Origin of the sequence: Pseudomonas sp. HD6515, from assembly GCF_024971855.1 — a bacterium.
In the GTDB taxonomy this organism is placed as follows: Bacteria; Pseudomonadota; Gammaproteobacteria; order Pseudomonadales; family Pseudomonadaceae; genus Aquipseudomonas; species Aquipseudomonas alloputida.
In genome coordinates, this window is sequence record NZ_CP079827.1 from 1,400,328 (window position 1) to 1,512,982 (window position 112,655).

General features: G+C 58.3%; 108 protein-coding genes, 4 tRNA genes and 9 pseudogenes (1 of these 121 only partly in view). 72 read left to right on the forward strand and 49 right to left on the reverse strand.

Annotation, left to right across the window (positions count from 1 at the left end):
• The first annotated feature begins 494 nt into the window (after positions 1-494).
• The gene (locus KW568_RS06430) at positions 495-1,760 is read left to right on the forward strand and encodes an OprD family porin (protein WP_064614984.1); all 1,266 of its coding nucleotides are present in this window, start codon (positions 495-497) and stop codon (positions 1,758-1,760) included.
• A gap of 289 nt (positions 1,761-2,049) precedes the next feature.
• On the opposite strand, the pseudogene KW568_RS31050 reads toward KW568_RS06430, so the two are convergent.
• The 3 pseudogenes from KW568_RS31050 to istA form a co-directional block, all read right to left on the reverse strand.
• Positions 2,050-2,178 (reverse strand): annotated as a pseudogene (locus KW568_RS31050) (hypothetical protein); the annotation flags it as partial.
• 215 nt (positions 2,179-2,393) lie between these two features.
• Positions 2,394-3,184: pseudogene (gene istB / locus KW568_RS06435) on the reverse strand (IS21-like element helper ATPase IstB).
• Between the two features lie 3 nt (positions 3,185-3,187).
• Positions 3,188-4,624 (reverse strand): annotated as a pseudogene (gene istA, locus KW568_RS06440) (IS21 family transposase).
• Between the two features lie 106 nt (positions 4,625-4,730).
• Between istA and KW568_RS06445 the strand changes: the two are divergent.
• Positions 4,731-4,949: a hypothetical protein gene (locus KW568_RS06445; protein ID WP_052760631.1), complete on the forward strand. Its 219-nt coding sequence runs from the start codon at positions 4,731-4,733 to the stop codon at positions 4,947-4,949.
• 312 nt (positions 4,950-5,261) lie between these two features.
• Here the strand turns inward: KW568_RS06445 and KW568_RS06450 are convergent, their stop codons facing one another.
• Entirely contained in the window at positions 5,262-5,555 is a 294-nt protein-coding gene (locus KW568_RS06450) for a hypothetical protein (protein WP_135846678.1), read from the reverse strand.
• Here KW568_RS06450 and KW568_RS31055 point away from each other — a divergent pair.
• From KW568_RS31055 to KW568_RS06465, 4 genes are all read left to right on the forward strand, one after another.
• Complete coding sequence (locus tag KW568_RS31055) at positions 5,436-5,903, forward strand: FAD-dependent oxidoreductase (protein WP_327127016.1); 468 nt, start codon at positions 5,436-5,438, stop codon at positions 5,901-5,903. The two genes, KW568_RS06450 and KW568_RS31055, sit on opposite strands and share 120 nt — an antisense overlap.
• A 967-nt stretch (positions 5,904-6,870) precedes the next feature.
• A complete protein-coding gene (locus tag KW568_RS06455) occupies positions 6,871-7,851 on the forward strand; it encodes an XdhC family protein (protein WP_046816056.1) in 981 nt (326 codons plus the stop codon).
• A gap of 79 nt (positions 7,852-7,930) precedes the next feature.
• Positions 7,931-8,797, forward strand: coding sequence for a radical SAM protein (locus KW568_RS06460; protein WP_256544961.1), 867 nt, complete (start codon positions 7,931-7,933; stop codon positions 8,795-8,797).
• A 584-nt stretch (positions 8,798-9,381) separates the two neighbouring features.
• The gene (locus KW568_RS06465; protein ID WP_135846676.1) at positions 9,382-11,472 is read left to right on the forward strand and encodes a methyl-accepting chemotaxis protein; all 2,091 of its coding nucleotides are present in this window, start codon (positions 9,382-9,384) and stop codon (positions 11,470-11,472) included.
• A 296-nt stretch (positions 11,473-11,768) separates the two neighbouring features.
• On the opposite strand, the gene KW568_RS06470 is transcribed toward KW568_RS06465, so the two are convergent.
• Positions 11,769-12,749, reverse strand: coding sequence for an IS5-like element ISPa41 family transposase (locus KW568_RS06470; protein ID WP_003117291.1), 981 nt, complete (start codon positions 12,747-12,749; stop codon positions 11,769-11,771).
• Between the two features lie 441 nt (positions 12,750-13,190).
• Here KW568_RS06470 and hspB point away from each other — a divergent pair, with 441 nt between their 5' ends.
• The 13 genes from hspB (at position 13,191) to ccmI (ending at position 25,038) form a co-directional block, all read left to right on the forward strand.
• Entirely contained in the window at positions 13,191-14,372 is a 1,182-nt protein-coding gene (gene hspB, locus KW568_RS06475) for a 6-hydroxy-3-succinoylpyridine 3-monooxygenase HspB (RefSeq protein WP_013973865.1), read from the forward strand.
• A 219-nt stretch (positions 14,373-14,591) separates the two neighbouring features.
• Positions 14,592-15,509: an alpha/beta hydrolase gene (locus KW568_RS06480; RefSeq protein ID WP_046816067.1), complete on the forward strand. Its 918-nt coding sequence runs from the start codon at positions 14,592-14,594 to the stop codon at positions 15,507-15,509.
• Between the two features lie 267 nt (positions 15,510-15,776).
• Complete coding sequence (locus KW568_RS06485; RefSeq protein ID WP_135848050.1) at positions 15,777-16,478, forward strand: Asp/Glu racemase; 702 nt, start codon at positions 15,777-15,779, stop codon at positions 16,476-16,478.
• On the forward strand, positions 16,478-17,245 hold the full coding sequence (locus tag KW568_RS06490; RefSeq protein ID WP_013973863.1) for an alpha/beta fold hydrolase: 768 nt from the start codon (positions 16,478-16,480) through the stop codon (positions 17,243-17,245). Before KW568_RS06485 ends, KW568_RS06490 begins: the two co-directional genes overlap by 1 nt.
• An 11-nt stretch (positions 17,246-17,256) precedes the next feature.
• A complete protein-coding gene (locus KW568_RS06495; RefSeq protein ID WP_046816058.1) occupies positions 17,257-18,288 on the forward strand; it encodes a leucyl aminopeptidase in 1,032 nt (343 codons plus the stop codon).
• A gap of 37 nt (positions 18,289-18,325) precedes the next feature.
• Positions 18,326-18,952, forward strand: a complete 627-nt coding sequence (locus KW568_RS06500; RefSeq protein ID WP_013973861.1) for an isochorismatase family protein — start codon at positions 18,326-18,328, stop codon at positions 18,950-18,952.
• Between the two features lie 497 nt (positions 18,953-19,449).
• Positions 19,450-20,205, forward strand: coding sequence for a heme ABC transporter permease (locus KW568_RS06505; protein WP_046816059.1), 756 nt, complete (start codon positions 19,450-19,452; stop codon positions 20,203-20,205).
• Positions 20,202-20,378 (forward strand): heme exporter protein CcmD, encoded by a 177-nt coding sequence (ccmD, locus tag KW568_RS06510; protein ID WP_007939192.1) that lies wholly within the window; start codon positions 20,202-20,204, stop codon positions 20,376-20,378. Before KW568_RS06505 ends, ccmD begins: the two co-directional genes overlap by 4 nt.
• A complete protein-coding gene (ccmE, locus tag KW568_RS06515; protein ID WP_064614980.1) occupies positions 20,375-20,836 on the forward strand; it encodes a cytochrome c maturation protein CcmE in 462 nt (153 codons plus the stop codon). Before ccmD ends, ccmE begins: the two co-directional genes overlap by 4 nt.
• A gap of 3 nt (positions 20,837-20,839) precedes the next feature.
• Positions 20,840-22,828 carry a heme lyase CcmF/NrfE family subunit gene (locus KW568_RS06520; RefSeq protein WP_046816060.1) on the forward strand — a complete coding sequence of 663 codons (1,989 nt, stop codon included), beginning with the start codon at positions 20,840-20,842 and terminating at the stop codon, positions 22,826-22,828.
• Positions 22,825-23,361 carry a DsbE family thiol:disulfide interchange protein gene (locus tag KW568_RS06525; RefSeq protein ID WP_046816061.1) on the forward strand — a complete coding sequence of 179 codons (537 nt, stop codon included), beginning with the start codon at positions 22,825-22,827 and terminating at the stop codon, positions 23,359-23,361. The genes KW568_RS06520 and KW568_RS06525 overlap by 4 nt, the downstream gene beginning before the upstream one ends.
• The gene (locus tag KW568_RS06530; RefSeq protein ID WP_013973856.1) at positions 23,358-23,831 is read left to right on the forward strand and encodes a cytochrome c-type biogenesis protein; all 474 of its coding nucleotides are present in this window, start codon (positions 23,358-23,360) and stop codon (positions 23,829-23,831) included. The genes KW568_RS06525 and KW568_RS06530 overlap by 4 nt, the downstream gene beginning before the upstream one ends.
• Complete coding sequence (ccmI, locus tag KW568_RS06535; RefSeq protein ID WP_064614979.1) at positions 23,824-25,038, forward strand: c-type cytochrome biogenesis protein CcmI; 1,215 nt, start codon at positions 23,824-23,826, stop codon at positions 25,036-25,038. The genes KW568_RS06530 and ccmI overlap by 8 nt, the downstream gene beginning before the upstream one ends.
• A 174-nt stretch (positions 25,039-25,212) precedes the next feature.
• Here ccmI and tatC read toward each other — a convergent pair whose 3' ends face one another.
• The 7 genes and pseudogenes from tatC to KW568_RS06570 form a co-directional block, all read right to left on the reverse strand.
• A complete protein-coding gene (tatC, locus tag KW568_RS06540) occupies positions 25,213-26,007 on the reverse strand; it encodes a twin-arginine translocase subunit TatC (protein ID WP_064614978.1) in 795 nt (264 codons plus the stop codon).
• Positions 26,008-26,323: 316 nt separating this feature from the next.
• Complete coding sequence (locus KW568_RS06545) at positions 26,324-27,304, reverse strand: IS5-like element ISPa41 family transposase (protein ID WP_014003920.1); 981 nt, start codon at positions 27,302-27,304, stop codon at positions 26,324-26,326.
• 63 nt (positions 27,305-27,367) lie between these two features.
• Positions 27,368-27,580 (reverse strand): annotated as a pseudogene (tatB, locus tag KW568_RS06550) (Sec-independent protein translocase protein TatB); the annotation flags it as partial.
• A gap of 10 nt (positions 27,581-27,590) precedes the next feature.
• Positions 27,591-27,869, reverse strand: coding sequence for a twin-arginine translocase TatA/TatE family subunit (locus KW568_RS06555; protein ID WP_024087607.1), 279 nt, complete (start codon positions 27,867-27,869; stop codon positions 27,591-27,593).
• Between the two features lie 250 nt (positions 27,870-28,119).
• Positions 28,120-29,445, reverse strand: a pseudogene (locus KW568_RS06560) (OprD family outer membrane porin).
• A gap of 333 nt (positions 29,446-29,778) precedes the next feature.
• Entirely contained in the window at positions 29,779-30,288 is a 510-nt protein-coding gene (locus KW568_RS06565; protein ID WP_052760636.1) for a RidA family protein, read from the reverse strand.
• Between the two features lie 264 nt (positions 30,289-30,552).
• A pseudogene (locus tag KW568_RS06570) lies at positions 30,553-31,200 on the reverse strand (IS630 family transposase); the annotation flags it as partial.
• Between the two features lie 197 nt (positions 31,201-31,397).
• Here KW568_RS06570 and KW568_RS06575 point away from each other — a divergent pair.
• The gene (locus KW568_RS06575) at positions 31,398-31,601 is read left to right on the forward strand and encodes an AbrB/MazE/SpoVT family DNA-binding domain-containing protein (protein ID WP_024087605.1); all 204 of its coding nucleotides are present in this window, start codon (positions 31,398-31,400) and stop codon (positions 31,599-31,601) included.
• Positions 31,602-31,693: 92 nt separating this feature from the next.
• Positions 31,694-32,245, forward strand: coding sequence for a 3'-5' exonuclease (locus tag KW568_RS06580; RefSeq protein ID WP_024087604.1), 552 nt, complete (start codon positions 31,694-31,696; stop codon positions 32,243-32,245).
• Here KW568_RS06580 and KW568_RS06585 read toward each other — a convergent pair whose 3' ends face one another.
• The 3 genes from KW568_RS06585 to KW568_RS06595 are packed head-to-tail and all read right to left on the reverse strand — an operon-like array spanning position 32,246 to position 35,755.
• Positions 32,246-32,728, reverse strand: coding sequence for a Mov34/MPN/PAD-1 family protein (locus tag KW568_RS06585; protein ID WP_024087603.1), 483 nt, complete (start codon positions 32,726-32,728; stop codon positions 32,246-32,248).
• Positions 32,725-34,512 carry a ThiF family adenylyltransferase gene (locus KW568_RS06590; RefSeq protein ID WP_063427465.1) on the reverse strand — a complete coding sequence of 596 codons (1,788 nt, stop codon included), beginning with the start codon at positions 34,510-34,512 and terminating at the stop codon, positions 32,725-32,727. Before KW568_RS06590 ends, KW568_RS06585 begins: the two co-directional genes overlap by 4 nt.
• On the reverse strand, positions 34,496-35,755 hold the full coding sequence (locus KW568_RS06595) for a nucleotidyltransferase (protein ID WP_024087601.1): 1,260 nt from the start codon (positions 35,753-35,755) through the stop codon (positions 34,496-34,498). Before KW568_RS06595 ends, KW568_RS06590 begins: the two co-directional genes overlap by 17 nt.
• 1,317 nt (positions 35,756-37,072) lie before the next feature.
• On the opposite strand from KW568_RS06595, the gene KW568_RS06600 reads away from it, so the two are divergent.
• Positions 37,073-37,351, forward strand: a complete 279-nt coding sequence (locus KW568_RS06600; protein WP_024087599.1) for a helix-turn-helix domain-containing protein — start codon at positions 37,073-37,075, stop codon at positions 37,349-37,351.
• 173 nt (positions 37,352-37,524) lie between these two features.
• Here KW568_RS06600 and KW568_RS06605 read toward each other — a convergent pair whose 3' ends face one another.
• From KW568_RS06605 to KW568_RS06615, 3 genes are all read right to left on the reverse strand, one after another.
• Complete coding sequence (locus KW568_RS06605) at positions 37,525-38,775, reverse strand: ribonucleotide-diphosphate reductase subunit beta (protein WP_003254823.1); 1,251 nt, start codon at positions 38,773-38,775, stop codon at positions 37,525-37,527.
• Between the two features lie 440 nt (positions 38,776-39,215).
• Positions 39,216-39,347 (reverse strand): hypothetical protein, encoded by a 132-nt coding sequence (locus KW568_RS06610; protein WP_003254821.1) that lies wholly within the window; start codon positions 39,345-39,347, stop codon positions 39,216-39,218.
• A 139-nt stretch (positions 39,348-39,486) separates the two neighbouring features.
• Complete coding sequence (locus KW568_RS06615; protein WP_003254820.1) at positions 39,487-42,366, reverse strand: ribonucleoside-diphosphate reductase subunit alpha; 2,880 nt, start codon at positions 42,364-42,366, stop codon at positions 39,487-39,489.
• A 748-nt stretch (positions 42,367-43,114) separates the two neighbouring features.
• Here KW568_RS06615 and KW568_RS06620 point away from each other — a divergent pair.
• Together KW568_RS06620 and KW568_RS06625 are read left to right on the forward strand one after the other, a co-directional pair.
• Positions 43,115-43,813, forward strand: a complete 699-nt coding sequence (locus KW568_RS06620; protein WP_004576832.1) for a response regulator transcription factor — start codon at positions 43,115-43,117, stop codon at positions 43,811-43,813.
• Entirely contained in the window at positions 43,810-45,417 is a 1,608-nt protein-coding gene (locus tag KW568_RS06625; protein WP_004576833.1) for an ATP-binding protein, read from the forward strand. Before KW568_RS06620 ends, KW568_RS06625 begins: the two co-directional genes overlap by 4 nt.
• Before the next feature lie 3 nt (positions 45,418-45,420).
• On the opposite strand, the gene KW568_RS06630 is transcribed toward KW568_RS06625, so the two are convergent.
• Positions 45,421-46,122, reverse strand: coding sequence for a 4'-phosphopantetheinyl transferase (locus tag KW568_RS06630; RefSeq protein WP_003254817.1), 702 nt, complete (start codon positions 46,120-46,122; stop codon positions 45,421-45,423).
• Between the two features lie 81 nt (positions 46,123-46,203).
• On the reverse strand, positions 46,204-46,995 hold the full coding sequence (locus KW568_RS06635; RefSeq protein ID WP_004576834.1) for a dienelactone hydrolase family protein: 792 nt from the start codon (positions 46,993-46,995) through the stop codon (positions 46,204-46,206).
• 129 nt (positions 46,996-47,124) lie between these two features.
• Here KW568_RS06635 and KW568_RS06640 point away from each other — a divergent pair, with 129 nt between their 5' ends.
• The 4 genes from KW568_RS06640 (at position 47,125) to KW568_RS06655 (ending at position 51,617) form a co-directional block, all read left to right on the forward strand.
• Complete coding sequence (locus KW568_RS06640; RefSeq protein WP_003254814.1) at positions 47,125-47,730, forward strand: outer membrane beta-barrel protein; 606 nt, start codon at positions 47,125-47,127, stop codon at positions 47,728-47,730.
• A gap of 194 nt (positions 47,731-47,924) precedes the next feature.
• Complete coding sequence (locus tag KW568_RS06645; RefSeq protein WP_004576835.1) at positions 47,925-48,602, forward strand: response regulator; 678 nt, start codon at positions 47,925-47,927, stop codon at positions 48,600-48,602.
• Entirely contained in the window at positions 48,599-49,945 is a 1,347-nt protein-coding gene (locus KW568_RS06650; protein WP_004576836.1) for an ATP-binding protein, read from the forward strand. The genes KW568_RS06645 and KW568_RS06650 overlap by 4 nt, the downstream gene beginning before the upstream one ends.
• Positions 49,946-50,294: 349 nt before the next feature.
• Positions 50,295-51,617 carry a dicarboxylate/amino acid:cation symporter gene (locus KW568_RS06655; protein ID WP_003254811.1) on the forward strand — a complete coding sequence of 441 codons (1,323 nt, stop codon included), beginning with the start codon at positions 50,295-50,297 and terminating at the stop codon, positions 51,615-51,617.
• A gap of 195 nt (positions 51,618-51,812) precedes the next feature.
• Here KW568_RS06655 and tsaA read toward each other — a convergent pair whose 3' ends face one another.
• From tsaA to KW568_RS06675, 4 genes are all read right to left on the reverse strand, one after another.
• A complete protein-coding gene (gene tsaA, locus KW568_RS06660; RefSeq protein WP_004576837.1) occupies positions 51,813-52,505 on the reverse strand; it encodes a tRNA (N6-threonylcarbamoyladenosine(37)-N6)-methyltransferase TrmO in 693 nt (230 codons plus the stop codon).
• A 6-nt stretch (positions 52,506-52,511) separates the two neighbouring features.
• Positions 52,512-52,973, reverse strand: coding sequence for a DUF1456 family protein (locus KW568_RS06665; protein WP_003254807.1), 462 nt, complete (start codon positions 52,971-52,973; stop codon positions 52,512-52,514).
• Between the two features lie 49 nt (positions 52,974-53,022).
• On the reverse strand, positions 53,023-53,733 hold the full coding sequence (locus tag KW568_RS06670) for an rRNA pseudouridine synthase (protein ID WP_010952344.1): 711 nt from the start codon (positions 53,731-53,733) through the stop codon (positions 53,023-53,025).
• A gap of 119 nt (positions 53,734-53,852) precedes the next feature.
• Positions 53,853-54,308 (reverse strand): GNAT family N-acetyltransferase, encoded by a 456-nt coding sequence (locus tag KW568_RS06675; RefSeq protein ID WP_003254803.1) that lies wholly within the window; start codon positions 54,306-54,308, stop codon positions 53,853-53,855.
• Positions 54,309-54,602: 294 nt separating this feature from the next.
• Between KW568_RS06675 and KW568_RS30935 the strand changes: the two genes are divergently transcribed.
• The 4 genes from KW568_RS30935 to KW568_RS06700 all read left to right on the forward strand — a co-directional run bounded on the left by KW568_RS30935 (position 54,603) and on the right by KW568_RS06700 (position 58,740).
• The gene (locus KW568_RS30935) at positions 54,603-55,184 is read left to right on the forward strand and encodes a hypothetical protein (RefSeq protein ID WP_085983012.1); all 582 of its coding nucleotides are present in this window, start codon (positions 54,603-54,605) and stop codon (positions 55,182-55,184) included.
• Between the two features lie 191 nt (positions 55,185-55,375).
• Positions 55,376-56,221 carry a DUF6502 family protein gene (locus tag KW568_RS06690; protein WP_003254799.1) on the forward strand — a complete coding sequence of 282 codons (846 nt, stop codon included), beginning with the start codon at positions 55,376-55,378 and terminating at the stop codon, positions 56,219-56,221.
• A complete protein-coding gene (locus KW568_RS06695) occupies positions 56,218-57,936 on the forward strand; it encodes a DUF5666 domain-containing protein (protein WP_259537927.1) in 1,719 nt (572 codons plus the stop codon). The genes KW568_RS06690 and KW568_RS06695 overlap by 4 nt, the downstream gene beginning before the upstream one ends.
• A 54-nt stretch (positions 57,937-57,990) precedes the next feature.
• The gene (locus KW568_RS06700) at positions 57,991-58,740 is read left to right on the forward strand and encodes a hypothetical protein (RefSeq protein ID WP_103518157.1); all 750 of its coding nucleotides are present in this window, start codon (positions 57,991-57,993) and stop codon (positions 58,738-58,740) included.
• A gap of 71 nt (positions 58,741-58,811) precedes the next feature.
• Here the strand turns inward: KW568_RS06700 and rimO are convergent, their stop codons facing one another.
• Positions 58,812-60,143, reverse strand: a complete 1,332-nt coding sequence (gene rimO, locus KW568_RS06705; protein ID WP_004576169.1) for a 30S ribosomal protein S12 methylthiotransferase RimO — start codon at positions 60,141-60,143, stop codon at positions 58,812-58,814.
• Between the two features lie 235 nt (positions 60,144-60,378).
• On the opposite strand from rimO, the gene KW568_RS06710 reads away from it, so the two are divergent.
• The gene (locus KW568_RS06710) at positions 60,379-62,289 is read left to right on the forward strand and encodes a potassium transporter Kup (RefSeq protein ID WP_004576168.1); all 1,911 of its coding nucleotides are present in this window, start codon (positions 60,379-60,381) and stop codon (positions 62,287-62,289) included.
• Between the two features lie 49 nt (positions 62,290-62,338).
• Here KW568_RS06710 and KW568_RS06715 read toward each other — a convergent pair whose 3' ends face one another.
• From KW568_RS06715 to KW568_RS06730, 4 genes are all read right to left on the reverse strand, one after another.
• Positions 62,339-63,631, reverse strand: coding sequence for a virulence factor family protein (locus tag KW568_RS06715; RefSeq protein ID WP_004576167.1), 1,293 nt, complete (start codon positions 63,629-63,631; stop codon positions 62,339-62,341).
• Complete coding sequence (gene mprF, locus KW568_RS06720) at positions 63,631-66,273, reverse strand: bifunctional lysylphosphatidylglycerol flippase/synthetase MprF (RefSeq protein WP_003254792.1); 2,643 nt, start codon at positions 66,271-66,273, stop codon at positions 63,631-63,633. Before mprF ends, KW568_RS06715 begins: the two co-directional genes overlap by 1 nt.
• A 260-nt stretch (positions 66,274-66,533) precedes the next feature.
• Positions 66,534-66,610: transfer RNA gene (locus tag KW568_RS06725), tRNA-Met, on the reverse strand.
• A gap of 134 nt (positions 66,611-66,744) precedes the next feature.
• A tRNA-Met gene (locus tag KW568_RS06730) sits at positions 66,745-66,821 on the reverse strand.
• 221 nt (positions 66,822-67,042) lie between these two features.
• Here KW568_RS06730 and dinB point away from each other — a divergent pair.
• Positions 67,043-68,101, forward strand: a complete 1,059-nt coding sequence (dinB, locus tag KW568_RS06735; RefSeq protein WP_167398639.1) for a DNA polymerase IV — start codon at positions 67,043-67,045, stop codon at positions 68,099-68,101.
• Positions 68,102-68,127: 26 nt separating this feature from the next.
• On the opposite strand, the gene KW568_RS06740 is transcribed toward dinB, so the two are convergent.
• From KW568_RS06740 to KW568_RS06750, 3 genes are all read right to left on the reverse strand, one after another.
• Complete coding sequence (locus KW568_RS06740; protein WP_003254789.1) at positions 68,128-69,081, reverse strand: hypothetical protein; 954 nt, start codon at positions 69,079-69,081, stop codon at positions 68,128-68,130.
• 20 nt (positions 69,082-69,101) lie between these two features.
• Complete coding sequence (locus KW568_RS06745) at positions 69,102-70,817, reverse strand: proline--tRNA ligase (protein WP_004575745.1); 1,716 nt, start codon at positions 70,815-70,817, stop codon at positions 69,102-69,104.
• A gap of 160 nt (positions 70,818-70,977) precedes the next feature.
• Entirely contained in the window at positions 70,978-72,246 is a 1,269-nt protein-coding gene (locus tag KW568_RS06750) for an OprD family porin (protein WP_004575744.1), read from the reverse strand.
• A gap of 691 nt (positions 72,247-72,937) precedes the next feature.
• Here KW568_RS06750 and KW568_RS06755 point away from each other — a divergent pair.
• Both KW568_RS06755 and KW568_RS06760 read left to right on the forward strand, forming a co-directional pair.
• On the forward strand, positions 72,938-73,357 hold the full coding sequence (locus KW568_RS06755; RefSeq protein ID WP_003254786.1) for an HIT domain-containing protein: 420 nt from the start codon (positions 72,938-72,940) through the stop codon (positions 73,355-73,357).
• Position 73,358: 1 nt separating this feature from the next.
• Complete coding sequence (locus tag KW568_RS06760) at positions 73,359-73,565, forward strand: SlyX family protein (RefSeq protein ID WP_003254785.1); 207 nt, start codon at positions 73,359-73,361, stop codon at positions 73,563-73,565.
• A 121-nt stretch (positions 73,566-73,686) separates the two neighbouring features.
• On the opposite strand, the gene KW568_RS30940 is transcribed toward KW568_RS06760, so the two are convergent.
• Positions 73,687-74,280, reverse strand: coding sequence for a cold-shock protein (locus KW568_RS30940; RefSeq protein ID WP_003254784.1), 594 nt, complete (start codon positions 74,278-74,280; stop codon positions 73,687-73,689).
• Positions 74,281-74,560: 280 nt separating this feature from the next.
• Here KW568_RS30940 and KW568_RS06770 point away from each other — a divergent pair, with 280 nt between their 5' ends.
• The 19 genes and pseudogenes from KW568_RS06770 to KW568_RS06855 all read left to right on the forward strand — a co-directional run bounded on the left by KW568_RS06770 (position 74,561) and on the right by KW568_RS06855 (position 88,436).
• Positions 74,561-75,034: a Dps family protein gene (locus tag KW568_RS06770; protein WP_003254783.1), complete on the forward strand. Its 474-nt coding sequence runs from the start codon at positions 74,561-74,563 to the stop codon at positions 75,032-75,034.
• Between the two features lie 78 nt (positions 75,035-75,112).
• Positions 75,113-75,187: pseudogene (locus KW568_RS31060) on the forward strand (dihydroorotase); the annotation flags it as partial.
• A 234-nt stretch (positions 75,188-75,421) separates the two neighbouring features.
• Positions 75,422-75,751 (forward strand): ribbon-helix-helix domain-containing protein, encoded by a 330-nt coding sequence (locus tag KW568_RS06775; protein WP_004575742.1) that lies wholly within the window; start codon positions 75,422-75,424, stop codon positions 75,749-75,751.
• Positions 75,752-75,845: 94 nt separating this feature from the next.
• Positions 75,846-76,067, forward strand: a complete 222-nt coding sequence (locus tag KW568_RS06780; RefSeq protein ID WP_003254776.1) for an FmdB family zinc ribbon protein — start codon at positions 75,846-75,848, stop codon at positions 76,065-76,067.
• Between the two features lie 93 nt (positions 76,068-76,160).
• A complete protein-coding gene (gene aspS, locus KW568_RS06785) occupies positions 76,161-77,936 on the forward strand; it encodes an aspartate--tRNA ligase (RefSeq protein ID WP_004575741.1) in 1,776 nt (591 codons plus the stop codon).
• A 114-nt stretch (positions 77,937-78,050) separates the two neighbouring features.
• A complete protein-coding gene (locus KW568_RS06790) occupies positions 78,051-78,797 on the forward strand; it encodes a YebC/PmpR family DNA-binding transcriptional regulator (RefSeq protein WP_003254770.1) in 747 nt (248 codons plus the stop codon).
• Between the two features lie 185 nt (positions 78,798-78,982).
• Positions 78,983-79,507 carry a crossover junction endodeoxyribonuclease RuvC gene (gene ruvC, locus KW568_RS06795; protein ID WP_003254769.1) on the forward strand — a complete coding sequence of 175 codons (525 nt, stop codon included), beginning with the start codon at positions 78,983-78,985 and terminating at the stop codon, positions 79,505-79,507.
• Between the two features lie 109 nt (positions 79,508-79,616).
• Positions 79,617-80,234, forward strand: a complete 618-nt coding sequence (gene ruvA / locus KW568_RS06800) for a Holliday junction branch migration protein RuvA (protein ID WP_003254768.1) — start codon at positions 79,617-79,619, stop codon at positions 80,232-80,234.
• The gene (gene ruvB, locus KW568_RS06805; RefSeq protein ID WP_003254766.1) at positions 80,231-81,277 is read left to right on the forward strand and encodes a Holliday junction branch migration DNA helicase RuvB; all 1,047 of its coding nucleotides are present in this window, start codon (positions 80,231-80,233) and stop codon (positions 81,275-81,277) included. The genes ruvA and ruvB overlap by 4 nt, the downstream gene beginning before the upstream one ends.
• 125 nt (positions 81,278-81,402) lie before the next feature.
• Positions 81,403-81,855 (forward strand): tol-pal system-associated acyl-CoA thioesterase, encoded by a 453-nt coding sequence (gene ybgC, locus KW568_RS06810; protein ID WP_003254764.1) that lies wholly within the window; start codon positions 81,403-81,405, stop codon positions 81,853-81,855.
• A 2-nt stretch (positions 81,856-81,857) separates the two neighbouring features.
• Positions 81,858-82,553: a protein TolQ gene (tolQ, locus tag KW568_RS06815; RefSeq protein WP_003254762.1), complete on the forward strand. Its 696-nt coding sequence runs from the start codon at positions 81,858-81,860 to the stop codon at positions 82,551-82,553.
• Positions 82,554-82,567: 14 nt separating this feature from the next.
• The gene (tolR, locus tag KW568_RS06820) at positions 82,568-83,020 is read left to right on the forward strand and encodes a protein TolR (protein ID WP_003254760.1); all 453 of its coding nucleotides are present in this window, start codon (positions 82,568-82,570) and stop codon (positions 83,018-83,020) included.
• Positions 83,020-84,126 carry a cell envelope integrity protein TolA gene (tolA, locus tag KW568_RS06825; protein ID WP_004575740.1) on the forward strand — a complete coding sequence of 369 codons (1,107 nt, stop codon included), beginning with the start codon at positions 83,020-83,022 and terminating at the stop codon, positions 84,124-84,126. Before tolR ends, tolA begins: the two co-directional genes overlap by 1 nt.
• Before the next feature lie 26 nt (positions 84,127-84,152).
• Positions 84,153-85,424 (forward strand): Tol-Pal system beta propeller repeat protein TolB, encoded by a 1,272-nt coding sequence (gene tolB / locus KW568_RS06830; protein ID WP_012051477.1) that lies wholly within the window; start codon positions 84,153-84,155, stop codon positions 85,422-85,424.
• Between the two features lie 54 nt (positions 85,425-85,478).
• Positions 85,479-85,979, forward strand: a complete 501-nt coding sequence (gene pal, locus KW568_RS06835; protein ID WP_003254755.1) for a peptidoglycan-associated lipoprotein Pal — start codon at positions 85,479-85,481, stop codon at positions 85,977-85,979.
• A gap of 6 nt (positions 85,980-85,985) precedes the next feature.
• Positions 85,986-86,792 (forward strand): tol-pal system protein YbgF, encoded by an 807-nt coding sequence (gene ybgF / locus KW568_RS06840; protein WP_003254754.1) that lies wholly within the window; start codon positions 85,986-85,988, stop codon positions 86,790-86,792.
• A 168-nt stretch (positions 86,793-86,960) separates the two neighbouring features.
• The gene (gene queE, locus KW568_RS06845; RefSeq protein ID WP_004575739.1) at positions 86,961-87,608 is read left to right on the forward strand and encodes a 7-carboxy-7-deazaguanine synthase QueE; all 648 of its coding nucleotides are present in this window, start codon (positions 86,961-86,963) and stop codon (positions 87,606-87,608) included.
• Positions 87,608-88,300: a 7-cyano-7-deazaguanine synthase QueC gene (gene queC / locus KW568_RS06850; RefSeq protein ID WP_080634937.1), complete on the forward strand. Its 693-nt coding sequence runs from the start codon at positions 87,608-87,610 to the stop codon at positions 88,298-88,300. The genes queE and queC overlap by 1 nt, the downstream gene beginning before the upstream one ends.
• A gap of 60 nt (positions 88,301-88,360) precedes the next feature.
• A tRNA-Lys gene (locus KW568_RS06855) sits at positions 88,361-88,436 on the forward strand.
• Between the two features lie 93 nt (positions 88,437-88,529).
• On the opposite strand, the gene KW568_RS06860 is transcribed toward KW568_RS06855, so the two are convergent.
• The 4 genes and pseudogenes from KW568_RS06860 to KW568_RS06870 all read right to left on the reverse strand — a co-directional run bounded on the left by KW568_RS06860 (position 88,530) and on the right by KW568_RS06870 (position 93,123).
• On the reverse strand, positions 88,530-89,489 hold the full coding sequence (locus KW568_RS06860; RefSeq protein WP_003254751.1) for a cation diffusion facilitator family transporter: 960 nt from the start codon (positions 89,487-89,489) through the stop codon (positions 88,530-88,532).
• 148 nt (positions 89,490-89,637) lie between these two features.
• The gene (locus KW568_RS31065; RefSeq protein WP_370688784.1) at positions 89,638-90,393 is read right to left on the reverse strand and encodes a methyl-accepting chemotaxis protein; all 756 of its coding nucleotides are present in this window, start codon (positions 90,391-90,393) and stop codon (positions 89,638-89,640) included.
• Between the two features lie 102 nt (positions 90,394-90,495).
• Positions 90,496-91,704 (reverse strand): annotated as a pseudogene (gene mcpU / locus KW568_RS31070) (methyl-accepting chemotaxis protein McpU); the annotation flags it as partial.
• A gap of 66 nt (positions 91,705-91,770) precedes the next feature.
• A complete protein-coding gene (locus tag KW568_RS06870) occupies positions 91,771-93,123 on the reverse strand; it encodes an APC family permease (protein ID WP_003254749.1) in 1,353 nt (450 codons plus the stop codon).
• Between the two features lie 446 nt (positions 93,124-93,569).
• Between KW568_RS06870 and KW568_RS06875 the strand changes: the two genes are divergently transcribed.
• Together KW568_RS06875 and nadA are read left to right on the forward strand one after the other, a co-directional pair.
• Positions 93,570-95,078 (forward strand): YdgA family protein, encoded by a 1,509-nt coding sequence (locus KW568_RS06875; RefSeq protein ID WP_004575737.1) that lies wholly within the window; start codon positions 93,570-93,572, stop codon positions 95,076-95,078.
• Positions 95,079-95,352: 274 nt separating this feature from the next.
• A complete protein-coding gene (gene nadA / locus KW568_RS06880) occupies positions 95,353-96,411 on the forward strand; it encodes a quinolinate synthase NadA (protein ID WP_003254747.1) in 1,059 nt (352 codons plus the stop codon).
• Positions 96,412-96,576: 165 nt separating this feature from the next.
• Here nadA and KW568_RS06885 read toward each other — a convergent pair whose 3' ends face one another.
• Complete coding sequence (locus KW568_RS06885) at positions 96,577-98,013, reverse strand: M48 family metalloprotease (protein WP_003254746.1); 1,437 nt, start codon at positions 98,011-98,013, stop codon at positions 96,577-96,579.
• A 122-nt stretch (positions 98,014-98,135) separates the two neighbouring features.
• Between KW568_RS06885 and KW568_RS06890 the strand changes: the two genes are divergently transcribed.
• Together KW568_RS06890 and KW568_RS06895 are read left to right on the forward strand one after the other, a co-directional pair.
• Complete coding sequence (locus KW568_RS06890; RefSeq protein ID WP_003254745.1) at positions 98,136-98,375, forward strand: sulfurtransferase TusA family protein; 240 nt, start codon at positions 98,136-98,138, stop codon at positions 98,373-98,375.
• Between the two features lie 20 nt (positions 98,376-98,395).
• Positions 98,396-99,466, forward strand: a complete 1,071-nt coding sequence (locus tag KW568_RS06895; RefSeq protein ID WP_003254744.1) for an AI-2E family transporter — start codon at positions 98,396-98,398, stop codon at positions 99,464-99,466.
• Between the two features lie 35 nt (positions 99,467-99,501).
• Here the strand turns inward: KW568_RS06895 and KW568_RS06900 are convergent, their stop codons facing one another.
• Both KW568_RS06900 and KW568_RS06905 read right to left on the reverse strand, forming a co-directional pair.
• Complete coding sequence (locus KW568_RS06900; RefSeq protein WP_004575736.1) at positions 99,502-99,975, reverse strand: peroxiredoxin; 474 nt, start codon at positions 99,973-99,975, stop codon at positions 99,502-99,504.
• An 11-nt stretch (positions 99,976-99,986) separates the two neighbouring features.
• A complete protein-coding gene (locus tag KW568_RS06905; protein ID WP_003254741.1) occupies positions 99,987-100,547 on the reverse strand; it encodes a glycine cleavage system protein R in 561 nt (186 codons plus the stop codon).
• Between the two features lie 259 nt (positions 100,548-100,806).
• On the opposite strand from KW568_RS06905, the gene dapA reads away from it, so the two are divergent.
• From dapA to KW568_RS06950, 9 genes are all read left to right on the forward strand, one after another.
• Positions 100,807-101,694 carry a 4-hydroxy-tetrahydrodipicolinate synthase gene (gene dapA / locus KW568_RS06910; RefSeq protein WP_003254739.1) on the forward strand — a complete coding sequence of 296 codons (888 nt, stop codon included), beginning with the start codon at positions 100,807-100,809 and terminating at the stop codon, positions 101,692-101,694.
• 15 nt (positions 101,695-101,709) lie between these two features.
• Positions 101,710-102,831: an outer membrane protein assembly factor BamC gene (gene bamC / locus KW568_RS06915; RefSeq protein WP_003254738.1), complete on the forward strand. Its 1,122-nt coding sequence runs from the start codon at positions 101,710-101,712 to the stop codon at positions 102,829-102,831.
• Complete coding sequence (locus tag KW568_RS06920; protein ID WP_003254735.1) at positions 102,832-103,590, forward strand: MBL fold metallo-hydrolase; 759 nt, start codon at positions 102,832-102,834, stop codon at positions 103,588-103,590.
• Positions 103,591-103,620: 30 nt separating this feature from the next.
• Positions 103,621-104,331, forward strand: a complete 711-nt coding sequence (gene purC / locus KW568_RS06925; RefSeq protein WP_004575735.1) for a phosphoribosylaminoimidazolesuccinocarboxamide synthase — start codon at positions 103,621-103,623, stop codon at positions 104,329-104,331.
• Positions 104,332-104,422: 91 nt separating this feature from the next.
• Positions 104,423-104,512: transfer RNA gene (locus KW568_RS06930), tRNA-Ser, on the forward strand.
• Positions 104,513-104,621: 109 nt separating this feature from the next.
• Positions 104,622-105,599, forward strand: a complete 978-nt coding sequence (locus KW568_RS06935) for a site-specific integrase (RefSeq protein WP_259537940.1) — start codon at positions 104,622-104,624, stop codon at positions 105,597-105,599.
• Positions 105,600-105,631: 32 nt separating this feature from the next.
• A complete protein-coding gene (locus tag KW568_RS06940) occupies positions 105,632-106,369 on the forward strand; it encodes a hypothetical protein (RefSeq protein WP_259537942.1) in 738 nt (245 codons plus the stop codon).
• Entirely contained in the window at positions 106,362-106,985 is a 624-nt protein-coding gene (locus KW568_RS06945) for a hypothetical protein (RefSeq protein WP_259537945.1), read from the forward strand. The genes KW568_RS06940 and KW568_RS06945 overlap by 8 nt, the downstream gene beginning before the upstream one ends.
• A gap of 14 nt (positions 106,986-106,999) precedes the next feature.
• On the forward strand, positions 107,000-107,518 hold the full coding sequence (locus tag KW568_RS06950) for a hypothetical protein (RefSeq protein ID WP_259537947.1): 519 nt from the start codon (positions 107,000-107,002) through the stop codon (positions 107,516-107,518).
• Positions 107,519-107,538: 20 nt separating this feature from the next.
• On the opposite strand, the gene KW568_RS06955 is transcribed toward KW568_RS06950, so the two are convergent.
• The 8 genes and pseudogenes from KW568_RS06955 to KW568_RS06990 form a co-directional block, all read right to left on the reverse strand.
• Entirely contained in the window at positions 107,539-107,787 is a 249-nt protein-coding gene (locus KW568_RS06955; protein WP_259537948.1) for an AlpA family transcriptional regulator, read from the reverse strand.
• Positions 107,784-108,191: a hypothetical protein gene (locus KW568_RS06960; RefSeq protein WP_259537950.1), complete on the reverse strand. Its 408-nt coding sequence runs from the start codon at positions 108,189-108,191 to the stop codon at positions 107,784-107,786. The genes KW568_RS06955 and KW568_RS06960 overlap by 4 nt, the downstream gene beginning before the upstream one ends.
• The gene (locus tag KW568_RS06965; RefSeq protein ID WP_173585837.1) at positions 108,188-108,331 is read right to left on the reverse strand and encodes a hypothetical protein; all 144 of its coding nucleotides are present in this window, start codon (positions 108,329-108,331) and stop codon (positions 108,188-108,190) included. The genes KW568_RS06960 and KW568_RS06965 overlap by 4 nt, the downstream gene beginning before the upstream one ends.
• The gene (locus KW568_RS06970; RefSeq protein WP_019438266.1) at positions 108,328-108,663 is read right to left on the reverse strand and encodes a hypothetical protein; all 336 of its coding nucleotides are present in this window, start codon (positions 108,661-108,663) and stop codon (positions 108,328-108,330) included. Before KW568_RS06970 ends, KW568_RS06965 begins: the two co-directional genes overlap by 4 nt.
• A 127-nt stretch (positions 108,664-108,790) precedes the next feature.
• Positions 108,791-108,967, reverse strand: a pseudogene (gene csrA / locus KW568_RS06975) (carbon storage regulator CsrA); the annotation flags it as partial.
• A 48-nt stretch (positions 108,968-109,015) separates the two neighbouring features.
• A complete protein-coding gene (locus tag KW568_RS06980; protein ID WP_009681855.1) occupies positions 109,016-109,219 on the reverse strand; it encodes a hypothetical protein in 204 nt (67 codons plus the stop codon).
• The gene (locus KW568_RS06985) at positions 109,216-109,653 is read right to left on the reverse strand and encodes a tellurite resistance TerB family protein (protein ID WP_019438269.1); all 438 of its coding nucleotides are present in this window, start codon (positions 109,651-109,653) and stop codon (positions 109,216-109,218) included. The genes KW568_RS06980 and KW568_RS06985 overlap by 4 nt, the downstream gene beginning before the upstream one ends.
• A 107-nt stretch (positions 109,654-109,760) precedes the next feature.
• Complete coding sequence (locus KW568_RS06990) at positions 109,761-110,141, reverse strand: LuxR C-terminal-related transcriptional regulator (protein ID WP_019438270.1); 381 nt, start codon at positions 110,139-110,141, stop codon at positions 109,761-109,763.
• A 158-nt stretch (positions 110,142-110,299) separates the two neighbouring features.
• Here KW568_RS06990 and KW568_RS06995 point away from each other — a divergent pair, with 158 nt between their 5' ends.
• Entirely contained in the window at positions 110,300-110,617 is a 318-nt protein-coding gene (locus KW568_RS06995) for a DUF1654 domain-containing protein (protein ID WP_019438271.1), read from the forward strand.
• A 36-nt stretch (positions 110,618-110,653) separates the two neighbouring features.
• Here the strand turns inward: KW568_RS06995 and KW568_RS07000 are convergent, their stop codons facing one another.
• Positions 110,654-111,484: an XRE family transcriptional regulator gene (locus KW568_RS07000; RefSeq protein ID WP_019438272.1), complete on the reverse strand. Its 831-nt coding sequence runs from the start codon at positions 111,482-111,484 to the stop codon at positions 110,654-110,656.
• Between the two features lie 91 nt (positions 111,485-111,575).
• Here KW568_RS07000 and KW568_RS07005 point away from each other — a divergent pair, with 91 nt between their 5' ends.
• From KW568_RS07005 to KW568_RS07015, 3 genes are all read left to right on the forward strand, one after another.
• Positions 111,576-111,875: a Cro/CI family transcriptional regulator gene (locus KW568_RS07005; protein ID WP_019438273.1), complete on the forward strand. Its 300-nt coding sequence runs from the start codon at positions 111,576-111,578 to the stop codon at positions 111,873-111,875.
• 318 nt (positions 111,876-112,193) lie between these two features.
• Positions 112,194-112,541: a hypothetical protein gene (locus tag KW568_RS07010; protein ID WP_019438274.1), complete on the forward strand. Its 348-nt coding sequence runs from the start codon at positions 112,194-112,196 to the stop codon at positions 112,539-112,541.
• An 8-nt stretch (positions 112,542-112,549) separates the two neighbouring features.
• A protein-coding gene (locus KW568_RS07015) for a hypothetical protein (RefSeq protein WP_019438275.1) crosses the window boundary here: on the forward strand, positions 112,550-112,655 show its 5' end (the start). The gene runs 128 nt beyond the window's last position; 106 of the gene's 234 nt are visible here — the first part of the coding sequence; it begins with the start codon at positions 112,550-112,552; the stop codon falls past the right edge of the window.

Consider the following 112,655-nt stretch of genomic DNA (forward strand, 5'->3'; position numbering starts at 1 on the left):
TAGTGACTTGTGCTGAAATGACTTAAGTTGCTGTCCCGTACGAAATGGTGATGAGTCAGGATGGGGCGGTGCACTCGGTCCTATCTTGCACTTATTTAAATATAAACAAGTTGCCTGGCAGTTTCTTTGACTAAGCTCTTTGTGTCGATTAATGATGGAGTCCAGTTTGCATAAGGGTTTCGCTATTCTCTATGAGGAAAGGGTGTGGTGCTTGGTGGCGTGTCTTGTTCTCTATTTCGGTTGTTAATAATTTAATGCTCTGAAATATTGAAGTTGTAGAGAAGTATCATGCGGTGTTTCGTGCTTTTTATATGAATAAGCGTCTCCCACGCCAATTCACCTCAGCTCTCCTCAATTCGTTTGATATGGTCTTCGGGTGCGGTCGTAGCGGAGGCGTTGTTGAGTGAATGGAAGTGATTCGATGCTTGCATGATAATTAGCTGTTTAAACTTCTTTGCTCTGATTTACTGCTGATAATTCTGGAGAAAACAATAATGAAAACTTACTCTATGGCACTCGTAACATCTATCTGTACTCCGGGTTTGATTACAAGTCAGATTGCCAGCGCTGAACTAATAAAAGATAGCAAAGCTAGTGTCGAAGCGCGCAACTTTTACTTTAATCGTGATCTGCATGATACTATGGATGCACAGCAATCAAAACGCGAAGAATGGGCGCAGGGATTTATCCTCAAGGCGGAATCCGGATATACCTCTGGAGCCGTCGGCTTCGGTTTGGATGCTTATGCTGGTCTCGGTTTAAAACTTGACTCTTCAGACGAGCGGGCCGGCACTAACTTGCTGCCCAGTAAATTCGGAGACGATGGTCCTGGTGGATATTCAGAGACAACCGTCACGTTGAAAGCGAAAATTTCCAAAACAGCGGTCAAACTCGGCGGCTTGATGCCTCGGCTGCCGACCGTAACTGCAAATGACTCCCGCCTTTTACCTCAGAATTTCCTTGGGGGGCACGTTAACTCCCAGGAAATAGCGGGGCTAAATTTCGATGTGGGTCAAATTAGAAAGGTCAATCAACAGGACTCTAGCGACTTCCAGGACTTGAGTCTAAATTCTGTTGGGGGTAGGCGTAACTTCAAATTTGGTAGTAACGGCAATCAGGGGGAAGACTTCAGTTTTGGTGGTGTGTCTTACAAATGGCATAGTGGTCTCACAACTGCATACAACTATGGAGAGCTAGAAAAACTTTATAAACAGCATATTATCAACATGACCTACGTACTTCCTATTGCCTCCAATCAGTCACTGAAGTCCGATCTTCGTTATGCATATTCGACTGATGACGGCGGGAGCAATGTTGATAATAGGGCTTTCGGTGCAATGCTTTCCTACTCGCTGAGCGGTCACATTCTTGGTTTGGGTTATCAAAGGATGAGTGGGGACACTGGCTACGCCTATCTCAATGGTGCAGGTGCTTTTTTGGTGAACTACGTTCAGATAGGTGACTTTGCAAGTAAAGATGAGTTTTCTTGGCAAGCGCGCTACGATTTCGATTTTGCTTCCGTTGGAGTACCGGGCCTGACATTTATGACTCGGTATATCAGAGGTACTAACATCGACCAAGGCACAGGGCTTGCTGAGGGGAAGGAGTGGGAACGGAATATGGATATAGTTTATGTTGTCCAGCAAGGGCCTTTGAAGAACCTCATGTTGAAATGGCGCAACGCTACAGTACGTAACAACTTCGCAAATGACTTTGACGAAAATCGTTTGATTCTAAGTTACACTGTGTCTCTTTACTGATGATCTGACATATGGAGCAATCGGAGTTACAATGCGGGCAGTAAGATTGAAGCGTTAATGAATGTGGCCGCCATGTCAATAAGTCCGCAGGTGGTATGACCGGAGGAGTGAGCGCGTCGTATGAAGGATCACGCGACGCAGTCGCTTATCGATCAAATCCGGACGGGTGTACGGGTACTACCCGATTTGTTCTGTGGGCTTAAACTGCATATGCACGTGTCTTACGTCAGTATAGGGATGAATACCGTCCTGACCTAATTCACACCCCAACCCGGATATTTTTCTACCCCTAAATGGAGCTGCGACATTGTCTTTGATCGGGTCGTATGATCCATACATGGCCCCTGTCGATCTCAGTGGCCGCACGCGTGGCCGATTCGAGGCTCGAGGTAAAGATCGTCGCATCCAGACCAAAATCGGCATCATTGGCCTATAGGCAATAGCCTCCTCTAGGGAGCATACACTGTAGGCGGTGATTGAAAGCTGACCCACACTGCCGATTGAAAAATGACCCGGGGCGGATTGCTGATTTTTGCCCCAACAATTGTGGATAAGCTTAGCAGTCGTGTTCCGCTTGAAGGCTGATCAAGCCCGACCGCATGTAGGCATGCAGCAGGGTATTTATGGTGCCGGTCAGAACGGTGCGTCGTCCTCGATATCCTCTGCATTCTTGCGCTTTCGTTCACGCGATTTGAACTTTGTCTGGTCTGCCAAGGTGCTGTGTTGTAGGCGGTAGGGCTCGTTGCGCGTTTGGACGATGTAGCAGTGGTGTGTAAGCTGGTCCAGTAACGCTGTGGTCATCTTGGCGTCAGCCAACACACTCGACCATTCCGAGAAATTGAGTTGGTGGTGATGACCACGCTGGTGTGTTCGTACAGCTTGGAAAGCAGGTGAAATAACAATGCGCCACCATTTTGGCTGAAGGCAAGTACCCAAGCTCATCGAGTATCATCAGGTTTGTGCGAAGTAGCTTCTGGGCGATTCGGCCTGCCTTACCATCTTACTTTTGACGCTCCAGCAGATTGACCAGAACCACCGTGGAGAAGAACCCTACTCGTTCTTATGCGTCGTTTTTCCTGACACAACCAAGGCACTGGTCAGGTGTCTTTTCCTTGTTCAAGGCCGGCCGATGAAGACCACATTTTTACGCTGGCTCCCTAACCTTCTGGTAGGATAACTCCTTGACCAGAAAGACAATCATCCCTAGAAACGCTGAAGTCAAAGTTAGCTAAATCAAGGTACATGGGAAGCTTTGGCACGTTCATCTGATGATTCACAGAGCGCACGGCGCGATCTGCCTGCTCCTGTTGGAGTAGATGCTCAAGCAGCCATTTCGAGGATGCCGTCGAAGCTTCTCCCTTCGCCGCCAACTCTTCCCAAGCTTGAGCTATGCCACGTAGACGCAGTTCTTTAAGTTCTGCCATCAATCACGCATTGCGGCTCTCCTCATCTGTTGTACGGAATTGGTCAGATCGGGCCGTGTTGGCAACGGGACCCACCCTGAGTTGCAGGCTGGTTTCTACGGAAGGCGGCTGTGCAGTAGCGGTGAGCCGGACGAGAACATTTAAGATGTGATCGGCGCTCAGACTTCCCGAGTCAAGCACCAGTTCTACGCTACTAGCACCGGATCAAGACCGGCGATGGGCGCGGCAGTGTGCACCTGCGTCATGATTCGTTCACCGTTGCTATGAAGTCTCAGGTCCCGTTTTAAAAGCCGCAACGGCTGGGGCAGATAGGTAAACGGTGCGCCATTGCGCAGTGCACCCGGCTGCGCTCGATGAGTGGGATGTAATGCTGCCAGTCAAAACTGACCTGATCTCGATCAAAGAGACGCTCGTGGCTGGCGATCATCATGTCATCGGCGATGACCACGATCCGGGATGTGTAAAGACGGCTGCTCACTCACTGGCCGACTTGCTCACAAGACACCGAGTGGCGATTTCGTGCGACACTGATGAGGCAGGTGCTGGAGACCCTCACGGTGCGCTCTACGAAGCCATCAAAGGCGGTCGGCATCGGCATCATTTCGACGCGCTCCAGCTCCAAAACTTCCGCCACCGTCAGCCCGTTGTAATGCGGATGCAGCAGCTCTTTCTAGGGCGCACGACAGCGTGGGCCGAGCCAGGCACTCAGTTCCTCAAAGGTGTGGAGCATGCAGTTTTGAGTGTCAAGCCAAATGCGCCGGCGACCGTCTTAAACGTTATTTTCGACAATGCCCTTTTCCCATCCAGAGACTACGTTGCAGAAATCCGGATCGAACAGGTAGTGCGCGGGTATCCCGGAAAACCGAGCATTGACTATGCGGCCCTTGCCTTTATAGACGTCATCGTCAACCGTTTTCAGGTTGTCGTAGATGCCGCGACGCGGCACGCCACCTAACGCTCCGAACGAGCGTATATGGGCATCGACCAGCATCTCGTGACCTTGGCGGGTACGCAACCAACCGGAATGCGCGATTGGCGCACAGCTTCATGTGGGAGACCTGGTTTCTTTGAAACAGACCACCGATCAGCAGCCCTTCTTCGCTCCAGTCAAATTGAAAGGCTTCACCGAGCGCAAACGTCAGCGGTGCTAATAGCTCGTAAAGACTTGCCTTGCTCACCTCGCCAAGAGCTTACAAACTCCGTGAGCTGCCTATAGCAGCCTTCATAACCCTCGGTGTTGACCTGCTCAAAAAGTGCTTTCGCACTTCTGCGATTGTGCTTTGCTCCGAACGAATCGACTGTCAGCATCTGTTCCAACGTGTCGTGGAAAGGGCTGAGGTTGTTGAAGGTCGAGCACCGCTGGTACGCTGGCCGAGTAGCTTCGGGCGCTTTGATCCATTTTCGGATAGTGTTTCTCGACAACCCGGTACGCTTGGCTATCTAGTGCAGCGAGAGCCCGCCGCGGAAGTACATCCGCCGGGTTTTTTCCAACATTTCCCATGCTGATCACCCCGTATTCTCATACACGGAAAGTGAGCAGGAGCAGTTGAACACCTGGGTCAGTTTTCAGTCGGCAGAAAAGCCTTTACTGGGTCAGTTCTCGCTCAGCGGCAACAGCGAAGGCGAAGCGGTGCGCCTGGCACGCGGCTCGGCTGCGGCCATTGGTGAAATCGAGGAGTTCTGCGAGGCCCATGGGATATACGCTCACTTCCGACGGGCTGGCTGGTCGTCAACGGCTACCAGCGATGCCCTGCGGGGTGCATGAAGGACGTTTTGCAGACCTGCCAGCGACTCGGCGAAGCCCTGTCCATGCCCTTGTCCAACCGCGAAATCGCCCGTCGCACTCGCCAATGCATCTGGAAGGCGTGTTGGAAATCAGTAATGCCACCGCGCGCCCGGCGCGGTTGGTACGCGGGCTACGCCGTGTGGCGCTGGAGCATGGTGCAAAGATTTCGCGAACACGCCTTAATTGGTCTGGAGCGTGGCGAGCCTGCCGTGCTGCAGGTAACAAGAGGACAGCTCACAACTTAGAACGTCGTGCTGGAGAACAACGTGTTGGCGGCGGCGATCCCCTGCGCTACGCCGCACCGTCTTGCCAGTAACTGGAACGATAATCGATATCGCGCCTATTCCCGAAAGTTTGGAAGCGATTGGCTGGATAGGCGAGGAGGCCATTACCGATTCGCAACTGATGGTCGATTACTACCGCACCACCCAGGACGGGTGAATTGCGTTCGGTAAAGGCACCCGGATGATCGGCTACGGCAGCCGGATATATGCTAGCTACGACGATAATATTCAACTCAGCCAAGACATCAAACAGGATTTTCGACGTCCTTATACGCATCTCAGTAACGTGACGATCACTCATTCGTGGTGCGGTCCCGTCGATCGAACGTTCGATAGCCTTCCGGTGGTTGGTCACCTGAAGGGAGCGACGAACATAGAGTACGGCATTGGTTGGAGCGGCAATGGCGTGGGGCCGAGCCGTCTGGGCGGACGCATTCTCGCCAGCCTGGCGCTAGGGCTGGAGGTGAGTGAGGCCACTGCGGATTGGTCGGTCGTAAACCGAAACTGTTTCCACCCTGCCGGCGGATTGATGGTGCGCAATGCAGCGCAAGGAGGCGGCAGAAGCGGACAGTCGCAGCCTCGTTCGACTGGACCCTGCGGTCGCTGGCCTGGAGTCGGCGGGGCTGGAAGACAAGAATCGTTAGAATAAAGAAAGGGTCATGCTGCAACCGATTGTATTAGCGAGTACCGCCGATTTGGTCCTTCCTGTCGCTGGCCCGGTAAGTGACCATCGACAAACCTGTGATGAGCACCGACACCCATGCTGGAGAGGGGCCAGTCGGCCTGCAGGCCGGTATCTGGGAGTGATCGCCTAAGCGCTGGCTTTGCAAGGTGCTGGCGCGTGAGTTTAGTCATTTTATTGCCAGTCATTGCATTTTCATCCGGGCGGAGGCCAGCCATTGAACGTCACGTGGGTGACGCATTGTTGTTTCCTGTGAACTGTCACGGCGTCTGGGATATCCGCGAAACCGTGCGCAAGAGTTTCGTGATCATGCCCTAAATCTGGTGACTGCCGTTGCGAGTAGAGTTTGAGGAGTGACGATCTCCCCGGGGGGGATCCAGTGCAGCGCCCGTTATGGTTCCTGTAATTTAGCAGAATCGGTGTACCGGTGATGCCGATATCATCTAGCTTGAGTGTTTAAGATGAGTGCGTCTGTGCATAAAAGGATAAGTAGCAGTTAATTGGCGCGTAGAGTCAATGTAAATGACATCTATTGTCAATTCGAGATTCTCATGGTCTGTCATAGTGGTTATCAGATACCAATAGTTATTAATATCGATTCTTTCCAGTTAATGAGAGATTTTATAGGAAATGGTATATTAAGGTTTTGGTAAGATTTATCTAGAGGATAAAACATAAACATTAAAAGATGCATTGATTGCGCTATCTAACAACATTGCTGATACCGTCAGGCGTAGGTGCAGTAAGTTATTGGCGCATATTTATCATCCTATTGCGTGCGTTATCTGGTCGAGGTGGTGGCAGCTGTGTTGCCGCGTTGCGAGCGTCGTTGCCATTTCATGTTGCTTAAATATTTGATTGTTAGCACATGTCTTCCCGCGGAGAGGTAGGGTGAGTATCGAACTGGTAATTTAGTAAGATGGGGCGCAGAGCTATGCAGCATATTGATCTACAGGTTATTGAGCATGCGTTAGCTTGGTCTCTTGCGGGGGAGGTTGTGTGGCTGTGCACTGTCTTGGGTACTTTTGGCTCGTCACCGCGCGAACCCGGATCGATGTTAGTCGCGCGGCGAGATGGCGGGCATATTGGTTCCTTGTCGGGTGGTTGTGTCGAAGAAGATTTTATCGAGCGACTTCAAGCTGGTGAGTTTAATCATCCAACAACTATTCTGCGCTATGGTGACTCTTCAGGACCACAAGGTCCACGGATATCACTGCCATGTGGCGGCATCCTCAAAGTTTTGGTGGAGCGTTTTTCGGCTGTCCCTGAAAGTTGGTCTCAAATGGAGTGTTTACTTGCAACTTTGCGAGGGCAGCTCCGCGTGACTCGCCACGTTGATTTGCGCGACGGTAAAGTACACTTGAGTGAGGATGTTGGTTTGGGTCCTCGCGTGATTGAGGGGCCGGATGGTATGTCTCTGCAGATCCGATTCGGTCCATCTATTCGTCTTATAATTGCCGGTATCTCGCCTGTTTCTGTGGTCTGCGCAGACTTTGCGCGTACTCTAGGTTTTGAGGTTATAGTCTGTGATCCGCGAGAGGAGGCTCACATAGGTTTCAACGTGTCTGGCATTGAGGTTCGCAAACAACTGCCCTCACAATTCATTGCTGCCAACGGTTGTCATCAAGCCACAGCCGTCGTGGCATTAACCCACGACCCCCGTATTGACGACCTTGCCATTATCGAAGCGGTACGTACGCCAGCATTTTATATCGGTGTTATGGGATCTGTACGCACTTCAGCAGTCCGAGCTCAGCGACTGCGACGCTCTGGGGGGTTGAGTGAGGCGGATATCGCCCGCTTGCATATGCCTGTTGGTTTGGCGCTGGGTAGCAAGACCCCTGCTGAAATTGCGTTGGCTGCGATGGCCGATATTATTCGCGTATACCGGGCACGGCCGCGCGATGAGCTCTGAGGCTTCCTATCGGATTGTAGATATACGAGGCAGGCGATTTCGCAGCCTCCAGCTAAGTTCGATCAGTGCCTGCAATTGCGTGCGCTTGCGTTCTGAAAACGGTGCTCTGCCGCTTGAAAAATTTTTGACAGCAGTGGAGTACCTTAAGCAGGTTCATGACCTACGTACCTTGCGTCTCGCTGGGGGTAAGCCTTCGATCAGTCCGCTGTTTGATCGCTTGGAAGTGGCACTCGGGTCTCTTGACTTTGAGGGCGTGTCACTGACCAATAATGATCAATTACTGTCTCGTAAGGTTGGCATGTTGCGCGACGCCGCAATTAAGCGCATCAACGTCTCGCTGGAGACCCTCAATCCACGAGACTTTCGTCGTATCGCCCGTGGAGGGGATTTGAGTGAGGTGCTCAGTGGCATCGAAAAGGCACTCGGCGCTGGACTGCAGTTAAAGATTAACATTGTCCCTATGCGTGGACATAACTACGAGCAAATTCTGCTTGACTTCTGCCTCGCCCTGGGAGCTGGGCTACGTTTTATCGAGCTAATACGGATGGGGCATCTAGCGAGCGATTGCGAGTCCTTTTCGCAGCAATTCATTGGTATGCAAAAGATCCTTGCTCTTGTATCGCAGAGGCATTTCTTCGCACCATTAGCAGGTACGACGGTTGCCACTACGCAGCGTTCCGAGATCCCTGGTCGAGGTTGCTTTGGCATAATCGCAAATGAGAGCGCTCCGTTCTGCGTCAGTTGCACTTGCCTACGACTTACCTCAACAGGCTGGCTTTATAGATGCCTTTCGTTTAGTCGCAGCCGTTATTTTTGCAGCCTACTGGATCTACCCAAGAATGAGGCGTTGACGGCGATTAGAGAGTCATCTAAACGTGCCTTGGCGGATAAGCAGAGGCAGGAGCTTACTGGCGATATTCTGTTGATGAAATTAATCGGTGGTTGATCGACATAGCGACAGAAGGAATCTTGCGGGACCGGTTTGTGGTGTAACTTACTCTAGTTTAAGTCTTTTCAACCGCTCGCGACAACACGCGCACTGCAAACGAGCGAAAGTTATAATGTGCATTGTTTCTATCAACGGCAACGTATTCAATACAGCAGGCCCCGTCAGTTCTTAGCGATTAAAACGTATCTGAATCACAATGATTTGAATGACCAATTTTTACAGGCGTTTGCTATAGATAAACAGTTGATGGCGTCGGAACTTCTCGCTTCTGGTCTCCTTCACAAGTGGTTATTTCAAAGCTTTAGACTTGGATGGTTGGTGCTTCGATTGCGGTTCTATTGCTCTGTAGAGTCTATCGTAAGAATGGATTGCCTATTTATTTTAATGGGTTCATCTACATTGCTATAGAGGTTACTCCTTGTTCTTCGGTGTCGACAAAAAAATTCCGTATCCGATAGATAATGATTTGTAGAAGAAGTGATCAGCTAACATAAGCGATGGCTACCATAAAGGTGCGGGGGTGAAGGGTGATAAAGTTTAGATCAGTTCAGACTTTTTTTGTCGCTCAGTCGGGAGTGGCAATGGTGTTAATTATAGCAACGTTGTTAGGCTTAAGTTTTTTGTTTGGCAAAACCAATACCGAGGAGATTAAAAAGGCTACAAACATTTTGGCTGCGGACAAGGCTCAGGCGGAACTCACCAATCTTGCAAAATCCAAAGCGACCGAAATAAGCGCCAAACTTAAATCATCACTACAAGTGGCAAAAGATCTCGCCGTAACTAACTCTTTGCTAGGAAAGAAAAATCCCTCAGGTGATCCTCTTGCAACCTTATCTAGGGAGCATCTTTCCAACTTGATTAAAGAGATGCTGATTGCGAACTCGGACCTGTCAAGTGTCTACCTTGCTTGGGAACCTGGAGCATTTGACAATGAAGATGCGCTTTATTCAGGCGAAGTATCAAATGGTTACGATGGCTCAGGTAGATTTCTAACCACTTGGTACCGTGACGCCAAACAACAGGTGAAAATTATGGCCGCCCCCTCTGTTGATAGTCGCACCAAGACGGGGACTGGGGATCGGGAAGGTGAATATTATCTTTGCGCTAAAGAAAGAAAGTTGCCATGTGTTACTGATCCAGCTGTATATGACATGGGGTCAGGTAAAAAAGAATTACTTTCCTCTTTTACGGTTCCGATTATCATAGATAATGCTTTCTTTGGTGTGGCGGGAGTCGACGTACCGTTATCGTTTATTCAGCGTCTGTTGGTTGAAAGCAATAGTGCTCTTTATAAGGGCGTAGGAACCATGACCTTGCTGTCAGCAAACAATCGTATTGTGGCAAGCACAGCTAATGAGGAAGAAATGGGGAAGCTCGCCTCTAATATTCTTTCTCCAGATGATATCTCTTTATTACAAACTGCTAAAAACCACTTTGTACGTTACGAGGTTGATGAAAAAGCTGGGGTTGTCAAGTTGTCTATGCCCTTAGAGGTCACTGATTCGGGATTATCTTGGACGTTATTTGTGAAAATTCCGCTTGAAGTTGTCATGAAGCAGGCGTGGGATTTGCAGCAGGAACTGGTGAGTAATAGCGTGCGGGATCTTCGAGCAATGGCGTTGATTAGTACATTTGTCGCAGTGGTAGGCGTTTGCCTGTTGTGGTTCATCAGCTTAGGAGTTGGGCGCCCGCTTAAGCAAGCAGCAAATCGACTTTCAGATATCGCTGATGGTGAGGGGGACCTGACACGCTCTCTGAACATTGATCGTCGTGATGAACTAGGTGCAATCGGTGCTGGATTCAATAATTTCTTAGTCAAGCTTAGGCTTTTGATAGGTCAAGTTGCTTCGCTTACTGCGGATATCGCTGATACTGCGAACACTATGCGCGCAAACTCTGACGTAACTGTGACCAAAGTAGAAAAGCAACTGGAAGCAGTCGAGCTTATCGCGGCGGCGGCCCAGGAAATGGCTGCTACTGCTCACGAAGTATCTCAAAGTGCAGGTAGGGCGGCCGATGCAGCAAACAATGCTGACCAATCTGTAAGGTCAGGTCAGGCTGTTGTGTTAGCAAGCGCTCTAGCTACGCAAAAGCTTCAAGAGGATCTGGTTCATGCTTCTGACATGGTCCAAGCACTGGCTGCGGGAAGTTCTGAGATCAACAAAATACTCCACAGTATTCAGACTATAGCAGGGCAAACAAACTTGTTGGCGTTAAATGCTGCAATCGAAGCAGCTCGGGCCGGAGAGCAAGGTCGGGGTTTTGCTGTCGTTGCGGACGAAGTTAGAAGTCTTGCAATGAAGACTCAAAGTTCTACGTTGGAAATCAACGCTATGGTTGAGAAGCTGAATATAGGTATTCGAGAGGTTGTAGTGGCTATGGAGCATAGCGGTAGTCGAATGAATGAGAGCATTCGCCACTCCGACGATACGACTACGGCGTTAAGTAGTATAGCGGTTGCTGTATCGCTTATTAATGATATGAATTTACAAATCGCTAGTGCGGCTGAAGAACAAAGTATGGTCGCTGAAGATATTAGCAGGAACATTGAGAGTATTAATAGTGCTGCTGCAGAGGTGGCGCGAGAGGCGCAGAACAGTGCCTCTGTGAGTGCGGGGCTTACTAAGCTGAGTACTCAGCAAAGGCTATTAATAAAGCAGTTTAAATATTAAGTGGCGTTGGGCAGTAACGATGGTGGTGTGTTGCCGATTTATCTATTCGATACGAGATCGAAGCCCTAAGGGCGTGCGAACGAAACCGCCAGTCGAAACTGGGAGGGTGATAGGTGCATTAGACGTTCTTCAAAATCTTGCAGGTATAAGTGGGTGGCCAGCACCCCCTAGGGATGCTCCGATCAACTTGTCGTGCAGCCGCGGCAAGTTGCAATTTTCCAGGCACCTACAGCGTCATTGGACGAAAAGTGACCGAAAAATCATGTACGGAGAGCTTTTTCGACCGGTTCTCCGTGTTAAACGCGAACCTCACCCATACCCATGAGCTGTTTTCGAACCCTCCACAGGTTTGCCAGGGCGAACAGCGTGGTCAACTGAGCCGTGTTTTTCATCAGCCCACGAAAACGTATTTTCACGTAACCAAACTGCCGCTTGATCACGCGAAACGGATGCTCGACCTTGGCCCGTGTCTGAGCCTTGCAGAACTCGATCTTGCGCTTGGCTTTGTACAGTACGCTGCGCTGGTTCAGCTTGGAATAGGTGCTGCGACGCGCTGCAATCTGCCAGATCACCCCCCGATTTTCATGCTCTTCGCGCCTTTCGACACCGGTGTAACCGGCATCTGCATACACGGCGTTTTCTTCGCCATGCAGCAGTTCAGCCACCTGCGTGACATCGGCCACATTGGCAGCGGTGCCATGGACGTGATGCACCAGGCCGGACTCGACATCGGCACCGATGTGCGCCTTCATCCCGAAGAAATACTGACCGCCTTTCTTGGTCTGGTGCATCTCGGGATCACGCTTGCCTTCTTTATTTTTGGTCGAGCTGGGGGCATGAATAATGGTGGCATCGACGATGGTGCCTTGGCGCAGCGACAGGCCTTTTTCCTGCAGATAACCATTGATGACCGCAAGGATTGCCGGTGCGAGCTGATGCTTCTCCAGCAAGTGCCGGAAGTTCATGATCGTGGTGTCTTCGGGGATTGGCGCGCTCAGCGTCAGGCGTGCGAACTGGCGCATGGGCGTGATTTCGTAGAGCGCTTCCTCCATGGCCGGGTCGCTCAGGGAGAACCAGTTCTGCAACAGATGGATGCGCAGCATGGTTTCCAGAGGATAGGGTTTTCTACCGCCGCCGGCCTTGGGGTAGAACGGTTCGATCAGCTCCAGCAGGCCTGCCCAGGGCACCACCTGATCCATTTCGGCGAGGAAGCGCTCTCGGCGGGTTTGCTTGCGCTTGCCGGCGTACTCAAAGTCGGAAAAGCTCATCTGGCTCATGGGCGGCTCGGATCAGGTGTTGCGGGGATTCTCGCATAACTGAAGGCTTGTTCGGAGATTCCCTAGGTGATTATTTGCTACATCCGGGACCGTCGTGTGACCGGCGTCACTGCGATTACTCTTCTTGTCGCTGATCAAGAGCGTGTCACGTCGGTTGCCTTCATAGCTTCGCCAGAGGCGCTCGACGCGAGGCCTAGCAAGGTGGGTTTGAAGTCGCACTACCGCTCCATCTTTCGGTCAAGGCTGCGCCCGGATCGGCGCGCTGGTCATGCCGTGAGGTAAGGCGGTGAGCGCACCGATGACTACATCAGTTTTGAGTTGACAACTATATGTACAGCCATATAATTATTCTGTATCGTCTGGAGCCCAAGGTGTCGGCGCCCTTAAGTGCCCACGCCTAAGCGCATAACAAGGCATTCGCCCAAAAAATGAGGAAGCACAATGAGCATGAAACAGCGCGTAATTATCGTAGGAGGGGGGCCGGTAGGGCTGCTGACTGCCTTGGGCCTAGCAAAGGCGGGGACAAATGTGGTGGTGCTGGAAGCTGAGAGCCAACCCAGCGATAGTCCGCGCGCGCTCGTTTATCATTTTCCGGTACTGCCACACCTGAAGCGGTTGGGCGTGCTTGATGACTGCGTCGCGGCTGGTTTAATGAGGCAGAATTTTGCATGGCGCGTTCACTCTACCAGTGAAATGATCTTCTGGGACCTCAGTTGTCTTGAGGGCGATGTTGAATTGCCTTACGCGCTGCATTTGGGTCAGGACAAGCTTTCCAGGATACTAATCGAGCATCTCAAAGCCTTGCCGAATGTTGAAGTGCGATACTCATCGCCAGTCGTTGATTGCGAAGTGGGCCCGCGGTCTGTTCGGGTAGTTCTTGGGGGCGAGTCGCCGGGCGTGATTGTCGAAGGGGATTGGTTAATCGGAGCTGATGGCGCTAATAGCTTCGTGCGTCGAGAGGTTTTGAATCAAAATTTCTTTGGCATAACTTGGCCGCAACGATATGTAGCTACAAATACCAGGTTCGACTTTGACAAGCTTGGTTTTGGAAAAACTACTATGCAAGTGGACGACGTGTATGGATCTGTAATATGCAATATCGATGCTGATTCTCTATGGCGGGTCACTTTCATGGAAGATCCGAACTTGCCTATGGAAGGCATTCGTGGGCGCATCGATCAAGTGTTTAAAGAGTTGTTGCCGACGAACGATCCATACGAAGTAGTCGCCTTCTCACCATATAGAATGCACCAGCGCGTTACGGATAGAATGCGCAATGGTCGTGTGATCCTTATAGGTGATGCTGCACACGTAACCAACCCAACTGGAGGGCTTGGTTTGACGGGGGGCATGTTCGACGCCTTTGCACTAACATCGGTGTTGAATCAGGTCATACACGACGGTCGTAGTGAAGACATTCTCGACGTGTTCGAAGCCGACCGCCGACGGAAATTTATTGAACTGGTATCACCTAGAGCAAGCGACAATTTGCGTAATTTATATCATCAGAAGCCTGGTGAAGGAAAAAATGACTGGGTAAACAACACTAGAAGCATTTCAAAGGATATAGATAGGATGCGCGATGCTTTGCGTTTTCCAGAGACTATGGAAACCTTTCTGTAGACGGCTGATTAGTTGGTGGGATTCTGATTGCTATAGTTCAATAATAAAATTTTGCGAGCCTGTCATCTGTTGATGAAGCAAGGTTTCAATGGTTGTTTAGTGGTCTGTTTTATTAATTGTTCTATACGTTATTGGGTCCCGCCCAACAGGCGTGAATAAGTGTCACTCTGGTATCCGGTCGGCACGGACAACGTCTTCTTGCTCAGTGGTGGTGGCAATATGTACTACAAACTTACCGATTTTGGCGGAAAGTTTCTGACTAGTCCTCCGCACTTTAGTGCGGGTAAAAGCTATCCAGGTGTAAGCGCCTATGTTCAATGGTTTATGCCTGCTAATCCCCTGCCAGTATCGGTGACATTTATACATGGTGGTGGAGGGCAGGGTTCAGAGTTTTTAACTACTCCAGATGGGCGTCCAGGATGGGTTCATAATTTCCTGCAAGCAGGTTTTCCAGTATTTATATTAGATAGGCCTGGTCATGGACGAAATAGTTGGAACAGTGAGATTTTAGGGGCTCACGTACCGCATCCAGACTATGAAACGCTTTATCCAAGGTTCGTAGAGCCCAAAATCAAGAATCTCTGGCCGGAGTCGAGGCATCATGATCAGTGGCCGGATCATGAGCCAATCGCTGGAGACAGATTCATGGCAAGCCAAGGAGTAATGGCAACAACGCTGGCCGCAGCTCAAAAGCATGTAGAAGCGATTGCACCTCAGTTGTTTGAAGTAACTGGAGACACGATTTTAGTCTCGCACTCGGCAGGTGGGCCATGTGGCTGGGCATTGGCAGCAATAGGGGGGGCGAGGGTAAAAGCTGTAGTCGCGGTCGAGCCGTTAGGCTATCCGGGCCTTCAACACTCACTAGGAGATTTTGAAAATGGTTTATGTGCAGTTGAATTCTCTGGCTCGCATGATCCTTATGAGCGTCCAGTCGCATTGGTGACCGGGCATGCTAGTTGGATGCGAGAAGCAAATTTGAAAGCCGCAAAGTATTTACAAGACCAAAATTACGACGTCACTCATTTTCTCCTTGAGGATTACGGGGTTTTAGGTAATGGGCATATGATGATGTCTGAGAAAAATAGTAGCGATATCGCAGCAATTATAATTGATTGGGTCAATGAGTCGGTTTTTTGAGTTATATAACTCCGTGGTATATGTGAGTGCTGGTAGGGCCACACTCATAAGACCCTTATGTTCGTGGTCAAGGTGATTCTATCCATGCATAGGATGGATTATCTAGGAGGGCTGCGGCGGGTGGTAGTCTGGTACAAATGGCTTTGGAAGGTAAATAAATAATTCAAATCTTGGTTTATGCGCGGTACTGAATATTAACTTCGTCTAAAGGTGGAAGCTATGAAGGTTGTACGCGTTGGTCAAATTGTCCCAAGCTCTAATATCACTATGGAAACGGAGATCCCGGCGCTGCTTAAGGCGCGGGAGCTGGTAGCTCCTGAGCGATTCACTTTCCATTCATCTCGTATGCGTATGAAACATGTAACGAAGGAGGAACTAGCTCGAATGGATGGCGACAGTGATCGTTGTGCACTCGAACTATCAGACGCTCGCGTCGACGTGATGGGATACGCTTGCCTGGTCGCGATTATGTCCATGGGGCATGGTTATCACCGAGTATCGGCGGAGCGCTTACGAAATGTGACCGAGAATAATGATGCAGCAACACCAATTATTACCTCGGCGGGGGCGCTTATAGATGGCATCCGTGCTCTTGGTGCGAAGCGCGTGGCTGTGGTTACTCCTTACATGAAACCGTTAACAGAATTGGTAGTTGATTACATTCGACATGAAGGTATCGAAGTAGGTGACTATCGAGCACTAGAAATCTCGGATAATCTGGCGGTTGCGGCCCATGATCCAATGAATTTGCCTGGAATAATTGCGAGCATGCGCACGGACGACGTTGATGCAATTGTTATTTCTGCATGTGTCCAGATGCCATCATTAAATGCCATCACAATGGTTGAGGCGCAAACCAGAAAGCCAGTTATTTCAGCCGCAGTTGCTACTACTTGGGCGATGTTAACTGCATTAGATCTCCCTACACGAGTTCCTGGTGGTGGAACTCTTCTTTCAGGTGCCTACTAATGAAAGGGTACAACGTTTATGCAAATGGCATTCGTCAGCACATCATTCATTTTCCGGGAACGGGTTCACCGCTGCTGTTAATCCCAGGTATCACCTCTCCTGCAGTAACATGGGGGTTTGTGGCCGAGCGTCTTGCCAAATATTTTGATGTCCACGTGGTAGATGTTCGAGGCAGAGGTTTGAGTGAATCGGGTGATTTAGATTACTCATTGGACGCAATGGCTGATGATTTAGTTGCGTTAGCCCAGCGGATGGAAGGAGTGGTAGTTTTAGGACATTCAATGGGTGCGCGAATTGCCATTCGAGCAGCTAGGAAAGATTCTCAGGTGTTTTCTCGATTGATCTTAGTTGATCCACCTGTTTCTGGCCCAGGTAGACGTCCGTATCCTGCAAAGTGGTCATGGTATGCGGAGTCCATTCGTTTAGCACAAAGAGGCTGTACGGCGATGGAAATGCGGTCTTACTGCCCGACTTGGACGGACGAACAGATCGAGCTCCGGGCTGAGTGGCTACATACCTGCCAGTACACAGCGGTCAAAACCGCATTCGATGGCTTCCACACAGATGATATTCATACCGACTTGGCGCAATTGACGCTTCCTATTCAACTCGTTGTAGCTGGTGGAGCAGAAGTTATTCAGCCTGATGATATCGCGGAGATTATTAGTTTAGCTCCTCAAACTACGACGTATGTTGTTGAAGAAGCTGGGCACATGATTCCGTGGGATAATTTAGAAGGCTTCATAACTGCAGTCAGCAATCGATAGAGAGGCGCGATATGGACCATGTGAGTTTTACCGAGATATGCCTACATCAGTTGAAAATGTCAGGTGTACATGAAGGGGAGCGACTGATCGTTCTAACCCAGGGGCATGAACGTCTAGCGTACGCCGACGCATTTATGGCCGCAGGCCAGCGACTTGGAGCCGAGATGTATCATATGAGGCTACCTTCGCCATTGCCTTCTAATGGCTGGGCTGTCGGGGTTACGGGACTTGCCGATTTACCCGGTGCTGTGGAGGCGCTTAAGAACTGCGACATGTTGATTGACTGCGTATTCCTTTTGTTTTCTGCTGAACAGTTTGAAATCCAAGCGGCAGGTACGCGTATTTTAACTGCGGTGGAACCTCCTGAGCTTCTGGCCCGTATGCTGCCATTTCCAGAGCTGCGAGAGAAAGTTTCTATTGCAGCGGAGTTAGTTGAAAACGCTAAGGATATGCGGATCACATCCCCGCATGGGACAGATATTACATACAAGCTGAATACCTATCCTACTATAGCAGAGTACGCTTGTACAGATACACCAGGTCGTTGGGATCATTGGCCTTCGGGGTTTGTATTCACTGGCGGTGACGATGACGGTGTGGATGGAACCATAGTTGTCGCCCCAGGTGATGTTCTTTTACCGCAAAATCTCATGGTTAGGGAGCCAATAACTTACACTATAGAAAAAGGTTGGATAGTCGATATTCGCGGCGGTCTTGAAGCTCAGATCGTTAATTCCTATATGGACTCATTTAATGATCCCCGTGGTAAAGGAATGAGTCATGTAGGCTGGGGAATGAATCCACATGCTAAATGGCACAGCTTTGTTCCGGGGCAATTTACAGGTGGAATGGGAATGGAGCTCAGAAGTTTTTACGGCAATGTAATGTTTTCAACCGGTCCAAACAATGAGCTTGGCGGATCGAATGATACCGCCTGTCATCTTGATATTCCAATGCGTAACTGTTCATTGTTCCTTGATGATACGCCAGTGGTCATTGATGGCGACATTGTTGTTAAAGAAATTCAGCTAGTGCAAAGGTAGACGTGCTGCTAAATTGTGCGGACGCAAGGAGTATTATATGTCACAAAAAGAAGTATATGACGCTGCAGGTTTCGGTAATCCGGTGTCTAGAGGCGTGCACCCAGCTATCATTGTTGTTGATTTTTCGTATGGATTTACTGATCTTCAATATCCAACTGCCTCTGATGCCTCACTCCAGATGTCCCGCACAAAAGAAATTTGTGACTTGGCAAGGGCATTAGAATTTCCGGTGATATTTACCACAATCGCATATCATCCAGGGGAGATACCGATGCTTCCGTGGTTGGAGAAATCTTCTGGTATGGCTGCATTGCTCTATGGGTCCCGATTAGTTGAAATAGATATGGCAACAGGTATTCAGCCAAACGATGTAGTTGTTGTAAAAAAAGGAGCTTCGTCTTTTTTTGGGTCGACGTTATCCAGCCTGCTGGCAGGGACAAATACTGATACAGTTGTGGTGACAGGTGCAACGACCTCGGGGTGCGTCCGCGCTACTGTTGTAGACGCTGTACAATCCGGGTTCAAAGTGCTTGTGCCAGCGGACTGCTGTGCGGATCGTGCGAAAGGGCCACATGAAGCGAGTCTGTACGACATACAGCAAAAGTATGGTGATGTAACCGATTCCGACGACATTTTAAAATGGCTGCGATCGGTTGCGGGCTAGTCGATTTATTAATTGTAGTCCTTAATTTGGTGCGTCTCGGCACATATAATGGGCGCCGAACGCACATTTCTACTTTTTAAGTACGCATGTAATTTCAGATGCTTCGCTGAGTCAATTATTTAAGTCATAGTGTTATCGCGATTTCTGTTTTATTTGTCTCGATGACGCAGTTTTTGATTCTGTATTCGGTTGAGAATTTTGGTGATCTGTCCGTGAGTTAATTGAATTTTAGGTTTGGTGTGTGATGGATAGAGTACTTTGCAAATAAGTGTGGCAAGTAAGGCTTATATGCTTGTTCGGGGGGGGTATTTAATCTCATCGCTTTCAGGGCTGATCCATAATTAGACGATCCTAATTTCTTGTCGCGGGTTCATTGAGCAGCCGACTCCCTAGTCTTCTATATCGTTGGAAGCTAACACATTGAAGAGCTTCCATTTCTTCTGTAATGCCGTTCTGGTGGCAAGTTTGGGCGAGCCGCAACTGTGATGGAAATAGCAATGAACTGGACCTGGTTTCATAAGCTCGGCTCACCCAAGTGGTTCTACGGCATCAGCGGCAGACTGTTGCCCTGGCTGAGCGTCGCGGCCCTGTTGCTGATCGGCATCGGCCTGGTCTGGGGCCTGGCTTTCGCGCCGCCGGACTATCAGCAGGGCAACAGCTTTCGCATCATCTATATCCATGTCCCCGCGGCGATGCTGGCCCAGTCGGTCTACGTGATGCTGGCGATCTGCGGTGTGGTCGGCCTGGTGTGGAAGATGAAACTGGCCGATATCGCCCTGCAATGCGCAGCGCCCATCGGTGCCTGGATGACCGCCGTGGCGCTGGTCACCGGGGCGATTTGGGGCAAGCCGACCTGGGGTTCGTGGTGGGTCTGGGACGCACGACTGACGTCGATGCTGATCCTGCTGTTCCTGTACTTCGGTCTTATTGCGTTGGGCAACGCCATCAGCAATCGTGACAGCGCCGCCAAGGCCTGCGCGGTATTGGCGATTGTCGGCGTGATCAACATCCCGATCATCAAGTATTCGGTGCAATGGTGGAACACCCTGCACCAGGGCGCGACCTTCACCCTCACCGAAAAACCGGCGATGCCGGTCGAGATGTGGTTGCCGCTGCTACTGACCGTGTTGGGTTTCTACTGCTTCTTCGGCGCAGTGCTGCTGCTGCGCATGCGCCTCGAAGTGCTCAAGCGCGAAGCCCGGGCCAGCTGGGTGAAAGCCGAAGTACAGAACAGCCTGGAGGCCGCTCGATGAGTTTCGCGTCATTCGGCGACTTCCTCGCCATGGGCCATCACGGCCTGTATGTCTGGTCAGCCTATGGCATCTGCCTGGCGGTGCTGGCCCTCAACGTGGCGGCGCCGATCCTGGCTCGCAAGCGGTATCTGCAACAAGAGGCGCGTCGTCTGCGCCGGGAGAACGGTCAGTGAATCCGCTGCGCAAAAAACGTCTTGTCATCATCCTGGCGATCCTGGTCGGCGTCGGCGCGGCGGTCGGCCTCGCCCTCAGCGCCTTGCAACAGAACATCAACCTGTTCTACACCCCGACCCAGATCGCCAATGGCGAAGCACCCATGGACACGCGCATCCGTGCCGGCGGCATGGTGGAGCAGGGTTCGCTGGTGCATTCCGGCGATTCGCTGGATGTGAAGTTCAACGTCACCGACTTCAACAAGACCGTGACCATCACCTATCGCGGCATCCTCCCCGACCTGTTCCGCGAAGGGCAGGGCATTGTCGCCCTGGGCAAGCTCAACGCCGATGGCGTGGTGGTGGCCGACGAGGTGCTGGCCAAGCACGATGAGAAATACATGCCGCCGGAAGTGACCAAGGCCCTGAAAGACAGCGGCCAGTCGGCGCCCGCTCCCGCTCCCGTGAAGGAGGGTTGATCGATGAATGCCGGTCTGTTTATTCCTGAGCTGGGCCATCTGGCGATGATCCTGGCGCTGTGTTTTTCCCTGGTCCAGGCCGTTGTGCCGTTGCTCGGTGCCTGGCGTGGCGACCGCTTGTGGATGAGCCTCGCCCAGCCTGCGGCATGGGGGCAGTTTGCATTCATGCTGTTCGCGTTCGGTTGCCTGACCTATGCGTTCATGGCCGACGACTTTTCCGTGGCCTATGTTGCCAGCAACTCCAACAGCGCCTTGCCCTGGTACTACAAGTTCAGCGCGGTGTGGGGCGCGCACGAAGGTTCGTTGCTGCTCTGGGCGTTGATTCTTGCCGGCTGGACCTTCGCGGTATCGGTGTTCTCCCGACAGTTGCCGCAAGTGATGCTGGCCCGGGTGCTGGCGGTGATGGGCATGATCAGCATCGGTTTCCTGCTGTTCCTGATCCTCACGTCAAACCCGTTCGAGCGCATCCTGCCGCAAGTGCCGATGGACGGCCGCGACCTCAACCCGCTGCTCCAGGACATCGGCCTGGTCGTCCATCCGCCGATGCTCTACATGGGCTACGTCGGCTTTTCCGTGGCCTTCGCGTTCGCCATCGCCGCGTTGCTCGGTGGTCGCCTCGACGCCGCGTGGGCGCGCTGGTCGCGGCCATGGACCATTGTCGCCTGGGCCTTCCTCGGCATCGGCATCACCCTCGGGTCGTGGTGGGCCTATTACGAACTCGGCTGGGGTGGCTGGTGGTTCTGGGACCCGGTGGAGAACGCCTCCTTCATGCCATGGCTGGTCGGCACCGCGTTGATCCACTCCCTGGCCGTCACCGAAAAACGTGGGGTGTTCAAGAGCTGGACTGTGCTGCTGGCGATCGCGGCGTTCTCGCTGAGCCTGCTCGGGACCTTCCTGGTGCGCTCCGGCGTGCTCACCTCGGTGCATGCCTTCGCCTCGGATCCCGAGCGTGGCGTGTTCATCCTGATATTCCTGCTGTTCGTGGTCGGCGGCTCGCTGACGCTGTTCGCCCTGCGTGCACCCGTGGTGAAAAGTCAGGTCGGCTTCAACCTCCGGTCCCGGGAAACCCTTCTGCTGGGCAATAACCTGGTGTTGGTGGTGGCGGCGTCGATGATTCTCCTCGGGACGCTGTATCCACTGGTGCTTGATGCGTTGTCCGGCGCCAAGCTGTCGGTCGGCCCGCCATATTTCAACGCACTGTTCATTCCGCTGATGGCGATTCTGATGGTGGTGATGGCGATCGGTGTGCTGGTGCGCTGGAATGACACGCCGGTCAAATGGCTGCTGGGCATGCTCACGCCGGTGCTGCTTGGCACCGCCGCCCTGGCCGTGGTGGCGGGCATCGCTTATGGCGATTTCAATTGGGCGGTGCTGGCAACGTTCGTGCTGGCGGCGTGGGTGTTGCTGGCGGGCGTGCGGGACATCTTCGACAAGACTCGCCATAAAGGTCTGGTCAAAGGCCTGCCGACCCTGACCCGCAGTTACTGGGGCATGCAGCTCGCCCACCTGGGGATCGCCGTCTGCGCCCTCGGTGTGGTGCTGTCCAGCCAGAACAGCGCCGAGCGCGACCTGCGCCTGGCGCCCGGCGAGTCTATGGACCTGGGCGGCTACCAATTCTTTTTCGAGGGCGCTAGGCATTTCGAAGGTCCGAACTTCACGTCCGACAAAGGCACCGTGCGGGTCATTCGCGACGGCCGGGAGATCACCGTGCTGCACCCGGAAAAACGCCTCTACACCGTACAGAACTCGGTGATGACCGAACCCGGGATCGACGCCGGTTTCACCCGCGACCTCTACGTGGCGCTGGGCGAACCCCTCGGTGATGGCGCCTGGGCGGTACGCGTCCACGTCAAGCCGTTCGTACGCTGGATCTGGTTCGGTGGCTTGCTCACCGGCCTGGGCGGCGTCCTCGCGGCGCTGGATCGGCGTTATCGGGTCAAAGTGAAAACCCGGGTGCGCGAAGCCCTGGGCGTGACGGGAGCCACTGCATGAAACGTTGGTTGATGGTGTTACCGCTGGCGCTGTTTTTGGTGATGGCAGTGTTCTTGTACCGCGGGCTTTACCTGAACCCGTCCGAATTGCCCTCGGCGATGATCGGCAAACCGTTCCCGGAATTCTCCCTGCCCTCGGTGCAAGGTGACAAGACCCTGACCCGCGCCAACCTGCTGGGCAAGCCGGCGCTGGTCAATGTGTGGGGCACCTGGTGCATCTCTTGCCGGGTCGAGCACCCGGTGCTGAACAAGCTGGCGCAGAACGGCGTGGTGATCTACGGCGTCAATTACAAGGACGTCAACGCCGACGCGCTGAAATGGCTCGCCGAGTTCCATAACCCTTACCAGTTGGATATTCGCGACGAGGAGGGCTCCCTGGGCCTGAACCTGGGGGTCTATGGGGCGCCGGAAACCTTCTTCATCGATGCCAAGGGCATCATCCGCGACAAGTTTGTCGGGGTGATCGACGAACAGGTCTGGCGCGAGAAGCTGGCCGCCAAATACCAGGCACTGGTTGACGAGGCCAAGCCATGAGGCGCTGGCTGGCAGCCGCCATGCTCGGATTGAGCCTGGTGGGAGTGGCCCATGCCGCCATCGACACGTACGAATTCGCCAACGAGGGCGAGCGCGAGCGGTTTCGCGAGCTGACCAAGGAACTGCGCTGCCCCAAGTGCCAGAACCAGGACATCGCCGACTCCAACGCACCGATTGCCGCTGACCTGCGCAAGGAAATCTTCCGCATGCTCGGCGAGGGCAAGGACAACCAGCAGATCATCGACTTCATGGTGGACCGCTACGGTGAGTTCGTGCGCTACAACCCCGCCTTGTCCTCCAAGACCGCGCTGCTCTGGTTCGGCCCCGCCGGGCTGTTGCTCGGTGGCTTCGTGGTCATCGCCGTGATCGTGCGTCGTCGTCGGGTGCAACGTACGGCTGCTCCGGACACGCTTTCCGTCGAAGAGCGCCAGCGCCTCGACCAACTGTTGGATACAACCAAGCATGATTGATTTCTGGCTCGCCGCAGGTCTGCTGCTCCTGATTGCCCTGAGTTTTCTGTTGATTCCTGTGTTGCGTGGTCGCCGTGCCCAGCGCGAAGAGGACCGTACCGCGCTCAACGTGGCGCTGTACCAGGAGCGCGTCGCTCAACTGCAGGCCGAGCGGGAGGAGGGCGTGCTCAACGCCGCGCAGTTGGACACCGGCCGCGCCGAAGCCGCCCGTGAGCTGCTGGCCGACACCGAGGGCGCCGAGGCGCCGCGCGAGTCGCGCCTGGGCAAGCCCTTGCCGTTGCTCGCCGCCGTGCTGGTGCCGTTGCTGGGCTTGGGGCTGTACCTGCATTTCGGTGCCAGCGACAAGGTCGAACTGACCCGTGAGTTCGCCCAGGCGCCGCAGTCGATGGAAGAAATGACCCAACGCCTGGAGCGGGCGGTGGCGGCGCAACCGGACAACGCCGAGGGCCTGTATTTCCTTGGCCGTACGTACATGGCCCAGGACCGGCCCGCGGATGCAGCGAAGATCTTCCAGCGCACCGTGGCGGTGGCGGGCCGCCAACCCGAACTGCTGGGCCAGTGGGCCCAGGCGCAGTACTTCGCCGATGGCAAGAAATGGTCGGACCAGGTCCAGGCCCTGACCGACGAAGCGCTGAAGCTCGATCCCAAGGAGGTCACCAGCCTCGGCCTGCTGGGCATCGCCGCGTTCGAAGGCGAACGCTACCAGGACGCGATTGATTACTGGAGCCGCCTGTTGGTGGAGCTGCCGGAGGGTGACAAGTCCCGCGAGGCGTTGCAGGGCGGTATCGCCCGCGCCACCGAGAAGCTCCAGGCTGCTGGCGGCCAGGTTGCGCCGGCGCAGGCCCAGGCACCCGCCGCCAAGACGGCCGCCGTGCTCAAGGTGCGTGTCGAGCTGGCGCCGGCGCTCAAGGCCAAGGTGCAGCCAGGCGACAGCGTGTTCATTTTCGCCCGCGCCGCGTCCGGCCCGCCGGCCCCGCTGGCGGCCAAGCGCCTGACCGTCGCCGACCTGCCGGTGACCGTAGAGCTGGGGGATGCGGACGCGATGATGCCGCAACTGAAACTGTCGAACTTCCCTGAAGTCCAACTGGTGGCGCGGATCTCCCGTGCCGGTCAACCCACCGCCGGTGAATGGATCGGCCGCAGCCAACCCCTGGCGAGCAGCACCACCGCGCCGCAGCACCTGACCATCGACAGCCCGGACCAATAACAGGAATTCGCACAATGACCGCCATCGCTCGTATCACTTTGCTCACGCTCGTCCTGGGCCTGAGCGTTTATGCGGTCCAGCGCTACCCTCGCCGTCATTCTTTCAACTTATGGTCGTCAGGGGGAGCGCCAATCATAGCCGGTTAGTCTCGATACATAGCACGTTCGTCGGGATTCACGCTTGGGTGGCTGGAGGTTGAGCATCTTGGTCGCATATGGGCTCGTCGTCCAGATTGTTATTTCGACTGCGCACTAAGCCTCCAAAGAGGAGACCTATCTCGAACAGGAGCCACATCGGTACCGCCAGCAGGGTCTGGGAGAAAATGTCCGGCGGAGTCAGGATCATGCCGACCACGAAGCAACCGATGATCACGTAGGGGCGGATCCTCTTCAGGTAGGCCACGTCGACCACGCCGATCCACACCAGCAACACCACGGCCACGGGGATTTCGAACGCCACGCCGAAGGCGAAGAACAGCGTCATGACGAAATCCAGGTAGCTGTTGATGTCGGTCATCATCTCCACGCCCGCCGGGGTGGCGGCGGCGAAGAACTTGAAGATCAGCGGGAACACCAGGTAATAGGCGAAGGCCATGCCGGTGTAGAACAGCAGGATGCTGGACACCAACAGCGGCACGGCGATGCGCTTTTCATGCTTGTACAGGCCCGGTGCGATGAAGCCCCAGATCTGGTGCAGGATCACCGGGATCGCCAGGAACAGCGAGACCGTCATCGTCAGCTTCAATGGTGTCAGGAACGGCGACGACACGTCGGTGGCGATCATTGTCGCGCCTACCGGCAGGTACTGGCGCAGTGGTGTGGAGACGAATGTGTAGATCTGCTGGGTGAAGGAAAACAACCCGGCGAAAATGGTGAAGACCGCTGCCACGCAGACCAGCAGTCGTGAGCGCAGCTCGGTGAGGTGCGATACCAGCGGCATTGGTTGGTCGTTCTCTGGGGTTTCGCTCATGAGGCTCGCGGTAGCAAATTAGGGAGATTTGAATTGTTAGGCGCTGGAGTCGCTGGAGGCGGCGTATCGACCGCAGATGCAGATTCATCCACCGCAGGCGTCTGAGGCACGATCTTTTGATCGGTAACGTGCGCCACCAAGGTCAGTTCCTGGTTGGTTGGTGCGAAGATTTTTCGCGCCTCATCCTCTAGGGATGCTCCGATCAACTTGTCGTGCAGCCGCGGCAAGTTGCAATTTTCCAGGCACCTACAGCGTCATTGGACGAAAAGTGACCGAAAAATCATGTACGGAGAGCTTTTTCGACCGGTTCTCCGTGTTAAACGCGAACCTCACCCATACCCATGAGCTGTTTTCGAACCCTCCACAGGTTTGCCAGGGCGAACAGCGTGGTCAACTGAGCCGTGTTTTTCATCAGCCCACGAAAACGTACTTTCACGTAACCAAACTGCCGCTTGATCACGCGAAACGGATGCTCGACCTTGGCCCGTGTCTGAGCCTTGCAGAACTCGATCTTGCGCTTGGCTTTGTACAGTACGCTGCGCTGGTTCAGCTTGGAATAGGTGCTGCGACGCGCTGCAATCTGCCAGATCACCCCCCGATTTTCATGCTCTTCGCGCCTTTCGACACCGGTGTAACCGGCATCTGCATACACGGCGTTTTCTTCGCCATGCAGCAGTTCAGCCACCTGCGTGACATCGGCCACATTGGCAGCGGTGCCATGGACGTGATGCACCAGGCCGGACTCGACATCGGCACCGATGTGCGCCTTCATCCCGAAGAAATACTGACCGCCTTTCTTGGTCTGGTGCATCTCGGGATCACGCTTGCCTTCTTTATTTTTGGTCGAGCTGGGGGCATGAATAATGGTGGCATCGACGATGGTGCCTTGGCGCAGCGACAGGCCTTTTTCCTGCAGATAACCATTGATGACCGCAAGGATTGCCGGTGCGAGCTGATGCTTCTCCAGCAAGTGCCGGAAGTTCATGATCGTGGTGTCTTCGGGGATTGGCGCGCTCAGCGTCAGGCGTGCGAACTGGCGCATGGGCGTGATTTCGTAGAGCGCTTCCTCCATGGCCGGGTCGCTCAGGGAGAACCAGTTCTGCAACAGATGGATGCGCAGCATGGTTTCCAGAGGATAGGGTTTTCTACCGCCGCCGGCCTTGGGGTAGAACGGTTCGATCAGCTCCAGCAGGCCTGCCCAGGGCACCACCTGATCCATTTCGGCGAGGAAGCGCTCTCGGCGGGTTTGCTTGCGCTTGCCGGCGTACTCAAAGTCGGAAAAGCTCATCTGGCTCATGGGCGGCTCGGATCAGGTGTTGCGGGGATTCTCGCATAACTGAAGGCTTGTTCGGAGATTCCCTAGGGAAATAATGCGTCCGCTGTGTAGCCGCCGACGAATTTCGTCAGCGCCGATTTCACGTGCAAGTTCCTCTTTGATGGCATTAAAGCTGCGTTTGAGGCGGCCTACCCACATACCGGCCGCACGTGCAGCACCTGGCAAGCGCTCGGGGCCCAGCACTAACAGGGAGACTAGGGCAACGAGCAACAATTCAGTGAAGCTGATCCCAAACATTAGTCAGTGCTCACGCGTTGTTACGAGTTGGCTCTTCAACTCTTTGCGCCTGCACGTCTAAGGTGCTTGGCCCATTCACAGGCTGGGTGGTCTTCGGTGATATCGATTCGGTCGGTTGCTCCGCAGACATGTTGGGGGCGGATGGTGGTTCATCATCGTTCATGGCTTTGCGAAAGCCTTTAATCGATTCGCCGACATCGGTGCCGAGGTTTTTCAATTTCTTGGTGCCAAACACCAGCACCACAACGACTAATATAACAATCCAATGTTTCCAGTCAAAAATACCCATATGCCTGTTCTCTTTAAGTTGAATTAGCTAAATTTTTAATTGTATTAAAACAGATCCAATAGTTCTGCGATCGGCTATCTGAGCTATTACATCGTCATCACTATGACTTGGCCTTTCAAACTCCAATTATTTCTGAGTATTCTCCCCGTAAGCTGACGGCTCGAGGCGAACCGCCATTCCTTACGAACTGCCAGTGTCTCATTTTTGATACCATATAAACTATAAGGCTCTACCTTGAGATACTTTAAATTCAAAAAAATTCAAATGGGTAGGAGATAATCAGTCGAGTTCGAATGATCCTACCGCCTGTACTGATGTCGCCTGAGTGCCAAGATTGTATTAATTTAGTCGTCAATGCCTTAGCCGGACCGCTCGGGATGATATACTGAGCAATCAAATCGGTCTCCCGCTCTTCTTCAGACTTCCCATAAAGTCCAAAATAAGCTGAGTCTGCGTTAACTTTACTGCCGTCGATGTCCGTCCCACGAATATGCTTGGCTGTCAAAGTCAAACCCGGTACTCCAAACGATTGCATGTCCAGCTCATAGCGAAGCTGAACTGACTGCTCATTTGGTGCATTAAAGTCTGATAATTCAGCGGCGTTTGCTAGGTATAGACCGTCGCTAAAAACACCTGCTGCCACTCCGGGACTGACGCTTCCTATCGCTGCGTAATCGTGGGGCTGGTCACCATCATTGCGCTGAAACGCCAGTGCGAATGTGTGAGGACCCGTTGCAAGTGCTGCTGAAATTGACGCTGCTGTGACATTAATATCACCTGCCTTTGCTTCTCCCGAGTTGAGGCTGCGGTATAAGTTAAAGTCAAGCGTTAATGATTGTGATTCGGATAATGCGATAGCTTGGTTGATATTGGTATAATACTGATCCATGAGGTTCTCCTACCGAGAGCCATAAAACGATATAGATGTCTGATCACTGAGCGCGTACGTACCACCAATATATCCCACCTGTGGGGTGCTGACCCTTGCGAAAGCCAGTCCGAGATCGCCGCTTCGATTGGTAGAAAGGTAACTTGTACCTGAGGTGAAAAGTCCAGCGGATAGGACGATATCCTTTAGCTCTCCGCTATCGAGCATCCAGCCAGTTGCGGTCTGGTTCAGTAACTTAGAGCTGCCGGTAGCGAACACAGGAACTTTTGGTTGTAAGTCACCGTATCTTAGTGTGGTATTGGACAGTTGAACCTTGATGCTGCCCCCCGCTTTACTATAGCTATCCGCCGGCTGACCGTTGTCGCGAACAGGGAGCGTCACAGAGCCTGTCCGTTTGCCGCTTCCGTCGAGCTTTATGGCTCCATAGGCGAAAGCATCGATGCCGAAGCCCACCACACCCTGGGTAAATCCAGAGTTGAAATCAAGCATTTCACCCTGTGTCCAATCACGCTGTGTACCCAAATCGCCAGTCTGATGCCAATAGTGATTGCGGGAAAGGAGGTTGAGATGACTGTCTTCTAAAAATCCAGCAGACTCCGATTGGGAGTTTGCATAACAAATGCCTGTAGGCATTAGTACTAGTACGGCCCCTGCAGCTAAACCTTTATGGTAGATTTTGTTATTCATTAGCTGATCTCGAGAGGAGAGTTTAGTTGGGTGTAGCGTAAAATTCGCTTGCTGGTTATATTTATTTAAATAAAGAGTTGGTTGTTATTCTGGTTGGATAATTTGCATGGTGCAGCCAGCATGATCGGATTTCATAGCATGTTAGCTTCCAGTTGGGTATAAAATCATTATACTTTTGGAGCTGTTATCCTATCTTAATTTTTTTGGCTTGTTTTACTTGCTAGGCGATATTGCGCTGGCGACTATTGCTGGATTTAGTCGCGTCCTTATGTATTATTTTTTGATGAGGATAATGAGTGTTCCTGGTTATTAGTGTCAGGCCGAATTAAGCGGTCACTTCCCCAGGTACGCCACTGCCGTTATTTCAATGAGCGCACTATCGCTGGCAAAGTCAACTACTCTCACGCCGGACGCACTTGGCGCTACCAATCCTTTATAAACGGCTGCTCTGGTCTCTAGGGCCTTAAAGTAAATGTCATTGTCTGTTTTATAGTAAATAGTTTCGCTTACAACATTGCTAAAGTCCGCGCCATGGGCTTTTAGGATAGCTGCCATTCGCTCGTAAATTAGCTGCATCTGCTTTGTAGCATCGCCGGCATAGACCTCTTTTCCGTCCTTGTCAACGGAGGTGACGCCTCCAATGCGTAGAAAATCCCCAGCTTTGACTGCAATTGAAAAGCTGTACTGCTTCTCAAATTCAGCATTCAAATGAAACGCTGCTTTGGGCTCCATTGCAAACAATTGCGTGGATAAGAATGGCAATAGAGCTAGTAATAGAATTTTACGCGTTCTGAACTTGTTGAAATGAGATGGATGCGGGGTAGGTGTTGTTTGAGTGGTCATACATGTGCTCCTTTTTGTTTTTTATTAAGCTACTCTAGCTTGTGCTTCAGGTGTTAGACATGAGCCGCCATATGCTTATACATTTTGCGCCACGGGGCCAGCCATCGCCGGGATTCTGAATTTTAAGGTGCCTTCTTGAGGAAATTGCAAAACCTGGGTTGGAAAGAGGTTTGCGCGTGCTCTCGGGGCGAGTTAAATTTATATTTCTTTTTACTGGTTGCATGTGCGATGACTCAATGCTGCAGAGCAATCCTCCCGTTGGAAATGCCGGTGTTCTCGCTCGATGCAACTGATCAAGCGTCCTTGAAGATAGTCCAGAGCCGTGAACAAGGTGACGGTGCCGTGGCGCGCATAATTGTGTGACTACGTACGGATGTGACCGATCGTCAGGGCAAACCCCGGTTGGGTCCGCTCAAGTGCTTGAACTTGGCTATTTTCATCGCAACAGAGCACCAGCGCTTTGTCCGGCGGATCCAGGTAGAGGCCGATGACGTCCCAAAACTTCTCTTCGAAATGCGGGTCATTGGGCCGTTTGAAGGTGCGGGTTAGGTGCGGCTCCAAATCGTTGGCAGCCCAGATCTTGTCCACACTGGTGGCTGAAATTCCAGCCGCCCGGGCCATGCTTCGGCGGCTCCAGCGACGTTCACGGATCCGGGGTTGTGTGACTTGCTCAAGCACGCGTTGTACAGTGTCAAGGGGCAGGAAGGGTTTACGACCGCGACCTGGCTTATCGATCAAACCGTCTAGCCGCTGATCCTGAAAACGTCGACACCAACACGTGACGACAGGAAGCGAGAACCCGGTCAGCCGGGCAATTTCTACCCGCGTGCAACCTTGGGCCGCCAACAGAATCACTCGTGCCCGACGACCGTCGCGCTGGCTGATGGTGGCCGAACGGACACGCCGGCTCAGTTCGGTGTGCTAAGCTATGCAGTTGCTGTCCCAGGTCGACGCGATGGGCCTCACTGATTCTGTTTCCCATAGAAATGGGCCAGATGGGCGGCCTCTGTACCCCTCAAGGTATGCCAATGAGCGCTGCACTGACAGAGTCAGGGGTTGAGCTGGAAGGGTGTTGTAGGATTTTAGGCGTGGCGGAGCTTGGAGCGACGATGAATACCAGATTCAGAATAACCATTGAGGATTGGGACGGAGACGGAGCAATCCGCATACCCGACCAAGCCTTGCAAGAGCTTGGCGTTGACGTCGGGGACTCCCTCTATCTGATTGAAGAGTTCGCCGGAACAAGTCGCTGTTTGGTCCTCTCCACAACGCCGAAAATTCCTGATCGGGTGGACGAGCTGTTTGGTTCTTAAGTACTTTACATATTCCGGCGTGGTCGGGTGCTCCTGATAGGCTAGTGGATTCGACAAAGCAGATTGTTAGTTGTTTATCCAGGAGGTAAGGAATGAGCAATGAAGAACTTTATATTTCTGTAGACATCGAAGCTTCAGGGCCGATCCCTGGAGAGTACAGCATGCTCTCACTTGGGGCATGTGTTGTCGGGCAGCCCAAACAAGCTATCTACCTGGAGCTAAAGCCAGACAGCCCCAAACATGATCCTGAAGCGGTAGCTGTAACGGGATTCGATCTGCAGGAACTGGCAGTTACAGGGGTTGTCCCCTTACAAGCGATGCAGAGCCTTGCGGAGTGGCTGGAAAATGTCAGCTCGCCCGGCCAAAGAATCGTATTTGTCGGTCTGAATGCACCTTTTGATTGGTCGTTCGTGAACTATTACTTTCATAAGTATATGGGTGAAAACCCCTTCGGGTTTGCGGCTCTCGATATAAAGGCGTATTACATGGGGGCTTTCAATCTCGATTGGAAGCAAACCAAGTCATCACACATGAGTGAAAGTTTACTGCCGCAGTCATCTGCCACACATAACGCGCTGGACGATGCACGCTACCAGGCAGAGCTTTTCCAATTGATGCTGCAGCGCAGGGCTGCGCTGGTCTGATCAGTTGGCGAAGGCGGCCTCCACGCACTTACCATCGCGGAACAACCACGCCTTAATGCCGTCGGGGTTTGGGGATAGGCCTACGATCACGGCGATCGGGTGGGGGAGTTCCTGCCTATAGCGTGCTGCGAAACGAGAGAAGCTTGCTATGTCTGTGGGTGAAATAGCCGGTACGGTTTGTGGGTGAGTATGCCAATACCCCACTAGCCTGAGCCCTCGTGCGTTGGCCGATTCGATTTCCTTCCGACAGCGGTCAGCGTCGAGTTCCAGCCAAGTCCATCCAGCGCGGTCTCTTGCATGTGGTGGTGTGGCGAGGCTCATGATCAAACCATCGGGGTTGGCGAGGTCGACAAACAGTTGACCACCGCGTTCAGTTTTCCACGTCCGTTGCCTGTACTGATCCAGCACATCGGCAACAGCTTGCGAAACAGACAAGCGAACATCGATGCCAGCCCATTGCCATGTCCACGCGATGGCACTCACTGCTTACCACTCCCTACATTCGGCCACTCGCGCTCCAGCACGATGTGTTGGACGCCATCTGCTAAAGCTGGCCCGCTGTAAATGCCGTCATGTTTAGCAATGTCCTGAGGCCGATAGATACTTGTGCTCCACACAGGTATGTCTATCTGCCCAGTCAGCCCCCTCAATGCTAGTTGCGTAACCATGGACGCCACGTTCGCCATCCCTGAGGCGCCTCCAGGGATGAATGTCTGGCCACACGCCGGCAGTGGAACTACTCCGCCACCGTTCGGCCATTCGCTGTATTTGAAGTCGAAATTCCCAGTGTCATCGAACAAAGGGCGTCCATCATGCCCCCCTTTGGGTGCTAAGAGCGCATGCCCTACAAACGAGTGCGGTTCACTCCACGCTTGCAGGAGATTCCAGCCTGCACCTAGCGCTTTGCGCAACCAGAGGGCTGCTTCCGATGACCAATCTGCAGTGGTGACAATCACCATGTCTGCATTTTTGAAAGTTTCCGGTATCTCGAGCAGCATGAGCTCGGCGAAATCCATGAAGGCCGTAACCTTGACGGTAGGTAGATCATGCGTAATTTTCTTGGCGAGAGCAGCTGCTTTTGACTGAGCGAGATCGTCGGTACCCAATACGTGGCGCCCTAGATTTGCAGACTCTAGGATGTCAGGGTCAATGAGGATGAGCTCTCCAACCCCCGAGCGGGCGAGTTGTAACGCAACAGTACTTCCCAGCGAGCCAACGCCGACCATCACGACCCTGGACTTTTCCAGGCTCTTCGCAGTATCACTGAGATCGCGTGAGAGGATCTCGCTCCGATCTAACACATTGAGGGTGGCGCTCCTTACTAATACCGGTGAGTGGGATGGCTGGTTCTTACCTGACCATCGCCGAGCGGAACGAAAGCCATACCAGCGACCATGGTCTGCTTGTTTGCTGTAGGAGCGGACATCTAGGCAGAATAGTGGTGCTCCAGTAGGGCCGGGTAGTTCGAGTACAAGCCACCGATTGGCCAGTGAGCCTTTTCCGGAAAACCAGGCAAGAAATTTCTTCTCGTCCTCCTGGCAAAGGTGCGGTGTCAACCATTCGAATAAACGATCTGGTGCAGGGATTTGGATATCGGGGTAGCTCAGCAATTTCAGATAGAAGCCAGCGACAGCCGGTGATGAGATTTTTGCGCTTAGTCCAAGCGTACGGTTGATATGCGTCCTGAGTGATTCTACGCTTGGCGCAAGCCACGCAGTGCGGGTGCGTCGGGCAGGGCGCGGGTCGCCAGTTGCAAACAGTTGTGAAGCCGCCTTGGGACGCTCCAGCAACAAGATATCTTGAGGAGAGCGACCAAGCTGCATGTTCCAATATGAGGTAATTTCGTTCTGGAATTCGCCCTCCCGTAGTGAGGGATCCGCGTCCATTCGAACAAATTCAAGAATTGCCCCTAGTCGTACGAGGCAGTCCTGCACTACTGTTTCCGGATCTCCCGTAATTGGTCGTTCGCGGAATCCGTGCAGGCAGAGTCCAGACTTCGTGGCATGCGGCCATGCGAGCCAGGGGGATGGCTCGACTTGAACCCTTAGCGAGGTCAAGGGAAAGTGGTTCGGAAACGCGATGCGCAGCTGCCTCTCTACTCCGGTGTAGTCGGGTGGGAGCGGCAGCAGAAAGCTGGCGGCTTCACCTCGTTTTTGGTCTGTTGATCGAAGGAGCGAAGTCGCAACTTCTTCGCCTATAAATGCGCGAAGCGCGGCGATGCCACGCTCCACGGCAGGGGACAGGTTGGGCTTAACCGAGGCGTTCAACTGGCTTCACATTCGTTTGTGGAGTGGCGTGGCTTGAGCTGCCAAAGATTGCAGTCGCAGCCAAGATGTTTCTGGTGGTGCCAGCTTTTCGGCCGGCCATCGTCCAATTGCCAGGTATCTCGTTGTTGCTCTCCGTGATTAGGCTCTCCCCGATCCCGAAGCTTCGCTTCATCACTTGGGCAAACGAACCAGCGCTGTCGTGGGGCTGCAGACCTAGTGTAAAAGCAACCAATGCACTCGCATGCCAGTTGTCAAAAGCTTGGCAATACTTGTGACCTTCTTCAGGTCTATTCCATTTTTCCGCGAAATTTTCACCGGCGTCACGTGGATTCAGCACATAGTACTGTCCTGCGAAAACTCTGATCTCCTCCGGTATTTTTTCCACGATCTTGAGGATCGCATCGATCGGGGTCAGTGGAGTGTGATGTGACTCCTTTACCACCTTGAGGTAGGCATGAGTTGCCAAGGTGGTGATCACAGCCGAAATTGGCCGGTAATTCTCATTTCGCGTTTCGATTGCCCATTCATCGCGGTGTCGCTTGAGCAATTTGATAGTGGCTCGCAAAGGATCAAGCTTGTCGTAGTCTTGGTATGAGGGGAGGGGCTCTTGCGTAGCCGAGTCCATCACCGCGCCGCGACTTTCATTTATTGCAAGGCTCTTGTAGAGCTCGAGCGAGATTTTTTGTTCTGATGCGCTATGTAGCCAATCCGCGTATGGGATTGGGCTACTCGCCTTCCAGCCAGTTTCTCGGTCAGGTACCTCAAGCTTCCCTTGTCCGTCGCTTTCCCCATTGCCTTGCACCGCGCGCGCGGGGGTGACATCGATGTGGAATCCTGGGTTTTCGTCCGCATACTCGATGCGGATGCCCCGGCGCAACTTAACTATATCCGACTGCACTCGGCTGCCTTCGCGGAATCGTTGTTCGATTGCAGCTAGAACCGTATCTGCATCTGCATTACCGGCATTGGGGAGCCAGACGATCGCGTCAGCATCGATCGTGCCGAGATCTTTGGGGGCATCTTTGACCGGATTGATCGTAGTCCTGAGACGCATGGAGCCCTGTGGGAAAATATGCGCCCCAGCGAGCAATGGATCTGTAGAGGCCGAGAGGATTTTCTCCAGCTGCGAATATCGGTCCTCAATCAACTCATATTGGCTCGCAGTCAAAGAGATGCTGCTTGCAGCGCGCAGCAACAGGTGCTCCCAGCTGCGTCGCCTAGTCAATTCGTCTTGCTTAATCATGGTCGAGTCTCGTCAGAAGTGTTGCCCAAGGTCATAATGTGTCGGAATGATTTCTATAGCTCCATTCTTACGCGCGTATAACGCATATGCTTGCTGCTGCTCCGGCGATGCCAGAACCAAAATCGTTAGATGTGCCGGCAATGAAGGTTGTAACGTTGCAGGGTGTAAATTACGAGCTTATAAATAATGTGCGCGACCGTAGGATGAGATCCCTAAGGTGCTCATAAAAAGTGCGTGGCTAAAGATGTCCAAGACTAGAGCTTGTGCGGTTGGTTTGTTGCCAAATTGGCGGCGTTTTTTTGACATCGATTTGCTGGATTTTTAACCATCACTGCAACTCACTAAAGAGGTGGTGTGGATATTCTATCTAGACCAGATTTGATCACGGATTCATTTGGAAGTCAAAGAAGATAAGTTTTGATGAATCGTTTCATCTGGTTGTTGTTTTGATGCAAAACATAGTGTTTTCACATCGTAACTTTTAACAGGCTTGATGGGAGGGAGTGCGACTTAATATGTCGCACTCGTACTGCCTGGTTGATCTGCATAATGCTGTTGAGGAGTTTATTATTTTGAAAAAACTCAACAGCCAAGTGGAAGGGCGTGGCCCGTACTCGAGCGTAAAAGAACGTGAGCTCTGTAGGTGATTTCAAGCGCTGTAGGTTACAGCAGTGGGCACCGGCTTTCGCTGACTAGATGACTACTGTTTGTTCGCTTTTCCTGCGGGCGAGCGTCTTGAGCGCGCTTTGTATACTGTCTTTAAAACTGGCTGACCTTGGTCTTTACGCTTTCCGTACACACGATCCTCATAGTAGGTTTCGTCAATCGTGTGGTAGATGATCGAGTTTGGCACTTCATTGTCATCGAAGCCCATCTCAAGTTTAATGAGTGCCTCTGTGCGCCAGCTCCTGGACCGGTTAGCGTGAGGGGGGGTGGATATAATAATTTGTACAATTCGTATTTGCTCATCCCGTTGACAGCATTCCAGAAAATCTAGAAATGCGCGCGGTGTCGCCAGCAATATTACGCCGAAGGTGAGCTTGGGGTCCCCTTGCTGCTTCGTGTGAACCTGGAAGAATGTTTCGCTGGTATCAACTCTAGGCCAACTCTTGTGGCTGGGGTCGACCTTGCCTATGAGAGTGATGACCTCTTCCTGGGGATCTGAAACAAACACGGCTTGAAACCTCGATCAAAACGGAGACGGAGTGGGGTCGTACTGATTAATTGGGAGTACAACGAATTTTCTCATATATGCTGTATGCAGCATAGCGTTTGAGTCCGCGTCAGGGCTTTATCGTTCCTTTTGTGGGTAACCAGATGGAACGCAAGTTGGCTTTTGGCTCCGCGCTTAAGGAGGTGCGGGTACAAAAGGAGATCGCACAAGAGCAGCTGGGGGCGAGTCAATCTTTCATTTCCACAGTTGAGCGTGGCATTCGCAGCCCAACGATCGAAAAAATGGAAGAATTTGCCGAGCGACTAGGAGTGAATCCTGCGACCCTGATTGTCTTGATGCAGGTGGGTCAGGAGGGCGATGTCGACGCGCTTCTGGCAAAAATCCGCGATGAAATCAGAGCGCTGAAGCGGGTAGGGGGTTAGCCGTTTTTCGGGCTGCGACAGTACCTATTACGGAAAGCTGAAGCGTTATATGAAAAAGCCACCTTGGCCCTTGCGGCTCAGGTGGCTTTTTTCATTTCATGCGCTTATTTGGTGCGAGAATTCGGAAAATCTGAAATTTGTTCGGTTCTCGCTGAAAAATAAGGCCCGGACGATCAGTCCCAGCTCAACGCCCCACCAGTCTGATACTCAATCACACGCGTCTCAAAGAAGTTCTTCTCTTTCTTCAAGTCCATGATCTCGCTCATCCATGGGAACGGGTTGGTAGTCCCTGGATACTCTTCCTTCAGGCCGATCTGGGTCAGGCGACGGTTGGCGATAAACTTGAGGTAGTCCTCCATCATCGCCGCGTTCATGCCCAGTACACCGCGTGGCATGGTGTCACGGGCGTATTCGATCTCCAGCTGGGTCCCTTGCAGGATCATCTGGGTCGCTTCTTCCTTCATCGCCGCATCCCACAGGTGCGGGTTCTCGATCTTGATCTGGTTGATCACGTCGATGCCGAAGTTCAGGTGCATCGACTCGTCACGCAGGATGTACTGGAACTGCTCGGCAACGCCAGTCATCTTGTTGCGGCGGCCCATGGACAGGATCTGGGTGAAGCCGCAGTAGAAGAAGATGCCTTCCAGGACGCAGTAGTAGGCGATCAGGTTGCGCAGCAGCTCTTTGTCGGTTTCGACGGTGCCGGTGTTGAATTCCGGGTCGGAGATGGCGCGGGTGTACTTCAGGCCCCAGGCGGCTTTTTTAGCGACCGACGGGATCTCGTGGTACATGTTGAAGATCTCGCCTTCATCCATGCCCAGCGACTCGATGCAGTACTGGTAGGCGTGGGTGTGGATCGCTTCTTCGAAGGCCTGGCGCAGGATGTACTGGCGGCACTCCGGGTTGGTGATCAGGCGGTACACGGCCAGGGCCAGGTTGTTCGCAACCAGCGAGTCGGCGGTGGAGAAGAAGCCGAGGTTGCGCATGACGATGCGGCGCTCGTCTTCGGTCAGGCCGTCCTGGCTCTTCCACAGGGCGATGTCGGCGGTCATGTTGACCTCTTGCGGCATCCAGTGGTTGGCGCAGCCGTCCAGGTACTTCTGCCAGGCCCAGTCGTACTTGAACGGTACCAGCTGGTTGAGGTCGGCGCGGCAGTTGATCATGCGCTTTTCATCGACTGCAACGCGGGCCGAGGAGCCTTCCAGCTCGGCCAGGCCTTCGGCAACGTCGAGGGCGTCGAGGGCAGCCTTGGCACGTTTGACGGCTTCGGAGTCAGAAGCGGTGGCCGCACGGGCCTCCAGGGCGGCGGCACCACCGGCGCTGTCGAGCTTGTCGAGGGTGGCGGCGGCAGCGGCCTGCGCAGGGGTGTTGCCTTTGGCGGCTACTTCGCCGTCTTCTTTGTCGAATTCGTCCCAGCTCAGCATGGTTTGGCTCCTGCTTGAGGGTCGCCCTGGGGCAACCGGTTGGATTTTAAGAATGTGATGCCTGACGCAAGGCCGTAACGGCGAATGGACAGCTCGAGAGGCTGACTCTCGTTTACATCTGAATGTGTTCTGGCTTGTACCTGGCCAGGCCTCTGGGAGGGGCCAGGACAATTGAATAGGTGCTCTTTTCAGAGGGCGCAGAGTATACCGGAATTCACCTTCGATCGGGGCGCGTGTGTCGCCGGCGAGGGTAACTTTTTCGACCGGTTTGGCGTGCGTCCGTTCACGAAAAAGGTGGCTTCTTCTACGGGGGGAGAGTGTAGCGCCAACCTATATGTTGTGCCAGTTTAAATTTCAAGGCACATCATATGGTGTTTCTTGAGGGCTGTGTTGCAAAGCCGGCCTCGCCGCGGGCTGGCCGGCGATGAGGCCAGCTACCACTAGCTACGGTGGGTATACAGCGTTTCGACAATGTGTGTCTTGGGGTGCTTGCGTGCCTGTTCCACTGAGGTGAAACGGCCGGTTTCTGCGTTGCGACCAATCTTGCGAGATGCCAGTTTTTTCCGCGCCATGGGCGTACATCCTTTTTTGAGAGGTCCTGTTCTTTTACCGAGCTGCGTGAACAGTGGGCAAAGGGCAAGGTTTCTCTGAGGCGCGGATACAAAAATGCCGCGCGGGGCACCCGTAGGCACCCCGCACGGCATTCAGGCCTTACTGGCAGGCTTCGCAGTCAGGCTCGTCGATCGCGCAGGCCTTCGGCACTGGCGCTGGGCCGGCTGCCTGGACCGGGGCGCTGTCGCCACCGCTGGAAACGGCGTTGAGCTTGCCGGTGTTGATGGTCGACTTCTCGGTGCTGGTGGCGGCCAGGGCACGGAGGTAGTAGGTGGTTTTCAGGCCACGGTACCAGGCCATGCGGTAGGTCACGTCCAGCTTCTTGCCCGATGCACCCGCAATGTACAGGTTCAGCGACTGCGCCTGGTCGATCCACTTCTGGCGACGGGAAGCAGCGTCGACAATCCACTTGGTCTCGACTTCGAACGCAGTGGCGTACAGGTCTTTCAGCTCTTGCGGGATACGCTCGATCTGCTGTACCGAACCGTCGTAGTACTTCAGGTCGTTGATCATGACCGAGTCCCACAGGTCGCGGGCCTTGAGGTCGCGAACCAGGTACGGGTTGATCACGGTGAATTCGCCCGACAGGTTCGATTTCACGTACAGGTTCTGGTAGGTAGGCTCGATCGACTGCGACACGCCAGTGATGTTGGCGATGGTCGCGGTTGGCGCGATGGCCATGATGTTCGAGTTACGAATACCTTTCTGCACGCGGGCACGTACCGGCGCCCAGTCCAGGGTTTCTTCCAGGTTGACGTCGATGTACTTCTGCCCACGGGCCTCGATCAGGATCTGTTGCGAATCCAGCGGCAGGATGCCCTTGGACCACAGCGAACCCTGGAAGGTCTCGTAGGCGCCGCGTTCATCGGCCAGGTCGCACGAAGCCTGGATGGCGTAGTAGCTGACCGCTTCCATCGACTTGTCGGCAAACTCGACGGCAGCATCGGAGCCGTAAGGAATGTGCTGCAGGTACAGCGCATCCTGGAAGCCCATGATGCCCAGGCCGACCGGACGGTGCTTGAAGTTCGAGTTACGCGCTTGCGGCACCGAGTAGTAGTTGATGTCGATCACGTTGTCGAGCATGCGCACAGCGGTGTTCACGGTGCGTTGCAGCTTGGTGGTGTCCAGCTTGCCATCGACGATGTGGTTTGGCAGGTTGATCGAGCCCAGGTTGCAGACTGCGATCTCGTCCTTGTTGGTGTTCAGGGTGATCTCGGTGCACAGGTTCGAGCTGTGGACCACGCCCACGTGCTGCTGCGGCGAACGCAGGTTGCACGGGTCCTTGAAGGTCAGCCATGGGTGGCCGGTCTCGAACAGCATCGACAGCATCTTGCGCCACAGGTCTTTGGCCTGGATGGTCTTGAACACCTTGATCTTGTTGTACTCGGTCAGGGCTTCGTAGTACTCGTAGCGCTCTTCGAAGGCCTTGCCGGTCAGGTCGTGCAGGTCTGGCACTTCCGAAGGCGAGAACAGGGTCCACTTGCCGTCATCGAAGACACGCTTCATGAACAGGTCAGGAATCCAGTTGGCGGTGTTCATGTCGTGGGTACGACGGCGGTCATCACCGGTGTTCTTGCGCAGCTCGATGAATTCTTCGATGTCCAGGTGCCAGGTTTCCAGGTAGGCACATACAGCGCCTTTGCGCTTGCCACCCTGGTTCACGGCAACGGCGGTGTCGTTGACCACTTTCAGGAACGGGACGACGCCCTGGGATTTACCGTTGGTGCCCTTGATGTACGAGCCCAGTGCACGGACCGGGGTCCAGTCGTTGCCCAGGCCGCCAGCGAATTTCGACAGCATGGCGTTGTCGTGGATCGCGTGGTAGATGCCCGACAGGTCGTCTGGCACGGTGGTCAGGTAGCAGCTGGACAGCTGCGGGCGCAGGGTACCGGCGTTGAACAGGGTCGGGGTCGAGGCCATGTAGTCGAACGACGACAACAGGTTGTAGAACTCGATCGCACGGGCTTCCTTGTCTTTCTCTTCCAGCGCCAGGCCCATGGCCACACGCATGAAGAACACCTGCGGCAGCTCGAAGCGCACGCCATCCTTGTGGATGAAGTAGCGGTCGTACAGGGTCTGCAGGCCCAGGTAGGTGAACTGCTGGTCGCGCTCGTGGTTGATCGCCTTGCCCAGTTTTTCCAGGTCGAAGTCGGCCAGGGCCGGGTTCAGCAGCTCGAACTCGATACCTTTGGCGACGTAGGCCGGCAGGGCCTTGGCGTACAGGTCAGCCATTTCGTGGTGGGTGGCGCTGTCGGCTACATTCAGGAAGCCCAGGCCTTCGGCGCGCAGGGTGTCCATCAGCAGGCGGGCGGTAACGAACGAGTAGTTCGGCTCGCGCTCCACCAGGGTACGGGCGGTCATCACCAGGGCGGTGTTGACGTCCTTGATGGCCACGCCGTCGTACAGGTTCTTCAGGGTTTCGCGCTGGATCAGGTCGCCATCGACTTCGGCCAGGCCTTCGCAGGCTTCGCTGATGATGGTGTTCAGGCGGGCCATGTCGAGCGGCGCCAGGCTGCCGTCAGCCAGGGTGATGCGGATGCTCGGGTGCGGCTCGACCACGGCGTCGGTGTTGGCGCGGGTGGCACGCTCCTTGGCGCGCTGGTCACGGTAGATCACGTAGTCGCGGGCAACTTTCTGCTCGCCGGCGCGCATCAGGGCCAGTTCGACCTGGTCCTGGATTTCTTCGATGTGGATGGTGCCACCCGATGGCATGCGACGCTTGAACGTGGCGGTAACCTGCTCGGTCAGGCGCGCGACGGTGTCGTGGATGCGCGACGAAGCGGCGGCAGTGCCGCCTTCAACTGCGAGGAACGCCTTGGTGATGGCGACGGTGATCTTGTCGTCGGTGTAAGGGACGACAGTGCCGTTACGCTTGATCACGCGCAGTTGGCCAGGGGCGGTGGCAGCCAGATCCTGGTTGGAATCGGCGGCCTGCGGCACCTTGGCCTGCGGGTTCTCGCGAGTTGTGTCGGTTTGCATGGGTGGGTGTCTCCACAATTTCTATATTGTTCAGGCGCCCTATGGGGCGCCCACCGTTCCGTCCACTTGCTCGATGGCCTTGCGGGGATGCACAAAGCATGCGCATCCGCCCGCACGGGCGTACCGACTTCGGGACAGACTCAGGAATTAGGGGCAATGGCTTGCCGCTCCCTGGCCGAAGTCAAAGGTTTTGGGCGGGGCCCAAAATCTGTTGCTGATGGATGCCAGGGCTGGCCTGCAACACCCATGCCCGAACAAGGCCCTGGAAGGGCTTGCCTCGGTCGCCTCCGCAGGAGCGGTTTGGCTGCTGAAATCACCTGAAGTTCCACCCGGAAAATCGCTTGATCTTGCGGGTTGACTTTTGTGTGTGATTTTGCACGAACCCCTATATCTAGTGGTTCGCTGCGATCGGGATACAAGATAATGCGGTATTGGGGGCTTTGCAAGGCGAGCGCCTGTGGATAAGTTGTGTGTACTTTGTGAGTGAATGGTGGGTATTCGCTGTAGGCCTTGTGCCAAGTGGTTTGCAGTATTTTTCTGCACCGTGACGCCCTTGGGCAGTTTTTTTTGGGCGCGAAGCCTGTCACAAAAAACGGTTCAGTCGAGGGGGCGGTAGGGCGTGTCTGAAGATCTGGGGTGCCTGGGAGATCGAGCACCGCCCGCGGGGCGCTCGGTCTCGCAGGGCCCCCATCTACATTCATACTCTCAACTGCCCTGACACGATCCCAAGAACAACAAGGCCAAAGCCATGGACCACCCCATACCCCGCATCCTCATCGTCGAAGACGACCAGCGCCTCGCCGAACTCACCGCCGAATACCTGCAGGCCAATGGTTTCGAGGTCGCGGTGGAGGCCGATGGCGCCCGCGCCGCGAGGCGCATCATCGACAGCCAGCCCGACCTGGTGATCCTCGACCTGATGCTCCCCGGCGAGGACGGCCTGAGCATCTGCCGTCGGGTGCGCAGCCAGTACCAGGGGCCGATCCTCATGCTCACCGCGCGCAGCGATGAACTCGACCAGGTTCAGGGCCTGGACCTGGGTGCCGACGACTACGTCTGCAAACCCGTGCGCCCACGCTTGCTGCTGGCGCGTATCCAGGCCCTGCTGCGCCGCAGCGAAACCGTGGACAGCAAGCGCCAGGACCTGGCCTTCGGTGCGCTGCGTATCGACAACCGCCTGCGCGAGGCGCACCTGGGCGAGCAGTTGATCGAACTGACCGGCGCCGAATTCGATCTGCTCTGGCTGTTGGCCAGCAACGCTGGCCGGGTGCTGACCCGTGAACAGATCTTCACCGCACTGCGTGGCGTGGGCTACGACGGCCAGGACCGCTCCATCGATATCCGCATCTCGAAAATCCGCCCCAAGATCGGCGACGACCCGCTTCAGCCGCGGTTGATCAAGACCCTGCGCAGCAAAGGCTACCTGTTCGTTGGCGAGGCACCATGAACAATTCGATCTTCCTGCGCATCTACGGCGGCATGCTGGCCGTGCTGGTGCTGGTGGCCCTGCTTGGCGTGCTCAGCCTGCACCTGGTCAACGAAGTGCGCGCTGCCCAGCATCGCGAGGGCCTGGCCCAGGGCACCTTCAGCCTGATGGCCGACAACCTGGCAATGCAGAATGAAACCCAACGCAAGCGTTCGCTGCTGATCTGGGAACGCCTGCTTGGCGTGCCGTTGGCGCTGCAACCGATGAGCGCACGCAGCCTTGACGGTGGCCAGCGGGCGCGCCTGTACCATGGCCTGGTGGTGGTCGAGAAAATTGGCCCGCATGCGGCGCAAGTGCTACGCAAGGTGGGCCAGGAAGACCTGATGCTGGTCGCGCAGATCAAACAGATCAGCGAGCAGTTGGCGCGGGCCACCCTCTATCTATTGGCCGACGAACTGGTGCGCTACCCGGTAACCGAACAGCAGCAGCGCCTGGCACAGATCAAGCAGGAAAAGGGCTTCGGCTTTGGCGTTGCCTTGCAACGTATCGAGCGGGTCAGCCTGGACGATGACCAGCGGCGCCGCGTGGAGGAGGGCGACACGGTGATGGCGCTGGGCAAGGATGGTGACTCGATCCGGGTGTTCGCCGGGCTGACGGGCTCGCCATGGGTACTGGAAATCGGCCCGCTGTACCAGCTCAACCCTTACCCGCCGCAGTTGCTGATTCTGATTGCCTTCCTGGGGCTGTGCCTGATCGGCCTGGTGGTCTACCTGCTGGTGCGTCAGCTGGAACGTCGTGTGTCCGGCCTGGAGATTGCTGCCACGCGCATCGCCCAAGGCAGCCTGGATACCCGCGTGCCGGCCGGCGACGCCGACTCGGTAGGGCGCCTGGCGGCTGCCTTCAATGGCATGGCCGAGCACCTGCAGCGCTCGCTGACCATGCAGCGCGAGCTGGTGCGCGCGGTGTCCCACGAGCTTCGCACGCCGGTGGCGCGCCTGCGCTTTGGCCTGGAGATGATCGAAAGCGCCACGACTGAACAGGTGCGGGCAAAGCACCTGGCGGGCATGGACGGGGATATCCAGGACCTCGACAAGCTGGTCGACGAGATGCTGACCTACGCCCGCCTGGAGCAGGGCGCACCGGCCTTGAAGTTCCAGCGGGTCGATCTGGATGCCTTGCTCGATCGGGTGATCGAAGAGCTGGCACCTTTGCGTGCCGAGGTGCGGGTGGTGCGCGGCGACTGTCAGGGCGCGGATGCCGAAGGCGCCTGGGTCGAGGCCGAGCCGCGCTACTTGCACCGGGCCCTGCAGAACCTTGTCGGCAATGCCATGCGCCATGCCGAGGGCGAAGTGCGCCTGAGCTATCAGCTGGGCCAGCAACGTTGCCGCATCGATGTGGAGGATGACGGCCCAGGGATCCCCGAGGGCTTCTGGGACCGCATTTTCACGCCCTTCACCCGCCTCGATGACAGCCGCACCCGCGCCTCGGGCGGGCATGGCCTGGGCCTGTCGATCGTACGGCGGATCATCTACTGGCACGCGGGCCGGGCTACGGTGGGCCGCAGCGAGGCGTTGGGCGGTGCCTGCTTCAGCCTGAACTGGCCAAGGCAGCAGGCACCGCTGTGAAGGTCAGACGCTGACCAGGCTCAGCAGGTGGCCGTCCTGCAGGCAGAACTGGCCTTGCAGCTCTGCGCCTTGCTGCCACTGCGGTGACAGGTCGGTGAGCAGGCGCAAGCGCGCCAGCCCTTCTGCGGACCAGTCGAGCACTTCTGCGTGTTCGAAGTAGAAGCGTTGGCGAGTCAGTGGGTACAGGGTCTTGAACAAGCTTTCCTTCAGCGAGAACGTCAGGGTGACCGTAAGCCCAAGCTGGCGGCGGTCCAGGCGCTCCAGCTCTGCCGGGGTAAGGATTTCGCCCATCAGCCGCTCGGCGCGCGCGTCATCCAGCAAGGCTTCCTGATCCAGGCCCAGACCTTGGCAGCTGTTTTCGCCGGCGACCACCGCGGCGGCCCAGCCCTTGCCGTGTGTGATCGAGCCATGAATACCGGCGGGCCAGATGGGCGAGCGGTCTTCGTGGGTGCCGGGCACGTAGTCGCGGCCGTCCAGGTGCTGGAGCGCGGCGCGGGCACATACGCGGCCGGCCAGGTACTCGGCCTGGCGCTTGGCCACCGAGCGCAGCAGGCTGGCGCTGGGCAGTACGCCAGCGCGCTGGAAGTCGTCGGCGGCCAAGTGGGCAGGGTCGAAGGCGCAACTGACCAGCACCGCGCCGGGCAATGGGCGGGGCAGGGGCCAGTGGTGCTGGAGCGGGGCGCAACAGGCAGGAAGTGTGTTCATGGCGGCTATTGTGCCAGCTGTGCAGGCGCTAAGGGAGGTGGCGTGGTAACGCCTCCTTTCCCACAACGATTGCACAATCTTTTATTTGAACACCTTCTTGAAGAACGCCTGCATATCCGCCCAGGAACGCTCGTCCGCGGCCTTGTTATAGCCAATGTCCGGCCCCCCATGTTCACCGTGGCTCAGCCGATCGGCATCGGGGTTGGTGAACCCGTGCTTGGCCCCTTCAATACTGACGAACTGGTAGTTGACCTTGGCCGCATCCATCTCGGCCTTGAACGCCTCCACCTGCTGTGGGGTGACCATGCTGTCCGCCGCACCATGCTCGACCAGGATATCGGCCCGCACCACGCCAGGTTTTGCCGGGGTCTGGGTGGCCAGTGCGCCATGGAAGCTCACCACGCCATCGAGCTTTTCTCCCCGGCGTGCGGCATCGAGCACCACCTTGCCGCCAAAACAGTAGCCGACAGCGCCCAGTTGATGCTTGTTCACATTCGGCTGCTTTTTCAACAACTCCAGGCCCGCGTCGAAGCGCGCTGCTGCTGCGGCCGGGTCCTTCATCGCTGCGGCCATGAATGCCTGGGCATCCTGCGGATGCTCGGTGTGCTTGCCATCGCCGTACATGTCGATGGCCAGTGCCTTGTAACCCAGGGCGGCAAGATCTCTCGCACGACGCTTGGCATAGTCGTTCAGGCCCCACCATTCATGCACCACAACGATGCCTGGGCGTTTGCCGTCCAGCGCGTCATCGTAGGCGTAGTAGCCGACGAGGCGGTTGCCATCGTCGTCCTGATAAGGAATTTCACGGGTCACTACCGCCGCTTGGGCGAGGGCGGCGCTGCACATCAGGGTCAGGGCCAGCAGGGCTCGCATGTTCACAACTCCTTGTTTTGCTATCGATTCGTTCAGCCGGGGTTCAGCCAGGGTTCAGTCGCGGTTCAGGGTGCCCTGATTACTCTAGCTTCCAGACCGAAACAGCGCACCCAACTGGAGTACCCAGCCATGAAAACCTTCAATACCCTACTTGCCGCCATGGCCGTCTGTGCCGCTGGCATTACCACCGCCCAGGCCGCGGACGACAACTTCGCCAGCCTCACCTACGGCCAGACCAGCGACAAAGTTCGCAAGTCCGGCCTGCTGCAACGCAACACCGATCAGCTCAATGCCGACGGTATTATCGGCAAGGACGATACCTGGGGTGTGCGTCTGGGCAAGATCAACGACCAGGGCCGCTACTACATGACCTATGACAATGTCTCTGGCGACCACAGTGGCCTGAAGTTGCGCCAGGAAAACCTGCTTGGCAGCTACGACTTGTTCCTGCCGGTGGGCGATACCACCAAGCTGTTCGGTGGTGGCAGCCTGGGTGTGACCAAGCTTACCCAGGACTCGCCAGGCGCCAGCCGGGACACTGACTACGGTTATGCCTACGGCTTGCAGGCCGGTGTGATCCAGGACATCACCGACAAGGCCTCGGTCGAACTGGGCTACCGTTACCTGCGCACCAATGCCGCGACCGAGGTGGGCGCGCATGGCGGGCCGAAGGATGGCACCCTGCGCCTGACCAGCAGCGCGCAGACCTACCTGGCAGCAAGTTACAAGTTCTGACGAACGAGCCGCGTTATCCTGTACCGGCCTTCGCGGGCACGCCCGCTCCCACAGGTACTGCACAAACCGCTGAAACTGTGCAGTACCTTTGGCTTGTGCAGGTGCTGCACACGTTTCAGAGACTGTGCGATTGCTGTGGGAGCAGGCATACCCGCGAATAGGCCGGTACAGGCAATACACATAAGGAGCTGCACATGAAACTGCTGGTGGTCGAGGACGAAGCCCTGCTTCGCCATCACCTCTACACCCGCCTGGGCGAAAGCGGCCATGTGGTCGAGGCGGTCGCTGATGCCGAAGAGGCGCTGTACCAGGCCGAGCAGTACCATTTCGACCTTGCCATCATCGATCTGGGCCTGCCCGGTATCAGCGGCCTGGAGCTGATCACGCGGCTGCGCAGCCAGGACAAGACCTTCCCCATTCTCATCCTCACAGCCCGTGGCAACTGGCAAGACAAGGTCGAGGGCCTGGCCGCCGGTGCCGACGACTATCTGGTCAAGCCGTTCCAGTTCGAGGAGCTTGAAGCACGGCTCAATGCCCTGTTACGCCGCTCCAGTGGTTTCATCCAGTCGACCATCACCGCTGGCCCCTTGGTACTTGACCTCAACCGCAAGCAGGCCACCCTCGACGAACACGCCTTGGCCCTGACTGCCTACGAATACCGCATCCTCGAATACCTCATGCGCCATCACCAGCAGGTGGTGGCCAAGGATCGCCTGATGGAACAGTTGTACCCAGGTGACGAAGAGCGCGACCCCAATGTCATCGAAGTGCTGGTTGGCCGCCTGCGCCGCAAGCTTGAAGGCGAGCGCGGCTTCAAACCCATCGACACGGTGCGCGGCCTGGGCTACCTGTTCACCGAGCGCTGCCGATGATCCGCTCGCTGCGGGTGCGCCTGATGCTGGCCGCCGCAGTGTTGGCGCTGCTGTTCATGCTGGCGCTGCTGCCGGCCTTGCAGAAGGCCTTCAGCCTGGCTCTGCAGGAATCGATCGAGCAGCGTCTGGCCTCGGATGTGACCACGCTGATTTCCGCTGCGCGTATCGAGCATGGCCAGCTGCAGATGCCGACACTGCTGCCGGACGAGCGCTACAACCTGCCCTACACAGGCCTGCTCGGCTATATCTTTGACCGCGACGGCAAACTGGTCTGGCAGTCGCGTGCCACCGCCGACCGGCACATCAACTACCAGCCGCGCTATGACGGGCGCGGCAACGAGTTCGACCGCATTCACCAGTCCGATGGCGAAGAGTTCTTCGTGTACGACGTCGAGATCAAGCTGTTGGGCGGGCAGAGTGCCGCCTACAGCATTGTCGCTCTGCAGCCCGTGAGCGAGTACAAGGCCACCCTCAATGGCCTGCGCGAAAAGCTCTACCTGGGGTTCGGCGCTGCATTGCTGGCGCTCATGGTGTTGTTGTGGGCAGGCCTGACCTGGGGGCTGCGCTCGTTGCGACGCCTCAGCCACGAACTGGATGAAGTGGAATCAGGTGCACGTGACGGTCTGAGCGGCGAGCACCCACGCGAGTTGCTGCGCCTGACCCGCTCGCTCAACCGTCTCTTGCGCAGTGAGCGTGAGCAGCGCACGCGCTACCGTGATTCGCTGGACGACCTGGCCCACAGCCTGAAGACGCCGCTGGCGGTGTTGCAGGGTGTGGGTGAAAGCTTGCAGCAGCGCAGCGGCGAGCGCGAGCAGGCGCGGGTGCTGCAAAGCCAGATCGAGCGCATGAGCCAGCAGATCGACTACCAGCTGCAACGCGCCAGCCTGCGCAAGAGTGGCCTGGTCCGCCACAGCGTCTTGCTGCGGCCGTTGCTCGACAGCCTGTGCAGCACCTTGGCCAAGGTTTACCGGGAAAAACGTGTGGACGTGGTGCTGGAGTTGCCGGACGCGGCGCAGGTACCGATGGAGCAGGGCGCGTTGCTGGAAATGCTCGGCAACCTGCTGGAGAACGCCTACCGGCTAAGCCTGGGCCAAGTGCGGGTGAGCCTGGTGAAGGCGCCGGGGTATCTGACCTTGTGCATCGAGGACGACGGGCCGGGCGTGCCCGCCGACCAGCGTGAACGCATTCTGGAGCGTGGGGAGCGGCTGGACAGCCAGCACCCGGGGCAGGGCATCGGCTTGGCCGTGGTCAAGGATATCGTCGACAGCTATGACGCCGAGCTGAGCCTTGGCGATTCGCCGCTGGGGGGCGCTGCGTTCAGGATCACCTTCAACCTGGATTGATCCCTAGCCTGTGCCGGCCCATTCGCAGGTCAATCCGCGAATGGGGGCACAGACAATCCACAAAGGGCGGATTTCCGCCATTCCTCCTTGTACAAATTCCGCCATCGGGCGGAAATCCGCCAATCCGTCTCGGGAATATCGCCCTGTCGTTGGGCATTTATTCCTAGCAAATACGGGCTTTGCACCCTTCATGGGCATTTTGGCACCACCCTTGCTATTGATCCTCGCAGAGGCCTGCCCAGGCAGCTCGAACACAACGACAAATCCCTCCAAGTGCAGGAGGGTTAGCGATTCAGGTGCCCCCATCACCCTGGGAAGGGTGAACCGGCACACTTGAGGAAAATTAGCCATGACGACACGTCAGCCGCTGTACAAATCCCTGTATGTCCAGGTGTTGGTCGCCATCACCATCGGCATCCTGCTCGGCCACTACTACCCGGAAACGGGCGTTGCTCTCAAACCCCTGGGTGACGGCTTCGTCAAACTGATCAAGATGGTCATCGCCCCGATCATCTTCTGTACCGTGGTCAGCGGCATTGCCGGCATGCAGAGCATGAAGTCGGTCGGCAAAACCGGCGGCTACGCGTTGCTGTACTTCGAAATCGTCTCCACCATCGCCCTGATCATCGGCCTCGTCGTCGTCAACGTGGTCAAGCCAGGCGCTGGCATGCACATCGACGTCAGCACCCTGAACGCCAGCAGCGTGGCTGCCTACGCCGCCGCCGGCGCGCAGCAGACTACCGTCGGCTTCCTGCTTAACGTCATCCCCAATACGGTCGTCGGCGCCTTCGCCAACGGCGACATCCTGCAAGTGCTGATGTTCTCGGTGCTGTTCGGCTTCGCCCTGCACCGCCTGGGCAGCTACGGCAAGCCGGTACTGGACATGATCGACCGCTTCGCCCACGTCATGTTCAACATCATCAACATGATCATGAAGCTGGCCCCGATCGGCGCTTTCGGCGCCATGGCCTTCACCATCGGCCAGTACGGTGTTGGCTCGCTGGTGCAGCTGGGCTACCTGATGGCCTGCTTCTACATCACCTGCCTGCTGTTCGTGCTGGTGGTGCTGGGCGGTATCTGCCGTGCCCACGGCTTCAGCGTGATCAAGCTGATCCGCTACATCCGTGAAGAACTGCTGATCGTGCTGGGTACTTCGTCCTCGGAGTCGGCCCTGCCACGCATGCTGGCCAAGATGGAGCGCCTGGGTGCCAAGAAATCGGTAGTGGGCCTGGTTATCCCGACTGGCTACTCGTTCAACCTGGACGGTACCTCGATCTACCTGACCATGGCTGCGGTGTTCATCGCTCAGGCCACTGACACCACCATGGACATCACTCACCAGATCACCCTGCTGCTGGTGCTGCTGGTGGCTTCCAAGGGGGCTGCCGGCGTTACCGGCTCGGGCTTCATCGTGCTGGCCGCGACCCTGTCGGCTGTTGGCCACCTGCCGGTTGCCGGCCTGGCGCTGATCCTCGGCATCGACCGCTTCATGTCCGAAGCCCGCGCCCTGACCAACCTGGTGGGCAACGCCGTTGCCACCGTGGTAGTGGCCAAGTGGGTCAAGGAAATGGACAACGACAAGCTGGCTTCGGAACTGGCCTCCGGTGGTGCGCCGCTGGTCGATACCCGCCCGACGGACGACCTGGGCGTGGCTGAAGGCCCGGCTCGTTGATAGCGGGTTGAAATGAGAAAGGCGACCCAAGGTCGCCTTTTTCGTGTCTGCGCGGTCCCTTGTGGGAGCGGCCTTGCGTCGCGAAAGGGCTGCGCAGCAGCCCCGGCGACCTTGCAGGATGGCTGAAATCTTGGGGCCGCTGTGCAGCCCTTTCGCGACGCAAGGCCGCTCCCACACAGGGCGATGCGGTGGCCCTCAGCCCAGTACCACCTCCATCACCCGGATGACGTCCGGCTGTGGGTAATGCCACCTTACTTGCACATCCCAGAACTTCACCCCGTACACCCGCTCGGACGGTGGTATCTGGTAGGCCGGCCGTGGGTCCTGCGCCAGGCATTGCTCGATCAGTTGCACCAGCGGCTCATTCAAACGCAGCGCATGCTCGCGGGCCTGGATCAGGGCGTTGTCCGCCCACTGCACGGCAATTGCCACAGGCGCTGCGTTGGCCATCTGGTTGCTGGCGCCAGCGACGCTGTCGGCATAGGGCACATAAGGCTTGATGTCCAGCACCGGCGTGCCGTCGAGCAGGTCGATCCCGGACAGCAGCAGGCGCCCGGGCTCCACGCCCTCCAGGCGTACCACCGACTGGCCGATGCCGTTGGGCCGATGGGTGGCGCGGGTGGCGAACACCCCCATGCTCTTGTTGCCGCCCAGACGCGGAGGCCGCACTTTCAGGCGCGGCTTTTCTTCCAGGGCCTGGTGGAACAGGAACAGCAGCCAGACATGGCTGACCTGCTCCAGGCCTTCGACCGCGTCACCTTGATCGAACGGCGGCAACAGTTCGAGCACGCCACGGGCGGCAGGCGCCAGCTGCGGCTGGCGCGGAATGGCGAACTTTTCCTTGAAACAGGAGTGGACGATGCCGACCGGGACAACCGTATGCTGCATGGCCACTCAGCCGCGCACGCGCAGGGTCAGGCCCTTGAGGAAGTTGCGCATCAACTGGTCGCCACACGGGCGGTAGTTGTCGTGGCCAGCCTTGCGGAACAGCGCGCTGAGCTCAGGTTTGCTGACCGGGAAGTTGACCGACTTGAGAATCGCGTGCAGGTCGTCTTCCTTGAGCTCAAAGGCCACACGCAGCTTCTTGAGGATCAGGTTGTTGGTTACCGGCAGCTCGATCGGCTGCTGCGGGCGGCTATCGTCTTTGCCTCGGCGGTAGATCACCAGGCCGTCAAGGAAGTGCGCCATCACCCGTTCAGGGCAGCGCACGAAGCCTTCCTCTTCTTCTTTTTTCAGGTAGGTGGCCAGCACCAGAGGATGCACTTCGAGGCCAGAGAGCCCGATGATCTCGGCCATCTTGGCGTCGTTCACCTTGAGCATGTAGCGCAGGCTGCGCAGGACGTCGTTGTGGTTCATTGCAGCAGAATCCTGTTCAGGTGCCGCGCGTTCCGGCGCGGCGTATTGCTTAGAAACGTTCGGAGGTAGCCAGGTAACGCCATTGGCCCAAGGGCAGCTTGCCCATCGACACACCACCCAGGCGAATGCGTCGCATGCCTAAAAGCTCCAGGCGCAGGTAGGCGCATAGCTCGGAAATCTGCCCTGGTTGTGGGTTTTTCAACACCATGCGCAGGTGTGTCTCGTTCTGCCAGCTGGCCTTGGCCTTGGGCAACTCGCGGTCATTGCGCATGGCCCCACGCGCCAGGCGTTCCAGCGCCTGGGGGGTGGTTTCGCCGCGCACTTCAATGATGAACTCTTGCTCCAGGCGACGCAGGTCGGCCTCGATCTTGCGGGATACCCGCCAGTCCTGGGTAAACACCTGCAGGCCGCTGGCGCCACGCTCCAGCGGTGCCACGCAGGCCTGCCGGGCAAAATGCCCGTGCAGGGCGCGCACGCCTTCGCGGTGGGCCTCGCTAAGGCTGCCCATGTTCATGCTGGCGCGGGCGTCTTCACTGTCCATGCCGGCTGGCTGGTTCAGCAGCAGGGTCACTGGCTCCAGGGTTTCGGCACGGGCGCCCGGCAGCAGTTCGACGCGCTGCTGCTCAACCTTGAACTGCGGCTGCTCGACCACCACGCCATCGACCGTTACCCAGCCTCCTTCAATGTACTGCTCGGCCTCGCGGCGGGAGCAGCCGAGCTGCTCGATGAGGCGTTTGGACAGGCGGACGGGTTCGGACATGGGGCAATTCGCAAGGCAGGGAAAGGCCTCCATTGTACCTGCCTGCAAGCGGTAAATGATGGGAATCTGTGTCAGATGCGCCATTTTGGACACATAGCGCGGCACATTCAGGCGCCGCCTCAAGGCACTGTGCGCATTAGCCTCATGTGCAGCAGAGGATAGGGCTGGCCCAGGCCGTCGGTTTCCGAACGGCCGATGACCTCGAAACCTTCATGCAGGTAGAAGCCCAGCGCTTTCGGGTTCTGTTCGTTGACGTCAAGGTACTCGGCATTCAGCTCATTGATGGCATAGCGCAGCAGGCGCTTGCCTACCCCTTGGCCACGGTAGCCAGGTGCGACGAACAGCATGTCCACCCGCCCGTTGGCGACACCGGCGAAACCACAGATGCGCTGGCGGTCCTTGCAGCAGATCAGCATCACTGCGTCGAGGTAGCGGCGCAGCACATGTTCGCGCAGTAGCAGGATATAGCCCTCTGGCAGAAAGTCGTGGGTGGCGCGTACTGAATCCTCCCACACCTGTACCAGCTCGCTGTAGTCGCACAAGCGCGGGGTTTGCAGCGTCAGTAGCGCAGCCATGCCGGTGTTCCTCTGGGACGATAGGGAAAACATAGCAGGCCAACCACCGGTCGGCTTGTTCGCTTGGCGCTTGAGACCTGGGGAGTGACGGTCTATTAATTAAGCGTGGGAAAAAATCCCACGCAAATATAAGTTCAATCTGAAGCAAGATTACTGACCGATTTGGCGTTCTCGTGGCGAAGACCTGGAGACGGACTATGCAAATCCACCTGCTGTTCAAGAAGGCTTTACTCGCGGCTGCTGTAGCTGGCGTGTTGTCGATGTCCATTGCCTTGATCCCTGACTCGATTTCTCATGGCTCCAGTGCCTACGCTAAAGATGGCGGTGGCGGTGGCGGTGGCGGTGGCGGTGGCGGTAGCGGTGGCGGTGGCCACGGTGGCGGTGGAAGTGGCGGCGGCGGTGGCCACGGTGGCGGTGGAAGTGGCGGCGGCGGTGGCCACGGTGGCGGTGGAAGTGGCGGTGGCGGTGGCCACGGTGGCGGTGGAAGTGGCGGTGGCGGTGGCCACGGTGGTGGTGGAAGTGGTGGCGGCGGTGGCCATGGTGGCGGAAGCGGAAGTGGTGGCCACGGCAGCGGCGGTGACGGTGGTGGCCATGCCGGCAACAGCGGCAGTGGCCACGACGGTAATTCAAACGCTGGGCGCAGCAGCAACCATGCTGAAGCGGGTGACGATCATGGCAATCACGCGGGTGGGGAACCCGGGGATGATCATGGTAATCATGTCGGCGGTGAGCCTGGCGATGATCACGGCAATCATGTTGGTGGTGAACCTGGTGACGATCACGGCAACCATGTGGGTGGCGAACCCGGTGATGACCACGGTGTTCATGCCGGCGGCGAGGCCGGGGATGACAACAGCAGAAGCTGATTGGCGCTGACCCGAAGTGGCCCATACAAAACCCAGCGGACGGGTTTTGTATGAGCAGGTTCTGGCCTGTCTTGCCTTTATCACGTCATTTCCAATGAGCGCTGACAGCTTTTTCCTCGTCCATGCCGGGATATGATTGCGGTTTGCGTGGGATTAATTCCCGCGTCTTATACTGGGTGCCTCTGTCAAGGAATGCCCTCGATGCAATCGCCTGTCTTACCCCCGTCGATGCTGAGTGCGCTGCGGCGTGTGATGCGCCCGCTGGTGCGCCTGATGCTGCGCAAAGGGGTTACCTACACGATGTTCACCGACCTGCTCAAGGAGGTGTTCGTCGATGTGGCCCATCGCGAGTTTCGCCTGAACGACACCGCGCCAACCGATAGCCGCATCAGCCTGCTTACCGGCGTGCATCGTAAAGATGTCCGGCGGCTGCGTAATGAGGGTGACACTGCAATTGCGGCCCTGCCGGATAACATCACGCTAGGTGCACAGTTGGTCAATGTATGGACCAACACCCCACCATTCTGCTCGGCACCCGGCCAGGCGAGGGCGCTTGCGCGGCTAGCCAGTGTGGGTGGCGATTGCTCATTCGACGCCCTCGTCGCCAAGGTCAGCACCGATATCCGCGGCCGGGTGGTGCTGGACGAATGGTTGCGCCTGGGCGTCGTGCGGCTCGATGAGCAGGATTGCGTGCACCTGGAAGCCCATGCATTCGTGCCACAGAAGGGTTTTGATGAAAAGGCTGCGTACTTCGGCCACAACCTGCATGACCATGCCTGTGCGGCGGTGCACAACCTCAGCGGCGAAGGCCCGCCATTTTTTGAGCGTAGCGTGCACTACGATGCCTTGAGCCCGGCCAGCGTCGAGCATTTGCGAGATGTGGTAGCCAAGGATGGCATGCAGACACTACTTGCCTTCAGCCGGCTTGCAGCAGCGTTGGAGAGTGCTGATGAGCCCGGTATCGAACAACGTCAGCGCATCACTGTCGGGCTTTATTTCTACACTGAAGCTACCGATTCCGATCCGTCGAAGACACCCGGCCCATGACTCTTCCTGTGCGCTACCTCAGTGCTGTCATGTTTGCCCTGGTTTTCGGGGGGAACCTGATGGCCCCGGCCGAGGTGGCCGCAGCGCCGGTGTGTGTCAGCCGTGACGAGATGGGTATGGCCGGTGCCGCAGGCCTGCAGTTTCCCGGCGGTATGGGCGGCACCGGTGTACGCAATGAAAATGGCGGCGTCGGTGGCACCGGTGCCCCAGTCCAGCAACGCCCGGGTGGTACAGGCGGCACAGGCGCGGTGGCGGAGGGTGTGGACGGCACCTACTTTGATCAGCGCCACGGTGATGTAGGTGGTACCGGTACGCCGATCCTGCGCCCGGGTGGTACTGGGGGTACAGGCATCGTCGGTACCATCACCGGCTTCGCCTCGATCTGCGTCAATGGCATGGAAGTGCACTATGGCAAGGACGTACCGGTGAGTGAAAACGGTGCGCCTGCCAGCAGTGGTCACCTGGCGATCGGGCAGGTGGTGGCGGTGGAGGCATTCGCCACCCAGCGCGGCCTGCAAGCGGGGCGCATTTCGATCCTCAACGTCTTCGAAGGGCCGTTGACGGCGCTGCCCAATGCCTCGGCCCCACTGCGGGTCATGGGGCAACCCGTGCGGCTGGCCGCTGGCGCGCGGGTAGCTGAAGGGTTGCGCCCGGGTGAGCCCGTGAGGGTCAGCGGCCTGCGCGATGCCCGGGGAGAAGTCGTGGCGACCCGTATCGAACGGGCACCGGGGTTGAGGGAGGCCAGCGCCATCGGCGCGGTTGATCGCACTGGCAGCCTTCAAGGGTTGAAGTTGGGTACCCGTGTGGCGCCTGCACGTGAGGTGCTGGTGCGCGGCCAGTGGACCGGGCGCCAGCTTGAAGTGGCGCAAACCCGTCCAGACCCGAGCCTGCCTTTTGCTGGTCGTGTCCAGCAGGCGGTGGTTGAAGGGCTGGTACAGCGCACACAAGCTCGGCAGTTGGTGGTTGCAGGTCTCAATGTGACATTGGGGCAGGGCACCGTAATTGTCGGTCGGCAGCCAGCGGCGTTGGCGCTTGATCAACGTGTGCGGGTGAGCGGGGTGCTCAATGGAACTCACGAGCTGCGGGCAACCCGCGTGGAATTCCAGGACGGCCGTGTCGACAATCCTGACAGAAGCCAGTCGGGGCACGGTGGTGAGCATGACGGAAGCAGCTCCGGCGGCTCCAGCAGCGGTCATGGCGCAAGCGATGGGGCCAACGATCGTGATGAAAACAGCGATGATCACAGTGGGCGCAGTGCCGTTGAGGGCTCCAGTGACCATGGCAGTGGTGACAAGTCGGGAGAGTCGGTACACCTCGACGCATCGGAGCAATCGACGCGTAGCAACAGTGGAAGCTCCGATCGGGTTGAGAGGGTCGAAGTCGAAAACACCGGAAAGGTCGAAAAAGTAGACAAGGTCGAGAAGCCCGAGAAAGTCGAGAAGGTCGAGAAGGTCGAGAAGGTCGAGAAGGTCGAGAAGGTCGAGAAGGTCGAGAAGGTCGAGAAGGTCGAGAAGGTCGAGAAGGTCGAGAAAGTCGAGAAAGTCGAGAAAGTCGAGAAAGTCGAGAAAGTCGAGAAGCCCGAGAAAGTAGAAAAAGTAGAAAAGCCTGAACGGATCGAAAAGGTGGAGTTACCAGAGAAAGTTGAAAAGGTGGAGAGGCCGGAAAAGGCAGAGACGGTGGAAAAAGTCGAGCATCCAGAGCGATCCGGGCGATAGCCAACTAGGCTGGGTAAGTCTGGCCATGCTTCCCGAAAGAGTACTGAGTTGCAAATGAGACCCACGCTCCCTCTGTTCGCCTGTTTGCTCTCGTGCACCTGCGTGTCGGCGCTGGCCGATACCTTCAGTGCCGCCATTGGCATGGATTATTCAAGTGGCGACTATGGTACCGGCACCACTTCGGAAATCTGGTATGTGCCGGTGGTCGGCAAGTATGAGAGCGGCCCCATGACCTACAAGGTTACCGTGCCTTGGTTGCGTATCACCAACCCCGAAGTCGGCCCCAATGGTGACCCCTTGCCCGGTGGTTGCCGAGACGTGGAAAGCGGGTTGGGTGACACGGTTGCCAGCGCCGCCTATGCACTGCTCGATGGTCGTGACGGCGGCCTGATGCTGGACCTGATCGGCAAGGTCAAATTCCCTACCGCTGATGAAGACCAGTGCCTGGGCACCGGCCAGTACGATTACACCACCCAGGTCGACATAGCCAAGGGCTTTGGCCCGGTCACCGGTTTCGCGACGCTGGGTTGGAAGAAGTTCGGTGACCCGCCCGATAGCGACTTCGATGACCCGGTATTTGCCAGTCTCGGCTTTGCCCTGCCGGTGGCGGTCGGTACTTCGGCCGGCGCCTCCTACGATTGGCGGCAGAAAGTGGTCTCGACCGGGGCGCAGATCAAGGAGCTTACCCTGTTCCTCACCCACAAGCTCAACCAGCACTGGAAAGTCCAACTCTATGCAGTCAAAGGCTTCTCGGATGCCAGCCCGGATGCCGAGGGCGGCCTGATGCTGTTTCACACATTCTGACAAAAAAGCCCCTGCGCCGGTCATTCCCTATGGAGAACGCCGGGGCAGGGGCTTTGCAGGCTTCAGCCGTTTTAGATGGGTTCAGCCCACATGTCGTACTCGTCGGCATCCACCACACGGCAACGCACTTTGTCGCCTGGCTTGAAACCATGGTCGCCATCGATGAACACGCTGCCATCGATTTCCGGTGCATCGAAGAAGCTGCGGCCAACCGAACCTTGTTCCTCGACTTCGTCGATCAGCACGTCGATTTCCTTGCCGATGCGCAATTGCAGGCGGGCAGCACTGATGGCCTGCTGGTGGGCCATGAAGCGGTCCCAGCGCTCTTGCTTGACGTCGTCCGGTACTTCGGCCAGGCCCAGGTCGTTGGCCGGGGCGCCTTCCACCGGCGAGTACTGGAAGCAGCCCACGCGGTCGAGCTGGGCTTCGGTCAGCCAGTCCAGCAGGTACTGGAAGTCTTCCTCGGTCTCGCCCGGGAAGCCGACGATGAAGGTGGAGCGGATCACCAGCTCAGGGCACTGCTCGCGCCAGTTCTTGATGCGCGCCAGGGTGCGGTCTTCGAAGGCCGGGCGCTTCATCGACTTGAGCACTTTCGGGCTGGCGTGCTGGAACGGGATGTCCAGGTACGGCAGGATCTTGCCGGCAGCCATCAGCGGGATCACGTCGTCAACGTTCGGGTAAGGGTACACATAGTGCAGGCGTACCCAGGCGCCCAGGCTGCTCAGTGCTTCGCACAGCTCGAGCATGCGGGTCTTCACCGGGCGGCCGTTCCAGAAGTCGGTCTTGTACTTGACGTCGACGCCGTAGGCGCTGGTGTCCTGGGAAATCACCAGGATTTCCTTCACCCCGGCCTTGACCAGGCGCTCGGCCTCGCTCAGCACTTCACCCACCGGGCGGCTGACCAGCTTGCCGCGCATCGACGGGATGATGCAGAAGCTGCAGCTGTGGTTGCAGCCTTCGGAGATCTTCAGGTAGGCATAGTGGCGCGGGGTTAGCTTGACGCCCTGTGGCGGCACCAGGTCGATCAGCGGGTTGTGGTCCTGACGCGGCGGCACCACTTCGTGAACGGCGTTGACTACCTGCTCGTACTGCTGCGGGCCAGTGACCGACAGCACGCTTGGGTGCACGTCACGGATGCTGCCTTCTTCGACGCCCATGCAGCCGGTGACGATCACCTTGCCGTTTTCCTTGATGGCTTCGCCGATCACTTCCAGCGATTCGGCCTTGGCGCTGTCGATGAAGCCGCAGGTGTTGACCACCACCACGTCGGCGTCCTCGTAGGTGGGTACGACTTCATAGCCTTCCATGCGCAGCTGGGTCAGGATGCGCTCGGAGTCGACCAGGGCTTTTGGGCAACCCAGGCTTACGAAACCTACCTTGGGGGTGGCGGGCGTGGTGGACATGACTAACCTCGGTATTGAATACAGGTCGCCCGGCCGGAATCGGGGGCGAACTTGACGGGCGCTTTTGGCGCCTCTGATCAAAAAGTGCGCAATTCTAGCGAGCGCAAGGGCGCTTGACCAGCAGAAATACGACGAACGCTGCGCTATGCTTCGCGCCGTTGCGCCGGGGTACCTTCCAGGGCCTGGTGGCAGATTGATTACCAAGGGCCGTGAAGGCCGTTTGCGGGAGTGGTCGATGGTTCAGGCAAGCAGTCACGCTGAGGGCGGGCACGAGGGGAAGCAGGGTGCGTCACGGTCGGTGGGCCTGCTCGTGGCGGCGGTCGGGGTAGTTTATGGCGATATCGGCACCAGCCCGTTGTATACCCTCAAGGAAGTCTTTACCGGCGGCTACGGGGTGTCGGTCAACCATGATGGCGTGCTGGGGATCCTCTCGCTGATCCTGTGGTCGCTGCTGTGGGTGGTGTCGTTCAAGTACGTGATGTTCATCTTGCGCGCCGATAACCAGGGGGAGGGCGGCACCATGGCGCTGACCGCACTGGCGCGACGGGCCACGGCGGCGTACCCGCGGCTGCGCACACTGATGGTGATCTGTGGCTTGATCGGCGCTTCGCTGTTTTATGGCGACAGCATGATCACCCCGGCGGTGTCGGTGCTGTCGGCGGTGGAGGGCATGGGCCTGGCCTTCGATGGCATCGACCACTGGGTGGTGCCAATTTCGCTGGTGGTGCTGGTGGCGCTGTTCCTGGTGCAGCAACATGGCACTGAGAAGATCGGCAAGCTGTTTGGTCCGATCATGGTGACCTGGTTCGTGGCGCTGGGCGCGCTGGGTGTGCATGGCATCTCGCAGAGCCCGGAAGTACTCAAGGCGTTCAACCCGGGCTGGGCAGTCAACTTCTTCGTGGTGCACCCCGGTATTGGCGTGGCCATTCTGGGTGCGGTAGTGCTGGCGCTGACCGGTGCCGAGGCGCTGTACGCCGACATGGGACACTTTGGCCGCAAGCCGATTGCCCGGGCCTGGTTCATCCTGGTGCTCCCGGCGCTGGTGCTCAATTATTTTGGCCAGGGTGCACTGCTGCTGCAAAACCCGGAGGCCGCGCGCAACCCGTTCTACCTGCTGGCGCCGGGCTGGGCGCTGCTGCCGTTGGTCGGGCTGGCCACCATGGCCACGGTTATCGCTTCGCAGGCGGTGATTTCCGGGGCCTTCTCCCTGACCCGTCAGGCCATTCAGCTGGGCTACATCCCACGTATGCAGGTTCAGCACACCTCAAGCGACGAGCAGGGGCAGATCTACATTGGTGCAGTGAACTGGACGCTGATGGTGGGTGTGGTGCTGCTGGTCATCGGCTTCGGGTCCTCGGGCGCTCTGGCGGCAGCCTACGGGGTTGCGGTCACCGGTACCATGCTGATGACCACCATCCTGGTGTCCGCGGTGATGCTGCTGCTGTGGAAGTGGCCGCCGCTGCTCGCAGTGCCGATTCTGGTCGGCTTCCTGCTAGTCGACGGGCTGTTCTTCGCCGCCAACGTGCCGAAAATCGCTCAGGGCGGTGCCTTCCCGGTGTTGGCCGGTGGTGTGCTGTACCTGCTGATGAGCACCTGGAAGCGCGGCAAGCAGATTCTGGTCGAGCGCATCGATGAAGGTGCCCTGCCATTGCCATTGTTCATCAGCAGCATCCGCATTCAGCCACCGCACCGGGTCGAGGGGACTGCAGTGTTTCTGACGGCACGCTCCGATGCCGTGCCGCATGCGCTGTTGCACAACATGTTGCACAACCAGGTGTTGCACAGCCAGGTGGTGCTGCTGACTGTGGTCAGCGAAGACCGGCCGCGGGTGCCGGAACATGAGCGTTTCGAGGTGGAAGCCTATGGCGACGGATTCTTCCGTGTGTTGCTGCACTTTGGGTTCATGGATGAGCCGGACGTGCCTGCCGCGTTGAAGCTGTGTCACCTGGATGACCTCGACTTCACGCCAATGCGCACTACCTACTTCCTCAGCCGCGAGACGGTGATCGCGTCACGGCTGGAGGGGATGTCGCGCTGGCGGGGCAACCTGTTCGCGTTCCTGCTGAAAAATGCCAACGGCAACTTGCGCTTCTTCAACCTGCCGTTGAACCGGGTGATCGAACTGGGGACGCAGGTCGAGATCTGAATGGGTTTGCACAGCAAGGGTCAGGGCCGCAGAGCGGCCCTGACCCTTGTCAGTTCTGCTCAGCTACGCTGGTCTTGCCCTGGCGCGTCTCGATCTCGCCAATCAAGCGCTTGGCGAGTGCCGGGTAGTTCTCGTCGAAGTGGTGACCACCAGGCAGTTTCAGGCGTTCACCCACTGCCGTCTTTTCCGTGCAACCGCTCTCGTCGGTTTCCTCGACGCCATATACGCACACGACCTTGGACGCTGGCAGCTTGGCCATTTCCGGCCCGGTTGGCGCTTCCTGGCCTTCCTTGCCCAGCCAACCCTCGACCTCGATCTCGAAGCTGCCACTGCGCGCAAAGGCTAGCAGCACCACCGCGTCGATACGCTGCTGGTCCTCGACGGGCAGGCGGTTGTAGATTGCCGGCAGCACGTCGGCGCCGAACGAATAGCCGGTCAATACGAAGCGCTTGGTACCCCACTTCTGCCGGTAGTGATGCATTAGCTCGGAAAGGTCGGCGGCGCTTTGTTCCGGGGTCTTGTGCTGCCAGTAGTAGCGCAGCGTGTCGATGCCCACCACCGGGTAACCCAGCTTGGCCATTTCCCCGGCCACGTCGCGGTCCAGGTCGCGCCAGCCGCCATCACCAGAGAGGAACAAGGTAACCGTGTCTGTGGTTTGCCCGGCCGGCACTTCGACCACCGGGATGGCCAGTGCGTTACCGTCGCGGCCGACCAGGGCTTGGGTCAGTTGCGCCTTGAGCACTTGTGGCAAGTGGATGTCGTAGTCGCTGATGCTGGTTTCGGCGTTGGCCTGGTCGCGCACGAAGGCGGCGCTGGCGTCATCCGGGTTGTCGTTCCAGGCGACGTTCCAGTGGCCATGGGCAGCCGATTTGGGCAGCGGAGCCTGGCAGTCAGGCTGTTCGAGGGTGAAGCCCACGGAAATGGCCCGCGCCTTGTCATCGTTCTGGCTGGCCAGCCAGCGCCAGGCCTGGGTGGCACCGGGACCGATGCCGGCGACCAAGGTCGGTTTTTCCTGCAGTTGGGTCAGCGCCTGGTCCATGGCCTGCTGCTGCTTGCTGCAGTCTCCAGACGGCAGAATCACCTGCACCAGCTGGGCTTCACCGGCCTGGCTCAGGTCGAGCAGTTGCTTGCCCGTCAGTGCCTGGTCTTGTGGCACGCCGATGGCCACCCGGGCCTTGGGGTGCACGCCAGGGGTAACACGGGTGATGCTGGTGTCATTGATGCTCATTTGCTCCAGGCGCGCCTCGGGGGCCGGGCGCGTCCACAGCCAGAAGGCCAGCGCACCACCCAGGGCGGCCAGCAGCAGGGGAACCAGCAGGTACAACCAAAAGCGTCGGGTCATCAGCGTTTCACCAATCCAGTCAGGCCGCCTGCAATCAGGGCGGCGGTGTCGGCCAGTGCCACCAGCGGGTCAAGCCCGGCTGGCACGGCCATGTAGCGGGGTTCCCAGTCCGGCTGGAACTTGTCCTTGAAGCGTCGAAGCCCCTGGAAGTTGTAAAGCTGTTCACCGCGGCGGAACACCAGCGAACCCAAGCGCTGGGTCAAGGGGGCGCCGCGCCTGGGTTGCAGGCCGGACAGCGGTACCATGCCCAGGCTGAAACGCCCGTAGTCATGGCTTTTGTAGTGCAGGATCAAGCCGATCATCATGAACTCCATGGTCAGCTTTGGCGCTTCGGGGTGCGCACGCATCAGGTCGAGGCTGGCCAGCTCGTTTCCATGGGTTTCCAGCAAGTTGGCGAAGGCTACCGGGCGGCCCTGGAAGCGAATCAGGGCTATGCGGAAGTGCTGCAGGTAGTCTGGGCTGAAGCGCCCCAGCGAGAAGCCTTTCTCGCGCACGTTTTTACCGCCGAGCCAGGCGTCGGAAATTTCCTTCAGCTCAGCCAGCGGGGCGTGGCCGGGCTCATGGATCTCCAGGCTCAGGCCATCGCGTCCGCCGCGGTTCCAGGTGTAGCGCAGGTCTTTCATCTCCTTGCCTTTGGCTTCAAGGTCAAAGCGGCGCAAGTCGACCCGGGCTTCTTCACCGAGCTTCAATGCGGTCAGGCCGATGTCCATGTAGAACGGCAGGTTCTCCGCGCGTACCTGGTAGAACACGGGGCGTGCGTGGTGCAGGTCGCACAGGTCGCGGAACTGCCAGATCATCTCGGCGCGTTCCTGGGCCGGGCCTATCGGGTCGTACAGCGCCACCAGGCTGCGGCCGCGCCGGGCGTACATGAGGAACGCGTTACCACGCGGGTGGAACAGCAACGCCTTGTCGCCAGTCAGCGCCAAGCCGCCGTCGGGCTGGTCGGAGGCCTGCAGGATGCGGCTGGCGCGTTGCAGCTCTTCTTCATCGGGCAGGTGGATCACGGGCGGCGCTGTGCGCAGCAGCCACGTCAGTGCCACGGCAGCCAGCAGCAAGGCACTGCCCATGGCGGCGCGCAGGCCCCGTGGCGCGTCGGCATCGAGGGTGAACTGCCACCACAGCTGATGGCTGTAAGGCACATCCTGGTAGGCGAACAGCAGAAGCCACACTGATGCGCCCACCGTACAGGCGCTGGCCACCAGGAAAACCGGCGAGAAGGGCAGCTCCAGCAGTCGGCTGGGGCGATAGAACGAGCGGCGGAACAGCGCGAGCAGGGCGGCGGTAAAGGTCAGCAGGCAAGCCTCTTCCCAGTCAAAGCCCTTCAACAGCGACAGCAGGGCGCCGACCAGCAACAGCACGGTGGTCAGTAGCCAGGCGGCGGACAGGCGCCGGCGCAGGCCTTGGGCCAGCAGCAGGCATAGCACACCGATCAGGCTGGCGCCGAAATGAGAGGCGTCGATCAGCCGGTGTGGCACCAGGAAACCCATATGCTCCAGACGCGTATCTATCTCGGGCGTGGCACCGGAAAACAGCAGCACCACGCCGGACAGGAACACCAGAATCGACAGGATCGGTGCGGCCAGACCTGAAGCGGCCTTGATGGCCTGTTGCGCAAACAGCAGGCGTCGGGCTTCATTGGCCAGCAGCAACACGCAGGCCAGCAGCAGTGGCAGCACCACATAGATCAGCCGGTACAGCAGCAAGGCAGCCGCCAGCGGTGCGGCACCGAGCTGGTCGGCAAAGGCCGCCAGCAGGATCGCTTCGAACACCCCGACGCCGCCCGGTACGTGGCTGAGCACGCCCGCAGCCAAGGCCAGCAGGTACACCAGCACGAACGCGCCGAAAGGAGGGGCTTCGGGCAGCAACAGGTAGAGCACGGTGGCCGCCGCCGCCACATCCAGCGCGGTTATCAGCAATTGCAGGGCCGCCAGGCGTGCATCCGGCAGGCGAAGTGTGCGCCGCCCCAGTTGAACGAGCAGGTTATTGGCCGCCGGTTGCTCGGCCAGGCGTCGGCGGTACAAGCCAATTACCAGTAAGGCAGACACCACCAGCACGGCGCTGGCAACAGCTGCCAGCAGGCCGGGCGCCAACCCGAGTGCTGTCGAGGCCGCCGGCAGGTTGCTCAATGTCGCCAAGGCGGCCAGGGGCGGCAGCGCGCAGCCCAGTGACAGGCTGGCAAACACGGTCATGCGTGCGACTTCGCCAGCACCAAGCCCTTGCCGTGCGTACAGGCGATAGCGAACCGAGCCGCCAGAGAGCATCGACAGGCCGATGGCGTTGCCGATGGCAAAGGCGCTGAAGCCGCCCAGTGCCAGGCTGCGTGCTGGCAGTTTCACGCCCGCATAGCGGCTGGCCGACCACTCGTAGCCCAGCAGGATCACAAAGCCGATCACCGTTGCCAGCAAGGCGCCCAGCAATGACTGGGTGGGCACGCTGAGCATGGCATCGTGCAAGGCATAGATGTCCAGCTCGCTCAGCAGGTGGCGGCAGGCAATCAAGGCCATCGTGAACAGTAACAGGGTCACCATCAGGCCTATGGGCTGGCGGTAGCGACTCAGGCGTTCGAGTAGGGGCAGGCGCTGCACAGCACCGGGTAGCGCCGTAGCGAGTGGCACCGGCGGTTCGGGATTGTGCGAAGTCATGAGTTGCCCCGGGCATGCGGCGCGAGGTGAAGGAAAGGTGCGGCCAAGTGAAAGTCCCTTAAGAAAACGTATCCAATGTTACTCCGGCCTCAAGCGTTTGCAGCGGCTTGGCAGGGTTAAAGATAGTTCATCCTGGGCACGACATCTCAAGCCTGCGGGTTGGCATGAGGGGAGGGAAAATCGAGGCGACGAAAATCAGGGAGGTATAAGCAACAAACCCCGCGCTGCTTTTACACAGGCGGGGTTTGTTCTGACGAATATGGTTGCGGGAGCCGGATTTGAACCGACGACCTTCGGGTTATGAGCCCGACGAGCTACCAGGCTGCTCCATCCCGCGTCAGTGGGGCGGATTCTACAGCGTGGAGTTTATATGTCAAGCGCTAGGCTTTGATTTTTCGAGGCTTTTTCGGAAAAGCTTTTTAACGGGCAAAGAAAAAGGCCACTGCGTTAACAGTGGCCTTTTCTCGAATCTGGTTGCGGGAGCCGGATTTGAACCGACGACCTTCGGGTTATGAGCCCGACGAGCTACCAGGCTGCTCCATCCCGCGCCTGTGAGATCGAATTCTACGGATTTACGCTCCGATGTCAAGCAATTGTTTTGGAAAAACCTTTTTTGTTCAAACCCTTAGCGCTTCATAACAGTGTACAGCTCAGTCACGGCGGGGCTTTCAGGCCGATTATCGTGTAGCAAAGCAGGTGAGCTGTTTCAGAGGAGGGCGCATGCGATACTATCTGTATGAATTTACAGTGCTGACGGTCGTCCATGTCCTTGCGCAAGATCATCCACGTCGACTGCGATTGTTTCTACGCTGCGATCGAGATGCGTGATGACCCGCGCCTGGCCGGTCGCCCCATGGCGGTGGGGGGCTCGCCCGACCATCGCGGGGTAATCGCCACCTGCAACTATGAAGCGCGTGCCTATGGCGTGCGCTCGGCCATGTCATCGCGGCATGCGCTGAAGCTCTGCCCCGATCTGTTGATCGTCAAGCCGCGCTTCGAGGCCTACCGTGAGGCCTCGCGGGAAATCCACACGATCTTTCGCGACTACACAGAGCTCATCGAGCCTTTGTCCCTGGACGAAGCCTATCTGGATGTCAGCGACAGCCAGTGGTATTCGGGCAGCGCCACGCGCATTGCCGAGGATATACGCCGGCGTGTTGCCCGCACCCTGCATATCACCGTGTCGGCTGGCGTGGCGCCTAACAAGTTTCTGGCCAAGATCGCCAGTGACTGGCGCAAACCCAACGGGCTGTTCGTGATTACCCCAAATGAAGTGGAAACGTTCGTTGCAGCCTTGCCGGTGGCCAGGTTGCATGGGGTGGGTAAGGTGACGGCCGACAAACTGACGCGGCTGGGCATCGAAACCTGCCTGCAGTTGCGTGAGTGGTCGCGGCTGGCATTGGTGCGCGAGTTCGGCAGTTTTGGCGAGCGGTTGTGGGGGTTGGCGCGGGGGATCGATGAGCGTGCAGTGCATAACGACAGCCGACGCCAGTCGGTGAGTGTGGAAAACACCTACGACACCGACCTGCCAGACCTGGCCAGTTGCTTGGCGCGGCTGCCAGATCTGCTGGCTAGCCTGAACGAACGCATCGCTCGAATGGACAGCAGTTACCGGCCAGACAAGCCGTTCGTCAAGGTCAAGTTCCATGACTTCAGCCAGACCACCATGGAGCAAGCCGGGGCCGGCCGGGACCTGGAGAGTTATCGGCAATTGCTGGGGCAGGCGTTCGCCCGTGGCGGCAAGCCGGTACGCTTGCTAGGGGTAGGGGTGAGGTTGCGTGACTTGCGGGGCGCACATGAACAGCTGGAGCTGTTCCCGCCTAAATGAAAGGGGCTGCACTGCAGCCCCTTCTATTAATGCACGCCTGGATCCGCCACCAACCGGCCAGTGGCCTTGGTCAGCGACTGCAAGAACTCCTGTTGCAGCTCCGGATCGTTGCGGGTCAGCTCGATCAGGCTCTGTTCCATTTCACTGGCTTCCTCTTCAAGGCCCAGTTCGGACAGGCGCTTGACCCGGTGCACCCACTGGCCGACATCATCATCTTCGAGGTCATCGAAGATCAGCTCATGGGCTTCGAGCAGCTTATTGCGCAGCGTAGCGCTGACCAACAGGCTGGCATCGCCTCGTACCGCATTGTCCTCGTCAAGTACTTGCAGGTGCAGGGTGCCGACGTGGTTGAGGTTTTGCTCGGAGAACGGGCTGTCGAGCAGGTTCAGGCGCAGCACGCCGTTGCGGTCCGTGGTCAGCTCGTGGGTCATCTTGCCGGCCTTGACCTCGACCAGGCGCTCGCTCCAGGGCAGGCTGGTGGATTCCTCTCGCTGGCCTTTCTGCACTTCGCTGATCCCGGCCAGGTTCTGCTGGGCGCGGCCGTTGGATGGCACGTTCATGAACGGATTGAGCCCATCCACGCCATAGCTGAGCCAGTCGTGGGTGATACTTTGCGGCAGGTTGCCCAAGGCGAAGACGTTGACCACATTGGCGCCGACACCCGCCACCACGGCCACTGCACCCAGCGGGATCTCGTAGATCTCCCGCCAGGGTTGGTAAGGCGTGTAGCGGTCATAGCGACGGGTCACTTCGAATTCGGTCACTTCGAAGCGCTTTTGCTCATGCACGCGCACACGTCGCTGCGGAAGCTCCATCACCTTCGGCTCGCCGACATCGATCTGCAGGGTGTGCTCGAGCAGTTTGCGCTCGACGCGCTCCTCATGGTCGCTGCGCTGGGACATCTGGTTGGCGCAGCCGCTGACGAGCAGGGCGCCGCACAGTGCGGCGCCCCCAAGGGTAAAGGTACTTCGCTTGTACATGATCACTCGTGCATTGGTTATCAGCGGCGAACGCGGGCCTGCAGGAAGGTCAGCACTTCATTGAGCGGCAACGCCTGGGCGTCCTGCTCGGTGCGGTGCTTGTACTCCAGGTTGCCTTCGGCCAGGCCGCGATCGCTGACGACGATGCGGTGTGGGATGCCAATCAGCTCCATGTCGGCAAACTTGATGCCTGGGCTGGTCTTCTTGTCGCGGTCGTCCAGCAGCACTTCGAAGCCGGCAGCAGTCAGTTCGGCGTACAGCTTGTCGGTTGCCTCACGGACCACCTCGGTTTCATAGCGCAGCGGCACCAGAGCGATCTGGAACGGGGCCAGGGCGTCGTTCCAGATGATGCCCTTGTCGTCATAGCTCTGCTCGATGGCCGCGGCGACCACGCGGGAAACGCCGATGCCGTAGCAGCCCATCGACAGAACCACCGGCTTACCGTTCTCGCCCAGTACCTGGCATTTCAATGCCTCGCTGTACTTGGTACCCAGCTGGAAGATGTGGCCCACTTCGATGCCGCGCTTGATCACCAGGGTGCCCTGGCCGTCCGGGCTTGGGTCGCCTTCGACCACGTTACGCAGGTCGGCAACCTGTGGCACCGGCAGGTCGCGTTCCCAGTTGACGCCGAAGTAGTGCTTGTCGTCGATGTTGGCGCCAATGCCGAAGTCGCTCATCAGGGCAACCGAGCGGTCGATGATGATTTCCAGTGGCAGGTTGAGCGGGCCGAGCGAGCCGGCGCCGGCGCCAATGGCGTCGCGCAGTTCGGCTTCGGTGGCCATGACCAGCGGGTCGGCAACCTGTTCCAGCTTGGTGGCCTTGATTTCGTTCAGTTCGTGGTCGCCACGGACGATCAGGGCAATCAGCTTGCCCTCTTCGGCACCGCGTACGATCAGGGTCTTGACGGTCTTTTCGATCGGCAGGCCGTGGTTTTCCACCAACTGGGCGATGGTCTTGGCGTTCGGGGTGTCGACCAGGCGTAGCTCCTCGGTAGGGGCAGGGCGCACGGTTTCACGCGGGATAGCCTCGGCTTTCTCGATGTTGGCGGCGTAGTCGGAGCTGTCGCTGAAGATTACGTCGTCTTCGCCGGACTCGGCCAGCACGTGGAACTCGTGCGAGTAGCTGCCACCGATCGAGCCGGTATCGGCCTGCACAGGGCGGAAGTCCAGGCCCAGGCGGGTGAACACATTGCTGTACGCCTGGTGCATGCGGTCGTAGGTTTCCTGCAGGGAAGCCTGGTCGGCATGGAACGAGTAGGCGTCCTTCATGATGAACTCGCGGCCACGCATCAGGCCGAAGCGCGGGCGGATTTCGTCACGGAACTTGGTCTGGATCTGGTACAGGTTGAGCGGCAGCTGTTTATAGCTGGACAGCTCGTTACGGGCCAGGTCGGTGATCACTTCTTCGTGGGTAGGGCCGACGCAGAAGTCACGCTGGTGGCGGTCTTTCAGGCGCAGCAGCTCAGGGCCGTATTGCTCCCAGCGACCGGATTCCTGCCACAGCTCGGCGGGCTGGATGCTCGGCATCAGCACCTCCAGGGCGCCGGCGGCGTTCATTTCCTCACGCACCACGGCTTCGACCTTGCGCATTACCCGCAAGCCCATCGGCAGCCAGGTGTACAGGCCGGAGGCCAGTTTGCGGATCATGCCGGCACGCAGCATGAGCTGATGGCTGATGACCACTGCGTCGGCAGGGGTTTCTTTCTGGGTGGCGAGCAAATATTGACTGGTGCGCATGGTTAGCCGTGTCGATTGCCTAAGACGTTGAAATAGCCCCGCATTGTACGGGGGGGAAACGAAGGCGTACAGGATGCCCCAGGGCGTGACACTTGTCAGCCAAGAAAAAGCCCGGCGTGATTGCCGGGCTTTTTCAGGTGCGGGGCACTGCAAGCCAGGCTTACAGGATGCTCAGCGGGTACTCCACGATCAGGCGCAGTTCGTCGATCGATGGGGAATCGTAGTAGACACCATCGGAAGAACGGTAGGTGGCTTGACGCACGCGGAAGCTCAGGTCTTTCGCCGGGCCTTCCTGCAGCACGTACTTGATGTCGACGTCGCGTTCCCATTCTTTGCCGTTGGTGGTGCCGGCGACGTTGGCGTCGGAACCGCGTACATAACGGGTCATGAAGGTCAGGCCTGGAATGCCGTATTCGGCAAAGTTCAGGTCGTAGCGAGCCTGCCAGGATTTCTCGTCTTCGGCGTTGAAGTCGGAGCGGGCCACGGAGTTGGCCAGGAAGATGGTGCCGCCACCGTCGATACCATAGCCATAGTCGCCGTCACCGGTGACTTTCTGGTAGGCCAGGGTGAAGGTGTGAGCGCCGATGTTGTAGGCGCCCGACAGGCTGAACGCGCGGTTGTCCAGCTTCTCGCCATCGAATGCGCGGTACTCGGCAGAGCCTTCGCTCTTGGTGTCATAGATGTTGAAGTCGAACACCAGGCCTTGATTGTCGGAGATTGGCAGCGCCCAGTTGACGTTGGCGTAGTATTTGCGCCAGTAGTCTTCAACCTTCGAGTAGTACAGGCTGGTGCTGAGGTTGTCGGTGAAGGCGTAGGTGCCGCCGACCACGTTGGCTTCCTTCAGGCCGAAGCTGTCGCGGTTGGTTTCCGCCTGGGCAGTCAGGCTGGTGAAGTGACCAGCGTGCAGGGTCAGCCCTTCGATCTCGTTGCTGGTGATCAGGGTGCCCTGGGCGATTTCTGGCAGCAGGCGGCTGTCATCGGTGGCGAAGACCGGCAGTGCGGTGAACTGGTCACCCACTTTCAGCACGGTGTCGGAAATGCGGAATTTGACCGCGCCGCCGCCCTTGGAGTAGTCATCCTGCGAACGGCCGTCGGAACCGGTCGGGAACAGGCCGGTACCGGCACGGCCCTTGCCGCTGTCCAGTTTCAGGCCGAGCATGCCGATGGCATCGACACCTACACCCACGGTGCCTTGGGTGAAGCCGGACTCGAAGGTGCCGACGAAGCCAAGACCCGTTTCTTCTACGCGGCTTTTGTCAGCTGAGGAGTTGTTGCGGAAGTCACGGCTGAAATACAGCATGCGGGTCTTGACGCTCAGCTTGCTGTCTTCGATGAAACCTTTGGACTCGTCCTGTGCCGAGGCCATTGCCAACTGCGAGGTCCCTGCCGAAACGGCCAGGGCGATCATGCTCCACTTCATCACGCGCATCGTGATTTGCTCCTTTGGTTTTTAGGAAGAGTACCGCTGCGTCCAAGTCTTTTAGTTATATGGGGCAGCTCTTTCTTGTTATGTCGGCGAAAATGTATAGCACGCAGACTGTTGTTGGCGATATGGCTATAAGCACTCTTTGCGGAACTTTTTCACCGTGTCGCTTTTAAGTATTTCCATGTCGCAAATCACGCCCCGGTTCAGGGGCCGTATAACCTCAGCGCTGTTCCTGTCACCGTAATGAATCGGTAACTGCCGATTCCGGATGAGGAAACTCCCTGGTCACCCATGTCGCTGTTGTTATTTGTCGCGTACAGCTGCCACTGCAGGTGTCGTGCCGACTTGGCGTGAAGGGAATGCAACAAGCGTGCTCAAAATTCGCAACAGTTCATGAAATTTTCACAAAACCTGCTACCGAGGGTCGGAAAGTGCCGTAAATGCGGGACGAAGGCGGCGTGAGTGATTTTTGGGATCGAGAATCATTAAAATTTAAAAACCTGCCATTAGAGTCAAAGTGTTACCGCAACTTGTTCATCCAGCGTCGTTTGTGGGGTGGTCAGTGTGGGAGGGGCGGGCAGGTGGCCTCATTTTGGTGCGAAAAGTAGCGCTGTGTTACCGGGAGTGTGCAAGGTATCCTTGCTGGCCTGTTTTCCGCCTGAAGCGGGATGGTATTGCCTGAAGGAGATATGCCGTGTTCGTCCTCGATTCGCGTTTGCAGCAGGATTCGCTGGTGTTGGGAGAGTTTTCGCTGTGCCAGTTGCTGCTGAGCAAGGATGCCAATTACCCATGGTTCATTCTGGTGCCCAAGCGCGCTGGTGTCAGTGAGCTGTTCGAGCTGGATGCGGCAGAGCAACAGCAGTTGTGGCAGGAAACCACCTTGTTGGCAGAAGCGCTGAAGGCCAGCTATGGGGCCGACAAGATGAACGTGGCTACCTTGGGCAACGTGGTCAGCCAGTTGCACATGCATGTGATCGTGCGCCAGCGCGACGACGCCGCGTGGCCGGCACCGGTATGGGGCAAGTGTGCGCCTGTGGGCTACACCGATGATCAACTGCAAGCCGTTCGCCAGCGTCTGCGCGGGCTACAACTTGCTGGTTACCAAGAGGCCTGAGATGACACTGGAAATGCGGATGGTCGAACTGGAAACCCGTCAGGCGTTTCAGGATGACGCTATCCAGGCGCTGAATGACGTGGTGGTGGAGCAAGCGCGTGTGATCGAGCGGCTGCAATTGCAGATGGCCGAGCTGATCAGGCGCCATGAAGAGATGGTTGGCCAGTATGGCAGCGAAGGGGAAGAGGCCCCGCCTCCTCATTATTGAGTTGTTCCCGGCTGCTATCGCCGGCAAGCCAGCCCCCACAGGTGTGATGCTGCCTTCAGGTGCAGCACGGCCCTTGTGGGCGTTGGCTTGCCGTTGATAGCGTCGGCCGGTCAGCCGTTGGTCAGCGGCGGGTTACTGCAACCACGTCTTCGGCCTGCAGGCCCTTGTCGCGGTGCATCACCGAAAACTCCACGCGCTGGCCTTCGACCAGAATGCGGTGGCCCTCGCCGCGGATGGCCCGAAAGTGCACGAAAATGTCATCACCCGAGTCTCGGGAGATAAAACCAAAGCCTTTCGATGTGTTGAACCATTTGACGGTGCCGGTATCACGGTTGCCGGCATCTTGTGCCACGTGTTGACTGCCGCGTGCCTTGCGCGGGCTGCGGGCAAAGCCCACGGCCAGATGCAGGGCCACGGCCAGCGCCGCACACACCAGGGCTGCCAGGTTGCCCATTTCCGGGCGGGCCAGTAGCGTCAGGGTCTGCAGCACGACGGCGACCACCAGCAGGGCGCAGGCCAGGTGCTGCAGTTGTTGCCGCGCGCCGCGATGATACAGCGGCACGACCGGGGCCAGCACCAGATTGAGCAGGCCGAGCAGGGCCAGGTAGACCGCGTCGGGTTGCTGCAGGAAGGGTGTCGCATCGGTTTTCAGGCTGGGTATGAGCGATAGCAGCAAAGCTGCGACGCCCGTCACCAGATGGACGATCTTGAACATGGGGTTGGCTCACTGTTGATAAGGCCGATCACAGGAAGAGCTGGCAGCACGGTGCGCATGAGATATAGAGCGCGAACACGTGGCAGGCCAGCCTATGCACCCGGCAATGACAGTCCGCACGGGTGGCACAGTGCCTATTTAACAGTAAAGCCACAGCCTACTCAAACCGCGGGCCGCCCAGTGGCGATGTATTGCGCCATGTCACATGCGGGATGCGACAAGTGTTGCTACAGTGGTCGGCGCCCGCTTGAGTCTCAAGCCTTATGGAAAGGGGAGCTTCATGGCAATCGATATCGGTATCAGTGAAGAAGATCGCAAGTCCATCGTCGATGGGCTGTCCCGCCTGTTGTCGGATACCTACGTGCTGTATCTGAAAACCCATAACTTTCACTGGAACGTCACCGGCCCGTCGTTCCGCACCCTGCACCTGATGTTCGAAGAGCAGTACAACGAACTGGCGCTGGCAGTCGATTCGATCGCCGAGCGCATCCGTGCCTTGGGCTTCCCGGCACCGGGTTCGTATGCATTTTATGCACGGCACTCGTCGATCAAGGAGGAGGAAGGCGTCCCCCCGGCAGACGAGATGATCCGCCAGTTGGTTCAGGGGCAGGAGGCCGTGGTACGCACTGCGCGCAGCATTTTCCCTGTGGTGGACAAGGTCAGTGACGAGCCGACCGCCGACCTGCTGACACAGCGCATGCAGGTACACGAGAAAACCGCCTGGATGCTGCGGGTACTGCTCGACGGCAAGTAACCGTTGCTCAAGGCGGAAAGCTTGCGCAACCGCTGTGGGAGCGGGCACGCCCGCGAACACCGGCGCAGCCGGTGCCCACCATTCATCGGCAGCCGCCTGCCAGGTGCAGTGCGTTATACCTTGGTCGACGGGCACCTCTGCCACGAGGCCTGAGTAACCCCTGTGGGAGCGGCCTTGTGTCGCGATAGGGCCGCAAAGCGGCCCCAGCAATCTATGCATGATGCCGAGATCCTGGGGCCGCTGCGCGGCCCTTTCGCGACGCAAGGCCGCTCCCACAGGCTCCGCCTGGCAATCCGGTATTTGCGAAGGAACATTTTGCCGCTGCTTTAAGCTCGCCCGTCAGCGCTTCATAGGCCACCTGGTACCTGTGACGAGGAAGTGTGGCGCATGATGCAAGCGAGCAAACGTATGGCTGGCCAGGGCAGCTGGCCAGGAAAACAGTGCATCGACCCGTTCAAGGCTGACTTCGACATGTTGCAGACGCAGCCGGTGTCACGTTCGGTGTGGCTCAACGGCTTTTCTACCTGTTTGCGCCTGGAGGCTGTCTACTGGGGTATCCTTGAGCGCATCGCTGCCGCCAACCGTTGTTCGGTCAGTGCGGTGTTGTCCTACGTGGACCGTGAAGTGCACCTGCGCCAGGGCGGAGTGCGCAACTTCAGCGGGCTGATCCGGGTAATCTGCGTGGCGTGGCTGCAGGACCCGCCAAGTGTGCGCTGATCGCCAGGCGGGCTGCGCAGTGCTTGCTAACCATATATAATCCCGCTTTTTGCTGCCCCCCGGCAGCCAGCGTTATGGTTGACGAGAGACACCCATGCCCCTTTATGACTATCAATGTGCGTCCTGCGAGCACCGCATGGAAGTGCTGCAGAAGATCAGCGCCGCGCCGCTGACCGATTGCCCGGCCTGTCAGGCGCCGGCACTGAAAAAGCTGCTGTCGGTGCCAGGCTTTCGCCTGAGCGGTAACGGTTGGTACGAAACCGACTTCAAGACCGGGGCGAAAAAGAATCTGGCAGGCGGCGACAAGGCCGACTGAGTTGAATGCTGTGACCGGGTCTTGCAGTATTAGCCCTCCGGGCGGCCAAGGCCTCCACCGAATACACGAATCACGAGAAGCGAAACCACCATCATGATGCGCAGCCATTATTGCGGCCAACTGAACGAGAGCCTGGACGGCCAGGAAGTCACCCTTTGCGGCTGGGTCCATCGTCGCCGCGACCACGGCGGGGTGATCTTCCTCGACATCCGTGACCGCGAAGGCATGGCCCAGGTCGTGTTCGACCCGGATCGCGCCGAAACCTTCGCTGCCGCCGACCGTGTGCGCAGCGAATACGTCGTGCAGATCACCGGCAAGGTCCGCAAGCGTCCTGAAGGTGCAGTGAATGCCAACATGGCATCCGGTGCCATCGAGATCCTCGGCTACCAGCTGAACGTGCTCAACGAAGCGGAAACCCCGCCGTTCCCCCTGAACGAATACTCCGACGTCGGCGAGGAAACCCGCCTGCGTTACCGCTTCATCGATCTGCGTCGCCCGGAAATGGCCGACAAGCTGCGCCTGCGCTCGCGCATCACCAGCAGCATCCGTCGCTTCCTCGACGAAAACGGCTTCCTCGACGTCGAAACCCCGATCCTCACCCGAGCCACGCCGGAAGGCGCGCGCGACTACCTGGTGCCAAGCCGTACCCACGCCGGTAGCTTCTTCGCCCTGCCGCAATCGCCACAGCTGTTCAAGCAGCTGCTGATGGTCGCTGGCTTCGACCGTTACTACCAGATCGCCAAGTGCTTCCGTGACGAAGACCTGCGTGCCGACCGTCAGCCGGAATTCACCCAGATCGACATCGAGACCAGTTTCCTCGATGAAAGCGAGATCATGGGCCTGACCGAAAGCATGATCCGCAAGCTGTTCAAGGAAGTGCTCGACCTGGAATTCGGCGAATTCCCGCACATGACCTTCGAAGAGGCCATGCGCCGCTACGGCTCCGACAAGCCAGACCTGCGTATTCCGCTGGAGCTGGTTGACGTTGCCGACCAGCTGAAGGATGTCGACTTCAAGGTGTTCGCCGGCCCGGCCAACGATCCGAAGTGCCGCGTTACCGCCCTGCGTCTGCCAGGTGGTGCCAGCATGCCGCGCAGCAAAATCGACGAGTACACCAAGTTCGTCGGTATCTACGGTGCCAAGGGGCTGGCCTACATCAAGGTCAACGAGCGCGCCAAGGGCGTCGAAGGCCTGCAGTCGCCGATCGTCAAGAACATCCCTGAGGCCAACCTCAACAACATCCTCGATCGCGTTGGCGCCGTAGACGGTGACATCGTGTTCTTCGGTGCCGACAAGTTCAAGGTGGTCAGCGAAGCCCTGGGTGCGCTGCGTATTCGTCTGGGTCACGACTTCGAGCTGCTGACCTGCGAGTGGGCGCCGATGTGGGTCGTCGACTTCCCAATGTTCGAAGAGAACGAAGACGGCAGCTTCACGGCATTGCACCACCCGTTCACCGCGCCGAAGTGCACGCCGGAAGAGCTCGAGGCCAATCCGGCCACTGCCCTGTCCCGTGCCTACGACATGGTGCTGAACGGTACCGAGCTGGGTGGCGGTTCGATCCGTATCCACCGTAAAGAGATGCAACAGGCGGTATTCCGTCTGTTGGGTATCGAGGCAGAAGAACAGGAAGAGAAGTTTGGCTTCCTGCTCGACGCTCTGAAGTTCGGGGCACCGCCTCACGGTGGCCTGGCGTTCGGTCTGGACCGTCTGGTCATGCTGATGACCGGCGCTCAGTCGATCCGTGAAGTGATCGCGTTCCCGAAAACCCAGAGCGCCGCATGCGTCATGACCCAGGCCCCTGGCATGGTCGACGCCAAGGCCCTGCGCGAGCTGCACATCCGACTGCGCGAACAGACCAAGGTCGAGTAAGCAGTCCCCGGGCGCATCCACATGGATGCGCCTTTGCGTTTCGACGCAGGTATTTTCCCGTCCCGCCCCGTCATGGGGCGGGGCTGTTTGTGATTCAAAGGATTCGGAGTCGTTATGGCTGGTCATTCCAAGTGGGCGAACATCAAGCACCGCAAAGAGCGCCAGGATGCCAAGAGGGGCAAGGTCTTCACCAAGTGGATCCGCGAACTGACGGTCGCTGCCAAGCAGGGTGGCCCTGATCCGGCATCCAACCCGCGCCTTCGCCTGGCGCTGGACAAGGCGTTGGGCGCCAACATGAGCCGCGACATCATCGATCGTGCCGTGGCCCGTGGTGCTGGCACCAATGAAAGCGACAATGTCGAAGAGCTTAGCTACGAAGGTTACGGCCCGGGTGGCGTGGCGATCATGGTCGAAGCCATGACCGACAACCGCAACCGTACCGCCGCGGCCGTGCGCCATGCCTTCACCAAGTGTGGCGGCAACCTGGGTACTGACGGTTCTGTGGCCTACCTGTTCGAACGCAAAGGCCAGATCAGCTTTGCTCCGGGCGTGGAAGAGGACGCGTTGATGGAAGCGGCAATGGAAGCCGATGCCGACGACGTGGTTGCCAACGACGACGGCTCCTTCGACGTGTTCACCTCGTTCAACAGCTTCTATGCCGTGCGTAATGCCTTGGAAGAGGCTGGCTTCAAGGCCGCTGACGCGGAAATCGTCATGCAGCCGACCACCAGCGCCGAACTCGACCAGGACGGTGCCGAAAAGGTGCTCAAGCTGATCGACATGCTCGAAGACCTGGATGACGTGCAGAACGTTTACTCCAACGCCCAGATTTCCGATGAGATCATGGAAAACCTCGGCTAAGGTGATTTGGCATTTTGTGCCAACTCTGAGCGTTTGATAGCGCCTGTGCCGGCCCTTTCGCGGGTAAACCCGCTCCTACAGGTATTACGCCCATTTCAAATGTGGTGCAGTACCTGTAGGAGCGGGTTTACCCGCGAAAGGGCCGGCGCAGTTTGTAGAGATGCATCATTTTTTCGACGGGCTTTATGACTCTGATTCTAGGTATCGACCCCGGCTCGCGCATCACCGGCTATGGCGTGGTACGCCAGACCGCCCGTGGTTGCGAGTACGTGGCGTCGGGCTGCATCCGCACCGGCAGCGGTGAGCTGCACGAGCGGCTGCAGATTGTTTTTCGTGGTGTCAGTGAAATCATTGCTCAGCACGGCCCGGTGACCATGGGCATCGAACGGGTGTTCATGGCCCGCAACGCCGATTCGGCGCTCAAGCTTGGCCAGGCACGTGGCGCGGCTATCGTCGCCGCCGCCGAGGCCGGCCTGGAGATCGCCGAGTACAGCGCCACCCAGGTCAAGCAGGCCGTGGCCGGCACGGGGGGGGCCAACAAGGAGCAGGTGATGATGATGGTCATGCACCTGCTGAAATTGACGCAAAAACCGCAGATCGACGCTTCCGATGCCCTGGCCATCGCCCTGTGCCACGCCCACACCCGCTCCAGCCTGGTGCCGCATGGCTTGAGCACAGCGCGGCGACGCGGCGGGCGCTTGCGTCTGTAAGCGCTTCATGCGCTGATACACATTTTGTTCGGGTGATGCATTCACCTGCTGCATTTGCTGATAGGGTTGAGCGGTCTTTGACCGGCTCCCCGAGAGGAAGGATCGGAACGTGATTGGACGTTTGCGCGGCACCCTGGCGGAAAAACAACCGCCTCACCTGATTATCGACGTCAACGGCGTGGGTTACGAACTGGAAGTTCCCATGACCACGCTGTACCGTCTGCCCAAAGTGGGTGAAACCGTCACGGTGCATACCCACCTGGTCGTGCGCGAAGATGCCCACTTGCTCTACGGCTTTGCCGAAAAACGTGAGCGCGAGCTGTTCCGCGAGCTGATCCGCCTGAACGGCGTAGGGCCTAAGCTGGCCCTGGCGCTGATGTCCGGGCTGGAAGTGGATGAACTGGTGCGCTGCGTGCAGGCCCAGGACACCTCAGCCCTGGTGCGCGTGCCGGGCGTCGGCAAGAAAACCGCCGAGCGCTTGCTGGTCGAGCTCAAGGACCGTTTCAAGGCCTGGGAAACCTCGCCGGCCATGTTCACCCTGGTGTCCGATGGGCCTTTGCCGGTTGCCAGCGAGTCCAGTGCCGAGGCCGATGCAGTCAGTGCCTTGGTCTCGCTGGGCTACAAGCCGCAGGAAGCCAGCAAGGCAATTGCCGCGATCAAGGACAAGGCCGGCCTGAGCAGTGAAGAGCTGATCCGCCGCAGCCTGAAAGGGATGATTTCCAAGTGATCGAAGCCGACCGCCTGATCGCCGCCAGTGGCCGCGACCGCGAAGAAGTCCAGGACCGTGCGATTCGCCCGCTGAGCCTGGACGAGTACATTGGCCAGCCGGTGGTGCGCGAGCAGATGGCGCTGTTCATCCAGGCCGCCCGCGGCCGCGGCGAGTCGCTTGACCACACGCTGATCTTCGGCCCGCCCGGCCTGGGCAAGACCACCCTGGCCAACATCATCGCCCATGAAATGGGCGTGTCGGTGAAGAGCACTTCGGGGCCGATTCTCGAGCGCCCCGGCGACCTGGCAGCCATGCTGACCAACCTCGAGCCGCACGACGTGCTGTTCATCGACGAAATCCACCGGCTGTCGCCTGTGGTCGAAGAAGTGCTTTACCCGGCCATGGAGGACTTCCAGCTCGACATCATGATCGGCGAAGGCCCGGCAGCCCGTTCTATCAAGCTCGATCTGCCACCCTTCACCCTGGTGGGGGCTACTACCCGTGCCGGCATGCTGACCAACCCGCTGCGTGACCGCTTCGGTATCGTGCAGCGCCTGGAGTTCTACAACGACAAGGATCTGAGCACCATCGTCAGCCGCTCGGCCAACATCCTTGGCCTTGCCATCGAAGACCAGGGGGCCTACGAGATCGCCCGTCGTGCCCGTGGCACGCCGCGCATCGCCAACCGCCTGCTGCGCCGCGTGCGTGACTATGCCGAGGTACGCGGCAAGGGCCAGATCACCAAGGCCGTGGCTGACATGGCGCTGAACCTGCTGGATGTCGACGAGCGGGGTTTCGACCATTCCGACCGTCGCCTGCTGCTGACCATGATCGAGAAGTTCGACGGCGGCCCGGTGGGCGTGGACAACCTGGCTGCAGCCATCAGCGAAGAGCGTCATACCATCGAAGATGTGCTTGAGCCGTACCTGATTCAGCAGGGCTACATCATGCGCACGCCACGCGGCCGCGTGGTCACCCGGCATGCCTACCTGCACTTTGGGCTGAATATTCCCGGGCGCTTGGGGGAGGGGGGCGATTTTTCCGAGCCAGGCGATGAATGACAGATCAAAAGCGACTTTTCGTGGTCCTACCGCTGGCATGCCCTGGGTGCGCTGGCAATAAGACATTAATGAAGAAAAAACAGTTGCCACAGCGGATTGGCAAGCTGAGGAGTAAGCACTAGAGTATGCGCGCGCAAAATCAGCTCGAACCGTTCGCACACCGGTGTCGCGTCTATTACGAAGATACCGATGCGGGCGGCGTGGTGTATTACGTCAACTACCTGAAATTCATGGAGCGCGCGCGCACCGAACGCCTGCGGCACCTGGGCTTTTCCCAGTCGCAGCTGGCTGAAGACAACCTGCTGTTCGTGGTCCATTCCAGCGAAGCGCGCTATCACGCGCCGGCGCGGCTGGATGACGAATTGCGGGTGACCGCGCAAGTACTTGAACTCAATCGCGCCAGCTTGCGTTTCGTACAGCAGGTCTGGCGGGAAAAGGATGAAACGCTGCTTTGCGAAGGGCAGTTCCTGGTGGCTGCCGTGCGCGCCGACACTTTCAAACCCCGAGCCCTACCCCCCCAGCTGCGCGACGCCTTTGCGGCGGACGGCTCGGGTAATCAATCGAATGCAGGAGAATAAGCGTGGAAGCTAACGTCGTCGACCATACCTCCATGTGGAGTCTGGTCAGCAATGCCAGCGTGGTGGTACAGCTGGTAATGCTGACCCTGGTGGCCGCCTCGGTCACCTCATGGATCATGATCTTCCAGCGCAGCACCATGCTGCGCGCCGGTCGTCGTGCGCTGGATGCCTTCGAAGAGCGTTTCTGGTCAGGCATCGACCTGTCCAAGCTGTACCGCCAGGCAGGCAGCAACCCAGACCCGGACTCCGGCGTGGAGCAGGTGTTCCGTGCCGGTTTCAAGGAGTTCTCGCGCCTGCGCCAGCAGCCGGGTGTCGACCCGGACGCTGTCATGGAAGGTGTTGGCCGTGCCATGCGTGTGGCCATCTCGCGCGAGGAAGAAAAACTCGAGCAGAGCTTGCCGTTCCTGGCCACCGTTGGTTCGACCAGCCCGTACATCGGCCTGTTCGGCACCGTGTGGGGCATCATGAACTCCTTCCGCGGCCTGGCCAGCGCACAGCAGGCCACCCTGGCCACCGTTGCACCGGGCATTGCCGAAGCACTGATCGCAACCGCCATCGGCCTGTTCGCGGCAATCCCGGCTGTCATTGCCTACAACCGTTTCGCCGCGCGCAGTGAAATACTGATCGGCCGTTACTACACCTTCGCCGACGAGTTCCAGGCGATCCTGCACCGCAAAGTGCACACCAGCGAAGAGTAATCAGGTAGAAGCCCATGGCCCGAGTTCGCCACAAACGCAAGCCCGTCGCCGAGATGAACGTGGTGCCCTACATCGACGTGATGCTGGTGCTGCTGGTCATCTTCATGGTGACGGCGCCCATGCTCAATCAGGGCGTGAAGGTCGACCTGCCCAAGGTTTCCAGCGAAGCCTTGCCGCAGGACAACAACGTCCAGATCCTCACCATCTCCATCAAGGCCGATAAAACCTATTACTGGAACCTCGGCAGTGAAGTCGATACCGACAAGCAGATGGACAAGGCCATGACCTTGCCGGCCATGACCGACGCCGTTACCAAGATCATTGCTGCCGGCCGTGACCAGGGCAAGCAGACCCAGGTGTTCATTCGTGGCGACAAGGCTGTCGACTATGGCGCGGTCATGGGTGCCATGGGCGGGTTGCAGAAGGCCGGTGTCGGTAACGTTGGCCTGATTACCGAGGCGCCCTGATGCAACAGCGAGAGCCATCCGCCTCGGAAAGCTACTTCTGGCCCAGTGTCTGGGCCATCGGCCTGCATGTGCTGGTGTTTGCCCTGCTGTTCGTCAGTTTTGCCATGACGCCTGAGCTGCCGCCTTCCAAGCCGATCGTTCAGGCTACCCTGTACCAGCTCAAGTCCAAGAGCCAGGCAACCACCCAGACCAATCAGAAGATTGCCGGGGAGGCGAAGAAAACCGCTTCGCGCCAGACCGAAGTCGAGCAGCTTGAACAGAAGAAGGTCGAGCAAGAGGCCGTGAAGGCCGCGGAACAAAAGAAAGCCGACGCCGCTCAAAAGGCCGAAGAGGCTCGCGAGGCCGCTGAAGCCAAAAAAGCCGAGGCCGCTGAAGCCGCCAAGGCTGCCGAGGCGAAGAAAGCCGCCGAAGCCAAGAAGGCCGACGAGGCGAAGAAAGCCGCCGAGAAGCAGCAGGCCGACATCGCCAAGAAGAAGGCCGAGGACGAAGCGAAGAAAAAAGCCGAAGAAGAGGCCAAGAAAGAGGCCGCTGAAGAGGCGAAGAAGCAAGCCGCCGAGGACGCCAAGAAAAAGGCAGCCGAAGAGGCCAAGAAAAAAGCAGCCGAGGACGCCAAGAAGAAAGCGGCGGCCGAGGATGCGAAGAAGAAGGCAGCTGAAGAGGCCAAGAAAAAGGCCGCTGCAGACGCCCAGAAGAAAAAGGCACAGGAAGCGGCCCGCAAGGCGGCAGAAGACAAGAAAGCCCAGGCCCTGGCCGAGCTGTTGTCCGATACCACCGAGCGGCAGCAGGCGCTGGCCGACGAGCAGGGTGACCAGGTGGCCGGCGACTTCGACGACCTGATCCGCATGCGCGCGGCCGAGGGCTGGGCACGTCCGCCTTCCGCGCGCAAGGGCATGACGGTGGTCCTGCAGATCAACATGTTGCCGGACGGTACCATCACCAGTGTCAGCGTGGCCCGGTCCAGTGGTGACGGCCCGTATGACAGTTCGGCGGTGGCTGCGGTGAAGAACATTGGTCGTTTGACCGAGATGCAGGGTATGAAGCCGAGCGATTTCAACCAATATCGTTCGTTCAAGATGACATTTACACCTGAGGATCTAGCGTTGTGATTAAACGTCTGAGAGGACTGCTGGTCATGCTCTGCTGCGTGGCAGGCATGGCGGTGGCAGAAGAAAAGAACATCCTGGTTACCAGCGGCAGTGATCGGGCCACGCCCATCGCGGTAGTGCCGTTCGGTCTGCAGGGCGGCAGCGTGCTGCCAGAAGACATCGCCGACATCATCGGCAATGACCTGCGCAACTCTGGCTACTACTCGCCAATTCCGCGGCAGAACATGATCAGCCAGCCGTCGCAGGCCAGCGAAGTGATCTTCCGTGACTGGAAAGCGCTGGGTGCACAATACGTGATGGTCGGCAGCATCGTGCCGTCGGGCGGTCGCCTGCAGGTGCAGTACGCGCTGTTCAACGTCGCCACCGAGCAGCAAGTGCTGACCGGCAGCGTGGCGGGCAGCACCGACCAGCTGCGCGACATGGCGCACTACATTGCCGACCAGTCGTTCGAGAAGCTGACCGGCATCAAGGGCGCGTTCTCTACGCGCATGCTGTACGTGACGGCCGAGCGTTTCTCCACCAACAACACCCGCTACACCCTCCAGCGTTCGGACTACGACGGTGCGCGTGCGGTGACCCTGCTGCAATCGCGTGAGCCGATCCTGTCGCCGCGCTTTGCGCCAGATGGCAAACGGATCGCCTACGTTTCGTTCGAGCAGAAGCGCCCACGTATCTTCGTGCAGAACATCGATACTGGCCGCCGCGAGCAGGTGACCAACTTCGAGGGCCTCAATGGCGCGCCAGCCTGGTCGCCAGACGGTTCGCGCCTGGCGTTCGTGCTGTCCAAGGACGGCAACCCGGACATCTACGTGATGAATGTGGCCTCGCGCCAGATCAGCCGTGTTACTGCAGGCCCTGGTATCAATACCGAGCCGTTCTGGGGCAAAGATGGCAACACCCTTTACTTCACTTCCGACCGTGGCGGCAAACCGCAGATCTATAAACAGTCGGTCAGTGGTGGTGGTGCCGAGCGCGTAACGTTCGTGGGTAACTACAACGCCAACCCGAAACTTTCGGCGGACGAAAAGACCCTGGTAATGATCCATCGCCAACAGGGCTTTACCAACTTCAAAGTGGCGGCACAGGACTTGCAGCGCGGAAGTGTAAAGATTCTGTCTGAAACAAGTCTTGATGAGTCTCCCACTGTTGCGCCAAACGGCACCATGCTAATCTACGCCACCCGCCAGCAGGGCCGGGGAGTCTTGATGCTCGTGTCGCTTAATGGCCGCGTGAGGCTCCCACTTCCTACCGCTCAAGGCGAAGTCAGAGAACCGTCCTGGTCCCCTTACCTGAACTGATTGCGGCGTAATACATTTTGCTTAACACACTGGGGTTTCATTAGGAGTTTCACGATGGAAATGCTGAAGTTTGGTAAATTTGCTGCGCTGGCCCTGGCCATGGCCGTAGCTGTAGGTTGCTCCTCGAAGGGCGGTGATAACGCAGGCGAAGGCGCTGCTGTAGATCCTAACGCTGGCTACGGTGCCAACACTGGCGCTGTTGACGGCTCCCTGAGCGAAGAAGCCGCCCTGCGCGCAATCACCACCTTCTACTTCGAATACGACAGCTCGGACCTGAAGCCAGAAGCCATGCGCGCTCTGGACGTTCACGCCAAGGACCTGAAAGCCAACGGCAACCGTGTTGTTCTGGAAGGTAACACCGACGAGCGCGGCACCCGCGAGTACAACATGGCTCTGGGTGAGCGTCGTGCGAAAGCCGTTCAGCGCTACCTGGTTCTGCAGGGCGTTTCCCCTGCTCAGCTGGAACTGGTTTCCTACGGCGAAGAGCGTCCAGTTGCTACCGGCAACGACGAGCAGTCCTGGGCTCAGAACCGTCGCGTAGAACTGCGTAAGTAAGTTCTTATGCGTATGTGCCGCCGTGTAGTAACCGTCCTCGCACTCAGCCTGCCGCTTGCGGCCTGGGCTGAGGTCCCTGTAGTAGATGACAACGCAGGCAGCTATCCGCCTGCGGGTTATGGCACGAGCGGCGCCTATGCCGGGTCAGGGGCTTCGGCCCCTGCCTCTGCACAGGGCCAGCTGTTCATGCAGCTGCAACAGATGCAGGATCAGCTTTCCCGCCAGCAAGGCATCATCGAAGAGCTGCAAAACGATGTGTCGCGCATGAAGCAGGAAAACCTGGAGCGTTACCAGGACCTGGACCGTCGCATCAACAGTGGCGCTGCGCCTGCCGCAACCCCTGATAATTCCTCCGGTGGTGGTGCGTCCAATGCCGCCCCCGATGCCGCAGCAGGTGCTGCTGCGCAACAACCGGCCGGCAGTAGCCAGCCCGGTGATCCGGCGAAAGAGAAGCTCTATTACGACGCAGCTTTCGACCTGATCAAACAGAAAGACTTCGACAAGGCCAGCCAGGCGTTCAACGCCTTCCTGCGCAAGTACCCCAACAGCCAGTACGCCGGTAATGCCCAGTACTGGCTGGGTGAAGTGAACCTGGCCAAGGGTGACCTGCAAGGCGCCAGCCAGGCTTTTGCCCAGGTCAGCCAAAAGTACCCGAAGCACAGCAAGGTGCCAGATTCGCTGTACAAACTGGCTGATGTCGAGCGCCGTATGGGCCATACCGACAAGGTAAAAGGCATCCTCCAGCAGGTCGTCACCCAGTACCCCGGCACCTCTGCCGCTCAACTGGCCCAGCGTGACCTGCAGAAGCTCTAGGCGTTGTCGCTGTACCGCTCGAAAGAAACCCGCGCCAGTCGCGGGTTTTTTCGTTAGAATCACTGCCCTTTTTTCGTAAACACGCTGCTGCGGATAACGCGATGTCGAGTCCGCGACAGTGCCTGACGGAGGCGGACAGCCTGTTTAGCTGTCACGCCCGTGGCGAGCATGCAAGACACATTACGCATCACCGAAGTCTTTTACTCTTTGCAGGGTGAGACGCGAACGGCCGGGCTGCCTACGGTATTTGTGCGCCTCACCGGTTGCCCCCTGCGTTGCCAGTACTGCGACAGTGCCTATGCCTTCAGTGGCGGTACCATTCGCACCCTTGATTCGATCCTTGAGCAAGTGGCCGGCTTCAAGCCGCGCTACGTCTGTGTCACCGGTGGCGAACCGCTGGCCCAGCCCAACGCCTTGCCATTGCTGCAGCGGCTGTGTGACGCCGGTTACGAGGTGTCGCTGGAGACCAGCGGCGCGCTGGATATTGCCGGCACCGACACCCGCGTCAGTCGTGTGGTCGACCTGAAAACCCCAGGCTCCGAAGAGTCGCACCGTAACCGCTACGAGAACATCGAGCAGCTGACGCGCAACGACCAGGTCAAGTTCGTCATTTGTTCCCGTGAGGATTATGACTGGGCGGTATCCAAGCTGATCCAGTACAACCTGGCAGAGCGTGCCGGTGAGGTGTTGTTCTCACCCAGCCATCATCAGGTGAACGCCAGTGACCTGGCTGACTGGATCGTTGCTGACAACCTGCCCGTACGCTTCCAACTTCAGCTGCACAAGCTGCTGTGGAACGACGAGCCCGGACGTTGATTGAGGAGCACGTACACATGACAGAAAAACGCGCAGTAATCCTGTTGTCCGGCGGCCTGGACTCGGCCACCGTGGTTGCCATGGCCAAGGGCGAAGGCTACAGCTGCTACACCATGAGCTTTGACTACGGCCAGCGTCATCGCGCCGAGCTGAACGCCGCTGCCCGCGTGGCCCGCGACCTGGGTGTGGTCGAACACAAGGTGATTGGGCTGAACCTCGACGGCATCGGCGGTTCGGCATTGACCGACAGCAGCATCGACGTGCCGGAAGCCCCGGGTGAAGGCATTCCGGTCACTTATGTGCCGGCGCGCAACACCGTGTTCCTTTCGCTGGCGCTGGGTTGGGCTGAAGTGCTGGAAGCGCGCGACATCTTCATTGGCGTCAATGCCGTGGATTACTCCGGCTACCCGGATTGCCGTCCCGAGTTTGTCGAGGCCTTCGAGCGCATGGCCAACCTGGCGACCAAGGCTGGCGTAGAAGGGCAGGGTTTCCGCATCCAGGCGCCGCTGCAGAACATGAGCAAGGCGCAGATCGTGCAGGCCGGTATGGCCCGTGGTGTGGACTACAGCCTGACCGTTTCCTGCTACCAGGCCGACGATGACGGCCGCGCCTGTGGCAAATGCGACAGCTGCCGCCTGCGCGCCGACGGTTTCAAGGCCGCCGGTATCGAAGACCCGACTCGGTATTTTTGAAAAAATCGTGATGGGGTGTTGAATTCTCGTTAGAAATCAGTATTATACGCGCCATCAAATGGGTCGTTAGCTCAGTTGGTAGAGCAGTTGGCTTTTAACCAATTGGTCGTAGGTTCGAATCCTACACGACCCACCATACGCAGTCCGTGAAAGCCCGCTACCAGAAATGGTCGCGGGCTTTTTCGTTTGCGCTACGGGTTTCGGAAAAAGGGCGCAGCGCGCCCACACATTACTCGGCCCATTCCGGGTCGCCAGTGAACACCACTGTCAGCCAGCGGTCCGGCCCTTCGCCGCCTACCGCGTCGCCAATCTCGTTGCGCCAGGCATCCCATTCATCGATGGTCTTCGCCGCCATGGTTTTGGGCACGATGAAATACAGTTCGATCTCCCGCGAACGCCCGACCTTGGCGACATAGGCGCGGTAAGACTGCAGGCCGTGGCGAGCGACGAAGGCCTTGGCCACCTCATCTACGTGCAGCTTGAGGTCGCCAGGGGTGACCAGGAAGATTTCAGACAGCGCCTGACGCACCACCGACATCGGCAATGGCACGATCACCAGGCACACCAGCGCCAGCACCGCCGGGTCAATATAGGGTGATACCCATTCCAGCGAAGTGCCTTGCACGGCATAGCCAAAGCAGAAGGCGATCAGCAGTGCGGCCGTGATGCTGGCTGACATTACCCAGCCCTTGACGTCCATGCGCACGAAGTCTGACTTTAGTTTGCGGTTGGCGCGGGCCTCGATGACGGCGATGGTCACGCAGGTGATCACCGTCAGCGCCGCGTAGACCATGGCAATGCCGAACTCCAGGTGGCGCCCGCCTTGCAGCAGGCTGCTGACGGCATTGATCAGCGCGTAGATGGCCACGCCGCCGAGCAGAATGCCGTTGAGCGCCAGTACCATGGGCTCCAGGTGCCAGAAACCCATGGTGAAGCGCTCGCGCAGCTTGCGTGACATCTGCACGCTGGTGGTGTGCGAAGTGATCAGCTTGACCACGACCAGCGAGAGCCCGCTCATGCTGGCGTCGACCAGCGAGTATACGCCGTCGAAGACGATGGAAAACGAGCCGGAGGCAAGGCCGAAGGCGATGCCGATGCTGGCGATGAACAGGGTGGCGGCGATCGAGGTGCGTAAAAGTCCTTGTTCGCTGGTGATGTCGAAGAAGGTGGATCGGGTTGCGGTTTGCATGAGTAGTGCTCAGTAAAAACGATGATGCTGTTGTGTCTGTGCCGGCCTCTTCGCGGGCAAGCCCGCTCCTACAGGGGCTGGCGCCGCCTACAAGAGCAGTGCAAATCCCGTGTAGGAGCGGGTTTACCCGCGAAGAGGCCCTCACAGGCTAGACGCGAAACTGCTCCATTAGCGCTTGCTGCTGGTTGGCCAGCCGGTTCAGGGCCTGACTGATGCGTGCCGATTCATCGGCCTGCCCGGCCAACGATTCTGTCACGTCTCGAATGCCGGCCACGTTACGGTTCACTTCCTCGGCCACCGCGCTCTGCTCTTCCGCCGCCGAGGCTATCTGCAAGTTCATGTCGCTGATCACCGCCACGGCCTCGCCAATACGCTGCAGTGCCGGTAATGCCTGCTCCATGCGTGCGGCGCTGTCCTGGGCCTGGCGTTGGCCTGCATGCATGGCCCCCACCACGTCCTGGGTGCCTTGCTGAAGGCCCTCGATGACCTGGCGAATTTCCTCTACCGAAACCTGCGTGCGCTGGGCCAGGCCGCGCACCTCATCGGCAACCACGGCGAAGCCACGCCCGGCTTCGCCTGCGCGGGCCGCTTCGATGGCGGCATTCAGTGCCAGCAGGTTGGTTTGCTCGGCAATGGTGCGGATCACTTCAAGTACCGAGCCGATTTGCCCGCTGCGGTCTTCCAGTGCACGGGCCTCGTCCATGGCAGTGTTCATGCCTGCGGCCAGGCGGTCGATGCCCTGGCGCGTGCTGTCCACCAGTTGCAAGCCTTCCTGGCTGGCCTGATCCGCGGCGCGTGCGGCCTGGGCCGCCTGCGAGGCGTTGTGGGCGACATCCAGAGCGGTGGCGCTCATTTCATTGGCCGCTGTGGCCACCTGTTCGATTTCGCGATGCTGTTGCTGCATGCCGTTGCTGGTCTGGCTGGCGATGGCGGCCGATTGGTCGGCGGTGTCGCGGGCCTCCTGCAGCGACCCTTTGACCTGGGCAATGACCGGTTGCAACTTGTCGAGGAAGCGGTTGAACCAGCCGGTGAGCAGGCCCAGTTCATCCTGGCGGGCGTAGTCCAGGCGACGGGTAAGGTCGCCTTCGCCACTGGCAATGTCTTCCAGGCGTGCCGCCACGGCCAGGATTGGCCGGCTAACGCCGCGAGCGGTCAGCCACACCAGCAGCAAACCCACGATTGCCGTGCCAAGGCCTATCAGCAGGCTGGTGAGGTTGGCATTCTGGTTATGGGCATCAAGGCGCTGGTTGAGGGCTACGGCAGGGGCCTGCAGCACGCTTTCCGGCACTTCCAGCCATACCTGCCACGGGGCTGTGTCAGGGATTGGCGTGAAGGGGTGGGCCACGCGTAGCAGGCCGTCGGCTACCGCATTTGCCATGGGCTTGCCGAGCGTGCTGTCGTCGCGGCTGTTGCCCGCCAGCAGGCCGGCGGCGGTGGCGATACTCACCTGGCCCTGGCCGTCGAACAGGTCGCGGCGGCCGTCCACACTCAGTTGCTGCAGGTTGGCCAGGCCGATGTCCAGGCCGACCACGCCGACTACCTTGCCGTGTTCCAGCAGTGGCAAAGCGATGCTGGTCATCAGCACCTGACGGCCGTTGACCTCGTCGAGGTACGGTTCGAGCATGCAGGTCCTGGCGGTGTCCTGCGGGCAGGTCAGCCAGCGGTTCTTCGCCGCGCCGTTGCTGCCGATGCTGGTGTCGCCGAGCATCGTTTCCGGCATGGCTTCAAGTTCCAGGGTGCCGGGGCTTGGTTGGGACCAGTACAGCGAGAAACGCCCGCTCTCATTGCTGCCCAGGGCGTCCTGCCCGAGGTAGTGGCTGTCCTGCTGGTCCAGGGCATTGGGCTGGAACACCAAATACAGGCCAATCACATCCGGGTTGCCGGCCAGGCTGGCACGCGCCTGGCGGGTCAGTTCGGCGCGCAGGTCGCTACCACCACGGGCCTTCAGCACGTGTACCAGGCGGGCAAAGCCATTGCCGTACTGGTAGGCGTCCATGAAGTAGCGCTGGATACGCAAGGCCTGGGTTTCGGCGTGGGCCTGCAGGCGCTGGCGGGCGCTGTCTTCGAGCATGGCAGTGTTGGCCTGGTTGACCAGGGCGGCGCTGCGATGGGCCTGGGTCAGCGAGGTGGCTACCAGCAAGGCGACAATGGCCAGCAGGCACAGGCCGGCGAGGAGTGTGATCTTCCACTGGATGGAGAGGCGACGCAGCGGCATGAGGGCTTTCCTTTTCGAACAAATGCAACGCCCGCGATCAGGCGCGGGCGTTGTTGGCAGCGTGGGTCATTCGGCGACGTAGTTGGGCGGTGCCGCGCGGAAGGCTTTGGTCAGCCAGCCCAGGTAGATCAATCCGAGCGCAGCCCAGATGCCGCCAAACATCAGCGAATGTGCGTTCAGGTCCAGCCACAGCGAGACGATGATGCAGAAGCCGATGGTCGGCAGCACCAGGTACTTCAACTGGTTGCTCAGGCCTTTGCGATTGCCTTCACGCAGGTAGCAGTGGTTGATGACCGACAGGTTGACGAAGCTGAACGCGACCAGGGCGCCGAAGTTGATGATGGAAGTGGCGGTAACCAGGTCGAAGAAGATCGCCGATAGCGAAATCAGCCCTACGACTGCAATGTTCAGCACTGGCGTCTTGTAGCGCGAATGCAGGCGGGCGAAGACGCTGGCCGGGATCACGTTGTCGCGGCCCATCACATACAGCAGGCGTGACACGCTGGTTTGCGAGGCCAGGCCCGAGGCGATGGTGTTGATCACGGTGCAGGCAATGAAGATCGACTGGAAGAGCTTGCCGCCAACGTACAGGGCAATTTCCGGCAGGGCTGCTTCCTGGTCGTGGAAGCGGGCCATGGTCGGGAAGTAGGCCTGGATGAAGTACGACACGGTGATGAAGACCACACCGCCAATCAGTGCGGTGAGGAAGATCGCCCGGGGAATGGTCTTGGCCGGATCGCGGGTTTCCTCGGACAGGCAGGTGACCGCATCAAAGCCCAGGAACGAGAAGCACAGGATGGTTGCACCGGCGGCCAGGGCACTGAACTGGGTCTGGCTGTCGGCGAACGGTATCAGGCTCCAGGTGGTACCCAGCCCTTCACCCTGGTCCAGGCCGCGCACGCACAGGTAGATGAACACGGCGATGATCGCCACCTGTACACCCACGAACAGCAGGTTGAAGTGGGCCACCAGGTTTACGCTGCGCATGTTGATCAGGCTGATCAGGGTGACGAAGCCGGCGACCCACATCCACTCAGGTACTTCCGGGAACATGGCCGAAAGGTACAGCTTGGCCAGTAGCGCGTTGACCATCGGCAGCAGCAGGTAGTCCAGCAGTGAAGACCAGCCCACCAGGAAGCCCACGTGCGGGTTGATCGCGCGCTGGGTGTAGGTGTAGGCCGAGCCCGACTGCGGGAAGCGTTTTACCAGGGTGCCATAGCTCACCGCGGTGAACAGGATGCCGGCCAATGCCAGGATGTAGGCGCTGGGTACATGGCCAGCGGTGATCCCGCTGACGATGCCGAAGGTGTCGAACACGGTCATCGGGGTCAGGTAAGCCAGGCCGATGATGATCACGTGCCAGAGGCGCAGGGTCTTGCGAAGTTGGCCGTTGCCGGAAGCGCTGTGGTCAGGCTGCATGCTGGCATGGCTCCTGCTGCTGGGCGTAAACGACGGGCACGGTGTATTGCGCATGCGGCAAGGGCGAGCGGGTGGGCTCCATATTGTTCACCTTTTATGTTGGAGCGGCGGAAGGCGCGGTGGGGCGCGCAAAGTGGTGAAAATAAAAAACGATGGGTAGGTGGGTGTCAAGTTAAACATGACAAGATGTTGCAAAATTGAAATATTTATCGATTAAATACGGGATTTGTTCGGTTGTTGCGCGTTTTTTTGCGATTCTGATCAATTTGAGTGTTCGTAAAAATTAACGAATCCTTTGCTTGTTTCACCTGGCTGTCGGATGTGTCCGAAAAATGGCATTTCTCGAGCTGGGCCAGCACTCGGCCCAATCGGGGGTGGTACTCTTCGATTTCTGCGTGGCCTCTGGCCGCCTTCGAAGCCCTTACGGACAGCAATCGGTTCTATTCATGAAGAAATCAGTTGGCATCCTTTCCGGCCTGGCTATCGCCATTGCCGTCGCAACCACCGCAGGCGCCTGGTACACCGGCAAGCAGCTGCCGGCAGAGCTGGACAACGCCCTTGCACGCAGCAACGCCGAACTCAAAAAGGCCCTGGTCAGTACCGGTGGTAGCATGAGCATCGAGCGTGTGTCGCTGGAGCAGCATCTCTTCAGCAGCACTGCCCAGTACCGGCTCAAGGCTCGCGACATCAACGTGGGGCAGGGCGAGGTGATCAATTTTGACGTGGGCGTGACCGACCAGATCGAGCACGGCCCGTTTCCCTGGTCGAGGGTCAGGGCACTGAAGCTGATGCCGGTAATGGCGGTCAGCAACAGCACGCTGCAGAAGGATGAAGCCGTCGCGCCATTGTTCGCCGCTGCGGGTGAAAAGGCTCCGATCAGCGCACAGACCAGCCTGGGTTACGGCGGCAGTGTGGTCAGCCAGGTTCAGCTGGCGCCGCTCAAGATTGACGAAGCGGATGGCAACACCTTCGACTTTTCGGGCATGCAGTTCGAAGTCAGTGGGGACAAGGAGGGCAAGGCCTCCAAGTTCCGCGGCCAGGCCGACAGGCTGGTGATGAAGCGTGTGCATGACGACCAGCCGCCGGCCACGTTCGAGCTCAACGGGCTGACGTTTGGCGGTAACCTCGCAGCCACCGCGCACGATGCCATCTATGTCGGTAACGTCGATCTGGCGTTGGCTGAAGCCAAGGTCACACTTGGGCCGAAACAGCAGGTGCTGTTGATCAAGGGCCTGGAACAGAACGCCTTGCAAACCCTCGACGGCACGGACACCGTAGGTGGCCGCGCGGCGTACAAGGTCGGCGACATCAGCTGGGATGGCCGCGCGGTAGGCAAGGCGCAGATGGCGGTGAGCGTGACTTCGGTAAACGCCCCGGCGCTGCAGGCCTTGTCGAAGTGGTACCAGTCGCACTTGCCGGAGTTCGAGGCCGCCAGTGCGGCTGGCCAGCCGGTGCCGCAGATCCAGATGGACGACGCCGAAAAGGCCCGCTTCCAGGGTGACTTGCAGAAATTGCTGGCCGCCAAGCCCAAGCTGGCGGTGGAAAACCTGTCGTTCAAGACCGCCAATGGCGAGAGCCGCTTCAACCTGTCGATGGACCTCGCCGCACCGGCCAGCTTCGACCTGCCGCCGGACCAGCTGAGCAAGCAGATCATCACGGAGGTGAAAGGCAAGCTGTCGCTGTCCAAGCCGATGATCGGTGACCTGGCGACCTTGCAGGCCTTGCTGGATGGCCAGACCGACGCGCAAGCGATTGCCATGCAGTCGAGCCAGGCGGGGGAGATGGTCGGCATGATGGCGCTGCAGAGCGGCATGGCCACCGTGCAGGGCGATGATGTGGTCAGCAGCCTGCACTATGCCGATGGCATGGTCGATTTCAATGGCCGAAAAATGACCGTGGAAGAATTTGCCATGTTCATGGCGGCGCATCTGGCGGCCCTGTCGCCGCAGGGGTGACGGTTTCTCCTGTTGCAGCCTCTTCGCGGGTGAACCCGCTCCTACCAGGATTTCACCGTGTAGGAGCGGGTTTACCCGCGAAGAGGCCAGCACAGGCAACACAAAAACCCCTTTAGTAATCGCTGGATTGTCTGTAGCCTTCGGCCTCCGATAATAATCCGCGCCCGCAGAGGGCCGTGGCGGTCACCATGCCGTCCGGCACCCTTAGCCGATCTGCCAGGGCCGGGTGATACACTCGATTTGACGCGCAAGCGCGCCTGCAGGTCCAGCGATCATGACCCAGATTTCCGAACGCCTTTTGGTTCAGGCCCACCTCGACGCCAAGCAGCCCAACCCGCTGACAGCCGAGCAGGAGGCCGAATACCGTGCGGCCATCGCTGCCGAGCTCAAGGCCCAGAATGCCGTGCTGGTTGCCCATTACTACTGCGACCCGGTCATCCAGGCGCTGGCTGAAGAAACCGGCGGCTGCGTGTCCGACTCGTTGGAAATGGCCCGTTTCGGCAAGAACCACCCGGCCGAAACGGTCATCGTGGCCGGTGTGCGCTTCATGGGCGAGACGGCAAAAATCCTCACCCCGGAAAAGCGCGTGCTAATGCCGACACTGGAGGCCACCTGCTCGCTCGACCTGGGTTGCCCGGTGGAAGAGTTCTCGGCCTTCTGCGACCAGCACCCTGAACGCACCGTGGTGGTCTACGCCAACACGTCCGCAGCGGTGAAGGCGCGCGCCGATTGGGTGGTGACTTCGAGCTGCGCGCTGGAAATTGTCGAAAGCCTGATGGACAACGGCGAAACCATCATCTGGGGCCCGGACCAGCACCTGGGCCGTTACATCCAGAAGCAGACCGGTGCCGACATGCTGCTGTGGGACGGTGCCTGCATCGTTCACGAAGAGTTCAAGTCGCGCCAGTTGGCTGACATGAAGGCGCTGTACCCGGATGCTGCGATCCTGGTGCACCCCGAGTCGCCGGAAGCGGTGATCGAGTTGGCCGACGCGGTGGGTTCCACCAGCCAGCTGATCAAGGCTGCCCAGACCCTGCCGAACAAAACCTTCATCGTCGCCACCGACCGCGGCATCTTCTACAAGATGCAGCAGCTGTGCCCGGACAAGGAATTCGTCGAAGCCCCCACCGCCGGTAACGGCGCGGCATGCCGCAGCTGTGCGCACTGCCCGTGGATGGCGATGAACACCCTGGAGCGGGTGCTGGATTGCCTGCGTAACGGCACCAACGAAATTTTTGTTGACCCGGCGCTGGTACCCAAGGCAATCAAGCCGCTAAACCGTATGCTGGACTTTACCCAGGCGGCGCGGCTGAAGCTTTCCGGTAACGCTTGAGGTTGCCGGGGCCGCTTTGCGGCCCCATCGCGACACAAGGCCGCTCCCACAGGGATCGCGCCAGCTTTTAGAAATTGAGCAAGACAGTTGCTCCCACATGGCCCTGCATACGCCTGTGGGAGCGGCCTTGTGTCGCGATTGGGGCGCAAAGCGCCCCCAAAACCCTCAGCGCCCCATCATTTCCTGAACCATGCGCCGTTGCTCCATGATCTCGCGCTGGCGCTGGTCAATCTGTGAGGCCAGCGGGAAATTCCCACCCGCCCGGCGCTTGGCGTAATCCAGCTGCTGGATTGCCTGATCAAAGTCGCCGACCAGCGTGAAGTACTCGGCACGCGCCCGGTGCAAGCCAATGGTATTGCCCGACAAGCCACGCACCTCGGCCATGTCGTACCACACATCCGGGTCATCCGGCCGACTCTTCACCAGCTCGTTCAACACCTTCTCGGCCTCAGCCGGCTTGTTCTGTTTCACCAGCAGGTCGGCACGCACCTGTTTCAACGGGTAGTTGCCCGGGTACAGCCCCTGCATCCGTTCGGCGCGCTGCTGGGCGTCGGCAAGACGGTTGTTGGTGATGTCCAGGTCGATTTGCGCCAGGTTGTAGGTGATGTCGTTGGGCGCCTTGGCCAGCAGCGGCTTGAGCATTTCACGGGCCTCGTTCAATTGCCCGCCCTTGATCTGTGCCAAGGCCAGGCCATAACGTGCGGCATCCAGTTTTGGATCTTCGTCCAGCTGGGCGCGGAAGCGCTTGGCGGCAAGCCCCGGCGTGCCTTCGTAGGTCAGTGCCACCCGGGCGCGGATCAGCTGGTAGCGCATGCTGTCTTCAATACCACCCTGGGGCGCCTGGTCGGCGCGGTTACGGGTGTCGGCAATACGTGATTCGGTCACCGGGTGGGTCAGCAGGAACTCCGGCGGTTTTGCGTCATAGCGATACTGGCGTGCCAGGCGCTCGAACATGGTCGGCATGTTGCGCGGATCGTAGCCGGCCTTTTCCAGGTTCTGGATACCGATGCGGTCAGCTTCCTGTTCATTCTGGCGCGAGAAGCGCCGTTGCTCCTGAATGGCCGCCGCCTGGGTGCCGGCAATCATGCCGATGCCCGCATCGCCGGCACCACCTGCGGCCAGCACGATGCCGGCCAGCAGCGCTGCCATCATCGGCAACTGCATACGCTGCTGGGCCTCGACACCCCGTGCGAAGTGGCGTTGCGACAAGTGCGCCAGTTCGTGGGCCAGTACCGAGGCATATTCACCCTCGGTCTGGGCGTTGAGGAACAGCCCGCCGTTGACCCCGACAATGCCACCCGGGGCGGCAAAGGCGTTCAGCTCGCGGCTGTCGATCAGGATGAACTCCAGGCGCCGGTCCTGCAGCTGGCTGGTTTCGGCCAGCTTGTACACGCTGGTTTCGACGTAGTCCTTGAGCTGTGGGTCGTTGAGCTGATTGACCTGGCCGCGCAGCAGGCTGAGCCAGGCACGGCCCAGTTGGTGCTCCTGTTGCGGCGAGACGATCGCAGAACTGGCATCACCCAGTGATGGCAGGTCGTCAGCATGGCCGGGAAGGGCCATCAGGCAGGCCAGCGTCAGCAGGGTAGGGCGCAGTAGATTCATGCATGAAGCTCGCGTCGGATCAAAGATACCTACTGTAGCGGGCTCACACGTTGGCGACCAGTGGCGCTATCCTAGCCAGCCATGCCAAGAAGCACCCTGGCGATGCCTTTGGAGACCCTGCGATGAGTAACACCCTGACCTGCGACGCCGAACTGGACGCCAGCGGGCTGAATTGCCCTTTGCCACTGCTCAAGGCCAAGATGGAGCTCAATCGCCTGGCCAGTGGCGCGGTGCTCAAGGTTATCGCCACGGACGCAGGCTCCCAGCGCGACTTCCGCACTTTCGCCCAGTTGGCCGGTCATACCCTGCTGCAAGAAACGGCCGAGGCCGGTACCTATACTTACTGGCTGCGCAAGGCCTGAGTCTTTTCCAAGGATCGTCAATGTTCAAAGTGCTTCGCGACTGGGTGCAGCGCTACTTCTCCGATGAGGAAGCGGTGGTGCTGGCGGTCCTGTTGTTCCTGGCTTTTACCGCCGTGCTCACCCTGGGCGGCATGCTCGCGCCGGTGCTGGCGGGCATGGTGCTGGCGTTTCTGATGCAGGGGTTGGTCAACGCCCTGGAGCGCGTGCGCGTACCTACACGGCTGGCGGTGATGCTGGTGTTTGCCTTGTTCATGGGCGCACTGGCGGTGTTCATGCTGGTGCTGGTACCGCTGCTATGGCACCAGCTGATCACGCTGTTCAACGAGCTGCCGGGCATGCTCGGCAAGTGGCAGTCGTTGTTGCTGCTGCTGCCGGAGCGCTATCCGCACCTGGTGTCGGACGAGCAGGTATTGCATGCCATCGAATCGGTGCGCGGTGAAATTGGCAAGTTTGGTCAATGGGCGCTGACCTTCTCGTTGTCCAGCCTGCCACTGCTGGTCAATGCCATGATCTATCTGGTGCTGGTGCCGATTCTGGTGTTCTTCTTCCTGAAGGATCGCGAACTCATTGGCCGCTGGGTCAGTGGCTACCTGCCGCGCCAGCGCACCTTGCTGAACCGGGTGGGCAGCGAGATGAACCGGCAGATCGCCAACTACATCCGCGGCAAGGGTATCGAGATTCTGATCTGCGGCATTGCCACTTACATCGCCTTCATCAGCCTGGGGCTCAATTACGCAGCGCTATTGGCGTTGCTGGTGGGGTTGTCGGTGGTGGTGCCTTACGTGGGCGCGGTGGTCGTGACCGTGCCGGTGACCCTGATTGCGCTGTTCCAGTGGGGCTGGGGCGACCAGTTCATCTACCTGATGACGGTGTACGCGATCATCCAGGCGCTGGATGGCAATGTGCTGGTACCGCTGCTGTTCTCCGAAGCGGTGAGCCTGCACCCGGTGGCGATTATCTGCGCGGTGCTGCTGTTTGGCGGGCTATGGGGGTTTTGGGGGATATTCTTCGCCATCCCCCTGGCGACGCTGATCAAGGCCGTGCTGGATGCGTGGCCCAAGCAGGAGCCTAGCGTTTCACCGATGCTTTGAATGTAATTGGGGCCGCAGAGCGGCCCCATTCAACTTCAAGCCTTGTTCAAGGCTTGGGCGGCCGCCAATACGGCATCCACATGCCCGGGCACTTTTACGCCACGCCATTCCTGGCGCAGCACCCCGTCCTTGTCGATCAGGAAAGTGCTGCGGTCAACGCCCATGTACTCCTTGCCATACAGCTTCTTCAGCTTGATCACGTCGAACAGCTGGCACAGGGCCTCGTCCCTGTCGCTGATCAGCTCGAACGGGAAGCCTTGCTTGGCCTTGAAGTTCTCGTGCGACTTGATGCCATCACGCGACACACCGAATACCACGGTATTGGCCGCGGCGAAGGCGTCGTGCTGGTCGCGGAAGCCCTGGCCCTCGGTGGTGCAGCCTGGGGTGCTGTCCTTGGGGTAGAAGTACACCACCACCTGCTGGCCCTTGAGTTCGGCAAGGCTGACGGTTTGCCCGCTGGTGGCCTGGGCCTGGAAGTCGGCGACAGGTTGGTCGAGTGCTACAGCCATGATCGGTTTCCTTACATTGGGTTCTGGGGACGCCATGGCTCGATCAGTGCGTCGAGGTTCAGGGCATCGGCAAAGTCCAGGAACTGGTCGCGTAGCCAGCTGATCTGCGTGCCGGCCGGCAGAATCACGGTGAACTGGGCGTTGAGCATGCTGCTACCGGTTTGCGGCGCCAGGTAGGTGTCGCAGGTCATGGCTTCCAGCTCGACGCGGTGGTCAAGGAAGAACTGGCACAGCTCGTTGATGATGTCCGGGCGGTAGGCAGCGCTGACGTAGGCTACATACGGAAGGGCCTGCGGGCGCACTTCCTGGTCCGCGCTGCGGACCACGTCGAGGGTCAGGCCGTGCTTCTTGCCCAAGCCTGGCAGGGTGGACTCGAGACGTGCCAGGGCGTCCCAGCTGCCGCCCACCTGCAGCACCAGGGCGCTGGTCTCGCCGTGGCGGCTCAGGCGCGAGGTGACCACCGCGCAGCGGTTTTCGAAGGCAGCGCGGCTGAGGACGTTGGCCAGCTCCATGGGGTTCGGGCCCAGGGCACTGATGACAAGGAATTGTTCGCGGACGGTGGGGGTGGACATGCAGCATTCCTAAAGCGATGAGCGGTCGGCACAGGACGGGCAAAAGCCTCCTGTCGGCAGGGCCCGGGGCTCGCATGCGAGGTCTTGGACGCTGGCGGGGAGCAAGGTCGACGGCCCGGCGGGCCGCGCTGCACCGATCAAAGGGCCAAGGGTAGCGAAATAAGCCGCCGAGGGGAATGCTCCACCCGCCTGCTTCGCTTGTGCAAGGTCGATGCCCCCAGTACCATTACCGCTCTCTTTTTCCGGCAGGAGCAGTTACATGATTGCGGGCAGTATGGTGGCATTGGTCACACCCATGGATGCACAAGGGCGTGTTGACTGGGGCAGCCTCGACAAACTTGTAGACTTCCACCTGGAAAACGGCACCCATGCGATCGTCGCTGTCGGCACCACCGGTGAGTCGGCCACGCTGGATGTCGAAGAACACATCCTGGTCATCAAGCACGTGGTCGAGCGCGTCAAACGCAGCGCCAAACCGATTCCGGTCATCGCCGGCACCGGTGCCAACTCCACCGCCGAAGCCGTGCACCTGACCCAGAACGCCAAGAATGCTGGCGCCGACGCCTGCCTGCTGGTTGTGCCGTACTACAACAAGCCAACGCAAGAAGGCCTGTACCAGCACTTCAAGCACATTGCCGAAGCCGTCGACATCCCGCAGATCCTCTACAACGTTCCCGGCCGTACCTCCTGCGACATGCAGGCCGAGACCGTGATCCGCCTGTCGACCGTGCCGAACATCATCGGCATCAAGGAAGCCACGGGCGACCTGGCCCGCGCCAAGGCCATTCTCGATGGCGTCAGCAAGGACTTCATCGTCATGTCCGGCGACGACCCGACTGCCGTCGAGCTGATCCTGATGGGCGGCAAGGGCAACATCTCCGTCACCGCCAACGTCGCTCCGCGCGAAATGGCGGACCTGTGCGAGGCCGCCCTTGAGGGCAATGCCGAGAAGGCCCGCGCAATCAACGAAAAACTCATGCCGCTGCACAAAGACCTGTTCTGCGAGTCCAACCCGATCCCGGTGAAATGGGCGCTCGTCGAAATGGGCCTGATGCAAAAAGGTATTCGCCTGCCACTGACCTGGCTGAGCGAAGGCTGCCACGAAAAAGTCCGTACTGCCTTGCGCCAGTCCGGCGTACTGGTTTAAGAGGAAGTACACCGCATGAAGCGACTGGCTGGTCTTTCCGCCCTTGCCCTGATTATCTCCACCACCAGTGGGTGTGGCTGGCTGTGGGGCGAGGATGGCTATTTCCGCGACCGCGGCAGTGACTACCTGCAGGCGCACCCGACCGCGCCGATGCAGCTGCCGCCGGACGCCAGCAACGTCAAACGCCTTGACCCGCTGCTGCCGATTCCGCGTAACGTCGCTGACGATACCGTCAAGGGTGAGTTTGAAGTGCCTCGCCCGCAACCATTGACGGGCGGTGCCGCCCAGGTCACCGACTACAGCCTGCAGCGCAGCGGCAGCAGCCGTTGGGTGCTGGCCCAGCATTCGCCAGCCGAAGTGTGGCCGGTAGCCCGGCAGTTCTTCGAGGATAACGGCTTCCGCATTGCTGAAGAGCGCCCGCAGACGGGTGAGTTCAACACCACCTGGCAGCGTTTCGACGAACTGTCGGCATCGCTTGGCCAGCGTCTGGCCAGCACTGCCAGCAGCGGCGACAGCGAGGTGCGTGTCCGTGTGCGCATGGAGCCTGGCGTGCAGCGCAACACCTCCGAAGTGTATGTGGTCAGCGTCGAGCGCCCGGCCGGCAGCACTGCCGAGCCTGCGTTCCCGTCCAGCTCCAGCAATACCGGCACCGATGCCCTGCTGGTCGACGAAATGCTTGCCAGCATGAACCGCAGCGCCGAGAAGGGCGGTTCGGTGTCGCTGCTGGCCGCGCGCGATTTCGACGCCCCAAGCCGCGTCAGCCTGAGCGAAGACGGCAGCGGCAACCCGGTGCTGTACCTGGGCTCCGACCTGGACCGCGCCTGGTCTGGCGTGGGCCGTGCGCTGGAGCAGGGTGGCGAATGGCGTGTTGAAGACATCAACCGCAGCCTGGGCCTGTACTACATCAACCTGTCCGAAAAGCCTGACGACAAGCAGAACCAGCCTGGCTTCTTCAGCCGCCTGTTCGGCAGCGAGCCGACCAAGGAAGAGCGTGAAGCCCGTGCCGAGCGTTACCAGGTTCGCCTGAGCAAGGTGGGTGAGAGCGTGCAGGTCACGGTCGAGAAAAACATCAACACCGTGGCTCCGGCCGATGTCGCCCGCCGTGTGCTGAGCGCCATTCAGGACCACCTGGGCTAAGTGCGCTTCGCGGTACTCGGAAGCGGCAGCCAAGGGAACGGCACGCTGATCGCCAGTGGTGACACGTTCATCCTGGTCGATTGCGGTTTTTCCCTGCGTGAAACCGAGCGGCGCCTGGCGCTGCTCGGGGTTTCTGCCGCTCAGCTCAGTGCAGTGCTGGTCACCCACGAACATGCCGACCACGTGCATGGGGTCGGCTTGCTGTCACGGCGCTACAATGTACCGGTCTACCTCAGCCAAGGGACTTTGCGCGGCATGCGCAAGCCGGTGGAGGTGGCCGGTTTTCTCGCGTGTGGCCAAAGCCTGCGTATCGGCAGCCTGGAAGTAACCGCAGCGCGGGTCGAGCACGACGCCTACGAGCCGTTGCAGTACGTGGTCAGCGACGGCAAGCGGCGCTTTGGCATGCTGACCGACCTGGGCTCTTACGACGCGCTGTTGCTGGAGCGTTACCAGGGCCTGGATGCACTGCTGATCGAGGCCAACCACTGTCGCGACCTGCTGGCACGTGGTCACTACCCGGCTTTTCTGAAGCAGCGGGTGGGTGGCATGCAAGGGCATTTGAACAACCACCAGGCTGCGCGCCTGGTGCACGAGTTGGGCTGGAACAACCTGCAACACCTGGTGCTGGCCCACCTCAGCAGCAAGAACAACCTGCCACACTTGGCCCGCCAGTGCTTTGTCGATACCCTCGGGTGTGACCCGGACTGGCTCCAGGTGGCGAATCAGGAACACGGGCTCGACTGGCGCGAAATCGCCTAGCCCAACACCTCAAGCAAGCGGAGCCCAATCATGGAAAAACGCGAAGAACTTTACCGCGGCAAGGCCAAATCGGTTTACAAGACCGATGACGCCGACCGCTTGATCCTGCTGTTCCGTAACGACACTTCGGCGTTCGACGGCAAGCGTATCGAACAACTCGACCGCAAAGGCATGGTGAACAACAAGTTCAACGCCTTCATCATGCAGAAACTGGAAGAAGCCGGCGTGCCGACCCAGTTCGACAAGCTGCTGGGCGACAACGAGTGCCTGGTGAAGAAGCTGGACATGATTCCGGTCGAGTGCGTGGTGCGTAACTACGCTGCCGGCAGCCTGGTCAAGCGCCTGGGCGTGGAGGAGGGCATCAAGCTGGAGCCGTCCACCTTCGAGCTGTTCCTGAAGAACGACGAGAAGGGCGACCCCTTCATCAACGAATCCCACGTTGTCGCGTTCGGCTGGGGCACCGCCGAGCAACTGGTGGAAATGAAGAAGCTGTCGTTGAAGGTCAACGAAGTGCTGAGCAAGCTGTTCGATGACGCCGGCCTGCTGCTGGTCGACTTCAAGCTGGAGTTCGGCGTATTCCACGGCCAGATCGTGCTGGGCGACGAGTTCAGCCCGGACGGCTGCCGCCTGTGGGACAAAGAAACCCGCAAGAAGATGGACAAGGACCGCTTCCGTCAGGGCCTGGGCGACGTGATCGAAGCCTACGAAGAAGTTGCCAGGCGCCTGGGCGTGCCGCTGTAAGCGGCACGTTCACGCAAGCGCCTGATACCACGCGGTTTTTTTGAAAAAAAGATTTGCGTTTTAAAAGAACGCTGGTATGATGCGCGGCATTGGAGAGATGCCGGAGTGGTCGAACGGGACGGATTCGAAATCCGTTGTACTGGCAACAGTACCTAGGGTTCAAATCCCTATCTCTCCGCCATATTAAAGGCCCCGAGCGCTGTATAGCACTCGGGGCTTTTTTCGTTTGGGGGAATTTTGGGGGAATGGGGGAGCGTGTAATTCCCCCAAGCGTTCGCTATCATTCCGCCATGGCCTACTACGAGAAGCGCGGGGACGCCTGGCGCGCCCAGATCCGCCGCAAAGGATATCCAACCCTTTCCGCCACCTTTGACACCAAGGCAGAAGCCCAGCGATGGGCCGCTGAGATCGAAGGCGATATGTCGCGTGCACGATTCGTCGACATGCGCGAGGCCGAGAGCACTACGCTCGCCGAGGCCTTGGAGCGCTACCTGTCAGAGGTCACTTCCACCAAGAAAGGTGCCAAGCAGGAACAGGTCCGCATCAAGAAGTGGAAAGAGCACAAGCTGGCCAGCAAGGGCCTGGCTGCCATCCGTTCGAGCGACATGGCCGCGTACCGCGATGCTGAGCTCAAAGAAGGCAAGTCGACGGCAACAGTCCGCCTCAACCTGGCGGTGATCAGCCACCTCTACACGGTGGCCACCAAGGAATGGGGAATCGAAGGGCTGACCAACCCGTGCCGAGCGATCCGTATGCCAAAAGGCAGCAAGGAGAGGGATCGCCGACCAACACCGGCGGAACTCACCGCGCTGTACAAGGCGGCCGGCCAGATGAATGCCCAGCTTCCGGTGTTCATTGAGTTGGCGGTGGAGACCGCGATGCGACGTTCTGAGCTGCTGCTGCTGCGCCGCGACCAGGTGCGCGGCAAAGTGGCTTATCTGGAAGACACCAAAAACGGCGAGCGGCGGGCTGTGCCGTTGTCCTCCCGGGCGATCGCCCTGCTGGAGGGGCTGCCCACCCCGATCGGTGGCGGCCGGTACTTCAGCCTGGCGCTCAACACGATCAGCAACTATTTTCCCAGGGCCTGCGAGGCCGCTGGTATTCAAGGCCTGCGCCTTCACGACCTGCGCCATGAGGCGACCAGTCGTTTCTTCGAGCGGGGCTTCACAATGATGGAGGTCGCTAGTATCACGGGCCACAAGACTCTCACGATGCTAAAACGCTACACTCATCTGAATCCCTATGATTTAGCAGATAAGCTAGCGTAAGATCGTCCACCCACACACATAAGGAGCGGGTCGTGTCAGCTGAGACAAAATTGAAATATCAAGTGGCGCTTTTCGGCGATTTTTCTCATGTGACTCCAGATGAAGAGACGCTCAAAAAGTGCATTGAGAACTTCTTTACGCTAGGGTTCATGCCAACTCCTATTCAGGAGTTCAATGGTCAAACTAGCAAAGTAGAGGCGCGGCTTGGATTTCAGTCTATACGTAATGGGATTGTAGTAAATATTCTTTCTAATCGGATGGATGTCTTTTGCAACCCGTTCCCTGGCAGCAATGCTGCAGGTTTGTCGCTTCGAGATTTTAGCGATGAAAGCAAAAAAATAATTGAAAAAATTATTTCAGTTTTTAGCCTGAATGTGCGGCGTGCAGGTTATGTGACGGAAACCTTTCTTAAGCCTTTAGATGACGCTAGCTTGGAAAAAGTTAAAGGGCTTATGCTAAATCCGGCCTTTAATCCTACTGGAAATTTGACGCCTAAAGAGTGGTCGGTTCGTTTGGTTTCTCCAGTGGGTATGGAGAATATTGCCTCGCCTGTAAATCTGATAACCAATTTCGCCCGAAGCGATGTTCAAATGGGTGATCAGAGCGGGCAGAAGGAGTTTACAACGATTCATGTGACCATGGATGTAAACATGCCAATGGAAAAAGCATCATTTACCATGGATGCGGCGCTTATTGCAGGTTTTATTGATAATAGCTTAGACCTTCAGAGTACAGTGCTGAACAATGTTCGGGAGATCGCTTATGGCTAACAGGCCTTCGGTCACCGACATATCTACTGCCATCGGAATTGGGGACCCTTTTTCGATAACCTCTCAGGCTAGCTTGTCTGCGTTTAATTTTAGCTTCACGCTTGCCAATTCGTCATTCTATGATCCTAATGTTACTCGGAACATCAGGATAATCGAGTCACCTCAAACCGGCTCTGCAAAACCACAGGTGCTGGACGAAGAGGCGCGGGCTAAATTTGAGAAGGGGTTTATGGAGCGACTCGATTCAGATCGATTCGAGCCTGGGGTAAAATCTTCTACAGAATATTATGTTGAGCAATGGCTTGCCACGAACCCATTTTTGGTGCAAACCTCTATCGGCAAGTTTTTTCTTGGAAACACTTCACATGTGAATCGTCTGGTAGGCGTGCTTTCTGTGGTCGCACATCTGGACAAGGAAGCTCTTAGTCCAGCTAACGAATTAATTGCATTAGCTGCCCTTTCGCATGGCTCTGTTGAAGTTAAGGAGTACGCTTTAAGGGCGTATGAGTACTGGGAAGATCCGGTTCTTGTTGCGAAGCTTAAGGACTTTTCGATCCAGCCGGCTTGGCTGGAGGAGTACAAAAATGAAATTATTGAAGATGTAATTGGGGGATAAGGATGTCGTATTTCGTGCGTAAGATCTCACGCTCAAAGTGGGAGGTTGATGGAAATGGAGCTGTTAACGCAGATGCTATCACCAATTGCATGAAGACGAATGGTAATACCTTATCGTTCTGGCGAGTAGATTCGGAAACCGAAATTAGTAGTGCGATTCTTGCGCTTGCCGCTGCTAACGACAATCTTGACAAAATGGATGTGGTGGTGATTCCCGAGGCTGTCTTTCAGGGGTTGGCAATAACAATCGCCGCGACACCAGGTAATACGGCCTGTGAAAAATTTGCACATACCCACAGGGATCTTGCCAATCTCACCATTAAAGAACTTGCATTGGTTGCAGATGTTTTGGCTGATAAAATCAGGTCGGGGGGCACCACCCGTTATACTCTCGGCAAGCTTAGGGCTCTTCTATTGGGTGCGATTGAAGAAAAGCAACTTGACTTCAACCTTCTAAGTGATGGCATAAAAAAGAAACTTCGACCGCAGCCGCCTAGCGAGCCATGCCCAACCTGTGGAGCTCTCAAGCAGTAAAAACGTTGTTGGGAGCGTAATTACGCCGCGCGTAGCGAACGAGGCTGTTTCCTTTTTCTGCCAGGTTTCGACTTCTGGTGCTCCCCATCCCGAAATTCGCGCAAGAACTTGCGAACGTCTTCTTTCAGCCAGCAGTGCCGGTTGCCCATCTTGAAGCTCTTGGGCAGCCACGGCACGCCGCGGCGAATCCCTTCCCTGATTGACGCCTCGGTGCGGCCCAGCAGCTTGGCTAGGCCCTCAACCGTCAGTACTTCGGTTTCTTCGCTCATTCCTTCCTCCCGTCCTGATGCGTCAGGTTCTCGTTTTCGCTCTGATCTCTCACGTCTGCATTCCTCAGCTCAACAATCACGGACTCGATGCCGGCCGCGTAGCTACCCGGCCGGCCTACCGTTGCGCCGTTCAACCGCTCTACCACAACTGAGACCGGCGATCCCCGCAGCGAGGCGACTAGGTCAACGGCCCAGCGCCTCGCCTCTAAGTACATGAGCCTGTTGATTGGCCCGGAAGCGATCGCAACTACGCCTGATGTCTTGATGCCCTCGGCGACGGCATTCTTAGTCGGTACCTTTGCGGCCGATCTCGATACGAGCGAGTTGACGCGGCCGCGACCCCGCTTGAGCCCCATCGATTCGATGATCTCCATTGCTGCCTGGCTGACATCGCGATTGCTCATGAGTGCCTCCGGAAGTGGTCGGCCAGAACCCGCCGCCCATCCAGGCCGCAGGCAGCGGACAGGTCAAGGACCTGCCCAAAGGTTGTTTCGCGCTGCTGCAGGGCATCCCACAGCAGTAAGAGCAGGCAGGCCTGGCTCATGGCTCCTGCTCCCGAGGCTTTTCCGCCTGCTGCGCCTGGTCACGATCAAGCAGCCTGTCGATCCGGGCGAGGAGCATGTCGCGATACCCGACGTTGACCAGGTCGTCGTTGATGTAGGCGATCGCCTCACGCAGCAGTGTGTCGGCTTCCTGCAACTGGGTCTCACGCTCTTCCAGCTTGACCTGCAGGTCTCCCTCGCTGGCGCCGGCGATTACTGCCAGCCCTCGGCCAGCTGAGACCAGATCGCCCAGCTTGGTGAAAGGCAAGATGTTCGATAGTGGCGCGGCCTCGCAGGCCCTCAGCACTAGCGTGATGCGTTCAGGCTGCTTCATGGCCGCTCTCCGATTTGAGTGCGGCTTTTTCCTCGGCTTCATCCTGCAGGAGCTGGCGCCACTCAGCCTCGGTGCGATTGCCATAGAGCGTTTCAGACTTGGGCGGCGCGTCACTCGATGCTGGCGCCTGTGGCTTGGGCAGACCTGCTGCTTTGCGCTCGGCAATTTCCTTGCGGTCTACGGCTACACCTTGCGGAGCTTCGATGCCAAGGCGAACTTGGCTCCCTTTGACGCCCAGCACAACTACGGTGATGTCGTCGGCGATCTTGATGGCTTCGCCTACGCGACGGGTGAGGATCAACATGGTCAAACTCCTTGTAGGGGAGGGCGGCGATTGCCGCCCCCCTTCAATTCACTGCGTTGTGCGCAGCTCGTTGCGTGGTACCCAGCCGCCAGTGGTTTTCACCATGCAGCCGACGTAGGGCGCGAACTTGGTGTGCCGCTCGGTCTGGTAGCCGTACCATTGGCACGACCCCCAGTTCACGACGGCGGCGATTGCGAGCGCGCACAGGGCAAGCCCTACAACCGCGCCCAGGCCTATGTGCTTGCGCTTCAAGCCTCGATACCGAAGTCTTTGGGGCGCAAGCCCAGCTGCACACCAACCTCGGCCAGGACCTTGAGTTCTTCGGGACTGATGCTTCCGTCGCCCTCGGCAACTGTGATCATGTTCACGAACACCTCCTCCGCATCGAGAGGATTGTTCTTGATGTCCGCGATCTCGCGCATGATGTTCATGCGCCCCAGGCGGAATCCGGCCTGCAGTTGCTCGGTGAAGAGGTTCACGGTGGCGGTGATCTCTTGACCGAAATGCTCCAGGTTCTTGTTCGCCCGGATCTGAATGTCGATCTGAGCCGCTTCGTTCTTGCTGATCTCGCCGTCAGCCGCCGCCACCAGCAGGCAGCCACCGACGATGGCTTGCATCAGGTCACGGTTTTCCAGCTTCTTGACTGCGCGCTTGGCGCCGAACAGTTTCTTTCCAATACCGAACATGGGTCTTTCCTCTTGGGTTGGTGGAGCTTTCATCAGGCAAGCCGGTGGCCTGCCGCGTTTGTTGGCTTTCGCAAAAGTCAGGGTTGGATCAGGTCAGGCGGGTAGCGTCACGCCACCGCCAAGGCGCACTCAGCGCGCCGGGTTGTTATGCGGGTTTCAATTTTTCGTTCGCCTTGACGGCGCACGCGGGTGAATTCGTCAGTACTGGATACGGAATGTCCAACCAACACCGCGCAGATAGTCATCACCATCGGAGATATCAGGCCCCTTCGCATTGCTTCTGCCACGAGTTGTGCGCGCTTGATCACACCGAGCTTGGTGCTGGCTGCAAGCAAGCGCTTGTCGATGGTGTCCTTGGCTACACCTAGCTCACGAGCGGCTTCTTTGCTGGTCAGTCCGCATGCCACAGCCATTACGCACTGGAGCTCACGCTCCGCCAGTCCCAGCCCAAGGCTGCCAGTCCAGTTACCGAAAGTCAGTGCGTTCATGTGCTTCGCTCCGTGCGAGTAAGTTGATGGGGCAAATAATGGTTTCCCTATATTCTACTGTCAACAGGTATACCTTTATTTTTTCGCAGCACTTCCCTCCGATAGTACCGGTTGAGTACCCTTTTGCTGTATGGATATACAGTAATCAGGAGAAGGTTGTGGCCAAGCAAAAAAAACAAGTGGCAGAGCAGCGCACGGAGATGACAGGCATGGAACGCTTGGTCTTGAGGGTTTCTTCGATGATCAACCATCCAATAGCTCAGACCCAGAGGTGGGTGACAATTCACCAGCTTGATACTGATAGCGATCAGAATTGGGAGGAGGTCATGAGCATGATTGCTGAAACCCCAGGAATAGAAATGACCTTCAGCGATGATGGAAGCGTGACGCTTCAGTGGGAGGCCGATGAAGAGCAGACCTCCACCTTGGCGATGGAGGGGGCAGAAGCCGAAGAGGAGGTCGCCGCCCCGTTTTAAGGGCGGAAATTGCGCGCTGCGCCATTGCTCGGCGCGCTACAGAAGGTTGCCATTCCAGACGTATAGGACTTTTGCCTGGATGTAGGTTTCCTCTTTACGGATCATCCGATCCTTGTGTTTAGGGTTGTCGGAGATCATCTCGTAATGCTCATCGTCCGCGACCTGGAGGCGCTTGATGTACTCATGCCCACCCCAAGAGATGAAATACACTCCATCGCCGATGAAGTCGCGAACAGTCACGTCGACAATCAATGGATCGCGATCCTTGATGGTTGGAGCCATTGATTGACCCCAGCCAGTGACGAGCTTCAGGTGATGTGGCTCTTTGAAGTCAAGCCCCAGTTCCCGTAGGTGGCTCAAGCTGACGCGAACGTCTCTAAGCATCTCCGGGTAGTCGTGCGTTACTTGGCCTCCACCCATTGCTCCTCGCACGTCATAGTGTGCAATTCGGATCATATCGCCAGCGGAGCCACGAGTAGCGCCCACCTTTGCAGAGCCGTCGTCAGGGTGTGAATCGGTCTCTTCGGCAGCTTGGAGTAGACGATTGCGCGCCTCTTCCGACAGGCCCGAGCCCGTTTTTTCCAGCATCTGCCTGACCATGTCAGCAGCCGAGAGCTTCTGTATCTCCTCACCGACGAGAGCGTAGCCAGGCTCGGTTGGGGCGGGGATGCTACCCACTCCCTCCGCCAACCATAGCGCATCAACCCCGCAGATCTGGGCGATCTTCACCAGGTGGCTACTGGATCGGGAGAGCCCTCTCTCGATTTCCGAGATCGAGGCTTGCGCGATGCCAGCCCTTTCGGCCAGCTCGGTCTGGGTAATCCCTTTCAGGCGTCGGGCGTGTTTGAGTCGATCTTTGAGTTCCATAACGCACCAATCTAATGGTTAGCCTTTTTCCTTGCAAAAAGGTATGCCTCTAAAATACAGTAAAGGCATACCTCTATTCGGCGTTAAGCCCATGAATGAAATCTTCAATGACTTGGTCAAGTTTTTTGGCGGCCAGGTGGCAACAGCGAAAGCGCTCGGCGTGACGCAAGGCACAGTCAGCGGCTGGGTGCGCGGCGTCCATGGCTGTTCTGCTGATATGGCTTTGATCATTCAGGCCAAAACTCATGGGCGTTTCGCCGCTTCAAGCATTCGTCCCTCGCTGGCGGAATCGCTCCCGACCTTGGATCAAAAGGTACCAGCCAAAAGCCATCAAGCGCAGACCAACGAATCTGCTGTTAATTCATCCAGTGCCGTGCAGGCCTCCCAATGAATGCCCCCATGCCATATCGATACCTCAGGGAAAGCTGTCATGGGCAAGAAATTCATAGCGCGGAAAGGCAGGGCAAAATTGATTTCAAGCCAGATCAGTCGCCAGGCCTTGATTCCGACTTTTTCTGTGAGAGCTTGGAGGGCAGGGGGAAATTTCAATGACTAGCACAGACACCGGAAAGCCGCCTTAACCGAGCGGCCCCACCAGTTTCTGCATTTGGCTTAGCCCAGAAAGCAGAAAACCCGGCTTCGCAGGCCGGGCTTCTTAACCAGTCCCCTGGCAGGGACTTTTTGAATCTTCGTTCTGTAGGAGGACGAGATGCACCCGAAAAATACCACCGAGGCACCGCCAACGCAAGCGGGCTTGCTCGTGACCATGGCGACAAAATTCAACCAGAACGGCGATGAGTTCTTCTTCTCGACGGTGCCTGGGATCAGCTGCTCTGAGGCGTTCAACTTTGCAAGTGCCAATCTGAGCGCAGCAGAAGACCTGCTCGGCCAGCTCGTCCAGGTCAATGCAAGCTGTAACTTGGCTTTTGCGATCCGCGCATTGGTTGGCCAAGCGAGAGCGCTGATCGACTCCGGGGTTGGATCTGTCGAGCAGGCCGAAGACTTCGCGCCACAAAACCTTGTATCTCCGGTTCGTGGCGCGGGGGTGTCGGAATGAGCCATCCCATGACCAAGTTTTCTTCCCCCGCCAAGCGCGTAGAGGAGGGGCTTGAGCTGCTGGCGATCCTCGCCGAGGTGCTTGAGCACAACGGCGGCTTCAAGGACAGCGACC

Excerpts from the sequence above, each read along its gene's own strand:
- KW568_RS06430 (WP_064614984.1), top strand. The coding sequence starts at position 495 with ATGAAAACTTACTCTATGGCACTCGTAACATCTATCTGTACTCCGGGT.
- KW568_RS31055 (WP_327127016.1), top strand. The coding sequence starts at position 5,436 with ATGATCGGCTACGGCAGCCGGATATATGCTAGCTACGACGATAATATT.
- KW568_RS06450 (WP_135846678.1), bottom strand. The coding sequence starts at position 5,555 with ATGAGTGATCGTCACGTTACTGAGATGCGTATAAGGACGTCGAAAATC.
- KW568_RS06455 (WP_046816056.1), top strand. The coding sequence starts at position 6,871 with ATGCAGCATATTGATCTACAGGTTATTGAGCATGCGTTAGCTTGGTCT.
- KW568_RS06465 (WP_135846676.1), top strand. The coding sequence starts at position 9,382 with ATGGTGTTAATTATAGCAACGTTGTTAGGCTTAAGTTTTTTGTTTGGC.
- KW568_RS06470 (WP_003117291.1), bottom strand. The coding sequence starts at position 12,749 with ATGAGCCAGATGAGCTTTTCCGACTTTGAGTACGCCGGCAAGCGCAAG.
- hspB (WP_013973865.1), top strand. The coding sequence starts at position 13,191 with ATGAGCATGAAACAGCGCGTAATTATCGTAGGAGGGGGGCCGGTAGGG.
- KW568_RS06480 (WP_046816067.1), top strand. The coding sequence starts at position 14,592 with ATGTACTACAAACTTACCGATTTTGGCGGAAAGTTTCTGACTAGTCCT.
- KW568_RS06485 (WP_135848050.1), top strand. The coding sequence starts at position 15,777 with ATGGAAACGGAGATCCCGGCGCTGCTTAAGGCGCGGGAGCTGGTAGCT.
- KW568_RS06490 (WP_013973863.1), top strand. The coding sequence starts at position 16,478 with ATGAAAGGGTACAACGTTTATGCAAATGGCATTCGTCAGCACATCATT.
- KW568_RS06495 (WP_046816058.1), top strand. The coding sequence starts at position 17,257 with ATGGACCATGTGAGTTTTACCGAGATATGCCTACATCAGTTGAAAATG.
- KW568_RS06500 (WP_013973861.1), top strand. The coding sequence starts at position 18,326 with ATGTCACAAAAAGAAGTATATGACGCTGCAGGTTTCGGTAATCCGGTG.
- KW568_RS06505 (WP_046816059.1), top strand. The coding sequence starts at position 19,450 with ATGAACTGGACCTGGTTTCATAAGCTCGGCTCACCCAAGTGGTTCTAC.
- ccmD (WP_007939192.1), top strand. The coding sequence starts at position 20,202 with ATGAGTTTCGCGTCATTCGGCGACTTCCTCGCCATGGGCCATCACGGC.
- KW568_RS06520 (WP_046816060.1), top strand. The coding sequence starts at position 20,840 with ATGAATGCCGGTCTGTTTATTCCTGAGCTGGGCCATCTGGCGATGATC.
- KW568_RS06525 (WP_046816061.1), top strand. The coding sequence starts at position 22,825 with ATGAAACGTTGGTTGATGGTGTTACCGCTGGCGCTGTTTTTGGTGATG.
- KW568_RS06530 (WP_013973856.1), top strand. The coding sequence starts at position 23,358 with ATGAGGCGCTGGCTGGCAGCCGCCATGCTCGGATTGAGCCTGGTGGGA.
- ccmI (WP_064614979.1), top strand. The coding sequence starts at position 23,824 with ATGATTGATTTCTGGCTCGCCGCAGGTCTGCTGCTCCTGATTGCCCTG.
- tatC (WP_064614978.1), bottom strand. The coding sequence starts at position 26,007 with ATGAGCGAAACCCCAGAGAACGACCAACCAATGCCGCTGGTATCGCAC.
- KW568_RS06545 (WP_014003920.1), bottom strand. The coding sequence starts at position 27,304 with ATGAGCCAGATGAGCTTTTCCGACTTTGAGTACGCCGGCAAGCGCAAG.
- KW568_RS06555 (WP_024087607.1), bottom strand. The coding sequence starts at position 27,869 with ATGGGTATTTTTGACTGGAAACATTGGATTGTTATATTAGTCGTTGTG.
- KW568_RS06565 (WP_052760636.1), bottom strand. The coding sequence starts at position 30,288 with ATGACCACTCAAACAACACCTACCCCGCATCCATCTCATTTCAACAAG.
- KW568_RS06575 (WP_024087605.1), top strand. The coding sequence starts at position 31,398 with ATGAATACCAGATTCAGAATAACCATTGAGGATTGGGACGGAGACGGA.
- KW568_RS06580 (WP_024087604.1), top strand. The coding sequence starts at position 31,694 with ATGAGCAATGAAGAACTTTATATTTCTGTAGACATCGAAGCTTCAGGG.
- KW568_RS06595 (WP_024087601.1), bottom strand. The coding sequence starts at position 35,755 with ATGATTAAGCAAGACGAATTGACTAGGCGACGCAGCTGGGAGCACCTG.
- KW568_RS06600 (WP_024087599.1), top strand. The coding sequence starts at position 37,073 with ATGGAACGCAAGTTGGCTTTTGGCTCCGCGCTTAAGGAGGTGCGGGTA.
- KW568_RS06605 (WP_003254823.1), bottom strand. The coding sequence starts at position 38,775 with ATGCTGAGCTGGGACGAATTCGACAAAGAAGACGGCGAAGTAGCCGCC.
- KW568_RS06610 (WP_003254821.1), bottom strand. The coding sequence starts at position 39,347 with ATGGCGCGGAAAAAACTGGCATCTCGCAAGATTGGTCGCAACGCAGAA.
- KW568_RS06615 (WP_003254820.1), bottom strand. The coding sequence starts at position 42,366 with ATGCAAACCGACACAACTCGCGAGAACCCGCAGGCCAAGGTGCCGCAG.
- KW568_RS06620 (WP_004576832.1), top strand. The coding sequence starts at position 43,115 with ATGGACCACCCCATACCCCGCATCCTCATCGTCGAAGACGACCAGCGC.
- KW568_RS06625 (WP_004576833.1), top strand. The coding sequence starts at position 43,810 with ATGAACAATTCGATCTTCCTGCGCATCTACGGCGGCATGCTGGCCGTG.
- KW568_RS06630 (WP_003254817.1), bottom strand. The coding sequence starts at position 46,122 with ATGAACACACTTCCTGCCTGTTGCGCCCCGCTCCAGCACCACTGGCCC.
- KW568_RS06635 (WP_004576834.1), bottom strand. The coding sequence starts at position 46,995 with ATGCGAGCCCTGCTGGCCCTGACCCTGATGTGCAGCGCCGCCCTCGCC.
- KW568_RS06640 (WP_003254814.1), top strand. The coding sequence starts at position 47,125 with ATGAAAACCTTCAATACCCTACTTGCCGCCATGGCCGTCTGTGCCGCT.
- KW568_RS06645 (WP_004576835.1), top strand. The coding sequence starts at position 47,925 with ATGAAACTGCTGGTGGTCGAGGACGAAGCCCTGCTTCGCCATCACCTC.
- KW568_RS06650 (WP_004576836.1), top strand. The coding sequence starts at position 48,599 with ATGATCCGCTCGCTGCGGGTGCGCCTGATGCTGGCCGCCGCAGTGTTG.
- KW568_RS06655 (WP_003254811.1), top strand. The coding sequence starts at position 50,295 with ATGACGACACGTCAGCCGCTGTACAAATCCCTGTATGTCCAGGTGTTG.
- tsaA (WP_004576837.1), bottom strand. The coding sequence starts at position 52,505 with ATGCAGCATACGGTTGTCCCGGTCGGCATCGTCCACTCCTGTTTCAAG.
- KW568_RS06665 (WP_003254807.1), bottom strand. The coding sequence starts at position 52,973 with ATGAACCACAACGACGTCCTGCGCAGCCTGCGCTACATGCTCAAGGTG.
- KW568_RS06670 (WP_010952344.1), bottom strand. The coding sequence starts at position 53,733 with ATGTCCGAACCCGTCCGCCTGTCCAAACGCCTCATCGAGCAGCTCGGC.
- KW568_RS06675 (WP_003254803.1), bottom strand. The coding sequence starts at position 54,308 with ATGGCTGCGCTACTGACGCTGCAAACCCCGCGCTTGTGCGACTACAGC.
- KW568_RS30935 (WP_085983012.1), top strand. The coding sequence starts at position 54,603 with ATGGCTCCAGTGCCTACGCTAAAGATGGCGGTGGCGGTGGCGGTGGCG.
- KW568_RS06690 (WP_003254799.1), top strand. The coding sequence starts at position 55,376 with ATGCAATCGCCTGTCTTACCCCCGTCGATGCTGAGTGCGCTGCGGCGT.
- KW568_RS06695 (WP_259537927.1), top strand. The coding sequence starts at position 56,218 with ATGACTCTTCCTGTGCGCTACCTCAGTGCTGTCATGTTTGCCCTGGTT.
- KW568_RS06700 (WP_103518157.1), top strand. The coding sequence starts at position 57,991 with ATGAGACCCACGCTCCCTCTGTTCGCCTGTTTGCTCTCGTGCACCTGC.
- rimO (WP_004576169.1), bottom strand. The coding sequence starts at position 60,143 with ATGTCCACCACGCCCGCCACCCCCAAGGTAGGTTTCGTAAGCCTGGGT.
- KW568_RS06710 (WP_004576168.1), top strand. The coding sequence starts at position 60,379 with ATGGTTCAGGCAAGCAGTCACGCTGAGGGCGGGCACGAGGGGAAGCAG.
- KW568_RS06715 (WP_004576167.1), bottom strand. The coding sequence starts at position 63,631 with ATGACCCGACGCTTTTGGTTGTACCTGCTGGTTCCCCTGCTGCTGGCC.
- mprF (WP_003254792.1), bottom strand. The coding sequence starts at position 66,273 with ATGACTTCGCACAATCCCGAACCGCCGGTGCCACTCGCTACGGCGCTA.
- KW568_RS06740 (WP_003254789.1), bottom strand. The coding sequence starts at position 69,081 with ATGTACAAGCGAAGTACCTTTACCCTTGGGGGCGCCGCACTGTGCGGC.
- KW568_RS06745 (WP_004575745.1), bottom strand. The coding sequence starts at position 70,817 with ATGCGCACCAGTCAATATTTGCTCGCCACCCAGAAAGAAACCCCTGCC.
- KW568_RS06750 (WP_004575744.1), bottom strand. The coding sequence starts at position 72,246 with ATGCGCGTGATGAAGTGGAGCATGATCGCCCTGGCCGTTTCGGCAGGG.
- KW568_RS06760 (WP_003254785.1), top strand. The coding sequence starts at position 73,359 with ATGACACTGGAAATGCGGATGGTCGAACTGGAAACCCGTCAGGCGTTT.
- KW568_RS30940 (WP_003254784.1), bottom strand. The coding sequence starts at position 74,280 with ATGTTCAAGATCGTCCATCTGGTGACGGGCGTCGCAGCTTTGCTGCTA.
- KW568_RS06770 (WP_003254783.1), top strand. The coding sequence starts at position 74,561 with ATGGCAATCGATATCGGTATCAGTGAAGAAGATCGCAAGTCCATCGTC.
- KW568_RS06775 (WP_004575742.1), top strand. The coding sequence starts at position 75,422 with ATGATGCAAGCGAGCAAACGTATGGCTGGCCAGGGCAGCTGGCCAGGA.
- KW568_RS06780 (WP_003254776.1), top strand. The coding sequence starts at position 75,846 with ATGCCCCTTTATGACTATCAATGTGCGTCCTGCGAGCACCGCATGGAA.
- aspS (WP_004575741.1), top strand. The coding sequence starts at position 76,161 with ATGATGCGCAGCCATTATTGCGGCCAACTGAACGAGAGCCTGGACGGC.
- KW568_RS06790 (WP_003254770.1), top strand. The coding sequence starts at position 78,051 with ATGGCTGGTCATTCCAAGTGGGCGAACATCAAGCACCGCAAAGAGCGC.
- ruvC (WP_003254769.1), top strand. The coding sequence starts at position 78,983 with ATGACTCTGATTCTAGGTATCGACCCCGGCTCGCGCATCACCGGCTAT.
- ybgC (WP_003254764.1), top strand. The coding sequence starts at position 81,403 with ATGCGCGCGCAAAATCAGCTCGAACCGTTCGCACACCGGTGTCGCGTC.
- tolR (WP_003254760.1), top strand. The coding sequence starts at position 82,568 with ATGGCCCGAGTTCGCCACAAACGCAAGCCCGTCGCCGAGATGAACGTG.
- tolA (WP_004575740.1), top strand. The coding sequence starts at position 83,020 with ATGCAACAGCGAGAGCCATCCGCCTCGGAAAGCTACTTCTGGCCCAGT.
- tolB (WP_012051477.1), top strand. The coding sequence starts at position 84,153 with ATGCTCTGCTGCGTGGCAGGCATGGCGGTGGCAGAAGAAAAGAACATC.
- pal (WP_003254755.1), top strand. The coding sequence starts at position 85,479 with ATGGAAATGCTGAAGTTTGGTAAATTTGCTGCGCTGGCCCTGGCCATG.
- ybgF (WP_003254754.1), top strand. The coding sequence starts at position 85,986 with ATGCGTATGTGCCGCCGTGTAGTAACCGTCCTCGCACTCAGCCTGCCG.
- queE (WP_004575739.1), top strand. The coding sequence starts at position 86,961 with ATGCAAGACACATTACGCATCACCGAAGTCTTTTACTCTTTGCAGGGT.
- KW568_RS06860 (WP_003254751.1), bottom strand. The coding sequence starts at position 89,489 with ATGCAAACCGCAACCCGATCCACCTTCTTCGACATCACCAGCGAACAA.
- KW568_RS31065 (WP_370688784.1), bottom strand. The coding sequence starts at position 90,393 with ATGCAGCAACAGCATCGCGAAATCGAACAGGTGGCCACAGCGGCCAAT.
- KW568_RS06870 (WP_003254749.1), bottom strand. The coding sequence starts at position 93,123 with ATGCAGCCTGACCACAGCGCTTCCGGCAACGGCCAACTTCGCAAGACC.
- KW568_RS06875 (WP_004575737.1), top strand. The coding sequence starts at position 93,570 with ATGAAGAAATCAGTTGGCATCCTTTCCGGCCTGGCTATCGCCATTGCC.
- nadA (WP_003254747.1), top strand. The coding sequence starts at position 95,353 with ATGACCCAGATTTCCGAACGCCTTTTGGTTCAGGCCCACCTCGACGCC.
- KW568_RS06885 (WP_003254746.1), bottom strand. The coding sequence starts at position 98,013 with ATGAATCTACTGCGCCCTACCCTGCTGACGCTGGCCTGCCTGATGGCC.
- KW568_RS06890 (WP_003254745.1), top strand. The coding sequence starts at position 98,136 with ATGAGTAACACCCTGACCTGCGACGCCGAACTGGACGCCAGCGGGCTG.
- KW568_RS06895 (WP_003254744.1), top strand. The coding sequence starts at position 98,396 with ATGTTCAAAGTGCTTCGCGACTGGGTGCAGCGCTACTTCTCCGATGAG.
- KW568_RS06900 (WP_004575736.1), bottom strand. The coding sequence starts at position 99,975 with ATGGCTGTAGCACTCGACCAACCTGTCGCCGACTTCCAGGCCCAGGCC.
- KW568_RS06905 (WP_003254741.1), bottom strand. The coding sequence starts at position 100,547 with ATGTCCACCCCCACCGTCCGCGAACAATTCCTTGTCATCAGTGCCCTG.
- dapA (WP_003254739.1), top strand. The coding sequence starts at position 100,807 with ATGATTGCGGGCAGTATGGTGGCATTGGTCACACCCATGGATGCACAA.
- bamC (WP_003254738.1), top strand. The coding sequence starts at position 101,710 with ATGAAGCGACTGGCTGGTCTTTCCGCCCTTGCCCTGATTATCTCCACC.
- purC (WP_004575735.1), top strand. The coding sequence starts at position 103,621 with ATGGAAAAACGCGAAGAACTTTACCGCGGCAAGGCCAAATCGGTTTAC.
- KW568_RS06935 (WP_259537940.1), top strand. The coding sequence starts at position 104,622 with ATGGCCTACTACGAGAAGCGCGGGGACGCCTGGCGCGCCCAGATCCGC.
- KW568_RS06945 (WP_259537945.1), top strand. The coding sequence starts at position 106,362 with ATGGCTAACAGGCCTTCGGTCACCGACATATCTACTGCCATCGGAATT.
- KW568_RS06955 (WP_259537948.1), bottom strand. The coding sequence starts at position 107,787 with ATGAGCGAAGAAACCGAAGTACTGACGGTTGAGGGCCTAGCCAAGCTG.
- KW568_RS06960 (WP_259537950.1), bottom strand. The coding sequence starts at position 108,191 with ATGAGCAATCGCGATGTCAGCCAGGCAGCAATGGAGATCATCGAATCG.
- KW568_RS06965 (WP_173585837.1), bottom strand. The coding sequence starts at position 108,331 with ATGAGCCAGGCCTGCCTGCTCTTACTGCTGTGGGATGCCCTGCAGCAG.
- KW568_RS06970 (WP_019438266.1), bottom strand. The coding sequence starts at position 108,663 with ATGAAGCAGCCTGAACGCATCACGCTAGTGCTGAGGGCCTGCGAGGCC.
- KW568_RS06985 (WP_019438269.1), bottom strand. The coding sequence starts at position 109,653 with ATGTTCGGTATTGGAAAGAAACTGTTCGGCGCCAAGCGCGCAGTCAAG.
- KW568_RS06990 (WP_019438270.1), bottom strand. The coding sequence starts at position 110,141 with ATGAACGCACTGACTTTCGGTAACTGGACTGGCAGCCTTGGGCTGGGA.
- KW568_RS07000 (WP_019438272.1), bottom strand. The coding sequence starts at position 111,484 with ATGGAACTCAAAGATCGACTCAAACACGCCCGACGCCTGAAAGGGATT.
- KW568_RS07005 (WP_019438273.1), top strand. The coding sequence starts at position 111,576 with ATGAATGAAATCTTCAATGACTTGGTCAAGTTTTTTGGCGGCCAGGTG.
- KW568_RS07010 (WP_019438274.1), top strand. The coding sequence starts at position 112,194 with ATGCACCCGAAAAATACCACCGAGGCACCGCCAACGCAAGCGGGCTTG.